This window comes from Micromonospora sp. HUAS YX12 (assembly GCF_040215685.1).
GTDB lineage: Bacteria > Actinomycetota > Actinomycetes > Mycobacteriales > Micromonosporaceae > Micromonospora > Micromonospora tulbaghiae.
Genome location: NZ_CP157974.1, coordinates 3550719 through 3666061, shown reverse-complemented (window position 1 = coordinate 3666061; position 115343 = coordinate 3550719). Strand labels below are relative to the sequence as shown.

Below are 115343 nucleotides of genomic sequence, written 5' to 3'. Positions count from 1 at the left end.
GGTTGGTCTTGTCGGTGTCGTTGATCAGCACGAGCCGGATCGCGGTCTCGTCCTCGTAGATCTGGGTGACCCGGTTCATCAGCGTCACCTTCGCCGCGGTGACGTTCTCCGCGCCGAAGTAGGTGGCGTACGACGGGTCGGTCACCAGCGCCACCCGGTAGGTGCGCAGCTTCACCAGCGGCCCGGCCGGAACCTCCGCCTCGGCGATCTCCCCGGCCAGGGCGTGCGCCTCCTGCGTGACGTCCTCACGCTCGACGAACTCGCCCTCGGGGTGCTCCAGGTCGCGGGCGAAGTAGCTCGCGTACAGGCTCTGGTCGCGCTGGTAGTACGGGTCGATGTACCAGTTGCCCTCGGCCGAACGGACCGAGGCGTGGAACCCGAGCGGGGTGAGGTCCGCGCGGATGGTCGCGGTCGGGTCGTCCAGGCCCTTACCGGCGTACGTGGTGATCTCCGGGTGCCGGGCGGCCAGCCCGGCCTCCATGACCGGCGAGTCGACCAGCTCGAAACGCTGGAACGTGCCGTCCGGAGCGGGCAGCGACACCACCTGCTTCGGCACGCGGGCCGCCGCCACGCGCTGCTCGGCCGGCGCCTTGTCCAGCAGGCCCTTCATGGTGCCGCGGTCCAGCTTGTACGCGGCCAGCCGCTTGGCCTTGACGGCGGCCTCGCGGCCCGCCTTGGTGGCCGCCGGCTTGCCGTCCACCTTCTGCCACGGTCCGTGGACAGCGGGTGCGGCGGACACGGGCGCGGGCGCCGCGAGAACGGGAAGCGTCGCCGCGGCCAGCGTGGCGACGAGGAGGGCAGCGGTCCGTCCGCGCCGAGGCAGGCCGGCGGGTTGCCGGTCGCGCGGCGGACGCCCCAGGGTGATCCTCAAGTCTTCTCCCTGCGGTCGATGTGGACGGACGCACGGCCGGCGGGGATGACCGGACGTACGTGAACGGTCCACGGATTGTTCCGTGACCCTAGGACCACTCGCGGCTCCGAACATCACCCGGAAAGATGATGCGGTTCTACCTGGACGGTGATCCGGGTCGATCCGGCCCGCGAGATCAGCGCCTCTGACAGTCCTCTTCGGTCAGACGCCGAGCAGGGTCGCGACCGCGAGGGCCGCGATGATGACGCTGGACAGCAGCGCGCTGGCCCGCCGCCCACGGGGGCCGGTGAGGGCCCGGCCGATCAGCGTGCCACCGCCGGCGATCAGCAACTGCCAGCTGACCGAGGCGAGGAACACCCCGGCGGTGAAGGCGGCCGCGCCCGCCGGACCATCACCGAGCACGTCACCCCGGCCGAGGACGAGCGCCACGAAGTAGACCACTGTGGCCGGGTTGAGCAGGGTCAGCGCGAGAACCGCGGCGAAGGCCCGTACCGGCGTGTCCAGGCCGCCCCGCGCGCTCGGCTGTCGCGTCGTGGCCGGCGGGCGCAGCGCGCGCCAGGCGGTGAGGCCGGCGAGGGCCAGCAGCACCCCCGCGGCGAGCAGCCGCAGCGGACCCGCGAACGGCGTGAGCCGGCTCGCCACCGCGGCGCCGCCGAGCGCCGCCACTGCCGCGTAGAGCCCGTCGGCGGTGGCCACGCCGAGCGCCGCCGCCGATCCGACCCGGAACGAGGTGCGCGCGCTGAGCCCGAGGATGAGGATCGCGATCGCGCCGACCGGGATGGCGACGCCGTAGCCGGCGACCAGGCCGACGAGGAACGCCCCGGTCACGACGACGGGTGGTGGGGCGAGGCGGCCGGCGGCAGGGTGCGCTGTCGGCGTGCGGCCATGGCCGCACGGACAGAAACCTGCTTCGGGTACGCCTCGATCACCGCCTCATCCTGAGCCCCCCTCCCCCACCCCGCCACCCGTTTCCCCACCCACCCGCCCGCCCTCCCCTCCCTCGTCCTCGCGATCTTGCACTTGTGGCCCTGGAGACAGTCGGAATGTCCGGTCTGCCCGGGCAGGAGGCGCAAGATCGCCGGGGAGGGGTGTGCGGGTCAGGACGATGCAGCCCCGTCGGGCCCGGCTCGGCTCGTGTGGAGATCTTGGTACGGAACGGCCCTCATGGGGGCCGTTCCGTACCAAGATCTACGAGGTCTCCTAACCAGTGGACGCGGGCTCTCGCCAGCTGGGACGCGATTCCGGAGGTGGGGCGGCGGGCCTGGCTGACTGGGGCGGGGAAGCAGTGCGGGCGCGGCACCCCTTGGTAGGGATGCCGCGCCCGCAGCGGTGACCGGGGAACGGTCAGACGTTGAAGCCGAGCGAACGGAGCTGGTCGCGCCCCTCGTCGGTGATCTTGTCGGGGCCCCACGGCGGCAGCCACACCCAGTTGATCCGGATGTCGTTGACCAGACCGCCGCCGGGACCGGTGGTCAGCGCCTGCCGGGCCTGGTCCTCGATCACGTCGGTCAGCGGGCAGGCCGCCGAGGTCAGCGTCATGTCCAGGGTGGCGACGTTGTCGTCGTCGACGTGGACGCCGTACACCAGGCCCAGGTCGACCACGTTGATGCCCAGCTCGGGGTCGACGACGTCCTTCATCGCCTCCTCGATGTCACCGATCGCGGCCTTGCCGCCGGCCGGCGCCGCCGCACCCGCGGCCGCACCGTCGGCAACAGCCCCGTTGACGGCCGTGCCGTCCGTCGCCACCGCGCCGGCCTCGGGGGTCATGTTCTCGTCGCTCATGCCTTCACCTCCGGGCTCACGCCCACCCCGGCGCGTGCCGCGGCGTCCTTGAACGCCATCCACGACAACAACGCGCACTTGACCCGGGCCGGGTAGCGCGCGACACCCGCGAACGCCACGCCGTCTCCGAGCACGTCCTCGTCCGGCGTGACCTGGCCCCGCCCGGACATCAACTCCACGAACGCCTCGTGCACCACAGCGGCGTCGCTCGCGGCCTTGCCGCGCAGCAGCTCGTGCAGGATGCTCGCCGACGCCTGACTGATCGAGCAGCCCATCCCGTCGTACGAGATGTCGGTGAACACGCTGCCGTCGGTCGCCACCCGTACGGTGATCTCGTCGCCACAGGTCGGGTTGACGTGGTGCGCCTCGCCGACCCGGGCGGCCGGATCCGCCGCGTCCCGCAGGCCGCGGCCGTGCGGGTGCTTGTAGTGGTCCAGGATGATCTCCTGGTAGAGCTGGTCGAGTTGCATCACGCGAACACCTTCCGCACCTGCTCCAGCCCCGCCACCAGGGCGTCGATCTCCGCGGTGGTGGTGTAGAGGTAGAACGACGCCCGCGTCATGGCCGGCACCCCGAACCGGGTGCACACCGGCTTGGCGCAGTGGTGTCCCACCCGCACCTGCACGCCGAGCGAGTCGAGCACCTGCCCGACGTCGTGCGGGTGCACGTCACCGAGCGCGAACGAGATCGTCCCGCCCCGGCCGACCGGCACCGTCGGGCCGAAGATCCGCAGGCCGGGCACGGTGGCGAGGGCGTCCAGCGCGTACGCCGTCAGCTCCTTCTCGTGCCACTGGACGGCCGGCATGCCGATCGCGGTGAGGTAGTCCACGGCCGCGCCGAGCGCCACCGCCTCGGCGATCGGCGGGGTGCCCGCCTCGAACCGGGCCGGCGGCGCGGCGAACGTCGAGCCCGCCATCGTCACCGTCTCGATCATCGAGCCGCCACCCATCACCGGGGGCATCGCGGCGAGCAGCTCGCCCCGGCCCCAGAGCACGCCGATGCCGGTCGGGCCGCACATCTTGTGCCCGGTGAAGACGATGAAGTCGGCGTCGTAGCCGACCACGTCCATCGGCAGGTGCGGCACCGACTGCGAGCAGTCGAGCAGCAGCAGCCCGCCGACCTCGCGGACCCGCGCGGTGATCCGCGAGGTCGCGTTGACGGTGCCGAGGATGTTCGACATGTGCACCAGCGAGACGATCTTCGTCCGCTCGGTGACCAGGTCGTCCAGGCCGGACTCGTCGAGCCGGCCCTGGTCGGTGACCGGGAACCAGCGCAGCGTCGCGCCGGTGCGCTCCGCCAGCAGCTGCCACGGGACGATGTTCGAGTGGTGCTCCATCTCGGAGATCACGATCTCGTCGCCGGGGCCCAGCCGGAACCGGGGTTCGCCGTCCGCGCGCAGCGAGGCGTTGGAGAACGCGTACGCCACGAGGTTGATCGCCTCGGTGGAGTTCTTGGTGAACACCAACTCGTCCACGCTCGGCGCGTTGATGAACGCGGCGATCTTCGCCCGGGCGCCCTCGTACGCCTCGGTCGCCTCGGTGCCCAGCGTGTGCACCGAGCGCGACACGTTGGCGTTGTGCATCGCGTAGTGCTCGGCGAGCACGTCGAGCACCTGCCGCGGCTTGTGCGAGGTGTTCGCGCTGTCCAGGTAGACGAGCGGGTGACCGTTGACCTCCCGGTCGAGGATCGGGAAGTCGGCCCGCACCTTCGCCACGTCGAAGCGCGGCACGTCGTCGTACTGCGGCATGCCCGCCGGGATGGCCATCGAGGTCATGTCGAGTCTCAGGCCCGCGCCGCGCCGGCCCCGGCGACGTACCGCTCGTAGCCCTCTTCCTCGAGCTTGTCGGCCAGCTCGCGGCCGCCCTGCTCGACGATCCGGCCGGCCACGAAGACGTGCACGAAGTCGGGCTTGATGTAGCGCAGGATGCGGGTGTAGTGGGTGATCAGCAGCAGGCCGGTGTCGCCGGTGTCGCGTACCCGGTTCACACCCTCGCTGACCACGCGCAGCGCGTCCACGTCCAGGCCGGAGTCGGTCTCGTCGAGGATCGCCATCTTCGGCTTGAGCAGCTCCAGCTGCACGATCTCGTGCCGCTTCTTCTCGCCGCCGGAGAAGCCCTCGTTGACGTTGCGCTGGGCGAACGCCGGGTCCATCTGGAGCTTCTCCATGGCGCCGCGCAGCTCGCCGGCCCAGGTGCGCAGCTTCGGCGCCTCGCCGTCGATGGCGGTCTTGGCGGTACGCAGGAAGTTGGCCACGGACACGCCGGGGACCTCGACCGGGTACTGCATGGCCAGGAACAGGCCGGCGCGGGCCCGCTCGTCGACGGACATGGACAGCACGTCCTCGCCGTCGAGGGTCACCTCGCCGCCGGTGATCTCGTACTTCGGGTGACCGGCGATCGAGTACGCCAGGGTGGACTTGCCGGAGCCGTTCGGGCCCATGATGGCGTGCGTCTCGCCGGAGCGCACGGTCAGGTCGACCCCGTGCAGGATCGGCTTGAGCTCACCCTCGGGCAGCTTGACCGACACCTTCAGGTCGCGGATCTCCAGGGTGCTCATCAGCGGGTCACTCCATTGCTCGGCAGCGGACGGCCGTCGCCGTCCACGGAAAGGTAGATGTCGCCGTCGCGGACTTCGACGGAATAGACGGGTACGGGTTCGGTCGCGGGCAGCCCGGTGGGCTCACCGGTACGCAGGTCGAAACGGGATCCGTGCAGCCAGCATTCCAGCGTGCAGCCCTCGACCTCGCCCTCGGACAGCGCCACGGCGGCGTGCGAGCACTCGTCGCGCACCGCGTAGAACACGTCGTCCTCGCCGTGCACGATCGCGACCTGCACGCCGTCCACGTCGGCGCTGATCGCGGTGCCCTTCGGCACGTCCTCGGTGGAGCAGATCTTGAGCATCAGGCGCCGGCCTTCGCCAGCCGGGCCTCGATGGCGTCGCCCAGACGCTCGCGCAGGTCCTCGACCGGGATCTTGTTGATCAGCTCGGCGAAGAAGCCGCGCACCACCAGGCGCCGCGCCTCGGCCTCCGGGATGCCCCGGGCCATCAGGTAGAACAGCTGCTCGTCGTCGAACCGGCCGGTCGCGCTCGCGTGCCCGGCGCCGGCGATCTCGCCGGTCTCGATCTCCAGGTTGGGTACGGAGTCGGCCCGCGCGCCGTCGGTGAGCAGCAGGTTCCGGTTGATCTCGTACGTGTCGGTGCCCGTGGCCTCGGCCCGGATCAGCACGTCGCCGACCCAGACCGTGTGCGAGTCGTCGCCCTGCAGCGCGCCCCGGTAGCCGACGTTGCTGCGGCAGTCCGGCACGGTGTGGTCGACCAGCTGCCGGTGCTCCAGGTGCTGGCCGGAGTCGGCGAAGTAGACGCCGTACAGCTCGGCCTCGCCGCCACGCTGGGTGTACTCCACCGACGTGTACTGCCGGACCAGGTCGCCGCCGAGGCTGACCTGCACGTGCAGGATCCGGGCGTCGCGGCCCAGCCGCACCTTGAGGTGCTGCGCCTGCACCGCGTCGTCGGCCCAGTCGGCGACCGTGACCAGGGTCAGCTTCGCCCCGTCGCCCACCGACACCTCGACGTTGTCGGCCAGCGTGGCCGAGCCGACGTGCTCGATCACCACCGTGGCCTCGGCGAACCGGTCCACCTCGACGAACGTGTGCCCGAAGGCGAGCGCCTCGGCGTTCTCGCCGACCACCCGCAGGCGCACCGGCTGCTCCACCACCGCGTCGCGGTCGACCCGCACCAGCAGCGCGCCGTCGGCCCCGCCGTACGCGAGCGCGCTGACCCGGTCGAACGGGGTGAGCACGCTGCCGACCCGGGGGTCGTCCCGGCCGATCCGGTCGACGGTGACGCCCGCGGGCAGGTCACCGTACTCGTGCCGGACCGCGCCGGTCGCGCCCTGCGCCGGCGCGGTCAGGCCGCGCAGGCGCTTGAGCGGGGTGAAGCGCCACTCCTCCTCCAGGCCGGTCAGGGCCGGGAAGTCGGCGACGTCGTACGAGCGGAGCGCCTGCGACTTGGTCGTGGGCGGCGCGGAAGCCTGGGTAGTCATCTCTTCCTTGGTCTGTTCTGCGATTGATCGGAGGGTCGGTCGCGCTGGTCGCGACGCGGCGTGACGGGTCCGGGCCGCGCGGCGGTCAGCCCACAGCCCCCTCCATCTGGAGCTCGATCAGGCGGTTGAGCTCCAGCGCGTACTCCATCGGGAGCTCCTTGGCGATCGGCTCGATGAAGCCGCGCACGATCATCGCCATCGCCTCGTCCTCGCTCAGGCCCCGGCTCATCAGGTAGAAGAGCTGGTCGTCGCTGACCTTGGAGACGGTCGCCTCGTGCCCCATCGACACGTCGTCCTCGCGGATGTCGACGTACGGGTAGGTGTCGGAGCGGGAGATCGTGTCGACCAGGAGCGCGTCGCACTTGACGGTGCTCTTGCTGCTGGTCGAGCCCTCCAGCACCTGCACCAGACCGCGGTACGAGGTGCGGCCGCCGCCCCGGGCGATCGACTTCGACACGATGGTCGAGGAGGTGTGCGGCGCCGCGTGCACCATCTTGGCGCCGGCGTCCTGGTGCTGGCCCTCGCCGGCCATGGCCACCGAGAGCACCTCGCCCTTGGCGTGCTCGCCGGTCATGTAGACCGCCGGGTACTTCATGGTGACCTTGGAGCCGATGTTGCCGTCGACCCACTCCATGGTGGCGCCCTCGTGGCACACGGCGCGCTTGGTGACCAGGTTGTAGACGTTGTTCGACCAGTTCTGGATGGTCGTGTACCGGCACCGGGCGTTCTTCTTGACGATGATCTCCACGACCGCGCTGTGCAGCGAGTCGGACGAGTAGATCGGCGCGGTGCAGCCCTCGACGTAGTGCACGTACGCGCCCTCGTCGACGATGATCAGCGTCCGCTCGAACTGGCCCATGTTCTCCGTGTTGATCCGGAAGTAGGCCTGCAGCGGGATGTCCACGTGCACGCCCTTCGGCACGTAGATGAACGAGCCGCCGGACCAGACGGACGTGTTCAGCGCGGCGAACTTGTTGTCGCCGACCGGGATGACCGTGCCGAAGTACTCCTTGAACAGGTCCTCGTGCTCCTTGAGCGCGGTGTCGGTGTCGAGGAAGACGACGCCCTGCTCCTCCAGGTCCTCACGGATCTGGTGGTAGACGACCTCGGACTCGTACTGCGCCGCGACGCCGGCGACCAGGCGCTGCTTCTCCGCCTCCGGGATGCCGAGCTTGTCGTAGGTGTTCTTGATGTCCTCGGGCAGGTCCTCCCAGGAGGTGGCCTGCTTCTCGGTGGACCGGACGAAGTACTTGATGTTGTCGAAGTCGATCCCGGTGAGGTCGGCGCCCCAGTTCGGCATCGGCTTGCGGCCGAACAGGCGCAGGCCCTTGAGCCGCAGGTCGAGCATCCAGGCCGGCTCGTTCTTCTTGGCCGAGATGTCCCGCACCACCGCCTCGTTGAGACCGCGCTGCGCGGCCGCCCCGGCGACGTCGGGGTCGGCCCAGCCGTACTCGTAACGACCGAGGGCGGCGAGCTGCTCCTCCTGGGTCAGGGGCTGAACGATCTGCTCGGTCATCTATCTGTCCTCACAGTGGTGACGGTGGAACCGGACTGGGCGGGAATGTGCGTGGTGCACACGCCGTCGCCGTGCGCGATGGTGGCCAGGCGCTGTACGTGAGTGCCGACCAGACGGGAGATCACTTCGGTCTCGGCCTCGCACAGCTGAGGGAACTCGGCGGCCACGTGCGCCACCGGGCAGTGGTGCTGGCAGAGCTGGCCGCCGGAGGCGATCGTGGACGCGTTGGCAGCGTAACCCTCGGCGGTCAGCGCGCCGGCGAGCGCCTCCGCCCGCGCGAGCGGGGCGTCTCCGGCGTCCTCCATGGCCGCCCGGCAGCGGGACTCCAGCGCGGAGACCTGCTCGGCCGCGAACGCCGCGACCGCCTCGGTGCCGCCGGTGCGGGCGATCCACCGCAGCGCGGCGGTGGCCATGTTGTCGTAGTGGTGGGTGCCGCAGCGACCGCGGCCCGCCTCGGTGAGCGCGAAGACCTTCGCCGGCCGGCCGCGCCCGCGGCTGCCGCGGACGGTCTGGTCGCGGGCGACCACGTCACCGTCGGCGAGCATCGCGTCGAGGTGCCGGCGGATCGCGGCCGGGCTCAGGCCGAGCGCCGAGCCGAGCTGCGCGGCGGTGGTGGGACCACGCTCCAGCAGCAGCTGGGTGACCCGGTCGCGGGTCGACAGGTCGGCCGGTGCGGCCTCCCGCTCCCCACGCCGTACGCTGCGACGTGCGCGCGAACCACCGGCGACCGGCCCGGTCACCGGCGTTCGGGAGAGCGCCGCCACGTTTTTCACAACGGCAACGTTACGTAATTCGCCGAGGGCCCGCAAACCCGGGGTCCGGTGATTCCGACCACCGGGGTGCCGGAGTCACCCGATCGGGATCAACTACGGTGCGTAGGATTCGCTTCGTGAAGCGATCCGTCCGGTTTCCGGTCTCCGCCACGTTGCTGCGCCGCCTCGCGCTCGCCTCGATCATCGCGAACGTCGCGATCGTGGTCACCGGCGGGGCCGTCCGGCTCACCGCCTCCGGCCTCGGCTGCCCCACCTGGCCCCGGTGCACCGACGACTCCTACACCACCACCGCCGAGATGGGCGTGCACGGGGTGATCGAGTTCGGCAACCGGCTGCTCACGTTCGCGGTGGGCATCATCGCGCTCGCCGTGGTGCTGGCCGTGCTGGCCCACCGTCCCCGCCGCCGGGGTCTGCTCCCGCTGGCCGTGGGCGTGCTGTTCGGCATCCCCGCCCAGGCGGTCCTCGGCGGCATCACGGTGCTCACCGACCTCAACCCGTGGGTGGTCGGGCTGCACTTCCTCGCCTCGATGGTGGTGATCGCCGCCGCGTACGCACTCTGGCGGCGCATCAAGGAGCCGGACGGGCCGGTGACGCCGACCGTGCCGGGGCCGCTGCGTACTCTCGCCTGGATCACCACCGCGGTCAGCGCCTCGGTGCTGGTGGTCGGCACGTGGGTGACCGGCAGCGGACCGCACGCCGGCGACCACGGCGCGGCCCGCAACGGCCTGGACCCGACGCAGATCTCACAGATCCACGCCGACGGCGTCTTCCTACTGATCGGCCTGTCGGTGGCGCTGTACTTCGCGTTCCGGGCGGTCGGCGCGGTGCGGGCGGCCCGGGCCGCCGCGGTGCTCCTCGCGGTCGAGCTGGGTCAGGGCGTGATCGGCTTCGTCCAGTACTTCACCCACCTGCCCGCCGTGCTGGTCGGCGCGCACATGCTCGGCTCCTGCCTGGTGCTGCTGGCCACCCTGGGCGTGCTCTGGGCGACCCGGGAGCGGCTGCCGGCCACCCCGGCTGCGGCCGCGCCCGCCGCCGAACGGGTGGGCGCCGCCGCCTGAGCGGGGCGTTACCGCGCGGCGGGAGCGGGAAAGCGGTCCGGGCCACCGACCGTCCGCCCGAGGGAGCTCCCCGTGTCGCGCAAGAGCCTCTCCACCACCACCCCGCAACGGCTGACCCCGGTCGCCGGCGCGCCGCTGTGGTGCGACGCCCGCGAGCACGGCCTCACCGGCGACGGGGTCACCAACGACCAGCCCGCCCTGGCGGCGCTGGTGGACCGCCTCGGCGCCGGGTACGACGCCGACGGCCGGGCCCGGGTGATCTACTGCCCGCCCGGCCTCTACTCGATCCGCGACGCCGGCACCGTGTGGCGCAGCGGCGTCTCGCTGCTCGGCGCCGGACCGGCGGCGACCCGCTTCCTGCTCAGCAATGAGGGCAACCGCAGCGCACCGGTCCCGCTCGCCTTCTGGACCACCGTGCAGCACGGCGCGGACCGGGACCGGCACATCGCCGACTGCTCGTTCGCCGACTTCGAGATCGACGGCTCCGGCGTGGCGCAGACCGCCTACGACTACCTGGCCAAGGGGCTGGGCCTGCAGTACGTGGTGCGCGGCGTGTTCCGCAACCTCTACATCCACCACACCGGGGCGACCGGCCTGGGCTGTGACTTCCTCCAGGACAGCCTGATCGACGGCGTGGTCGTGGTGGGATGCGGCCGGCTGGACAACGGCGACCAGATGGGCGGCGCGGGCATCGGCGTCGGCATCGGCGGCTGGGGCGACGTGGAGCGCCTCACCATCGCCAACTGCACCACCATCGGCAACGGCACCAACGGCATCTTCCTGGAGTTGCAGAAGGACTACTGGACCCCGCCGCGCGGTTTCCGGATCATCGGCTGCCACAGCCAGGCCAACCGGTTCGGCATCTCCGACTGGGGCGCGGACGGGCTGATCGTCTCCGGCTGCACCATGACCAACAACCTGGAGGCCGGCTTCGACGTGTCCGGCAACGGCACCGCCGGGGTGGCCGGGCGCGGCGGCCTGGTCACCGGCTGCGTGATCGACGCCAACGTCGGCGACGGGATCAGCATGGGCAACACCCCCGGCCCGTACACGGTGCAGGGCAACCGGATCAGCCGCAACGGCGGCTTCGGCTACCACGAGCACGACCTGGGCCACGGCTACCGGGGCGCGGCGGCCGACGTGGTGATCCAGGACAACGACATCCGGGAGAACGCGCTGGACGGCATCCGGATCGACCGGCCGATGCTCGACACGTCGATCGTCGGGAACCGGATCCGGGACAACGGCCGCCGTTCCGCACCGGCCTGCTCCGGCTCCGGCGAGGCGGTGCGCTACGGCCCGCGCGAGATCACCGACGGCAACGCGGACTGGCCGGCCGGCGGGCACCGGGGCAAGGTGGTGCGGGTCGGCTCCCGGGACGCGGTGGTGTCCGACAACAGCGCCGACCGGCTCTCCCTGGCCGAGGTACGCCCGGACGGCTCCACCGGGTGGAACGCGGCCACGCCGGGGCCCGGCACGGCGTACGAGCTGCCCGACTCACCGTCTGCGTGCGGCGGCATCACGATCGCCGCGCCGTTCGACTCGGCCACCGTGCGCGGCAACCGGATCTGGCACCGGGACGCCGACACCCAGGCGTACGGCATCTGGGTCACCGAGGCGGGCAGCTGCGTGTCCTGCGCGTTCGAGGACAACGACCTGGCCGGCACCGAGGCCGCGCTGCGGCTGGACACCCCGCCGATCGGTGGTCGCTGGGCACGTAACCACAGCGACCGCGACTGAGCGGGCTGTCGCCGCCTCCGGGCGGTCAGGCGGACGCCTCGGCGGCGAACGCCAGCGCGACGAGCGTTCCGTTGCTGACGGCATGGGCGAGGATCGGCACCCAGAGGTTGCGGTGGCGGTGCAGCAGCCAGGCGAACAGCAGCCCGGCGAAGAGCGCGCTGACGGTGTTGAAGACCCGGGGCAGGTGTACGACGGCGAAGAAGGCCGCCGACAGCACCACGGCGGCCACGGCGGGCAGCCGCGCGGCCAGCCCCTGGTAGAAGACACCCCGGTAGAGGATCTCCTCGTAGAGCGGGGAGACGACGGCGCCGAAGGCGAACGCGAAGGCGAACTGCGCGAGCAGGCTTCCGGCGGGGTAGCCGCCCTCACCACCGCCGCCCTCGACGAGCGCCGCGGGCAGCGCCACCACGAGCACGAGGGTGAGCGCGGCCTTGGCCAGGCCCCAGCCCACCGCGGCGCCCACCTGGCGGCCCGCCGGGCGGACGAGCCGCAGCGGCCGGGCGATCTCGCCGAAGCGGTGGCGCACCACCGCGAGGCCGACAGCGAGCTGGGTGCCGTTGATCAGGGCCCAGGCGATGGTGGACGCCGCCGTCTCCGGCATGCCCAGCCGCGCCGGTCCCCGGGCCAGCAGGTCCGCGACCGCCGAGTTGGCCAGGCCGACGCCGACGGCGAGCACGAGCGCCATGTCGAGGTAGCTGAACCGGCGGGTGTCGCGTGCGGTGTCGGTGAGGGGTGCGGTCATGCCGGGCAATGTTAGGCGGCCGACCTATATCGGTCAAATGACCGACCATCTATGATCACCTCGTGCCCAAGGTTGTGGACCACGAGGAGCGGCGGCGTCATCTCGGCGCGGCGGCCTGCGTCGTACTGGCGCGGGCGGGGTCGGCCGGGATGACGGTGCGGGCCGTCGCCGCCGAGGCCGGCATGCCGCTGGCGACCGCGCAGCACTACCTGCCGGCTCGGGAACTGATGGTCCGGGCGGCAATGGACCACCTGGCCGGACGCGTGGTGGCGCGGGCCCGGACGATCCCCGCCGACCCGGTCACGCCGGAGGTGATCCGGCAGGCGGTGCGCCAACTCGTCCCGCTGGACGCCGAACGCGCCTTCGAGGCCCGCGTCTGGCTGGTCCTCACCGCCGAGGCGCTCGTCGACGAGCAGGTCGCGGCGATCCTGGCGGAGAGCGAGGCGCAGATGCGGGCCAACGTCGAGCGGCTGCTCACGCTCGGCCGGGCCGCGGGTGGCATCGCCGGGCACGTGGACGCGCGGGCCGAGGCCGCCGCGCTGGCGACGCTGCTGGACGGCGTCACGGTACGGATCCTGACCACCGGCCTGGATCCCGCGGACGCACGCGCGGAGATCGACGCCCACCTGGCCCGGCTCACGACGGCCGTCGCCTGAACCGGCCGGCATCCGCGACCCGGCTCGACCGGGCCCCGGGGTCAGCGGCGGCGGGCCAGGTGGGTGAGCACCGCGTCGGCGAGCCGGTCCGGGGCGCCGTCGGCGTACCCGACGAACAGGCTCGGCTCGGTCAGCTCCAACTCGACCAGCACGGGCTCGCCGTCCGGGCCGGGGATCAGGTCGACGCGGGCGTAGAGCAGGCGGTCCGGGCCGCCGGGCACCACCGCGAGCACCATGTCGGCCACCGCGCGCTGCTCCGCCGTGGCGACGCGGGCGTCGATCCGCTCCTCCTTGTAGAGCGCGGCCTCGCCCAGGTCCGGCCCGGTCAGCATCGGACCCTTGCGGATCGCGTGACTGAACGCCAGGCCGCCGGGCCCGGCCAGGAACAGCAGCGCGGTCTCCCCGGCGATGTCCACCGCGTCGAGGTACGGCTGGACCATGGTGACCCGCCCGGCGTCGGAGAGCCGCCGGACGTGGGCCGGCGCCAGCTCGCGGTGCTCCGGGTCGGTCAGGTCGTAGCGGCCGGTGTCCTGGCTGCCGGCGCTGACGGCCGGCTTGATCACGTACTCGCCCCCGGACGGCGGCGTCCACGCCTGCCCGGGCTCGACCCACTCGGTCGGCACGGTGGGCACCCCGGCGGCGGACAGCTCGGACAGGTAGCGCTTGTCGGTGTTCCAGGCGACCACGTCGGCCGGGTTGACCAGGGCCGGCACGGTACGCGCCCAGGCCACGAACTCGTCCCGCCGCAGGGCGTAGTCCCACGGGGAGCGGAGCACGACCAGGTCGTACCCGGACCAGTCGACTGCCGGGTCGTCCCAGACCGCGATCTCGGCGGTGACGCCGCGGGCGGCGAGCGGGCCGAGCGCGAGCCGGTCGTCCGGGTCGAGGTCGGGCAGTTCGGCGCAGGTGACGAAAGCGACCCGGGGTCTCCCCCGGGTCGACTGGTGGTGGTCGGTCATTCGGTTATGTCAACGGGCCATCGTGCGCCGGGCCATCGACCGCCACAGGTCGTTGCTCGGACGCATCTGGTCCATCAGTTCACGCTCCCAGGCGTTCTCGACGTCGACCCCGGCCTTGGCACAGGCCTGCCGCGCGACGTCCGTGCCGTCGGCGAACTGGTCCGCCCATGCCCCGTCGGAACCCACGAGGACGATCCGTGCGCCGCGCTTGCCGACGTACTCGATGACCGCCTTCGCGCCGCCGTGTCCGGCGGCGAACGACTTGATGCCCGCGACCAGGCCGTTGGGGGCCTGCTCGGCGGTCTTGTCAGCCGTCAGCGTCGTATCGGAACCATCTGCCATGACGCGAAGCCTAAGCAGAGTTCCACCCGGATGTGCGAGAACCATGAACTGAATGTGATGCCAATTACCCATCGGTTTAAGACGAACCACAGGTAATTTGCCCGCACATGTCGCTTATATCTGGGCGAAGCGGACAGGAGGGATCGTCACAGTCTGTCCGGGTTGGACCACGCCGGGAAAGCCCGAAAAAAATTTCTGATGAACCGCCGGACGGCGGGTCAGATGAGCGCGTCGAGCGCGACGGCAGCGAAGAGGATCGTGAGATACGTGGTGGACCAGTGGAACAGCCGCATCGGCTTGACCGCCTCGCCACGCGTGGCGCGTCGGCACAGCTTGTGCGCCTCGACGAGGAAGATCCCGCCGACCACGAGCGCGGTCACGCCGTAGATCGGGCTCATCCCGAGCGGCCAGACCGCCAGCGAGGAGACCACGGTGAGCCAGGAGAAGCCGATGATCTCGGCGTTGACCCGCCGGACCGACGCCACCACCGGCAGCATCGGCACACCGGCGCGGGCGTAGTCGGCCTTGTACTTGATGGCCAGCGCGTAGAAGTGCGGCATCTGCCAGAAGAAGACCACAGCGAACAGGCCCCACGCGGCCGGCGCCAGCGAACCGGTCACCGCGGCCCAGCCGATCAGCACCGGCGCGGCCCCGCAGATGCCGCCCCAGAACGTGTTGGCGGCCGTGGTCCGCTTCAGCCACAGCGTGTAGACCAGGTCGTAGTAGGCGATCGCGGCCAGCGTCAGCACTGCCGCAAGCCAGTTGGTCGCCGCCGCCATCAGCGCCACCGAGACGGCCGCCAGCACCAGGCCGAAGACCAGCGCGCTGCGCGGCGACACGGTGTGCGCGGGCAGCGGGCGGCGCTTGGTGCGCCGCATGAGCTGGTCGATGTCGCGGTCGATGTAGCAGTTGAGGACGCTCGCCGCGCCGGCCGCGAGCGACCCGCCGACCAGCACCACGGCGACCAGCCACAGCGACGGCATCCCGCCGTGGGCGAGCATCATCGCCGGGACGGTGGTGACCAGCAGCAGCTCGACGATCCGCGGCTTGGTCAGCGCCACGTACGCCGCCACCACGGCGCGTACGTCCCGCCGGCCGCTCGCCGGCGCCTCCGCCACCGCGCCCACCGGCGACTGCCCGGCGGGGTTGCTGACGGGGCGCTCGGTGATCATGCTCACGGATTGCCACCTTCCGGCATCGGCGGGGGGAGGTCGTTCGGCCCGGACCCCTGGGGTCCACACACCGCACCACACACTACGCGGCGTCGTTTTCGCTGCCCCGCGGACCCGGCATCGGTGCGAGCCGTCACACCTCGGGTTGAACGACCGAACGTCCCGGAACCGTACAGAACAGCATGCTGAGATCCCCGGGCGGACGTTTAGCACCGCTCGATAGGGTCATCAGTGAGGGTTCCGCCCATCTGCCGAGGAGCACAACCATCGTGGCTGCCAACCGACCCGAGCTTCCCGCTCTCAACTGGTCCGACCTCGACCGCAGGGCCGTAGACACGGTCCGCGTGCTGGCCATGGACGCCGTGGAGAAATCCGGCAACGGCCACCCGGGGACGGCGATGAGCCTCGCCCCGCTGGCGTACCTGCTCTTCAACCGGGTCATGCGGCACAACCCCGCCGACCCGAACTGGGCCGGGCGTGACCGGTTCGTGCTCTCCGCCGGCCACTCCAGCCTGACGCTCTACATCCAGCTCTTCCTCTCCGGCTACCCGCTGGCGCTGGACGACCTCAAGGCGCTGCGCCAGTGGGGCTCGCTCACCCCGGGCCACCCGGAGCACGGCCACACCCCGGGCGTCGAGACCACCACCGGTCCGCTCGGCCAGGGCCTCGGCAACGCGGTCGGCATGGCCATGGCCGCCCGCCGCGAGCGCGGCCTGTTCGACCCCGAGCCGGACCGCGCCGACTCCCCGTTCCGGCACGACATCTGGTGCATCGCCTCCGACGGTGACATCGAGGAGGGCATCACCCACGAGGCCAGCGCGCTCGCCGGTCACCAGCAGCTCGGCAACCTCTGCGTGATCTACGACGACAACGAGATCTCGATCGAGGACGACACCCGCATCGCCAAGAGCGAGGACGTCGCGGCCCGCTACGAGGCGTACGGCTGGCACGTGCAGACCGTCGACTGGCGCCGCGGCGACGCCGACCAGGGCGACTACCACGAGGACGTGGAGGCGCTGCACGAGGCGCTGCTGGCCGCCAAGGCGGAGACCGGCCGGCCGTCGTTCATCGCGCTGCGCACGATCATCGGCTGGCCCGCGCCGAACAAGAAGAACACCGGCAAGATCCACGGTTCGGCGCTCGGCGCCGACGAGGTCAAGGCCACCAAGGAGATCCTCGGCTTCGACCCGCAGCGCACCTTCCAGGTCGACGAGGAGGTGCTCAAGCACGCCCGCCAGGTGCTGGAGCGCGGCGCGCGGGAGCAGGCCGAGTGGACCACCCGGTTCGACGCGTGGGCGCAGGCCAACCCGGAGCGCAAGGCGCTGTGGGACCGGATGTCCACCCGTACCCTGCCGACCGGCTGGACCGACGCGCTGCCGACCTTCCCGGCGGACGCCAAGGGCGTCGCCACCCGGGCCGCCTCCGGCAAGATCCTGGAGGCCCTGGCGCCGGTCCTGCCCGAGCTGTGGGGCGGCTCGGCCGACCTGGCGGAGAGCAACAACACCACCATGAAGGGCGAGCCGTCGTTCGTCCCGGCCGCGCACGCCACCAAGGACTTCCCTGGTGACGAGTACGGCCGCACGCTGCACTTCGGCATCCGCGAGCACGCCATGGGCTCGATCCTCAACGGCATCGCGCTGCACGGCGGCACCCGCCCGTACGGCGGCACGTTCCTGGTGTTCAGCGACTACATGCGCCCGGCGGTGCGGCTGGCCGCGCTGATGAAGCTGCCGGTGACGTACGTCTGGACGCACGACTCGATCGGCCTCGGCGAGGACGGCCCGACGCACCAGCCGATCGAGCACCTGACCGCGCTGCGGGCCATCCCGGGCCTGGACGTGGTCCGCCCGGCCGACGCCAACGAGACGGTCTGGGCGTGGCGGCAGGCGCTGGAGCACACCGACCGGCCGACCGCGCTGGCGCTCAGCCGCCAGGCGCTGCCAACGTTCGACCGCACCGACCTGGGCGGCGCCGAGGGCGTCGCCAAGGGCGGGTACGTGCTGGCCGAGGCGTCGACCGGCAAGCCGCAGGTGATCCTGGTCGGCACCGGCTCCGAGGTGCAGCTCTGCCTCACCGCGCGGGAGCGGCTGGAGGCCGGCGGCACGCCCACCCGGGTCGTCTCCATGCCCTGCCAGGAGTGGTTCTTCGCCCAGGACGAGGCGTACCGGGAGTCGGTGCTGCCTCGCGGGGTAAAGGCAAGGGTGAGCGTGGAGGCGGGCATCGCGATGTCCTGGCGCGCGATCGTCGGCGACAGCGGCGAGTGCGTGAGCATCGAGCACTACGGCGCCAGCGCGCCGCACACCGTGCTCTTCGAGCAGTTCGGGTTCACCCCCGACCGGATCGTGGCCGCCGCGCACGCGGCGCTGACCCGGGTGGGCGACATCACCGGTTTCACGACCGGCAACTGAGGGGAGCGTGCACGGCATGACGGACAGGCTGAGTGAGCTCCAGGGCGCCGGTGTGGCGATCTGGCTGGACGATCTCTCCCGGGTACGGCTGAGCTCCGGCGGGCTGGACAAGCTGCGCCGGGAGTGCCACGTCGCCGGGGTGACCACCAACCCGACGATCTTCGCGAAGGCGCTGAGCGACGCCGACGAGTACGACTGGCAGCTTCGTGACCTCGCCGTACGCGGCGTGGACGTCGAGGAGGCGGTCCGCATGCTCACCACGTACGACGTGCGGTGGGCATGCGACGTGATGCGCCCGTCGTACGACGCCAGCGACGGCGTGGACGGCCGGGTGTCGATCGAGGTGGACCCGCGCTCGGCGCACGACGCGGCGAAGACCGTCGCCGAGGCCAAGGCGCTGTGGTGGCTGGTCGACCGGCCGAACCTGTTCATCAAGATCCCGGCCACCGAGGAGGGCCTGCCCGCGATCACCGCGACCCTCGCCGAGGGGATCAGCGTCAACGTCACGCTGATCTTCGGCCTGGACCGGTACTCGCAGGTGATGGACGCCTTCCTGGCCGGCCTGGAGCAGGCCCAGGCGAACGGGCACGACCTGTCGAAGATCGGCTCGGTCGCCTCGTTCTTCGTCTCCCGGGTCGACAGCGAGGTGGACAAGCGGCTGGAGAAGATCGGCTCGGACCAGGCCAAGGCGCTGCGCGGCAAGGCCGCGGTCGCCAACGCCCGGCTGGCGTACGAGCGCTACAGCGAGGTCTTCTCCTCGGCACGCTGGCAGAAGCTGGCCGACGCGGGCGCCCACCCGCAGCGTCCGCTGTGGGCCTCCACGTCGACGAAGAACCCGGACTACCGGGACGTCATCTACGTCGAGGAGCTGATCGCGCCCGGCACCGTCAACACCATGCCGGAACCGGTCATCCACGCCTACGCCGAGCACGGCGAGACGAAGCCGGACACCATCACCGTCGCGTACGACGACGCCCGCAAGGTCTTCGCCGACCTCCAGTCGGTGGGCGTGGACATGGCCGACGTGATCGCCACGCTGGAGCGCGAGGGCGTGGAGAAGTTCGAGGCGAGCTGGGTGGAGCTGCTGGAGGGGGTCAAGAAGTCCCTCGCCGAGGCGGCCAAGGGCTCGGGCAGCCCGCACCGGGCCGCCGGGAAGAACGCGCAGGCGGCGCAGCAGGCCGGCGGCAACGCGTGACCGACGGCCTCCGACGCGTCCCGGGGCCGGGCCCCGGGACGCGTCGCGCCGTACCGTGGAAGCGGTGAGGGGGCGCTGTGTGGAAGCCGAGGCGGCACCGTGAGTGACCTGCTGGCCGGGCGGGCGGACATGGCCGCCGGCCTGGCCGTGCGCGGCGCGGACGCGGTCGGCGGGTCCGTGCGCGCCACGCTCGTCTCCCACGACGTCCCGGCCCGGCTCGCCGCCGCGGACCCGGCCCTGTGGGGGCCCGGCGCCGAGGCGACAGCCCTCGCCCGGCTGGGCTGGCTGCACGCCCACCGGCACGGCCGGGATCTGCTTCCCCAGCTCGCCGAACTGGCCGCCGAGCTGGACGACCTGGACCACGTGGTGCTGGCCGGCGCCGGCGGCGACACGCTCGCCGCCGAGGTGCTGGCCGAGTGCCTGGGCCGGCCGCTCACAGTGCTCGACACCGCCGATCCGGGGCCGGTGCGGGCCGCGCTCGCCGACCGCCCGGCGCGTACCCTCCTGGTGCTCGCCGCCCGGCACGGCCTCGACCGGACCACCGACGCCCACCTGCGGGCCTACCGGCAGGCGTGGGCGGACGAAGGCCCGGACGCCGCCCGGCACGTCGTGGTGGTCACCGAGCCCGGCTCGGAACTCGCGGCGCGCGCCGACGAGCTGGGCGCGGTGGTGATCCCGGCCGAGCCGGGCGTGGCCGGGCCGTGGGCCGCGCTCACCGCGTTCGGACTGGTCCCGGCCGCGCTGGCCGGCGCACCGGTGGCCGAGGTGCTGGACGAGGCCGAGGCGCTCACCGGAGCGCTCGACCGGGACCGGGACAACCCGGCCCTGGCGCTCGGCGCGGCCCTGGGCGCGGCGCCCGGCGCCGGCCGGGACACCGTCGCGCTGGTCCCCGACGGCACCGGCCTCGACGGCCTGGGCCGCTGGGCCGGCGCGCTGCTCGCCGACGCCACCGGCGGGCGGCTGCTGCCGGTGGTGGCGGAGTCCCCCGACTCCCCCGGCGCCACCGGTCCGGGCGTGCTGACGGTCGGTCTCGGCGGCGCCCTCGGCGCCGGTGTCGGGCCGGGCGTGGCCGCCGACGTCGCGGTCAACGGTCCGCTCGGCGCGCACCTGCTCGCCTGGGCCTACGCCGCCGCGACCGCCGCGGTGACGCTGCGGACCGACCCGTTCGCGGCGCCCGCCGCCGTGCCGGCCGACGACGAGCCGGAGAGCGGGCCGCCGTCGTCGGTCGAGGGCGCGATCGAGGTGTACGCCCCGGGCGGCGCCCCGGCCGACCTGACCGGCGCGCTGCGCTGGCTGCTCGACGGGCTGGGCGAACGGGAGCACCTCGTGGTGACCGCGTACCTCGACCGGCACGCCGACGCGGCGGTCGCCGGGCTGCGCCCGTTGCTGGCGCGGGCCGCCGGACGCCCGGTCACCTTCGGCTGGGGACCGCGCAGGCCGGAACACACCGACCCGCACGGCCGGCATCTCCAGATCACCGGTGCGGTCACCGATGATCTGGAGGTGCCCGGCCGTCCGTACACCTTCGCGCAGCTCCAGGCGGCCCAGGCCGCCGGCGACCGGCGGGCCCTGGCCGGCCGGGAGCGACCGGTGCTGCGACTGCACCTGACCGAGCGGGCGGCGGGTGTCGCCCAGCTCCTGGAAACGGCCGGACGGACACGCACGTGACGATCAATGACCTGGAATCAGCGGACCGAGACGCAGGAGGAGGTGGCCCGGTGAACCCGCTGCGCGATCCGCAGGACCGGCGGCTGCCCCGGATCCCCGAGCCGTGTGCCCTGGTGATCTTCGGGGTGACGGGCGACCTGGCCCGCAAGAAGCTGCTGCCGGCGGTCTACGACCTGGCCAACCGGGGGCTCCTGCCGCCCGGCTTCGTGGTGCTGGGCTTCGCCCGCCGGGACTGGGGCGACGGCGACTTCGAGTCGGTGGCGCACGACGCGGCCAAGAAGCACGCCCGTACCCCGTGGCGGGAGGAGGTGTGGGCCCGGCTCGCCGGCAACATCAAGTTCGTCGGCGGCTCGTTCGACGACGACGCGGCGTTCGACCAGCTCGCCGCCACGCTCGACGAGCTGCGCGACTCGCACGGCATCCCCGGCAACGCCGCCTTCTACTTCTCCATCCCCCCGGCGGCCTTCCCGGTGGTGCTCAAGCAGCTCGCCCGCACCGGCATGGCGGACAACGCCAAGTCCGGCGGCTGGCGGCGGGTGGTGGTGGAGAAGCCGTTCGGCAACGACCTGCCCTCGGCCAAGGCGCTCAACGACCTGGTCGACGACGTCTTCACCAGCCAGGACGTGTTCCGGATCGACCACTACCTGGGCAAGGAGACGGTCCAGAACATCCTGGCGCTGCGCTTCGCGAACAACCTGTTCGAGCCGCTGTGGAACTCCAAGTACGTCGACTCGGTGCAGATCACCATGGCCGAGGACGTCGGCATCGGCACCCGGGCCGCGTTCTACGACTCCGTCGGCACCGCCCGCGACGTGCTCCAGAACCACCTGCTCCAGCTGCTCGCGCTGGTCGCGATGGAGGAGCCGACGAGCTTCGACGCCGACGAGATCCGGGCCGAGAAGCTCAAGGTGCTCAAGGCCATCACCATCCCCCGGGACGTCTCCCGGGACACCGTGCGCGGCCAGTACCTGCCCGGCTGGGTGGGCGGCGAGCGCGCCAAGGGCTACCTGGAGGAGGAGGGCGTCCCGGAGGATTCCACCACCGAGACGTACGTGGCGGTGAAGCTGGGCATCCAGAACCGCCGCTGGGCCGGGGTGCCGTTCTACATCCGGGCCGGCAAGCGGCTGCCCCGGCGGGTCACCGAGGTGGCCATCATGTTCAAGAAGGCGCCGCACCTGCCGTTCAACGCCGCCGACATGGAGTCCCTCGGCCCCAACCAGCTCGTCATCCGGGTGCAGCCGGACGAGGGCGTGGTGCTGAAGTTCGGCTCCAAGGTGCCGGGCACCACGATGGAGGTCCGCGACATCGCGATGGACTTCCAGTACGGCGAGGCGTTCACCGAATCCAGCCCCGAGGCGTACGAGCGGCTGGTGCTGGACGTGCTGATCGGCGACCGGACGCTGTTCCCGGACGCCGCCGAGGTCGAGCAGAGCTGGCAGGTGGTCGACCCGCTGGAGCACGCCTGGGCGGGCACGAGGCCGGAGCCGTACCGGGCCGGTGAATGGGGGCCCCGGGCCGCCGACGAGATGCTGGCCCGCGAGGGCCGGGCTTGGAGAAGAGCATGATCGGGCTGTGGGACACCACCGGCAACGAGGTGGTCAAGGCGCTGGCCGCGGAACGGCGCAGCGCGGGCGGGGTGGCCAGTGGCATGGCGCTCACGCTGATCGTGGTGGTGGACGAGAAGCGGGTACGCGAGGCGGAGGCGGCGGCCACCATCGCCGCGGCGGCGCATCCGTGCCGGCTGCTCGTGGTGGTCCGCTCCGACGTGGAACGCGACCGCAACCGGCTGGACGCGGAGATCGTCGTGGGTGGCCGGCTCGGGCCGTGCGAGGCGGTGGTGACCCGGATGTACGGGCGGCTCGCGCTGCACGCCGAGTCGGTGGTGATGCCGCTGCTGGTGCCGGACGTGCCGGTGGTGACGTGGTGGCACGGCGAGCCGCCGGAGGAGATCTCCACCGACTTCCTCGGCGTGGTCGCGGACCGGCGGATCACCGACTCGGCGCAGGCCGCCGACCCGATCGCCGCGCTGCGGCAGCGGGCCCACGACTACGCACCGGGCGACACCGACCTGGCGTGGACCCGGATCACCCCGTGGCGCACGCTCGTGGCGGGCGCGTTCGACACCACCCAGGCCCGGGTCACCGAGGCCAGCGTGGTGGCTCCCCCGTCGGACCCGACGGCGGCGCTGATGCGCGGCTGGCTGAGGGCCCGGCTCGGCATCGACCCGGTCCTGACCGCCACCGACGAGTTCCCGCGGATGCGCCAGGTGCAGTTGCGCTGCGCCAACGGCGACGAGCTGACGCTCACCCGGGACGACAGCATCGCGGTGTTCCGGCGTACCGGGCAGGAGGACCGCACGCTGCCGCTGGTGCGCCGGCCGCTCGGTGACGAGCTGGCCGAGGAGCTGCGCCGCCTGGATGCCGACCAGGTGTACGCGGAGGCGCTCGGCGCTGCGGCCGGGATCACCGGGCTCGACCAGCGTCCCGCCCAGCGGGTGCACGTGTGGAAGGATCCGGCGACCGCCCGGCGGGCCGAGGCCGGCGTGACCGCGCACGCGGGCGCGACCGCGAACGAGTGACCGCCCGGACCGGGCGGTCGGAGGCACAGGTGACCGCCGGTGGGCGGTCGGAACACGAGGGCACGACGGATGACTGAGGCGAGTGTCGCCGTACACGCCGACCCCGACCTGCTGGCGCAGGCGGTGGCGGCCCGGTTGGTGGTGAAGCTGCTCGACGCGCAGGCCGAGCGCGGCCAGGCGTCGGTGGTGCTGACCGGCGGGCGGATCGCCGCGGCGGTGTACCGGGCGGTCGGGCAGCTGCCCGCCCGGGACGCGGTCGACTGGTCCCGGGTCGACGTGTGGTGGGGCGACGAGCGGTTCCTGCCCGCCGGCGACCCGGAGCGCAACGAGACGCAGGCGCGGGCGGCGCTGCTGGACACGGTGCCGCTCGACCCGGCCCGGGTGCATCCGATGCCGGCGTCGGACGGCCCCGCGGGGGACGATCCGGAGGCGGCCGCCGCCGGGTACGCGCGGGAGCTGGCCGCCGCGGCCCGGCCCGGGAACGCGGTGGTGCCGCACTTCGACGTGCTGATGCTCGGCGTCGGCGAGGACGGGCACGTGGCGTCGGTGTTCCCGGAGCACCCGGTGCACCACGACAACCGGCCGGTCAGCGCGGTGCGGGGCAGCCCGAAGCCGCCGCCGGTGCGGACCACGCTGACCCTGCCGACGATCAACACGGCCGAGGAGGTCTGGCTGATCGCCGCCGGGGCGGACAAGGCCCGGGCGGTGGGCATGGCGCTGGCCGGGGCCGGGCCGGTGCAGCTGCCGGCCGCCGGGGTGCGGGGGGTCTCCCGTACCCTCTGGCTCCTCGACCGGGCCGCGGCGTCGAACGTGCCGCCGCGCCTGCGCAGCCTCCGCTGAGCGTGTAAGGAAGGGCCCCTTCTTAACGTCTCCGGTAGAGAAGGGGCCCCTTCTTAACACCTCGGGTCAGGCGCGGCCGCGACGTCGGCGCAGCGCGTCGAGGGCCTCGGCGAGCAGCGCCTCACCCTCCTCCGGCGTACGCCGCTCCTGCACGTACGCCAGGTGGGTCTTGTACGGCTCGGCGCGCTGGCGGCCCGGCGGGTCGCCCGGGTCGGGGCCGGCCGGCTCGCCGCAGCGGGGGCACTCCCAGGCGGCGGGCGTCTCCGCCTCGGCGGCGATCAGGAACTCGACCCGGTGCCCGTGGCGGCACCAGTAGACGACCGGCCGGCGCGGCGCGGGCTCGACCCGCTGGTCGAACCGCTCGGGGGCGGACCCGATCCGGGTGCCGCGGATGACGTTGTTGCTGGGCACGGTTGCTCGCTCCCTGTCGTCGGAGGGGACCGCCGCCGGAGGGGGTGGGCGACGGGCGACGTGCGGAGAAACAAAACTGCGCGCGGTCCGTGACGGACCGCGCGCAGATTGTACGCTTCTCAGCGCCGACTCAGGTGCCGCTGGCCATCTGCAGCCGCAGCCAGAGCCCGAGCCCGACGATGCACGCGAACCAGACGATTCCCACCAGAACGGTGTAGCGGTCGAGGTTCTTCTCGGCCACCGACGAACCGGCCAGGCTGGAGCTGACGCCGCCGCCGAACATGCTCGACAACCCGCCGCCCTTGCCGCGGTGCAGGAGGATCAGCAGGGTGAGCAGGACGCTCGTGATGACCAGCAACACGATCATCGTGTAGGCGAACCAGATCGGCATGGCGGGGGTCAGTCCTCTCGTTGCGATCACTGCCCGGACCTGTCGGGCACGGCGGCACCGACCGGTGGACGGGCAGCGTCAAGGATAGCGAGCGATCAGCGGGCGATGTGCTCCGGGAACCGGCAGATCTGCGCGAACTCCTCCGCGTCCAGGCTGGCGCCCCCGACCAGGGCCCCGTCCACGTCCGGCTGCGCCATGATCGCGGCGACGTTCGACGCCTTGACCGACCCGCCGTAGAGGATCCGGACCTGCTGTGCGGTGCCCTCGTCGAAGGTCTGCCCCAGGCGCTTGCGCACCTCGCCGCAGACCTCCTGGGCGTCCTCCGGGGTCGCCGTCTTGCCGGTGCCGATCGCCCAGACCGGCTCGTACGCGACGACGACCTTGGTGACCTGCTCGGGGGTCAGCCCCTTCAGCCCGGCGTCGAGCTGGTCGCAGCAGTGCGGCACGTGCCGGAGCTGCTCCCGGATCTCCAGGCCCTCGCCGATGCAGAGGATCGGGGTGAGCCCGTTGGCCAGCGCCGCCACCACCTTCGCGTTGACCAGCGCGTCGTCCTCGTAGTGGTGGGCCCGCCGCTCGGAGTGCCCGACCACCACGTACGTGCAGCCCAGCTTCGCCAGCATCGGCCCGGAGACGTCCCCGGTGTACGCCCCCGACTGGAACGGCGACAGGTCCTGCCCGCCGTAGCCGATCAGCAGCTTGTCGCCGTCCACGGCGGTCTGGACGGTACGCAGGTCGGTGAAGGGTGGCAGCACCACGCACTCGACCTCGGTGAGCTGCTTCTCGGTCAGGCTCGCGGCCAGCTTCTGCACCAGCAGGTTGGCCTCGAGGTGGTTCAGGTTCATCTTCCAGTTGCCGGCCATCAGCGGCCGGCGGGTCGTGCTCGCCATTCAGTTCTCCAGGGCCGCGATGCCGGGGAGGGTCTTGCCCTCCAGGTATTCCAGGGAGGCGCCACCACCGGTGGAGATGTGCCCGAACGCCTTCTCGTCGAGGCCGAGGATGCGGATCGCGGCCGCCGAGTCACCGCCGCCGACCACGCTGAACGCGTCGGAGCCGGCGATCGCCTCGGCGACGCCCCGGGTGCCCGCGGCGAAGGGCGGCATCTCGAACACGCCCATCGGGCCGTTCCAGAAGATCGTCTGCGCGTTCGCCGGATCTCCACATGCGGATCTCTTGAGGGCGGCGGCGAAGCCGGCGACCGTCTTCGGGCCGATGTCCAGCCCGACCCGGTGGCTCGGGATGGCGTCGGCACGGAAGACGTCGTGCTCGGCGTCGGGGGAGAAAGCGATCGCGGCCACCACGTCGACCGGCAGCATGATCTTGCCTTCGGACCGCTCCAGGAGGTTGCGGCAGGTTTCCACCATCTCCTCCTCCAGCAGCGAGGTGCCCACCTCGTGGCCCTGGGCCTTGAGGAAGGTGAAGCACATCCCGCCGCCGATGAGCAGCCGGTCGACGGTCGGCAGCAGCGCCTCGATCACGGCCAGCTTGTCGGAGACCTTCGAGCCGCCCAGCACCACCACGTACGGCCGCTCCGGCTCGCTGGTCAGGCGGCTGAGCACCTCCACCTCGCGCAGCACCAGCCGGCCCGCGAAGTGCGGCAGCCGGGCCGGTACGTCGTACACGCTGGCGTGCTTGCGGTGCACAGCGCCGAACGCGTCGTCGACGTAGGCGTCGCCGAGCGCCGCGAGCTGGTCGGCGAACGCGCCCCGCTCCGCGTCGTCCTTGCTGGTCTCGCCGGAGTTGAAGCGCAGGTTCTCCAGCAACGCGACCTGGCCGTCGGCCAGAGCGGCCACGGTGGACTGCGCCGAGTCGCCGACGGTGTCCTCGGCGAAGTGCACCGGGACGCCGAGCAGCTCGCCGAGCCGCCCGGCGACCGGGCGGAGGCTGAACTGCGGGTCGGGCGCGCCCTTCGGGCGGCCCAGGTGCGAGCAGACGACCACCTTCGCGCCGGCCTGCACCAGCGCGCTCAGCGTCGGCAGGACGGCCCGGATCCGGCCGTCGTCCGTGATCTCCCCGGTCTGCTTGTCGAGCGGGACGTTCAGGTCGGCGCGCACCAGCACGCGCCGACCCGACACCCCCTCGGCGAGCAGGTCGTCGAGGTTACGGATGCTCACAGCGAGCTACCCACCAGCTTGACCAGGTCCACCAGGCGGTTCGAGTAGCCCCACTCGTTGTCGTACCAGCCGACGACCTTGACCTGGTTGCCGATCACCTTGGTCAGCGGCGCGTCGAAGATGCACGACGCCGGGTCGGTCACGATGTCGGCGGAGACGATCGGGTCCTCGTTGTAGGTGAGGATGCCCCGCAGCGGGCCCTCGGCGGCGGCCTTGAGCGCGGCGTTGACCTCGTCCACAGTGGTCTCCCGGCCGACCTCCACGGTCAGGTCGGTGGCCGAGCCGGTCGGGATCGGCACGCGCAGCGCGTAGCCGTCCAGCTTGCCCTTGAGCTCCGGCAGGACCAGGCCGATGGCCTTCGCGGCGCCGGTCGAGGTCGGCACGATGTTGAGCGCGGCGGCCCGGGCCCGGCGCATGTCCTTGTGCGGCGCGTCCTGCAGGTTCTGGTCCTGCGTGTACGCGTGGATGGTGGTCATCAGACCCTTGGTGATGCCGAACGTGTCCTGCAGGACCTTCGCCATCGGCGCGAGGCAGTTGGTGGTGCAGGAGGCGTTCGAGATGATGTTGTGCTTGGCCGGGTCGTACTGGTCCTGGTTGACGCCCATGACCACGGTGACGTCCTCGTTCTTCGCCGGAGCGGAGATGATGACCTTCTTGGCCCCGCCGTCGAGGTGCGCCTTCGCCTTGGTGGCGTCGGTGAAGAAGCCGGTGGACTCGATGACCACGTCGACGCCGAGGTCGCCCCACGGCAGCTTGCCGGGGTCCTTCTCCTCGAACACCTTGATGGCCTTGCCGCCCACGGTGATCTCGTCGGCGCTGGCCTTCACCTCGTGCGGGAGGCGGCCCAGGATGCTGTCGTACTTGACAAGGTGGGCGAGCGTCGCGTTGTCGGTCAGGTCGTTGACCGCCACGACCTCGACGTCAGCGCCGGACGCCAGCACTGCCCGGAAGAAGTTGCGGCCGATCCGGCCGAAGCCGTTGATGCCAACCCGGATGGTCACAGGTCCCATCTCCTCGCGTTCTGGTCCGCCGGCGTCAGACCGCGGCCGGCGGAGGTGTGTGCGCCGACCGTTGGAGCCGGCCGTCGACATGTCATCTCGGCCACCCCGCCGCGGTCACGGAGACCTGACCGCCCGAGGCGGTGAGCACGGCGAGGAGCGCCTGTTCCGGCCCCCTTGCCGTACGCAGCGACCATATCCGAGCGCGCGGCGTCGCGCTGCGGCGGGTGGTGATCCCGCTCGCGGTGCGATGCCGCCCGAGTCCTATCAGACCACGAGCATGTCCGGCGTGACTGCCGCTTCCGTATCCGGGATGCCCAGGTCACGGGCACGCTTGTCGGCCAGCGCGAGCAGCCGGCGGATCCGGCCGGCGATGGCGTCCTTGGTCAGCGGCGGCTCGGCGAGCGCACCCAGCTCCTCCAGCGAGGCCTGACGGTGCTCCAGGCGCAGCCGCCCGGCCGAGGTCAGGTGGTTCGGGGCGTCGTCGGCGAGGATCTCCAGCGCGCGGGTCACCCGGGCCGCGGCGGCGACCGCGGCGCGGGCGGAGCGGCGCAGGTTGGCGTCGTCGAAGTTCGCCAGCCGGTTCGCGGTCGCGCGCACCTCCCGGCGTACCCGGCGCTCCTCCCAGGCCAGCACGCTGGAGTGCGCGCCGATGCGGGTGAGCAGCGCGGCGATGGCGTCACCGTCCTTGACCACCACCCGGTCCACACCGCGCACCTCGCGGTTCTTCGCGGTGATGCCGATGCGCCGGGCGGCGCCGACGAGCGCCAGCGCCGACTCCGGGCCGGGGCAGGTGATCTCCAGCGCGCTGGAGCGGCCCGGCTCGGTGAGCGAGCCGTGCGCCATGAACGCGCCCCGCCAGGCCGACACGGCACAGCAGACGTTCGCGGCCACCACGTGCGGCGGCAGGCCGCGCACCGGCCGGCCCCGCACGTCGAGCAGGCCGGTCTGCCGGGCGAGCGCCTCGCCGTCCTTGACCACCCGCACGATGAAGTGGCTGCCCTTGCGCAGCCCGCCGGAGGCGAGCACGTGGATCTCGCTCGGGTAGCCGTACACCTCGGCGATCTCCCGCCGCAGCCGGCGGGCCACCGCGCCGGTGTCCAGCTCCGCCTCGACCACGACGCGACCCGACACGATGTGCAGGCCGCCGGCGAAACGCAGCAGGGCGGCCATCTCCGCCCGGCGACAGCAGGGCTTGGGCACGTCGACCCGACTCAGCTCGTCCTTGACCGCAGCCGTCATCGCCATAGTGCGCCCCCTCACGGACCGGTTCCGGCGTGTCGCCGGTGATTACGTACGTGTCTAACGATCGGCGCGCAGGACAGGCACCAGCGCGGCACCCAGGGCGGCTGGATCATGACGGGGCGTGCCGTCGATGACGGCGACGGGAGCGAGGACCAGCCGGGCACCCAGCGATTCTGCCGCACGTTCGACCGCCGCGGGATCACCCACCGCCGTGGAGTCGGCGAGCACCCGGTCCACCTTCAGCTCGGGCAGATAGCGCCGCAGTGTGTCCAGATGGTCGGGCAGGGAGAGCCCCGAGGTCTCCTTCTCGGCCACCAGGTTGAGCGTCACCAGCCGCCGCGCCGGGCTGGACACGATCGCGTCGGCCAGGCCCGGCACCAGCAGGTGCGGCAGCACGCTCGTGTACCAGCTGCCCGGCCCGAAGATCAGCCAGTCCGCGGCGCGTACCGCGGTCACCGCCTCGGCGCACGCGGCCGGCGCGGACGGGTTGAGCCGCAGCGACTCGACGGTGCCCGGGGTGACCGCGACCTGGTGCTGGCCGCGCACCGTGGACACCTCGTCCGGGTGCCCCGGGTCGGCGCCGCGGACCCGGGCCTCGATGCCCACCGGCTGGCGGGACATCGGCAGCACCCGCCCCACCGCGCCGAGCATCGCCCCGGCGTGGTCGAGCGCGGCCACCGGGTCGCCGAGCAGCTCGGTGAGCCCGTGCAGCAGCAGGTTGCCGACCGCGTGGCCGGCGAGCGAGTCGCCGACCGCGACCGGGACCGGCGCGGCGAGCGTCGGCGCCGGCGGCACGGCGGCGGCGAAGCGGTGCTGGAACAACGCCGCGCTGCGCCGGGTGGCCGGATGGTCGCCGGCCAGCGCGACGAGCGCCTGCCGCAGGTCGCCCGGCGGCAGGCCGCCGCGCTCGGCGCGCAACCGGCCGCTGGAACCACCGTCGTCACCGACGGTGACCACCGCGGTGATGTCCAGGTCCAGTTCGGGTACGCAGTGACGCAGCGCCCGCAGCGACGCCGAGAGCCCGTGCCCGCCGCCGAAGGCGACCACCCTGGTCGGGGTCACTCCCGCCCCAGGTCCCGGTGCTGGGCGTTGGCGGCGATGCCGGAGTGGCGCAGCCGGGACGCCAGCTCCTCGGCGATGGCCACGCTGCGGTGCTTGCCGCCGGTGCAGCCGACCGCCACCGTCAGGTAGCGCTTGCCCTCCCGCTCGAACCCGGCGGTGGTGGCGTTGACCAGGTCGGCGTAGCCGGCCACGAACGCGTCGGCGCCCTCCTGGCCCAGCACGTACGCGCTCACCGCCTCCTCGCGGCCGCTGTGCTCGCGCAGCTCCGGCACCCAGTACGGGTTCGGCAGGAAGCGGGCGTCCATCACGAAGTCGGCGTCCGGCGGCAGGCCGTACTTGAAGCCGAACGAGATCACGGTGATCCGCAGCCGGCGGGCGTCCTCGCCGCCGAACAGCTCCTCGACCCGGCGCCGGAGCTGGTTGACGTTCAGGTGACTGGTGTCGATGATCACGTCGGCCTGCTCGCGGGCCTCCTCCAGCAGCGCCCGCTCGACCGCGATGCCGTCGGCCAGCCGCCCGTCGCCCTGCAACGGGTGCGAGCGGCGCACGCTCTCGAACCGCCGGATCAGCACCTCGTCGTCGGCGTCGACGAAGACCACCCGGGGCTGGAAGCCGCGCTCACGCAGCTCCCGGATCGCCCCGGCCAGGTCGGTGGAGAACGCGCGCGAGCGCACGTCCAGCACCATCGCCGTACGCCGGGCCGCGCCGCCGGCCTTGAACGCCAGCTCGGCCATGTCCAGCAGCAGCGCCTGCGGCAGGTTGTCGACCACGTAGTAGCCGACGTTCTCCAGCGCCCGCGCCACGGTGCTGCGCCCACCGCCGGACAGGCCGGTCACCACCACCAGGGAGGTGTCCGACTCGGCCGGCGCCGGTCGCACCGGCGCCGTCTCCGCCTCGGTCGGCCCCAGGTCACCTGCTGTACGCGCCTCGCTCACCCGCTACCCCCAGCCGTGGCGCCGCGGCCGGTCGGCCGCGCATGGTCAATCGCCGACTCTAACGGCTGCGACCCCGCCCGGGATTCCACGGGGTGACGACCGGAACATCTCGCCGCGCTCGTGACGGCTCGCCGGGGCGGGCGGTGTCGGGGGACGCTCGTAGACTGCGCGGATGGTCTCCCCCACCGACGAGCGGACCAACACCCCACCGACCAGCGACGCGCTTGAGGTGCTGCGCCGGGTCTTCGGGTACGACGCCTTCCGCGGCTGCCAGCAGGAGGTCGTCGAGCACGTGGTGGCCGGCGGCGACGCGCTGGTGCTCATGCCCACCGGTGGCGGCAAGTCGCTGTGCTACCAGATCCCCGCGCTGGTCCGCGACGGTGTGGCGGTGGTGGTCTCGCCGCTGATCGCGCTCATGCAGGACCAGGTCGACGCGCTCACCGCGGTCGGCGTCCGGGCCGGGTTCCTCAACTCGACCCAGGATCCCGCGCAGCGGCGCCGGGTCGAGGCGGCCTACCTCGCCGGCGAGCTGGACCTGCTCTACCTCGCCCCGGAGGGGCTGGCCGTGCGCTCCACCCTGGGCCTGCTGGAACGCGGCCGGATCGCGCTGTTCGCGATCGACGAGGCGCACTGCGTGTCGCAGTGGGGGCACGACTTCCGCCCCGACTACCTCAACCTGTCGATGCTGCACGAGCGCTGGCCGGACGTGCCGCGGATCGCGTTGACCGCCACCGCGACGCAGGCGACGCGCACCGAGATCGCCACCCGGCTGCGGCTCACCGAGGCCCGGCACTTCGTGGCCAGCTTCGACCGGCCCAACATCCAGTACCGCATCGTGCCCAAGCGGGAGCCGCGCCGCCAGTTGCTGACCCTGCTGCGCGACGAGCACCCGGGCGACGCCGGCATCGTCTACTGCCTGTCCCGGGCCTCGGTGGAGAAGACCGCCGAGTTCCTGGTCGCCAACGGCATCCCCGCGCTGCCGTACCACGCCGGGCTGGACGCCGCGACCCGCGCCGCCAACCAGCAGCGGTTCCTGCGCGAGGACGGGCTGGTCATGGTCGCCACCATCGCGTTCGGCATGGGCATCGACAAGCCCGACGTACGCTTCGTCGCCCACCTGGACCTGCCGAAGTCGGTGGAGGGCTACTACCAGGAGACCGGCCGCGCCGGGCGGGACGGGCTGCCGTCCACGGCCTGGCTGGCGTACGGGCTCCAGGACGTGGTGCAGCAGCGCAAGATGATCGAGACGTCCGAGGGCGACCTGGCCCACCGGCGCAACCTCGCCGCCCACCTGGACGCGATGCTGGCGCTCTGCGAGACGGTCCGCTGCCGCCGCGCCCAGTTGCTCGAATACTTCGGCGAGACCGGGCTGGCCGACTGCGGCAACTGCGACACCTGCCTCGAACCGCCGGAGTCCTGGGACGGCACGGTCGCCGCGCAGAAGCTGCTGTCCACCGTCTACCGGCTCGACCGCGAGCGCAACCAGCGCTTCGGCGCCGGGCACAGCATCGACATCCTGCTCGGCAAGCACACCGACAAGATCGACCAGCACGGCCACGACGCGCTGAGCACCTTCGGCATCGGCACCGAGCTGCGCGAGGCCGAGTGGCGTGGCGTGGTGCGGCAACTGCTGGCCGAGGGCCTGCTCGCCGTCGAGGGCGACTACGGCACGCTGGCGCTGACCGAGGCCAGCGCGGACGTGCTCGGCCGCCGCCGTACGGTCACCCTGCGCAAGGAGCCGGAGCGTCCGGCCGGCCGGTCCGCCAAGCCCCGGGGCGCGGCCACGGTGGTCGCCGACCTCTCCCCCGCCGCCGCGCCCGTCTTCGAGCGGCTCCGCGCGTGGCGCGCGGCCACCGCCAAGGAACAGGGCGTCCCCGCGTACGTCATCTTCCACGACGCGACCCTGCGGCAGATCGCCGCCGAGCCGCCCGCCTCGCTGGCCGAGCTGTCCCGGGTCAACGGGGTCGGCGAGAACAAGCTCGCCAAGTACGGCGAGGCGATCCTGGCCGCCCTCGCCGAGTCCTGACACGCACGACAAGGGCCCGACCCCTGTGGTGGGGTCGGGCCCTTGGTCTTGCTGTGCGGTCTTGCTGTGGGGCGGGTGTTCTCAGCTGGTGCTGTAGCCGCGGGTGGCGATCCAGTCGGCGAGGTTGTCGATGCTCATCCGGTAGGTGGCGGTGTCGGGGTCGGCGCTGTCGGCGATGGTGACGGTGTGGCCGTTGTCGCGGTAGCCGATGACGCTGATGTAGTGGCCGCCTTCGAAGGAGTGGGTGTTGCCGTCGGTGTCGGTGGCGGTGCCGGCGATGTTGGCGACGACGGCCCGGCCGGCGTCGACGGTCTTGACGACGTCGGTGCGCAGGGTGTCGGTCTGCTTGTCGTCGGCCTTGGGGGTGCTGATCTCGACCGACTTGTAGGCGTCCTTGGCGCCGGTCTCCTTGTTCAGCACGGGGGTGATGTCGTTGATGCTGTCGGTGCCGGCCTCGGTGGTGCCCATCTCGCGGGCCATGGCGTGGACGTCGATGTTCTTGCCCTGTACGGACAGGGCGTTGCGGGCGGCGGCGGGGCCGCAGAAGTAGAAGTTGGGCTGGGCCTCGTAGCGCACGTCGAGTTCACGCTCACCGTGGCCCTTGCGGTCGGCCACGACGGCGGCCTTCTCGGCGGGGGCGGCGTGCGCGGCGATCGCGGGGCCGGCGATGCCACCGGCGGTGGCGGCGATACCGGCAGCGGTCAGCACGGTCTTACGCAGCAGAGTGGTAGCCATGATGGTTGCCTCCCTGGTCGGGGGAAAAAGCGCGGCGGGGGTGCCGCGCGAGGGGAAAGAGTCTTGGGGGGGTGCCCGTCGAAGGGCTGGCACACGGGCGGCCCGGGGGGCCTGCTCCGCGGCTCGGGGATGTAACGACGGCCGGTGGCCGGGCATTCCGACCGGGGCTGCCTGCGGCGGGGCCGGGCTCCACGCGGTCTGCCAGGTATAACGCCCGCACCCCACCGCCGATTCCGCCGGGGCGGTGACGCCGACCACGCCCGGCCCAGCGAACCGGACAATCCGCCCACACCCCCACCAGGCAACCGGACAATCCGCCCATCGCACGCAGATGCGGACAGGCTCTCCGACCGCCTCTGCGCCCCTCGCTTGATCGACTCCAGCTGGTGAGCACGTCCTACCCTTTCCGGCATGAGCGTGGACGCAGACGTGGTGATCGCCGGATGCGGACCGGTCGGAGCGGTGCTCGCCGCGCTTCTCGGCGACCGTGGCGTCCGCGTCGACGTGGTGGACCCGGCCCCCGACGCCCGCTCGGGGTCGCACCCCCATCCCCGGGCGGCGGTCCTCGACTGGCACGCGCAGCGGATCCTCCGCCGCATCGAGGATCTGGACGGCTGGGACGAATGGGCGACACCGTTGCGCCGTTCCCAGCTACTCGGACCCGATCGCCGGCCGCGGGTGACACTTCGCCTCCCGGCCGGCGTCCCGGCCGGCGTCATGCTCGATCAACCCCGCCTGGAACGGGCACTACGCGAGCGGCTGGCGCGGATGCCCACCGTGCGCCTGCACGCCAGCCGATCGGTGACGGCGCTCGACCAGTCCGGCGACCTGGTCACCGTCACGCTCGACGACGGTTCGGCGCTGACCGCCTCCTGGCTCGTCGGCTGCGACGGCGCGTCGAGCACCGTGCGGGGCCTGATCGGGGCTTCGTACGACGGCGTCAGCTATCCGGAGCCGTGGCTGGTCGTCGACGCCCGCACCGACGAGCCCGGCGACGACGAGGCGACATTCTCCTACGTGCTCGACGCGACCCGGCCGATGGTGACGTTCGCGCGACCCGGCGTTCGCCGGTGGGAGTGGATGCTGCTGCCCGGTGAGGATCCGGCCGGCCTGGTGACGCGCGTCGACGAACTGGTCACACCGTGGGTGGATCCGGCGACGTTACGCGTCGAGCGGGCCACGGTGTTCACGTTCCACGCCCGCTCCGCCTCGGCGTGGCGCCGGGGCCGGGTGCTGCTCGCCGGCGACGCCGCGCACTCGATGCCGCCGTTCACCGCCCAGGGTCTCGCCTCGGGGCTGCGCGACGTCGCGACGCTGTCCTGGCTCCTGGTCGACACGCCCGGCGACGTGGACCGCTACGAACGCGAGCGACGGCCGGCCGTGGCGGCCGCGACCCGCACCGCGCTACGCGCGGGCCGGGTCATGCTCGGCCGCAACCGCCTCGCGGCAGCCGCGGTGCGCGGGTTCGCGCGGACCGCGAGGTTGCTCCCCGGGCTCGACGCACGCGCCGCCAGGGCAGCCGCCGCCCCGGAACGTCTCCCCGACGGCACCCGGCAGCTCCCCGATGCCCCGCTCGTCGTCGACGGCCGGCGCACCACCCTGGACGCGCTGCTCGGTAACCGGTGGGGCGTCCTTCGCGGCGGGACCGACACACTCGATCCCGCCGCCCGGGCATGGCTCACCGCGCGCGGCGCTGTCTTCGCCGAGGTGGACGGCTGGCCAGGGGGGCACACCACGATCGTGCGCCCCGACCGCTTCGTCGCCGCCGCCGTCCCGCTCCCCTGAAGGACGGGCCGATCAGAGGGCCGGGGCGGGGTCGGTGCCGTCGAGCGCGGCGAGGATCGCCTCGGCCGTACGCCGGCCCACCCCGGGCACCTCGGTGATCTCCTCCACGGTGGCGGACGACAGCCGCTTCAGCGAGCCGAAGTGCCGCAGGAGCGCCTTTCGGCGTACCTCGCCGAGGCCGGGGACGTTGTCCAGCGCGGATTCGGTCATCCGCTTCGAGCGCCGCTGGCGGTGGAACGTGATCGCGAAGCGGTGGGCCTCGTCGCGTACCCGTTGCAGCAGGTAGAGCGCCTCGGAGGTGCGCGGCAGGATCACCGGGAACTCGTCGTCGGGCAGCCAGACCTCCTCCAGCCGCTTGGCCAGCCCGCACAGCGCCACGTCGTCGATGCCCAGCTCGGCGAGCGCCTTCGCCGCGGCGGCGACCTGGGGCGGGCCGCCGTCGACCACGACGAGCTGCGGCGGGTACGCGAACTTGCGCGGCCGCCCGGTGGTCGGGTCGATGCCGGGCCGGTCGGGGTCGGAGGCGGTCTCCTCGCCCAGCTCACCGGTTTCGGCGCGGGCGTCGAGGTAGCGGGCGAAGCGCCGCCGCAGTACCTCGGACATGGCCGACAGGTCGTCGGTGGCGCCGCGCACGATGAACCGGCGGTACTCGCTCTTGCGCGGCAGCCCGTCCTCGAACACGACCATGCTGGCGACCACGTCGGTGCCCTGGATCTGGGACACGTCGAAGCACTCGATCCGCAGCGGCGACGTGTTCATGCCGAGCGCGTCGGCGATCTCGTCGAGCGCCTGGCTGCGGGTGGTCAGGTCACCGGCCCGCTTGAGCTTGTGCCGGGCCAGCGCGTCCTTGGCGTTGCGTTCGACGGTCTCCAGCAGGGACCGCTTGTCGCCGCGCTGCGGCACCCGCAGCGACACCCGGCTGCCCCGGCGGGCGGTGAGCCACTCGGCGAGCGCGTCGGCGTCGCCTGGTAGCTCGGGCACGAGCAGCTCGCGGGGCACGTCGGCCTCGCCCTGCTCACCGCCGTACACCTGGGTGCAGAAGTGGTGCACGAGGTCGCCGGTGGTCAGCTCCTCGGTCTTCTCCACCACCCAGCCGCGCTGGCCGCGCACCCGGCCGCCGCGGACGTGGAAGACCTGCACGGCGGCTTCGAGCGGGTCGTCGGCGAAGGCGACCACGTCGGCGTCGGTGCCGTCGCCGAGCACCACCGTCTGCTTCTCCATCGCCCGGCGCAGCGCGGCGACGTCGTCACGCAGCCGGGCGGCCCGCTCGAACTCCAACTGCTCGCTGGCGTCGAGCATCTCCCTCTCCAGCCGCCGGACCATGGTGTCGGTGCGGCCGGCCATGAAGTCGCAGAAGCCGTCGACGATCTCCCGGTGCCGTTCCGCGGTGACGCTGCCGACGCACGGCGCGGAGCACTTGCCGATGTAGCCGAGCAGGCAGGGCCGGCCGACCTGCCCGGCCCGCTTGAACACCCCGGACGAGCAGGTCCTTGCCGGGAAGACCCGCAGCAGCAGGTCGAGCGTCTCGCGGATCGCCCAGGCGTGGGAGTACGGCCCGAAGTAACGCACGCCCTTGCGCTTCACCCCGCGCATCACCTGCAACCGGGGGTATTCCTCGTCGAGCGTGACCGCGAGATAGGGATACGACTTGTCGTCGCGGTAGCGGACGTTGAACCGGGGGTCGTACTGCTTGATCCAGGTGTATTCCTGCTGGAGCGCCTCGACCTCGGTGGCGACGGTGATCCAGTCGACCGACTCGGCGGTGAACACCATCTGCCGGGTGCGCTGGTGCAGGCCGACCGGGTCGGCGAAGTAGGAGTTGAGCCGGCTGCGCAGGTTGCGCGCCTTGCCGACGTAGATCACCCGGCCGGTGCCGTCGCGGAAGCGGTAGACCCCTGGCGACTCCGGGATGGTGCCGGGCGCGGGACGGTAGGTCGAGGGGTCAGCCACGGTGTCAAGCCTAGTCCGCACCCCTGACACCCGACCGTAGCCGCGCCCCCCGCCGACCACCGGCCGACGGGGACGCGGAACAGTCAGGCCAGCTTGATCTGGTCGCCGTCGACCTTGATCTCCTTCGCCGCGAGCGGCTTGGTGGCCGGGCCGCCCTTCACGGAGCCGTCGACGATCGAGAACCGGCTGTTGTGACAGGTGCAGTTGATCGTGCCGCCGTCGACGTTCGACACCGGGCAGCGCTGGTGCGTGCAGATCGGGTCGAACGCCTTGAACTGGCCGGCCTCGGGCTGGGTGATCACCACGCCCTGGCTGGCGAAGACGGCACCGCCGCCGACCGGGATGTCCGAGGTGCGCGCCAGCGCGCTGCCGCCGTCCCGGTCGCCGCCGCCGGCGTCGCCGGTCGCGGTGGCGCCGGGCGGGCCGCCGCTGGTCGGGGCGAGCCCGGGGGACGCGTCGTCGTCGCTGCCGCAGCCCGCGAGCACCACGGCCGCGCCGATCGCTCCGGCTCCGGTGAGCAGGGTACGGCGGCTCTGGGTGACCGGTCGGGTCAGCGCCTGGTCATCACTCATGTCCGGCCTTTCTCTCGGCTTACTGCGGAAACACGCACCAGCGTGGGGCACGGTTCATACTGGCGCGTCACAGGCCGGGCATTCGCTGCCCGGCCTGCGAAAACGCGTACCGGATGGCTCAGCGCGCCCCGGCGGGGACCTTGCGGGAGCGCGACTTGGCGCTGCCGTTGGCCTTGGCCGCCCGGGTGGTGGCCGCCTTGGCGCCCTTGGCCTCGCCGTCGAGCTTGAGGATCGGCCGCAGGAACTGCCCGGTGTGGCTCTCCGGCACCTCGGCGACCTCCTCCGGCGTGCCGGTGGCGATGACGGTGCCGCCCCGGTGACCGCCCTCGGGGCCCATGTCGATGAGCCAGTCGGCCGTCTTGATCACGTCGAGGTTGTGCTCGATGGTGATGACCGTGTTGCCCTTGTCGACCAGGCCCTCCAGCACCATCAGCAGCTTGCGGATGTCCTCGAAGTGCAGGCCGGTGGTGGGCTCGTCGAGCACGTAGACGGTGCGGCCGGTGGAGCGCTTCTGGAGTTCGGAGGCGAGCTTGACGCGCTGCGCCTCACCGCCGGACAGCGTCGGCGCGGGCTGGCCGAGCCGGACGTAGCCGAGGCCGACGTCGACGAGCGTCCGGAGGTGCCGGTGGATGGCCGGGATGGCGGAGAAGAACTCGGCCGCCTCCTCGATCGGCATGTCCAGCACCTCGGCGACCGTCTTGCCCTTGTAGTGCACCTCCAGCGTCTCGCGGTTGTAGCGCGCGCCCTTGCACACCTCACAGGGGACGTAGACGTCCGGCAGGAAGTTCATCTCGATCTTGATGGTGCCGTCGCCGGAGCACGCCTCGCAGCGCCCGCCCTTGACGTTGAACGAGAACCGGCCCGGGCCGTACCCGCGGACCTTGGCCTCGGTGGTCTCGGCGAAGAGCTTGCGGATGTGGTCCCAGACGCCGGTGTAGGTGGCGGGGTTGGAGCGCGGCGTCCGCCCGATCGGCGACTGGTCCACGCCGACGACCTTGTCCACGTGCTCCAGGCCGGTGATCCGGGTGTGCCGGCCGGGCACCAGCCGGGCGCCGTTGATCTGGTTGGCCAGCACGGTGTAGAGGATGTCGTTCACCAGCGTCGACTTGCCCGAGCCGCTGACGCCGGTGACGGCGATGAGCTGGCCGAGCGGGAAGCTCACGGTGAGGTTGCGCAGGTTGTGCTCGCGCGCGCCGTGCACCACCAGCTCGCGGCCCGGGGTCTGCGGCCGGCGGGTGGCCGGGGTCGGGATGGACCTGCGCCCGGACAGGTACGCCCCGGTGACCGACTCGGTGTTGTCGAGCAGCGCCGGCACCGACCCGCTGTGCACGATCTTGCCGCCGTGCTCGCCCGCGCCCGGGCCGATGTCGACGATCCAGTCCGCCACCCGGATGGTGTCCTCGTCGTGCTCGACCACGATCAGCGTGTTGCCCAGGCCGCGCAGCCGCAGCAGCGTCTCGATGAGCCGGTGGTTGTCGCGCTGGTGCAGGCCGATCGACGGCTCGTCGAGCACGTAGAGCACGCCGACCAGGCCGGAGCCGATCTGGGTGGCCAGCCGGATGCGCTGGGCCTCGCCGCCGGAGAGCGTGCCGGCCGGGCGGTCCAGCGAGAGGTAGTCGAGGCCGACGTCGAGCAGGAACTTCAGCCGGGCGTTGATCTCCTTGAGCACCCGCTCGGCGATCATCTTCTGCCGGTCGGTCAGCTCGATGCCGGCGAGCAGGTCGGCGGCCTCGCCGACGGAGAGGTTGCAGACCTCGGCGATGCTCTTGCCGGCCAGCGTGACCGCGAGCACCTCCGGCTTGAGCCGGGTGCCGCCGCAGGCCGCGCAGGGGACGTCCCGCATGTAGCCCTCGTACTTGTCCCGGGACCACTCCGACTCGGTGTCGGTGTGCCGGCGCTCGATCCACTGCACCACGCCCTCGAAGCCGGTGTAGTAGGAGCGCTCGCGGCCGTACTTGTTGCGGTAGCGCACGTGCACCTGGTCGTCGGAGCCGTGCAGGATCGTCTTCTGCGCCCGCGACGGCAGCGCCCGCCACGGCGTGTCGATGTCGAAGTGCTCGGCCTCGCCGAGCGCCTCCAGCAGCCGCAGGAAGTATTCGAGGTTGTGGCCGGTGGCCCAGGGCTGGATCGCGCCCTCCCGCAGCGTGCGCTCCGGGTCGGGGATGACCAGTTCCGGGTCCACCTCCTTCTTGGTGCCCAGACCGGTGCACTCCGGGCAGGCGCCGTAGGGGGCGTTGAAGGAGAAGACCCGGGGTTCCAGGTCCTCGATGGCGAGCGGGTGGTCGTTCGGGCAGGCCAGGTGCTCGGAGTAGCGGCGCTCCCGGGCCGGGTCGTCCTCCGGCAGGTCGACGAAGTCGAGCAGCACCAGGCCGCCGGAGAGGCCGAGCGCGGCCTCGACCGAGTCGGTCAGCCGCTGCTTGGCGCTCGGCTTGACGCTGAGCCGGTCGATCACCACCTCGATGGTGTGCTTCTCCTGCTTCTTGAGCTTCGGCGGCTCGGTCAGCGGGTGCACCACGCCGTCGACCCGGGCGCGGGCGTAGCCCTTGGCCTGGAGTTCGGCGAACAGGTCGACGTACTCGCCCTTGCGGCCGCGCACCACCGGCGCGAGCACCATGAACCGGGTGCCCTCGGCCATGGCCAGGACCCGGTCGACGATCTGCTGCGGGCTCTGCTTGGAGATCCGCTCGCCGCAGATCGGGCAGTGCGGCTCGCCGATGCGGGCGAACAGCAGGCGGAGGTAGTCGTAGACCTCGGTGATGGTGCCGACGGTGGAGCGCGGGTTGCGCGAGGTCGACTTCTGGTCGATGGAGACGGCGGGACTGAGGCCCTCGATGAAGTCGACGTCGGGCTTGTCCATCTGGCCGAGGAACTGCCGGGCGTACGACGACAGCGACTCGACGTAGCGGCGCTGCCCCTCGGCGAAGATGGTGTCGAACGCCAGGCTCGACTTGCCCGAACCGGAGAGCCCGGTGAAGACGATCAGGGCGTCCCGGGGCAGGTCGAGACTGACGTCACGCAGGTTGTGCTCGCGCGCGCCACGGATGATCAGTCGGTCGGCCACGGTGCGTGTGCTCCCGGAAGAAGAATATGAGGCGGATCTGTGCACCAGACGCCGGGTCTGGGTGCTTTTCACAGCTTGTCGGGGCGCAGAAAAGACGCCTCGGCAACTCTAGCCCCGAGGTATGACAACTTCCGTCGCGCGAACATTCCCCCAGCTCAGGCCGGTCGGGCGCGAACCACGCACGTCCACCCGACCGGCCCGGTCCGGCTCAGAACGCACCGGGAGCGGGCGGGGTCGCCGGACGTCCGGTACGGCGCCGCCCGCCCCGCCGGCCGCCCCGCCGTTCGGCCGCCAGCCGGGCCGCGCGACGGCCGCTCTCGTGCTCGATCTCCCGCTGCAGCCGGCGCCAGCTCTCCCAGCGGCGCACCGGCAGCGCGCCGTCGTCCAGCGCGGCCCGCACCGCGCAGCCCGGCTCGGCGTCGTGGGCGCAGTCGCCGTACCGGCAGCCGGCGGCCAGCTCGGTGATGTCGGCGAACGCCCGGTCCAGGCCGGACGCGCCGTCGAGCAGGCCGACCGCCCGTACGCCGGGGGTGTCCAGCACCGCTCCCCCACCCGCCAGCGGCACCAGCGACCGCCAGGTGGTGGTGTGCCGGCCCTTGCCGTCGACGCGGCGGATCGCCTGGGTGCGCATCACGTCCGCTCCGGCCAGCGCGTTGACCAGGCTCGACTTGCCGGCGCCGGAGGGGCCGAGCAGGCCGAGCGTGCGTCCCGGGGCGACGTGCCGGCGCAGCGGCGCCAGGCCGGTCCCCCGCTCGGCGCTGACCGGGAGCACCGGCACCCCGGGAGCGAGGTCGGCCAGCTGCCGGGCCACCGCCGCCGGGTCGGCGGCCAGGTCGGCCTTGGTGAGCACGACGAGCGGCTCCGCCCCGGATTCGTGCACCAGGGAGAGCAGCCGTTCGATCCGCGCGGCGTCCGGTTCCGGGTGCACCGGCTCGACCACCGCGGCGGCGTCCAGGTTGGCGGCCAGCACCTGACCGCTGGCGTCCTTGCCCGCGGTACGCCGCACCAGCGCGGTACGCCGCGGCAGCACCGCCTCCACCGTGACCGGGCCGTCCGGCCAGGTGCACAGCAGTACCCAGTCACCCGCGCAGGGCAGCGCGGTCAGGTCGCGGGCGGCGGCGGACAGCACGCCGCCGCCGAGGCTGGCCCGCACCGGCCCCTGCGGGCACAGCACGGTGCAGACGCCCCGGTCCACCCGGGCGACCCGCCCGTGACGGTGGCCGGCGCGCCGGTCGAGATGGGCCGCCCAGCCGGCGTCCCAGCCGAGGGCGGTCAGATCGAGAGTCATGGTGTCCTCATCGGTGTCGAGGGGAGGTACGGCGGAACACACGCGCTGCGACCGGCATGCGCACCACCTCCCCTCCGACTCCCGGTGCCGCGTTCGCGACGACGTGGACCCCGGCGTCCGGCGCCGGCGGCGATGTCGTCGGCCCCGACGGTAGGTGGCACGCCGACGCGCCGAAAGCGATTTCCCCCCGGGCACGGCCCGGTCCGGGCCGCTAGGGTCGGACGCGTGAGAACGAGATGACGAGCGACCCACTGCTGCTGACCGGCGCGCTGGCCGAGGCGAACGACCGGCTGCTGCGTACCGTGTCCGGCCTGACCGCCGCGGACGTCGCGGCACCCTCGCTGCTGCCGGGCTGGACCCGCGCGCACGTGCTCACCCACCTGGCCCGCAACGCCGACGGGTTCGTCAACCTGCTCACCTCGGCGCGCACCGGCGAGGAGATCCCGATGTACGCCTCGGCGCAGGCCCGCGCCGACGACATCGACGCCGGCGCCGGCCGCGGCCCGGCCGACCTGCTGGACGACGTACGCCGCAGCGGCCAGCGCTTCGACGCGGCGGTCGCGGCGATGCCCGTGGACGCCTGGGGCGCCACCGTGCAGACCCGGCGCGGCCCGTGGCCGGCGGCGATGCTGGTCTGGGGGCGGCTGCGCGAGGTCGAGGTGCACCACGTCGACCTGGCGGCCGGTTACCGGCCGGCGGACTGGCCGGAGGCGTTCGCCCAGCGGCTGCTGCACGAGGTGGTGACCGGGCTGGCCGGCAACCCGGCCGCGCCCGCCATGGTGCTGCGTTTCGACGGCGCGGCGTCCGAACTCGTCGTGGGTGACCCCGAGGGGGCGCCCACGGTCACCGGCCCCGCGCCGGAACTCGCCGCCTGGCTGACCGGCCGGGGCGCGGGCGAGCTGCTCACCGTCGAACCCGACGGCCCCCTGCCGAACCCACCGGAATGGATCTGAACATCGTCATGACCTACACCGGAGACGTCACGCCCGGCGGTCCGCCGGCCGTGCGCGAGCTCGACCGGCTCACCGTCACCAAGCTGTCGGTGGGCCCGATGGACAACAACGCCTATCTGCTGCGCTGCAACGCCACCGGCGAGCAGGTGCTGATCGACGCCGCGAACGAGGCGCCGCGCCTGCTGGAGCTGGTCGGCGACGGCGGCCTGGCCGCTGTGGTGACCACGCACCAGCACATGGACCACTGGGTCGCGCTGGAGGAGGTGGTGGCCAAGACCGGGGCGCGCGCGCTGGTGCACGCCGACGACGCCGAAGGTCTGCCCATCTCCGCCGAGCGGCTGGGCGACGGCGACACGGTGCCGGTCGGTGACTGCGCGCTGGAGGTCATCCACCTGCGCGGGCACACGCCGGGCTCGATCGCGCTGCTCTACCGCGACCCGGCCGGCACCCCGCACCTGTTCACCGGCGACTCGCTCTTCCCCGGTGGCGTGGGCAACACCGACCAGGACCCGGAGCGCTTCGGCCGGCTCATCGACGACGTCGAGGCCAAGCTCTTCGACCAGTTGCCGGACGACACCTGGTTCTACCCGGGCCACGGCAAGGACAGCACCATCGGCGCCGAGCGGCCCGCGGTGCCGCAGTGGCGCGCCCGCGGCTGGTGAGCTCGCCCGGCCCGGCCTCCCCCGTGACGGCCGGGCCGGGCGCGGTCAGCCGGTGACCGCCCGCAGCCGGCGCCGGGTGGCGAGCAGCACCGGGCCGGCCAGCAGCAGCCCGACCGCCATGGTCAGCACCGTGGGGTTGAGCGCGCCGGGCAGCAGACCGGTCAGCGTCCGCGCGGCGAGCCCCAGCGCCACGTAGAGCCCGGCCCACGCGGTGGCCCCCGCCGCCGCGCAGGCCAGGAACCGCCGGTACGACATCCGCAGCCCGCCGGCGGCCAGCGGCAGCAACGCGTTGAACACCGGCAGGAACGGCGCCACCAGCACGATCCGTCCGCCGCCGCGGTGCAGCAGCGTCTCGGCGGCGGCCCAGCGGGACTCGCCGATCCAGCCGCCCACCCGGCTGTCCCGCAGCCGCTCGCCCCAGCGCCGGCCCGCGAAGAAGCTCAGCGACCAGCCGGCCAGGCATCCGGCCACCACCGCCGCGACGGTGAGCGCCCCACCGGCCGGACGACCCGCGCCGACCGCGGCCAGGACCGCGGCGTCGCCGGGCACCAGCACCCCGATCAGGGGTACGGCGTCGGCGAGCATGACCACGCCGAGCAGCCCCATCAGCAGGGTGGTGGGCAGCTCACCGGCGGCGGCCACGAGTTCGTTCATGAGCTGCACGCTATGCCCCGCCGGCACCCCGGCACATCGGGCATGATCCCCCAGTGGTCCCCGACACCCGGCCGGGGAGACCCCTAGGGTCGGCCGGGTCAGCGGGGGCGGAGCACCTGCACCCGGCGTACCGGGGAGTCGACCGAGGGTTCGGTGGTCGGCACCGGATAGCTGGCCACCAGTTCCAGCCCGTCCGGTGGCAGGTGGCCCCGGTCCGGGTCGCCGACCAGCACCTGCACGCCGTGTGCGGCGCACCGCCGCAGGTAGGGCAGGACCCGGGCGGCCAGGCCCGCGTCGTAGAGCGCGTCCCCGGCCACCAGCAGGTCGGCGCCCGCCACCCCGTCGAGCAGGTCGGCGCCGTCGGCGGTCACCCGGACCCGGTTGGCCCGGGCGTTGACGGTGATCGCCGCCACCGCGTACGGGTCGATGTCGTTGGCGATCACCTGGTCGGCCCCGGCGAGCGCGGCGGCGATGGCGACCAGCCCCGATCCGGCGCCCAGGTCGAGAACCCGCCGCCCGGCGGCCAGCTCGGGGTGGTCCAGCAGGTGGCGGGCGAGCGCCTGGCCGCCGGCCCAGACCGACGCCCAGTACGGCGGCGGCAGCGACCGCCCGGCGGCGGCCTCCATCCGGGCCCACCACAGGATGGCGTCCTCGGCCAGGTGCAGGCGCACCTCCGGAACGAACGGCGTACCGACCAGGCGCAGGCGGTCCGGGCCCGCGCCGGGCGCCGCGATCTCCTGCTCCAGGTCGGCCAGAGCCGTCTGCCTGCTCATCGGGGCAAGCATGCCGTGCCCGGCCCGGCGGCGGGGTCTTTTTCCGGTCGCGCACGTATTCATGGGCGCGCCGCGCGCTTCCGGCAGCGGATTCCGGTCCGGACGGTTACTGTCGGGGTGGTACAGGGCGATCACCGGCCGCGGAGCCGGTGCTCGCTCGCATTGAACAGGGAGAGACGCATGGCAACCGGCACGGTCAAGTGGTTCAACTCGGAAAAGGGCTTCGGCTTCATCGAGCAGGACGGCGGAGGCCCGGACGTGTTCGTCCACTACTCGGCCATCCAGAGCAGTGGCTACCGCGAGCTGAACGAGGGCCAGAAGGTCGAGTTCGAGGTGACCCAGGGGCAGAAGGGCCCGCAGGCGGACAACGTTCGTCCGATGTAACGCGTGCCGGTGGCGGCGGTCGGGCTCCGACCGCCGCCGCAGTGCATCATCAGGACGGCGCGGTCGGCAGGTCGCGCCGTCTCCGTAGTGGCCCGGCCAGCAGGATCAGCGGCGTCAGCGCCAGCCAGGCGGTCATCGCCCGGATCGCGCCGCCCGGCCCCCAGGCCGCGCCCAGCGCCCCGGCGAGCAGGGCGGCCAGCGGAATCGTCCCGTAGTTGAGCAGCTGCATGCTCACCGTGACGCGGCCGAGCAGCCGGTGCGGCGTGTACGTCTGCCGGAAGCTGCCCTTGACCACGTTGCCGATGGCGACGCCGAGGCTCACCAGCACCCCGCCGAGCACCAGCCAGCCGGTGCGCGCGCCGGGGCCGGCGAGCGGGATCAGCAGCGCGGGCGGGCCGGTCAGGGCGCCGGCGACCAGCAGCGTACGGGCGCTGCCGAGCCGGCGGGACAGGCGCGCGGCCAGTGCGGCGCCGATCACGCCACCGAGACTGGCGAGTCCGATCAGGAGGCCGACCAGCCCGGCGGGCAGCTCGGCCGAGCGGACCAGGAACACCACGAGCACCGCCTGGTAGCCGGTGAGCCCGATGTTGCTCGCCGCCCCGAAGACCGTCAGCACCCGCAGGTACGGGTCGCGGACGACGAACCGCAGCCCGGCGGCGACGTCCCGGCGCAGCGACGTCGTCCCGGCGGGACGGTGCGGCCGGGGCTCGGCCGCGCGGATGCGGCGCAGGCACAGCGCGGAGAGCAGGAAGCTCAGCGCGTCCAGCGCCACTGCGGCCACCGCGCCGACGACCTGGGCGACCAGACCGGCCAGACCGGGCCCGACGAGGTAGCTCGCGGTCTGGGTGGCGTGCAGCCGGGCGTTGGCCTCGGGCACCTGCTCGGGACACAGCAGCGTGGGCAGGTAGACCTGGTCGGCGGTCTCGAAGAACACCCGGGCGAGTCCGGCGCCGAGCGCCACGGCCAGCAGGTGGCCGACGGTGAGCAGTCCGAGCAGTGCGGCTACCGGCACGCTCGCGAACAGCGCGGCGGCGACCAGGTCGGCGGCGATCATCACGGGCCGGCGGCGGACGCGGTCGACCCACGCCCCGACCGGCAGGCCGGCGAGCAGCCAGGGCAGCCACGCCGCCGCGGTCAGCACCGCCACCTGGAACGTGGTCGCGTCGAGCACCGCGACCGCGACCAGCGGCAGCGCCACGACGGTCATGTTGCTGCCCACGGCGCTGACCGTGTGGGCGGTCCAGAGCAGCCGGAAGTCGCGGTGCCGGAACAGCCCGCCGGGCGGCGCTTCGACCGGCCCGGGCGTACGCGCGGGGGCGGTCACAACGGGCGCCCCGGTAAGGCGTTCGCGGCCGGCGCCGGAACGCCGTGGGCGGTCACGGCCGGCCCGGGACGCCGTGGGCGAACACGAAGACCGGCTCGCGCCGCTGCCCGTCGTCGGGGACGGGCCGGTCCGACCAGCGGGTGAGCAGGGCGATCACCTCACGGCCGAGCGCGTCCAGCTCGTCCGGGGTCAGGTGCAGCCAGTGGTCGGTGCTGAACGGTGCGTCGATCCAGGCTGCGTGCGTCTCGTCCGACGCCGTGTGCCAGGCCCGCACCAGCTCGGTGTGCCGCTCCAGGTTGAGCGACCCTGCGGCCTCGACGACCACTCGGGTGGACGGGTCGTCGCCGAAGTCGGACTCGGACCAGCGCACGCCCCGGTTGCGGGGCTTCCACCAGCGTTCCCGGCGGTCGCGGGCCAGTTCGGGCGCCTCGACCAGCAGGTCGGCTGCGGCGAGCACCTTGAGGTGGTGGCTCACGTTCGCCGGCGCCTGGCCGGTGTGCTCGGCGAGCATGCCGACGGTGCACGGGCCGTAGACCTTGAGCACGTCCATGAGCCGGCGGCGTAGTGGGTGGGCGAGTGCGGCGAGCACCCGCGAGTCGGTGACCTGCCGGACGCTGGGCTGTTCCATACGGCGAGTCTTGCATTCGCAAGAGCCGTTGCGCAACAACTCTTGCGAAACGGACCGGACCACGGCGCCGCGACGCGAGGTCGCGGCGCCGGACGGTCAGGCGGTCAGCCGGCGGGACAGTTCGTCGGCCACGTCCCGGGCGATCTGCGGCGGGATGGCCTCGGCGATCTTCTCCGGCGGCAGCCCGGCCAGCACCCCGGAGACGATCTGCTCCTCGTCGGTGAAGTCCTTGCCGGACAGCTCGTTCACCTGCGCCACCAGGGCCGGCCAGGCGCGCAGCATCGCCAGCATCTGCTGCAACGGCGAGTTCGGCATGGGCGGATTGACCAGCCCGGGGGTGTTGACCGGCGAGATGAGCCAGTTGCGCAGGTTCTGCAGGTCGGCCAGGACGTCTCCGACGGTACGGTTCTTCGAGCCGGTGTCCCGGATGAGCTTGTCGGTCTGTTCCATGTCGTCCTCCGGTTTGGCGACGGCGATCATTCCGATCGCGGTGAGGTAGCGGCGGAACAGCGGGGTCTGGTCCCGCCCCGCCTTTGTGGAGTCGCGGAAGAAGCTGAAGTGGGTGTGGAACAGGTGGCTGCTGTCCCCGCTGGTCCGCCGTCCCAGCCGGTCCCAGCGGCGCACCGTCCGCCCGTCCGGGGAGTAGATGATCTCCCGGATGTCCCGGGTGTCGGCCGCGTTCGCCGCGCACTGCGCCACCATCCAGGTGGAGAAGGTCCGCAGGTTGTGCGTGCCGCCGCCGGAGCGGACGGAGAACGTGCCGACGTCCAGCGCCGACGCGTACAGCGTGAGCCCGGACCGGTCCCGGCTGGACTCCACCACCGAGTAGTCGTTCGTGACGACCCGGTCGGAGCCGCAGTGGTAGCCGCCGCGGTGGTTGACGTCGCCGACGATGCCGACCTCCGCCGGCTCCAGGTCGTCGGCGCGTACGGCCTTCTTGTCGACGTTGAGGTAGGTGAGTAACAGGTTCCGGACGGCCAGCAGGTTCGCCGGGGCCGACGTCATGGCAGCTCCCCTTCCGATCGATGACCGGCGAGGGCACAGCAATCACACCGCGTGATGACATGCGATCCGCGGACGCGCCCCGCCGGATAACTGCACGGCACCGGGCACTTGCTCCGAGCTTAACCACGGTTAGGCGAAAGTGCCCAGCTCAGAGGCGGTTTTTTGAACTATCAGCCCGCTGTGGACGGTGCCGGCACGAGCGGCAGCACCAACGCCGAGGGATGCTCACGATCGTGGAGGATTTCCCGCCACCCAGCACGAAGAGTCACAGCGGTGCCGAGCGGTTCGCCGGTGCCGGGGTTGCGCGCGTAGCGGGGGTGGGCACCACCGGAGACCTGCACCCGCAGCCGGTGCCCCGGCGCGAAGCGGTACGCCGTCGGCCAGAGCGCCACCGGCACGGTGACCAATCCGGACGGATCGCGCGGGAACCGCCCGGGCTCGACGCGGACCAGGCCGTCGCAGACGTTCCAGGAGCGCCCGCGCCGGTCCACGTCGCACAGACGCACGAACACGTCCAGGTACGACAGTTCGCTGCGCAGGTGGATCTCGGCGCGTACCGGCCCGGCCACCTCGGCCGGGTCGCGCAACGGCTCGCTGGTGTAGGTCAGCACGTCGGGGCGGGCCTCGACCGGCCGGTTGTCCACCGCGCCGGCCCGCTGGGCCACCAGCAGCGGGCCACCGAGCGACGGGGTGGGGTCGGCCGGGTCGTACCAGATCCGGTCCGGTGCGCCGTGCTCCTGCGGTTGGGGGGCCAGCTCGCCGGCGGATCGCAGGTGCCACCGGGCGGGCGTGGCCGGTGGCGGCCAGTCCGGCAGGTCACGCCAGCCGCCGCCGTCGCCGCCGACGTGCACCCGGACCGGCGCGGGTTCCGGCCCGGGCCGGCCGGCCAGGTGGGTGTCGAGCCAGTCCAGGCCCTCCCGCAGCGAGGCCAGGAGCAGCCCCGGGCTGCCGTGCGTCCACGGCCCGACGACCAGGCGGGTACGCGCCCCGGCGGCCCGCAGGCGGGCGTAGTCGTCGAGCTGGGCCGGCAGGAAGATGTCCTGCCAGCCGCTGACCATGGCGACCGGCGCGCGGACCTCGGTGATCCGGTCGCCGAAGACCCGGGTACGCCAGTAGCCGGCGTCAGGGGTGTGGTGGCGCAGCCACTCCTGGAAGAACGGCACCGTCACGCCGGTGGCGACCCGGTCGGCCTCGGCCAGCGGCAGGTGCGCCAGGGCGCGGGCGAGCCGGGGCTGGCCGCGTTTGAGTTCCCACTGCCGGGCCAGCCAGGGCACCGTCTGCGCCTGGAGCAGCTCGGCCCAGGTGAGCACCGTGTCGAGCGCGAACGACTCCCCCGCGTACGTGGAGTCGCGGGTGGCCGACGCGGTCACCACGGCGACCATCGCGCGCAGCTCGTCGCCCGCGTCGGCGGCGAGCGCCCACTGCACGAAGCCCTGGTAGCTGGCACCGAACATGCCGAACGCGCCGGTCCACCACCGCTGGCGGCGCAGCCAGTCCAGCGTGTCCAGGCCGTCGTCGCGCTCGTGCACGAGCGGGGCGAACTCGCCGTCGGAGCCGAACGTGCCGCGGCACGACTGGATCACCACGTGAAAGCCCCGCTCGGCGATCAGACGGCCCAGCAGCCGGATCGGCCCGCCCCGCCCGTACGGGGTGCGGATCAGCACGCACGGCGCGGCGGGCAGGCCGGGCGCGTAGTGGTCGGTGCGCAAGGTCACTCCGTCGCGTACCCGGACCGGGATGTCCCGGGTGACGGTGACCCGCCCGGTGCGGGCGGCGGGCAGTCGCAGCGCCGCGGCGGCGGCCCGGGTGACCAGCCGCATGGTCAGTCGGCCGGGCCGGAGGTGGCGCCGCGACGGGGGGCGGCGCGCATCTCGTCCCGGTGGGCCCGCATCGAGTGCACCATCTCGGCCATGAACCGGTGCACCACGGCGAGCTCGTCGTCGCTGAAGCGGTCCATCACCTCGTCGGTACGGCGGCCCAGCGGCCCGAAGAAGCTCTGCGCCAGCATGGCGCCGCGGTCGGCGTAGTGCAGGAGGATCTTGCGGCGGTCGGTGGTGTCCCGGTCGCGGCGGATGTGGCCGCCCCGCTCCAGCCGGTCGACCAGCGCGGTCACCGAGCCGGAGGAGAGGTTGAGCGCCTCGCCGAGCCGGCCGGGGGTGATCGGGTCGCCCACCAGCTCGGCCTCCATGACCGCGATCAGGGCGTGCAGGTCGGTGGCGTTCAGGCCGTGCAGCCCGGCGAACGCGTGCCCGATGTGCTGCGCGTCGACCGAGTAACGACGCAGGTCGTTGGTGATGTCGGCGACCATGCGAGCGCGCGGGTCGTCACGTCGCCGGTACATCCTGTGCGCCGCCACCGCTTGCCGCCACCCCCCTGTCGAACAGTTCCGGTTGCAGCATAGAACCACCCCGGATAATCTCGCTCATCAAGATACTCGTTAAGAGAGAATCCCCCGCGACCAATATGTGAGGGCATCAGAATGTCTCTGTTCACCCGCGTCGTCCGGGGCCGGCTGGCCGCCTGGCTCACGCTGGCCGCCGCGCTCGTCGTCGGCGTGGTCGCCTTCGGGCTACCGAAACCGGACAATCCGGAGCCTGTCTCCGACACCGGCCTGTCGGTGGAATGGCAGTCGACGCAGGTCGAGCGGCTTCAGGAGCAGTTGCCCTCCAAGGACGCCCAGACCGCCCTGGTGGTGGTCAGCCGCGCCGACCAGGCCCCGCTCAGCGGCGCGGACCGCAGCACGCTCGACGGCGTCTCCGGCGAACTCGGCTCGCACGCCGCGGGTGGGCGGGTCTCCCCCGCCCAGGTCTCCCCGGACGGCACCGTGGCGCTGGTCGCGGTGCCGCTGTCCACCGAGGGCGGGCCGTCGGCGGTGGTCGACGAGGTGGAGAAGCTCCGCGAGGCGGTCGGTGACCTGCCGGGCGAGCTGACCGTCGAGGTCACCGGCGGGCCCGCGTTCACCGCCGACCTGGGGAAGGTGTTCCAGGGCGCGGACACCACGCTGCTGCTGGTCACCGCCGCCGTGGTGGCGGTGCTGCTGCTCGTCACCTACCGCAGCCCGTTCCTGTGGCTGGTGCCGCTGCTGGTGGTGGGCGCGACCGAGCAGATCACGCTGCGCGTGGTGGAGTCCCTCGTGCCGGCCTTCGGCATCTACCTGCCCAGCGGGCAGGTGACGGGCATCGCCAGCGTGCTGGTGTTCGGCGCCGCCACCAACTACGCGCTGCTGCTCATCGCCCGCTACCGCGAGGAGCTGCGCCGCGAGGAGGACCGGTTCGCCGCCATGCGGTCCGCGCTGCGCCGCACCGCCGAGCCGATCCTGGCCAGCGGCAGCACCGTCGTCCTCGGCGTGCTCACGCTGCTGCTGTCCGAGCAGGAGACCAACCGGGCGCTCGCGCTGGCCTGCGCCACCGGTGTGATCCTCGCCATGCTCTGCGCCCTGTTCGTGCTCCCCGCCGCGCTGCTGCTGTTCGGCCGGGGGCTGTTCTGGCCGTTCGTCCCCCGCGTCGGCAGCGCCGCCCGCGAGGGCCGGATCTGGGGCCGCCTCGGCGAGCTGGTGGTCCGCCGGCCGCTGCCGGTCGCCGCGCTCGCCGTCCTGCTGCTCGCCGGCCTCGCCCTCGGCGGCCTCGGCATCCGCACCGGGCTGTCCGAGACCGAGCAGTTCAGCGAGAAGCCCGAGGCGGTCGCCGGAGCGGAGACGCTCGCCCGGGCGTTCCCGGCCGGCAGCACCCAGCCGGTCGCGGTGCTCACCACCCCGCAGGCCGCCCAGGCCGTCCTCGCCGCGGCCAGCGGCGTCGACGGGGTCGCCTCGGCCCGGCCCGGCGCCGCCGGGGACCGGGTCGCCCAGATCGACGTGGTGCTCACCGCCGAACCGGGCAGCGCCGCGTCCGACCGGGCCGTGGTGGCGCTGCGCGACGCCGTGTCCGCCGTACCGGACTCGGCACCGCCCGCCGTGGAGGGCGCCGACGCCCCCGACGGCGCCCTGGTCGGTGGTCCGGTCGCCGCCACCTACGACTCCAACGTCGCCAACACCAGGGATCTCCAGCTGATCCTGCCGCTCATCCTGCTGCTGGTCGGCGCGGTCCTGGTGCTGCTGCTGCGTGGGCTCCTGGCGCCGCTGCTGCTGGTGCTGACCGTCATCGGCTCGTTCTTCGCCAGCCTCGGCGCGGCCTGGTTGCTCTTCGACCACGTGCTGGACTTCCCGGCGCTGGACAGCGGGGTGCTGCTGCTCGCGTTCGTGTTCCTGGTCGCGCTCGGCGTCGACTACAACATCTTCCTGGTCACCCGGGCCCGGGAGGACGCCCGGCGCACCGGCACCCGCGACGGCATGCTGTCGGCGCTGCGGGTCACCGGCGGTGTGATCACCAGCGCCGGCGTGCTGCTGGCGGCGGTGTTCGCGGTCCTCGGCGTGCTGCCGCTGATCACGCTCACCCAGATCGGCATCATCGTCTGCCTCGGCGTGCTGCTGGACACGCTGCTGGTCCGTACCGTCCTGGTGCCGGCGCTGGCGTTCCTGCTCGGCGACCGGTTCTGGTGGCCCGGACGGATCACCCGGGACGTCGGCGCGCCTGCCGCGGCGCCGGCCGAGCCGGTTCCCGCACGGGACTGAACCGGCGGGCGGGGGCCGGCGTACGCGCCGGCCCCCGCCCGATCGGCCGGTCGCTCAGAAGCTCAGGCACTCGCACTCGGTCATCAGCGCCCGCACGTTGCGCACGTACTGCGGGTTGGGGATGGTCAGCGGCTGATCCTCCCGCGCCACCGCGCCGTGCCCGTAGTTGTAGGCCGCGATCACGGCGTTGAGCAGGCACGAGTTCAGCTCGCTGGTGCACAGTGAGGCGTCGAGCCGGTAGTCGGACTCGAAGTACATGTCGCCGATGTACTTGGTCAGCCAGGCCAGGTAGGTGCCGCCCAGGTAGGCGTTGTCGCGGTAGGCGTCGATGTCGTACGACTGGCCGAACCGCTGGTTCATCCACTCCGCCGTGGCCGGCATGACCTGCATCAGCCCGACCCCGCCGTCACAGGCGATGATGTTGGACTGCCACCCGCTCTCCTGCCAGGCGGTGGCCTTCAGCAGCGCCGACGGGATGCGGATGTCCGGCGCCGAGGTCGGCCAGTAGGTGCGCGCCGCGGCGTCGGCGAGTGCCGCCTTGACCTGGCTCTGGCCGGCCTTGGTGCCCCGGTAGCTCGGCTTGCAGCCGTCGTCCACCGGCTTCGGCGGCGCCGGTGGCACCTGGGTCTCGGTCGGCGGCTTCGGCCGGGCCAGCGGCGCCGTGGTCGTGCGGGTCGGCTTCGCCCTCGGCTTCGGTTTCGCCGACGCGCTCGGGCTGGGCCGCCCGCCCATCGCCGCGACCGCCGGTGGCTCCACGCTCGGCGCGTCGGCCGGCGCCTCCTGCGGTTGCTCCGCCGGCGCCGCCGTGGGCAGTTCCACGGCGACCTCCCGGACCGGCTGTTCCTGCTCGCCGCACGCCGTCAGCGTGGCCGCCGCGAGCAGCGCCACCACTGTCACGGCCCACCGGCCGGCTCCTCGCCGCATCGGACCTCCCCGTAAGCCCTCGTCGGCGCACCCTAGCAAGGATCGACGGGTCCGGGGGGTACCCGCGACGCGGACCGGCGCCGCCGGGGCCGGGGCGGCGACTCCGCGCGGTCCGCGCCGGCCGGCCGCTCGTCCGGGTCCGCCAGCCGGTCCCGGGTCGCCCAAGCCACCACGAACACGGTCGTCCAGGCGAGGCCCAGCAGGACCGCCGTGACGGTGCCGCTCGCGGTACTGAAGCCCAGGTAGAGCCGCGCGCCGGTGACCGTGACCACCCCCGCCGACGCGGCCGTCCACACCGCCGCGCCCACCGGCCAGCGGGCACCCCGCGACAGCAGCCAGGCGAGCGTGCCGAAGCTCGCGGTCACCACCGCGTTCTGAGTCGGGAACAGGTCACCGGGCCGGTCCGGGCCACCCGGACCGGTCAGGTCCGCGACGACGACGAGCAACACGAGCGGTACGGCGGCGCCGACCGTGCCCAGCACCCCGAGCGGGTCGGCCCGCCACGCCCGGCCCCGCCGCGCCACCACCGCGGCCACCACCGCCACCGCGGCGATCAGCACCCAGCCGCGCAGCACCGAGACCGCGAGCAGCGCCGTGTCGACCACCCCTGGGGTACGCCGGGCGGCGAACCAGTCGGCGGCCAGCCCGTCGAGGACACCCAGCCCGCTGTGCGCGACGACCGCCTCCAGCAGGACCGCCACGGCCAGCCCGGCGACGAACAGCAGCGCCAGTCCCAGCGCCAGGTTGATCAGCAGGGTCCAGGCCGGGCCGAGCCGCATGGCGGCCAGGAAGAACAGCACCCCGTACCGGGCCCGTAGCCAGCGCAGCGGCGGCAACGCGGCGGCCCGCGCCGCCAGCGCGCGTACCGGGTCCGGGTTACGCCCCAGCCAGCGGCCGGCGAGCACCACGGCGAGCAGGCACAGCAGCAGGGCCAGCACCGCTCCGGTGGCCCGGCCGAGCAGCTTCGACACCCGCTCGTACGACTCACCGGCCAGGTAGCCGGCCAGCACCGAGGCGCCGACCCAGCTCGCCACCCCGGCCAGGTTCCACGGCGCGAACCGCCGGTACGGCATCCCCGCCGACCCGGCCAGCCGGGGCGCCAGCGTGCGGGCGAACGCGATCCAGCGGGCGGCGAGCACGCCCCGGCCGCCGAGGCGCTCCAGCAGCGAGTCGGCCCGCCGCCACCGGTGCGCGCCGATCCGGGCACCGACGCCCGAGGCGCGCAGACGGGGCCCGTACCGGCGGCCCGCCCGCCACGCGAGTGTGTCTCCGATCACGGCGGCGGCGGTCATCGCCACCAGCACGGGCGCGAGGCGCAGCGTCCCCGCGTACGCTAGGAAGCCGACCAGAAGCAGGGTCGCCTCGCCGGGCATCAGCAGCCCGACGATCACCGCGGTCTCCGCCGCGACGATCGCCGCGGCGGCCAGGTAGATCAGCAGGGGCGGCAGCTCCTGCAGCCAGCTCAGCAGGTCAGGCATCGGACACCCCGCACGGGTGTCAGCATGCCAGTCGCTGGAACGGTCGGCACAGCACTTTCGACGCAGATCCGGGCGATCTCGGGGTGACCCCGAGGCGTGCCCGGGCAACCGCAGACAGGAGTATGGAGGGTATGCAGCTACGCACCGACCTCCGCAACGTCGCCATCATCGCCCACGTCGACCACGGCAAGACGACCCTGGTCGACGCCATGTTGCGGCAGGCCGGCGCCTACGGCGCCCGTGGTGAGACCACCGAGCGGGTCATGGACTCGATGGACCTCGAGCGCGAGAAGGGCATCACCATCCTCGCCAAGAACACCGGCGTGCGGTACATGCCGGCGGACGGCTCGGAACCGGTCACCATCAACATCATCGACACCCCCGGTCACGCCGACTTCGGCGGCGAGGTCGAGCGCGGCCTGACCATGGTCGACGGTGTGGTGCTGCTGGTCGACGCCAGCGAGGGCCCCCTGCCGCAGACCCGGTTCGTGCTCCGCAAGGCGCTGCGCGCCCGGCTGCCGATCATCCTGGTGATCAACAAGGTGGACCGTCCGGACGCCCGGATCAAGGAGGTCGTGGACGACACGTACGAGCTGTTCCTCGACCTGGACGCCGACGAGGAGCAGATCGACTTCCCGATCGTCTACGCCTGCGCCCGCGACGGCATCGCCTCGCTGACCCAGCCCGCCGACGGCGCGGTCCCGGACGACAGCAGCAACCTGGAGCCGCTGTTCCGCACGCTGCTGGACACCATCCCCGCGCCTGCGTACGACGAGGGCGCGCCGCTCCAGGCGCACGTCACCAACCTCGACGCCTCGCCGTTCCTGGGCCGGCTCGCGCTGTGCCGGGTCCGACAGGGCACCATCAGCAAGGGCCAGTCCGTGGCCTGGTGCCGCACCGACGGCAGCACCCAGCGGGTACGCATCTCCGAGCTGCTGATGACCGAGGGCCTGGAGCGCAAGCCGGCCGAGTCCGCCGGGCCGGGCGACATCATCGCCGTCGCCGGCATCCCGGAGATCATGATCGGTGAGACGCTGGCCGACGCCGAGAACCCGGTGCCGCTGCCGCTGATCACCGTGGACGAGCCGGCCATCTCGATGACCATCGGCACCAACACCTCGCCGCTGGTCGGCCGGGTCAAGGGCGCCAAGGTCACCGCCCGGATGGTCAAGGACCGGCTCGACAAGGAGCTGATCGGCAACGTCTCGCTGCGGGTGCTGCCCACCGAGCGGCCGGACGCCTGGGAGGTGCAGGGCCGTGGTGAGCTGGCCCTGGCGATCCTGGTCGAGCAGATGCGCCGCGAGTCCTTCGAGCTGACCGTCGGCAAGCCGCAGGTCGTCACCAAGGAGATCGACGGCAAGACCTGCGAGCCGGTCGAGCGGCTGACCATCGACTCCCCGGAGGAGTACCTGGGCGCCATCACCCAGCTCCTGGCCACCCGCAAGGGCCGGATGGAGCAGCTGGTCAACCACGGCACCGGCTGGATCCGGATGGAGTGGCTGGTCCCGGCGCGCGGCCTGATCGGCTTCCGGACCGAGTTCCTCACCGAGACCCGCGGCACCGGCATCCTGCACCACGTCTTCGAGTCGTACGAGCCGTGGTTCGGCGAGCTGCGCACCCGCAACAACGGGTCGCTGGTCGCCGACCGGTCCGGTGCGGTCACCGCGTTCGCGATGACCAACCTCCAGGAGCGCGGCCAGCTCTTCGTCGAGCCGGGCACCGAGGTGTACGAGGGCATGATCGTCGGCGAGAACTCCCGCTCCGACGACATGGACGTCAACATCACCAAGGAGAAGAAGCTCACCAACATGCGCTCGTCGACCGCCGACGAGACCGAGAAGCTGATCCCGCCGCGCAAGCTGTCCCTGGAGCAGGCGCTGGAGTTCTGCCGCGAGGACGAGTGCGTCGAGGTCACCCCGGCCGCGGTGCGCATCCGCAAGGTGGTGCTGGACCAGACCCAGCGCGGCCGGATGGCCGCCCGCCGCAAGCACGCCGGCTGACCCACCCGCTCACCAGCCCCACCCGGAGCCCGGCCCGCCCCCAGGCGGACCGGGCTCCCCCCTCCCCCCTTCCCCCTCCCCCCTTCCCCACCCGTCTCCGCCCGCCCGCCGCTGCCCGCCCGCCGCCGCCCGCCGCTGGACGATCATGAGGTTGGCGGCAGTCCTGGAGATCAAATCCGCCGCCAACTTCATGATCGACGGATCGGGTGCGAGATCTTGGTACGAAATGGCCCCTATGGGGGCGCTTTGCTTCCAAGATCTCCTGGGTCTCGTGGTGCGGACGCGGGATCCCGGCAGTCGGGAACGGCCGGCCACGTGCGCGAGACGGCACGACGGGCGGCCACGGGTGCGGGCGGCGGGCGGGGTCGGCAGGGTGGGGTCAGGTGGGCTTGGTGGCCTCCAGGGCCAGGACGTCGGGGACGGGGCCGGAACCGGACTCGACCACCCGGGTCAGCCGCAGTCCGGCGGCCGCCACGGCGTCCAGCAGTCCGGCCAGGGGCAGGTGCCACGCGCCCACCCGCGCCCGCACCCCGGTGGCGTTCCACGACCGGACCGTGCGTTCCCGCGAGGCGTACCCGCCGTCGATCACGATCCGCTCCGGCTCGGACCGGTCGGCGAACGCGCCCACGAAGCACGGGTGCACGCCGACGTGCACCAGCCGGCCGCCGGGCGCCAGCACCCGCGCCGCCTCGGCGACCGCCGCCGGATAGTCCGGCATGTCGGTGTGCGCGAGCACGCAGACCACCGCCGGTACGGCTCCGGTGGCCAGCGGCAACGCGGTCGCGTCGGCCCGGGCCACCGGCAGCCGGGCGCGGGCGTGACGTAGCTGCCCGCCGGACAGGTCCACCCCCACCGGTGTCCACCCGAGACGCTTCAGCTCGGCTGCGTGCGCCCCGGTGCCGCAGCACAGGTCCACGCACCGGCCCGGGCCGGCACCCAGCAAATCGGCCAGCACCGACCGGACCCGGTCCATGTAGACCGACGTGGTCTCGCCGGCGTACTCCTCGTACCAGTCGGCGATGTCGTCGTACAACGGGGTCGTCATCTCCGCACGCTAGCCCCGCACCCGAGGCCGCCGCTGCCCCGCGTACGCCGCGACGATCGGCTACGGTGCGCACATGATCTGGGAGGAGCTCGACGCGCATCTGGACAAGGTGCCCGGCACCGTCTCCGCGTACGTGGGCCGCCCCGGCGCGCGGCCCACGTGGACGCGGCGGGCCGACGCCACCCACTACGCGGCGAGCACCATGAAGCTGGCCGTGCTGGTGGCGCTGTTCCGTGCCGCCGAGGCCGGCCGGCTCGACCTGGACGCGCCGGTGCCGGTGCGCAACTCGTTCGACTCCGCGCTGTCCGGCGCGCCCCGGTTCACCAACGACCGCGACTACGACAACGACGAGGCGGTCTGGGACCGCGTCGGCGGCGAGGCGCCGCTGCGCTGGCTCGCCGAACGCATGATCATCCGGTCCAGCAACCTCGCCACGAACATCTGCATCGGCCAGGTGGGGCTGCCCGCCCTCGCGCAGGCGTGGGCGCTCGCCGGGGCGCGGCACAGCGTCACCGGCCGCGGCATCGAAGACTTCGCCGCCCGCGACTCCGGCATCGACAACCTGGTCACCGCCGCCGACCTGGCCGCCCTGCTCGGTGAGCTGGCGCTCGGCGCGATCCGGCCCGGCCCGCTCGCCTCGCCGGCCGGCTGCGCCGCCATGCTTGACGTGCTCGTCGCGCAGGAACACCGCGAGGATCTGGCCGACGGGCTGCCCGGCGGCTCCCGGATCGCGCACAAGAACGGCTGGGTACGCGGTGTGCGCCACGGCGCGGGCGTGGTGTTCCCGGACGACGCGCCGCCGTACACGATCGTCGTCTGCACCACCACCGACCTGGCCGACGGCGGCGCGGACGGCGACGAGGTCTCCGACGACGCCTGCCGGCTGATCGCGCACGTCTCCGCGCGGGTCTGGGCCGCGCGCCACGACCTGGCCGGCTGACCCGGCTACTCCAGCAGCCGCTCGCGCAACGCGGCACGGTCGGCGTCGGTCACCCCCAGACCGTCCCGCAGGTACGCCTCGAACGAGCCGTGCGCGCGGCGTACCTCGTCGTAGGCGGCGTCCAGGTATTCCGGTCGCACCTCCAGCAGCGGCCGGGCCACCGCCGGGTCCAGGTCCGGCCGGCGCTGGATCATCGCCGACAGCAGCACCTCGCGCAGGCTCTCGGTCAGCTCGTTGTGCACCAGGTAGTCGGCGCGGATCGCCTCCTCCTCCACCCCCAGCGCGGTCAGCAGCACCACCGACAGCCAGCCGGTGCGGTCCTTACCGGCCGAGCAGTGGAACAGCAGCGGCAGGTTCGCGCCGTCGGCGGCCAGCCGCACCGCGGCGCCGAACCCGGCCCGCGCCGACTCACCGGTGACGAACCAGCGGTAGATCGCCGTCATCGCCCCCGGCATGCCCTCGCGGGCCAGCGCCGCGTACGCGTCCAGGTCGTGGCCCTGCAACACCGCCGAGACGTACGTGAACACCGGGTGCGCCGCGTCGTAGACCGGCAGGTGCACCATGCGGGGCTCCCCGACCAGCCGGTCCGGCGGGGCCACCGCCTGCTCGTGGACGTCGCGCAGGTCCACCACGCACGCCGGGCCGAGCTTGCCCAGCACCGGCAGGTCCTCGTCGGTCAGCCGGCCCAGCGCGGGCGTGCGGATCAGCCGTCCCGCCCGTACCCGCCGCCCGTCGGTCGTCGGCAGTCCACCCAGGTCACGCGCGTTCGGCGCGCCCACCAGCTCCCATTCCCGCCCGGCCATCGGCCCTCCCCTGCTCGGTGCCAGTTGGCTATAGGGTGCCCCACATGACGATCGCCGCGGTACGCACCCACCGGCTCTCGGCCCCCTTACACACCCCGTTCGTCACCGCGCTGCGCCGCACCACCACCGTGGACACGCTGGTCGTGGAGGTGATCGACGGCGACGGGCGCCCGGGTTTCGGGGAGGCGCCGCAGGTCTGGCAGGTCACCGGCGCGTCGGTGGCGGGCGCCGAGGCGTGCGTACGCGAACTGCTCGCGCCGCTGCTGATCGGCCGCGACGCCGACGACCTCCAGGCGGCCTGCGCCCTGGTGCGCCGCGCCGTGGTGGGCAACGAGTCGGCCAAGGCGGCGGTCGACGTGGCGCTGCACGACCTGGCCGCGCGGCGGCTCGGCGTACCCCTGGTGCGTCTGCTCGGCGGCACGGCGCTGCGCGTGCCGACCGACGTCACGCTGGCCGCCGGTGACGCGGTGGACCTGGCCGCGACGGCGGCGCGACGCGGCGCCGAAGGGTTCACCGTGCTCAAGCTCAAGGTCGGCACGGACGCCCGCGGCGACCTGGAGCGGGTCCGCGCGGTGCGCGCCGCAGTCGGCCCGGACGTGCGGATCCGGCTGGACGCCAACCAGGGCTGGACGCCCCGGGAGGCGGTCCGGGTGATCCGGGCGATCGAGGACGCGGGGCTCGACGTGGAGCTGGTCGAGCAGCCGGTGCACCGCCGCGACCTGGACGGGCTGGCCTGGGTCAGCGACCGGGTGGACCTGCCGATCCTGGCCGACGAGTCCGTCTTCGACGTGCGCGACCTGGTCGAGGTGATCCGGCGGCGGGCCGCCGACATGGTCAACGTGAAGCTGGCCAAGTGCGGCGGCCTGCAACCGGCCCGCACATTGCTCGACCTGGCCGCCGCGCACGGCATGGGCACCATCGTCGGCTCGATGATGGAGGGCCCGGTCGGGGTGGGCGCCGCGGCCAGCCTGGTCGCCGCCTACGGCACCACGGCCGTGTCGGACCTCGACGCCGCCTGGTGGCTGGCCTGGTCGCCGGTCGCCGGCGGCATCCGGTACGAGGGCGCGAACGTGCTGCTGCCGGACGCGCCGGGACTGGGCGTGACCGGACTGCGTGAAGCTAAAATTCAGACACATGCTTGAGCATCGTCAGAATTTTTCATATGGTCGCCCCGACGACCACCGCAGAGAGGGGTACGCGTGGCGCCTCAGCCCGGCCACCGGGCCGTCGTACGGGTACCGGTGGCGACCCTCTGGACCGCGCCCGAGGCGGTACGCCCGATCGACTGCCCCGCCCTCGCCGGCTCCCCCGACGTCGCCGCCTGGATCGCCGGCATGGACCGCGACCAGCTCGTCGGTGACTGCGTCCTGACCCAGCTGCTGCTCGGCGAGCCGGTGCGCGTCACCGAGACCCGGCCGGACGGCTGGGTACGGGTGGTGGCGCTGGGCCAGCCCGCGGCGAAGCTCGGCGCCGACGGCTACCCGGGCTGGCTGCGGGCCGCCCACCTGGCCGATCCCGCCGACGCCGACCCGCCCTCCACTCATCCGGCCGACGCAGGCCCCGCCGACCCCGCTCTGTCCGGCACCGCTCCGGCCGGGCCGGTCGGTACCGGCTCATCCGGTCCTGGTCCGTCCGGTTCCGGTCCGGCCGGTCCTGTTCCAGCCGGTTCCGGTTCGGCCAGCTCGGGTTCCGGTCCGGCCGGCTCCGGTCCGGCCGCCGACAGGCCGCTGACCGTCGACGTCGCCCACACCGCGTTGCGCGCCGAGCCGGACGGCGACGCGGCGCTCACCGGCGTGGTCCTCGGCACCCGGCTCACCCCGGCCGGGCCGCCGGTGGACGGCAGGCGACCGGTCCGCGTACCCGGGCGGGCCGACCCGCTCTGGGCCACGGAGGACGACCTGGTGCCGCTGCCCGCCGAGCGTCCCGAGGCCGAGAAGGTGCTCGCGGTCGCCGAGCGGCTGCGCGACCTGGTCTACGTCTGGGGCGGGATGTCCACCGACGGCATCGACTGTTCCGGGCTGGTGCACCTGGCCTGGCGGCGGTACGGGATCACGCTCCCCCGCGACGCCGACGACCAGGCGGCGGCGACCTCGCGGGTGCCGCTGGACGCCGAACGCCCCGGCGACCTCTACTTCTTCGCCCGGCCCGGCCGGCGCATCCATCACGTGGGGATCGTGTCGGCCGAGCCGCGCGGCGGCCGGCGCCGGATGCTGCACGCCTGCTACCTGACCCGCCGGGTGGTCGAGGAGGAGCTGCCCGCCGACCGGATCGCCACCCTCGTCGGCGCCCACCGCGTCTGACCCCCGGCACACCGCGGGGCGCCCCCCGGAGGGAGGCGCCCCGACGGTACGGGTGGGTCAGCGGCGGGCCTGGGCCAGTTCCCGGCGCCGGTCCCGCGACGACTTCGCCAGGCTGGCAGCCGTGGCCCCGGCCAGGGTGCCGAGGATGACTGTGAGCGAGAGCCAGATCGGGATGTGCGGGGCCCACGCCACGTGCACGCCGCCGTTGATGAACGGCAGGTTGTTCTCGGCCAGTGCCTCCAGCACCAGCTTCACGCCGATGAAGCCGAGCACCACGGCCAGGCCGTAGCTGAGGTAGATGAGCCGGTCCAGCAGGCCGCCGAGCAGGAAGTAGAGCTGCCGCAGCCCCATCAGCGCGAACACGTTGGCGGTGAAGACCAGGTACGGCTCCTGGGTGATGCCGAAGATCGCCGGGATCGAGTCCAGCGCGAAGATCAGGTCGGTGGTGCCGATCGCGATCATCACGATCAACATCGGGGTGAACAGGCGCCGCCCGTGCTCCCGCGTGGTCAGCCGCGCCCCGTCGTAGTCGCGGGACAGCGGCAGCGCCTTGCGGCTCCACCGGATCAGAAGGTTCTCGCTGAACTCGTCCTCGTCCGGCTCGCCCTGCCGGGCCAGGTTCACCGCGGTGTAGATGAGGAACGCGCCGAAGATGTAGAACACCCAGGAGAACTGGGAGATCAGCGCCGCGCCGGCCGCGATGAAGCCGCCCCGCATGATCAGCGCCAGGATGATGCCGACGAGCAGCACCTTCTGCTGGTACTGCCGGGGCACCCCGAACCGGGCCATGATGATCACGAAGACGAAGAGGTTGTCCACCGAGAGGCTGTACTCGGTGAGCCAGCCGGTGTAGAACTCGCCTGCCACGCGGCCACCCGCGGTCAGCCAGAGCACCACGCCGAAGAGCAGCGCCAGGCCGACGTAGAAGCCCACCCACAGGCTGGACTCGCGGACGCTCGGCTCGTGCGGCCGCCGGCCGATGATGAACAGGTCGGCGAGCAGGACCGCGACCATCGCGATCAGCGTTACCGCCCACACCAATGCGGACACGTTCAAATCCATCCTCCGGCAGACACGCTGCGTCGGGCACACCGTACCGCCGGGGTGCGTCGACGCTGACAGGGGTGACTGTCGGAGGTCTCTTCCGCCGGAGCCCGGGTGCCGGGTTCCGACCGGCGGAGCCGGGTCGGGCCACCGGGGGTGCCGGGGCTCTTCCGTGCTGACGACTCCGTCGCGGGGGAATACTCCCCTCCTCGGCCGCCATTGTTCACCATCGCACCAAGGTGGCGCATCTCCGGGCCACCCGTCGATCTCTCGACGTGCTGCGGCTCACGTCGCGCAGTGCGTCCTAGGAGGCTAGCCATCTGCCTGCGCGGGGTGCCGGGATGTCACCCGGGACGTACCGGCGGCGGGCCGGCATGGCAGGCTGCCAGCATGGTTCTTGAGGTCGCGCTGATCGATGTCACCCCCGGACACGAGGACGAGTTCGCCGCCGCCTACGCGCAGGCGCGGCCGATCCTCGCCGGCGCCGAAGGCTGCCGCTCGGTGCGGATGACCCGGGGCGTGGAGTCACCCACCCGGTTCGTGCTGCTCGTCGAGTGGGACTCGGTCGAGGCGCACGACGTGAACTTCCGCCAGACCGAGCGGTTCGCGCAGTGGCGCGGCCTGATCGGCCCGCACTTCGCCGGCCCGCCGCTGGTCGAGCACTTCATCGACGTTCCGGCCTGAACTGTCGTACCCCTGCCGTAGCCTGCGCGCTGCGCGGCCACCGGTCCCGACGGGCATCGGGGGCGCCGGGCCCGGTGGTCGCGCCTCACCGACGGGCCGTGCGGCTCACTCCAGCTCGTGGGGGTCACTCCAGCTCGTGCGGATCGCGCGGCCGGGGCACCGGCGCCGCGCCGAGCCGCCGGGCCACCAGCTCGGCGGAGGCGTCCGCCGGCAGCGCCGCCGCCAGCAGCCGCTCGATGACCCGCTCGTAGTGGGTCACGTCCGCCTCGGCGACCAGCCGCAGGTCGGTGGTGAGCGTCTCCACCAGCACGGTGCGCGGATCCTCCGGGTCGGGGTAGGAGTAGTAGGAGAACGGCGCCAGCGGGTGCGGCCCGTCGCCGCTCGACGCCGCGGACCGCAGCACCCGGACGGTGACGCGGGGCCGTTCGGCGAGCGCGAGCAGATGCCGCATCTGGTCGCGCCACACGTCGGCGGGCAGGCCGTCCGGGTCGCAGACGCGCTCGTCCAACAGTGCGGTGTAGTGCGGCGGGTCCGGCCGGATCAGCAGCTCCTGGCGTGCCACCCGGGCGCGCACGTCGGCGTCCACGTCCACCTCCCCGGCCAGCGCCGCGCCGGCCGACACGCGCAGCCGGGCGTACGCCGGGGTCTGGAGCAGGCCGGGCACGAGCACGCACTGGTACTCCACGATGCGCTCCGCGCCCGCCTCCAGCTCGGCGTACGCCCGCTGGCGCTCCCCCATCTCGCCGAGCGCCTTCGACCAGCCCCGGCCGGTGGCGGCGTCGCGGGCGATGACGATCAGCTCGTCGCGCTGCGGCGGCGGCACCTCGTAGACGTCGAGCAGGTCGAGCACGTCGGCCAGGTCGGGCCGGCTCTGCCCCAGCTCGATGCGGGACAACTTCGAGGTGGACGCCCAGCCCAGCCGGGCGCACACCTGCTCCAACGTGAGCGACTCGCGACGACGCAGCCGGCGCAGCTCCACGCCGAGCCTCGCCCTCCGGACCACAGGACTTGCTGACAACGGCATGCACGCCTCCCGGGAGGGAGCGTACGCATCACCGTCACGCTCGGCAATACCTCGCCCACACAGCGCAACCGTGCGGGCGGCGCGCTCAGGGGCGGTAGGTACCGAACGACCAGACCAGCCCCGCCAGGTCTCGGGCGGCGTAGTCGCGGGAGCCGTAGTCGGTGTCGAACGGCGCCCGGACGATCTCCGCGCCGGCCGCCCGTGCGCGCTCGTGGTGCGCGTCGACGTCGTCGAGCGCCACGTAGACGCGGTAGTCGTCGTCGGCGGGCCGGAACCGCGGCGCCGGCCCCGGGCCGAGCATCACCAGGTCGTCGCCGTACGCCAGCTCGGCGTGGCCGATCGTGCCGTCGGGCAGCTCGTGGGCCTCGCGCACGGAGAAGCCGAACGCGGAACAGAGGAAGTCGACGGCGGCTCGCACGTCGGGATACCGCAGGACCGGATAGACGCTTCGCATGGCGGTCAGTCTGCCGCCGGGGCGGTCGGGCCGGATTGGACGAATGCGATCAGGGCGCGGTCAGCGCGGCCGGGGTGGCGCCGGCGAACTCGCGGAACTCCCGGATCAGGTGCGACTGGTCGTAGTAGCCCCACCGGGCGGCCCGCTCCGCCCATCCGGCGTCGTCCGGCACTGCGGCGTCCGCGGTGAGCAGCGTCCGGCCCAGGCTCGCGTACGCCCGCTCGAAGCGCAGCAGGCGGCCGACAGTCTTCGGCGGCAGGCCGAACTCCCGCCGGAACCGGACCGACAGGTGGCGGCGGGACCAGCCCAGCTCCCCGGCGAGCGTGGCAACGCCGACCGCTCCCCCGCTGCCGTCCAGGCGCCGCCAGGCCGCCAGCAGGTGCGGGTCCAGCGGCGCGGTCGCCGCCAGCCGTGCGGCCAGGGCGGCGTCGAGCCGGGCGAAGCGCTCCGGCCAGCCCGGATCGCCGGCCAGCTCGTCGCGCAGCCGGGCCAGCCAGCCCGCCACCGCGTCGACAGGCACCGCCCGGTTGGCCAGCTCGGCCAGCGGCAGCCCGAGCAGGCGGCGGGCCGCCGGGGCGGTCAGCAGTATCTGCAGCCCGGTGCCGGTCCCGGCAATCCGGGTGGCGCACCAGCCGTCGTACGGGCCGGCCAGGAAGGCGTTGGCGGCGTACGCGCCCCGGCCGGGAGCACGCGGGTCGGTCACGTCGAGCGGGTCGCCCCAGCCGAGGATCAGCACGACGAACGCGCCCGCCACCTCCCGGCGCACGAGCGGGACGGGCGCGTCCTCCCGGTAGCCGAGGTAGCGGTCCACCCACTGGCGCAGCCGCGGGTCGGGGCGCGCGACGACGGCCTCGGTCAGCATCGCGCCGCACCGGCCGTCGCGCCGGTCACCGGACCCCTGCGGCGTCCATCCCGCGCAGCTCCTTCTTGAGGTCGGCTACCTCGTCGCGGATCCGCGCGGCCAGCTCGAACTGCAACTCCCGCGCGGCGGCGAGCATCTGGTCGTTGAGCTCCTGGATGAGGTTGGCCAGGTCGGCCCGGGCCATCCCCTCGCGCGACGGGGTCGCGGCGGCGCCCCGGCGGCTGCGCGTCTCCTTGACCGGCGCCTTGCCGCGGGACAACTGCCGCGCGGCCCCGCCGACGTTGCTGTTCTCGGTGTCCTCCGCCTCGCGGTAGATGTCGTCGAGGATGTCGTGGATCTTCTTGCGCAGCGGCTCCGGCTTGATGCCGTTGGCCTCGTTGTGCGCGATCTGCTTGGCCCGGCGCCGGTTGGTCTCGTCGATCGCGTCCGCCATCGACGGCGTGATCTTGTCGGCGTACATGTGGACCTGACCGGAGACGTTACGGGCCGCGCGGCCGATGGTCTGGATCAGCGACCGGCCGCTGCGCAGGAAGCCCTCCTTGTCGGCGTCCAGGATCGCCACCAGCGAGACCTCGGGCAGGTCGAGACCCTCCCGGAGCAGGTTGATGCCGACCAGCACGTCGTAGTCGCCCTTGCGCAGCTCGCGCAGCAGCTCGACACGGCGCAGCGTGTCGACCTCGGAGTGCAGGTAGCGCACCCGGATGCCGTTCTCCAGCAGGTAGTCGGAGAGGTCCTCGGCCATCTTCTTGGTGAGCGTGGTGACGAGCACCCGCTCGTCCCGCTCGGTACGCAGCTTGATCTCGTGCATGAGGTCGTCGATCTGCCCCTTGGTCGGCTTGACCACCACCTCGGGGTCGATCAGGCCGGTGGGCCGGATCACCTGCTCGACGAACTCGCCCTGCGCCTGCTCCAGCTCCCACGGGCCGGGGGTGGCGGAGAGGAAGACCATCTGGCCCACCCGCTCCAGGAACTCGTCGAAGCGCAGCGGCCGGTTGTCCGCCGCGCTGGGGAGCCGGAAGCCGTGGTCGATCAGCATCCGCTTACGGGAGGCGTCGCCCTCGTACATGCCGCCGATCTGCGGGATGGTCACGTGCGACTCGTCGACCACAGTCAGGAAGTCGTCGGGGAAGTAGTCGAGCAGGCAGTGCGGCGGGCTGCCCGGCAGCCGGCCGTCGATGTGCATGGAGTAGTTCTCGATGCCGGAGCAGAAGCCCACCTGACGCATCATCTCGATGTCGTAGGTGGTGCGCATGCGCAGCCGCTGGGCCTCCAGCAGCTTGCCCTGCCGTTCCAGCTCGGCCAGCCGCTCACCCAGCTCGGCCTCGATGTCGCGGATCGCCCGCTCCATCCGCTCGGGACCGGCGGCGTAGTGCGTGGCCGGGAAGATCATCAGGCTGTCGACCTCGCGGACCACGTCACCGGTCAGCGGGTTGAGGTAGTAGAGCTTCTCGATCTCGTCGCCGAACAGCTCGATCCGGACCGCCAGCTCCTCGTACGCCGGGATGATCTCCAGCGTGTCGCCGCGGACCCGGAACGTGCCGCGCTGGAAGGCCATGTCGTTGCGCGTGTACTGGATGTCGACCAGCCGGCGCAGCAGCTGGTCGCGGTCCAGCTCCTGCCCGACCTTGACCCGCACGGCCCGGTCGAGGTATTCCTCCGGCGTGCCCAGGCCGTAGATCGCCGACACGGTGGCGACCACGATGACGTCCCGCCGGGTGAGCAGCGACATCGTGGCCGAGTGCCGCAGCCGCTCGACCTCCTCGTTGATCGAGGAGTCCTTCTCGATGTAGGTGTCGGTCTGCGGGATGTAGGCCTCGGGCTGGTAGTAGTCGTAGTAGGAGACGAAGTATTCGACCGCGTTGCGCGGCAGCAGCTCGCCGAACTCCTTCGCGAGCTGGGCGGCGAGGGTCTTGTTGGGGGCGAGCACCAGGGTCGGCCGCTGGAGCCGCTCGACCAGCCACGCCGTGGTGGCGCTCTTGCCCGTGCCGGTCGCGCCGAGCAGCACCGTGTTGCGGTCGCCGCGCCGCACGCGACGCTCAAGCTCGTCGATGGCAGCCGGCTGGTCACCGGCCGGCTGGAACTCACTGACGACCTGGAAGCGGCCGTCGAGCCGGGGAATGTCGAGCGCCATGACACCAACGGTACGCCCGAGGTCCGACACTTCCGGCCACGACCACCGACCGTCCCTGATCGGCTTCGATATTCCCATTGTGTGGCTCATCTCACCGGTCTACCCTCAATACCGTAGGCCGCTCGCGGCGGCCGACCGGGCCGGTGATCGCCCCTCGCGGGGCCGGATCGCCCCCGGCGCCAGGGCCGCAGCACCCGGGACGACCGGCGTGCGCGCCGACGGTGGTCGCGCGCAGCGCTGACCGGCCGCCGCGAGCGCCCCTGCTCGTCACCGAAACCCCGCTCTCGCGTTCTCCACTCGTGGGGATCTCTCCCGATCGCCGGCCGCGACGCGAGCCCGACACCGGCGCGCCCCCGCCCGACACCGGCGCGCCCCCGCCCGTCGACGAGCCGGGCCGCCGGCGCGGCGCGAGCCGCCCCCACCCGCTCTCCGCGCGTGGCGACGGCGACCAGGCCGTACCCCGGGAACCGGGCCGCGGCCACCGTCGCGGCCGCACCAGCACACCGACCCGGCCCGCCACCGTGGCCGGCCGGCGGCGCCGCGCCGACCCGCTCGCCGGCCACCGTCCCACGCTCACCACCCGGCCGGCCGGCGACCCGGAGCTGGACGGCGCCGACGACCCGCCGGACGGGCCGGACCGGCGCCGGATCGCGCTCGCCGCGCTCGTGGCAACCGCCGCGATCTCCGCCGCGACGCTCGTCGCCGGCCTGCTGACCTGGGTACCCGACCGCGCCGACGAGACCGGGACGGCACGTCCGCTCACCGCCGCCGAGGCCGACCGGGTGGCCGCGCTGCGGGTCACCAACCTGCGCGACGTACGCGCCGGCGTCCGGGTCACCGTCGGGGCCGACGCCGCCCGCACCGAACTGGTCGGCTGGGTCGACTGGGCGCGCCCCCTGGTCTACCTGGACTCCGGCGGCCCGGGCGCGGGCGCCGACCGGGGCCTGGTCCAGGCCACCGCGTCCGCGCTGCTGGTACGGCCCGACCCCGGCGCGCTCCCCACTCCGGCCCGGCCCCCGCTGGTGCCCCCGCCGGACCGGTGGCGGATGCGGGAGGCAGCCGGCGGGCACGGTCTGGGCGCGGTACGCGACCTGCTGATCGGGCTCGGCGCCGACCGGGTCGACAGGCCCGCCACCGACGGCCGGTGGCTGCGCCACGACCGGGTCGGCGGCATCCCGGTGGACGTGCTCCAGGCGCCCCTCGCACCGCCTGGCGACCCGCGGCCGACGCTGTGGGTGGACGCGGACGCCCGGTTGCACCGGCTCACCGGCCGGCTGGCCGACGGCACACCCGTCACCGTCGACCTGACCCGCGCCGACCGGCCCACCCTGCATGCGGTGGACGCCCTCGGCGGCCGGCCCGGGCAGCCCCGGGCGCTCACCGACGACGAGGCCGCCCGGCTGGCCGCGCTGCCCGCCCGGCTACGGGCGCTGGGCGGCTCGGCGGTGACCGTGGCCGCTCCGCTCACCCCGTCGGCCGACCTGCGGGCCACCGGCACGGTGGACTGGACGAGCCCGTCGGCGTACCTCGCGGTGATCGATGAGGGCAACGGCCGGCGTACCCTCCGCTGGGCCCGGCCGGGACGGGTGGCGCAGGTGCCGCGGTCCCCCGGCGGACCCGCCACGCCTCCGGCCCCGATGCCGGCCGCGCTGCTCGCGGCCCCCGCGCGCCCGCCCGGCGACGATCTCGACCGGCTGCTCGACGCGGCACTGCGGGCGGCCCGGCGCCCGCCGGCCGGTGACACCGTCCGGGTCCGGGAGGACCGCCTGGGCGACCGGACGGTCGACGTGTTCGAGCTGCCGGGCGGCCGCCGTCTGTGGCTGGACCGCGGTGGTCTGCCGCGCCGGATGGAACTTCGGACCGGTTCGGGCGTGTGGATCCGGCTCGACCTCGCGCCGGGGCGGGCGGCGGGCAGCGGCGGATCGTCGGCCTGGACGTCGCGCTGAACCGGCGCGGCCTCCGCGGCCCGCCGGCGCTCCCGGGACGGCCCGGTCAGGGCCGCCAGCCGGTCTGCGCGGCCCACTCCTCGGCGCGCAGGTGCTCCTCGTCGAACCAGGGATCGGTCACCGTGCCCCAGGTGGCGTGCTCCGGCGCGGCCGCCGCGAGATCCCGCTTCACCTGGAGGTAGTCGGCCCGCCGCGCCGGGTCGGCGCGCAGGTGGTCGCGCATCAGCAGCGCGTACCGCCAGCCGGGCGAACCGGCCTCCCGCAGGTGCAGGCGCACCGGACGCCCCGGGTCCGCGCCGCCGTGCAGCCGCTTGGCCCAGCGCACCGGCTCCGGCTGCCGCGGAGCGTCCCACCACTCGCCCGGCAGCCGCGGGAAACCCGCCTCGGCCAGCCGCTGCGCGAGCGGCCCGTCCGCCTCGTCGAGCGAGGACACCGTCACCTGGATGTCGATCACGTCCGGGGCGGCGAGCCCCGGCACGGCGGTGGAGCCGACGTGGTCGACCCGGATGTCACCGCCTGCGGCGTGGCGGATCCGGGCGGCCAGCCGGGCGTACTGCTCGGGCCAGGTCGGATCCGGCCCGGCCAGCGCCGCCGGGTCGGGCGGGACGGCGCGGCGCTCGCGGACGTTGCGCTCGTAGGGCAGCAGGCGGTCCCGCCAGAGGGCGTCCACGGCGGCGTGCAGCTCGGTGAGCGTGCCGTCGTTGGTGAGCACCACGTCGGCGACCGCGCTGCGGGTGGCGTCGTCGGCCTGCGCGGCGATGCGCCGCTGCGCCTCCGCCGCGGACATGCCCCGGTCGCGGCTCAGCCGGGCCATCCGGGCCGGCACGGCCGTCTGCACCACGACCACCAGGTGGTACGTCGGCGCCAGCCCCACCTCGGTCAGCAGCGGTACGTCGTTCACGACGATCGCGTCGGCCGGTGCGGCGGCGACCAGTTCGGCGCTGCGCGCGCGTACGCGGGGGTGGGTGATTCCTTCGAGCGTGCGGCGGGCGGCCTCGTCGCCGAAGACCAGCGCGCCGAGGGCGGCCCGGTCCAGCGCCCCGTCGGCGTCCAGGATCTTCTCGGAGAAGGCGGCGACCACCTCGGCCAGCCCGTCGGTGCCGGGCGCGACGATCTCGCGGGCGATGCGGTCCGAGTCGACGATCACCGCGCCCAGCGCGGCGAGGCGGCTCGCCACCGCGCTCTTGCCCGATCCGATTCCGCCGGTCAGCCCCACCTTCAGCACCCGGACAGTCAACCGGATCCGGCGTCGGCATGCCAAACCCGCCCGGCGTACGACGCGGGCCCCGCCCCCGGCGCTCCGCTGGTGCGGAACGCGGGGACGGGGCCCGTCGTCAGAGGCAGTCGCCGGTTCGTCCGGTGGGACGAACCCGCGTCAGCGTCCGGTCACTTGCCGCCGGCGAGCTTCTCCCGCAGCGCGGCGAGCGCCTCGTCGGTGGCAAGCGTGCCGGCCGGCTCCTCGGCCTGACGGCTCGGGGCCGAGGTCGAGGTCGAGGTGGTGCCGGTGGTGGCCGGAGCCGGGTTGGCAGCGGCCTCGGCGTCGGCGGCGCGGGAGGTCTGCACCTGCTTGGTGTGGGCCTCCCAGCGCTGACGCGCCTCGGCGTACTGCTGCTCCCAGGTCTCGCGCTGCTTGTCGTAGCCCTCGAGCCACTCGCCCGTCTCCGGGTCGAAGCCCTCCGGGTAGATGTAGTTGCCCTGCTCGTCGTACGTCGCGGCCATGCCGTAGAGGGTCGGGTCGAAGTGCTCCTCGCCCTCGACGAAGCCCTCGTTGGCCTGCTTGAGCGACAGCGAGATCCGGCGGCGCTCCAGGTCGATGTCGATGACCTTGACCATGACCTCGGAGCCGACCTGCACGACCTGCTCCGGGATCTCCACGTGGCGCTCGGCCAGCTCGGAGATGTGGACCAGGCCCTCGATGCCGTCGTCCACCCGGACGAACGCGCCGAACGGCACCAGCTTGGTGACCTTACCCGGCACGATCTGCTGGATCGCGTGGGTGCGGGCGAACTGACGCCACGGGTCCTCCTGCGTCGCCTTCAGCGACAGCGAGACCCGCTCGCGGTCCAGGTCGACGTCCAGGACCTCGACCTCGACCTCCTGGCCCACCTCGACGACCTCGGACGGGTGGTCGATGTGCTTCCAGGACAGCTCGGAGACGTGCACCAGGCCGTCCACGCCACCCAGGTCGACGAACGCGCCGAAGTTGACGATCGAGGAGACGACGCCCTTGCGGACCTGCCCCTTCTGCAGCTTGTTGAGGAACTCGGTGCGCACCTCGGACTGCGTCTGCTCCAGCCAGGCCCGGCGGGACAGCACCACGTTGTTGCGGTTCTTGTCCAGCTCGATGATCTTGGCTTCGAGCTCGCGGCCGACGTACGGCTGCAGGTCACGCACACGCCGCATCTCGACGAGCGACGCGGGCAGGAAGCCACGCAGGCCGATGTCGAGGATGAGACCACCCTTGACGACCTCGATGACCGAGCCGCGGACGACGCCGTCCTCGTCCTTGATCTTCTCGATCGTGCCCCAGGCCCGCTCGTACTGCGCCCGCTTCTTGGAGAGGATCAGCCGACCCTCCTTGTCCTCCTTCTGGAGGACGAGGGCCTCGATGTGGTCGCCGACCGAAACGACCTCGGCCGGGTCCACGTCGTGCTTGATCGACAGCTCCCGAGAGGGGATGACGCCCTCGGTCTTGTAGCCGATGTCGAGCAGGACCTCGTCCCGATCGACCTTGACGACGGTGCCTTCGACAATGTCGCCGTCGTTGAAGTACTTGATGGTCTCGTCGATCGCGGCGAGGAAAGCTTCCTCAGAGCCGAGGTCGTCGTGGGTGACCTTGTTGGCGCTCGAGGTGGCCTCGATGCTGCTCGTCATGTGGGCGGTTGCTCCGGTCGGATGGGTGTCACAGCGGGCATGGGTGTCGCGGTGACTCTTCCGCGCCAGCGGATCCGTCGCCGGGCACACCGAACGATCGACGCGAGAAGATCATTAGTGGCTCCGGTGACCGCGCACCTGCTCCCTGCCGAGGCACACGATCCGCGAGCGCATCGTCTAGCCTACCCGCTGCATTACCACAGCGTGCAAGCCCTCCCGGGTCCGCGCGAACTCATCCGCTGCGAAAGCGGAGATTTTGCTCGGTAAGGTGCCACAGCTGTCTCGTCCGTCACATCCGCCCCAGCCGCCACCCCCACCGCACCGTGGCCGCGCCGCCGGACCTAGCGTGAACCCGTGGACGACGACAGGGTGACCCGCCGACGGGTCGACGCCGGGGAGATCCGCCGCGCCAACCGCGGCTGGTGGGACACCGACGCCGACGCGTACCAGGCCGAGCACGGCGCGTTCCTCGGCGACACCGACTTCGTCTGGTGCCCGGAGGGGCTGCGCGAGGCCGACGCCCGGCTGCTCGGCGACGTGGCCGGCCGGCGGATCCTCGAACTCGGCGCCGGGGCGGCCGCCGCCGCCCGCTGGCTCGCCGCCCAGGGCGCCCGGCCGGTCGCGCTGGACCTGTCCGCAGGCATGTTGCGGCACGCCGCCGAGGCCGCCGGACGCACCGGGGTACGCGTGCCGCTGGTGCAGGCCGACGCGCTCGCGCTGCCGTTCGCCGACGCCGCGTTCGACACGGTCTGCACCGCGTTCGGCGCGATCCCGTTCGTGGACGACTCGGCGGCGGCGATGCGCGAGGTGGCACGGGTGCTGCGCCCCGGCGGCCGGTGGGTCTTCTCGGTCACCCACCCGATGCGCTGGATCTTCCTGGACGACCCGGGCGAGGGCGGGCTGACCGCCGTGCACTCGTACTTCGACCGCTCCCCCTACGTCGAGCAGGACGAGCACGGCGTGGCCACGTACGTCGAGCAGCACCGCACCCTGGGCGACCGGATCCGGGAGCTGGTCGGCGCCGGTTTCCGCCTGCTGGACCTGGTGGAGCCGGAGTGGCCGGCCGGACACGAGGGGATCTGGGGCCAGTGGAGCCCACTGCGCGGCCGGCTGTTCCCCGGCACCGCGATCTTCGTCGCGGAGAAGCCGACAGACTGAGCGCGTCGGACGTCCGGTGCGACACGGGCTCCGGCACCCGGCGTACGCTCGCCGTATGAGCGCCGAGCCCATCCCGACATCACCTGGCCCCTGGTGTCCGGACCCGATGAGGCAGCAGCGTGCGGACTACACGCTGGAGGATCTGCTCACCCTGCCGGACGACGCCCCCCGCGTCGAACTCGTCGACGGAGTAATCCAGGTGACACCCTCCCCCACCCTGGGCCACCAGACCATCTCCAGCTTGCTGTGGCTATGGCTTCGATCGCACGTACCGGCTCACCTGCGGGCATCCCAAGCCGTCGGAGTCGGGCTCAGCCCGAACACCAGTCGGCAACCGGACGTGCTGCTCCACCACGCCGGGCTGCCGAGCGACCGGCCCCTCCTGCGACCGGCGGACGTCGTCCTGGCCGTCGAGATCGTCTCCCCCGGCACCCGGCGGGTCGACCGGTTCGCCAAGCCGGGCGAGTACGCCGCCGCCGGGATTCCCTTCTACTGGCGGATCGAGCAGGATCCGGTGCACCTCTACGCGTACCGCCTCGGTGACCGGATCGGCCCGGGCGGCGAGCGGCAGTACGAACTGGTGGACGACGGCAGCGAGGTGATCGAGCTGCCCGAGCCGTTTGCGATCAAGCTGCCGATGGCAGAGATCCGGCCCTGACGACGCCGTTACTCGGCATCCACTCCGGGTAACCGGGCGGCATGGCCGAGAAGGAGTTCCACGCCGGGGACCACGTCTCCTGGGCCAGCCACAGCGGCCGGGCGTACGGCGTCGTCAAGGAGAAGCTGACCGAGCGCACCCACGTACGCGGGCACCCCGTGAACGCCTCGCCGGAGCAGCCGCAGTACCGGATCACCAACGACGACTCGGGCCGCGACGTCGCCCACCGCCCGGAGGTGCTTCGCCATGAGTCGCGCTGAGGATCCGCAGCAGACGTACCGGGAGTTCACCGACGCGGTGAACATGAAACCGGGCGAGCTGTCCCGCTGGCTGGAGAGCGAGGAGTCCAAGCACGTCGGCTGGCACAAGAAGGGCACCCAGGGCGGCGAGTCGGTCGGCCACGACTCCGGCCGGCGCATCGTCGACCTGCTGCGACGCAAGCGCGCCGACCTCACCGCCGCCGACTACAAGCACATGCGCAAGGTCATCGGGTACGTGCACCGCCACCTGGCGCAACGTCCCGCGGGCGACGTGCGGGACACCAGGTGGCGCTGGTCGCTGATGAACTGGGGTCACGACCCGCTCAAGGGCTGAGCCGGCCGGTCCGTTCGCCGCGCGTTGGTACCGTGCCGGCGATGACGACAGACACGCCGGTTGCCGGCCGTCATCCCCGCGCCGGACGGGTGGTCCTCCTGGCGGGCCTCGGGCTCGTCGTCGTCTCGGCGGTCCTCCTGGTGGCGACCGGCAACCTCGGCATCAGGTACAGCGCCGACCACGACGGCACCGTGCCGATGTGGAGCCGGTGGATCCCGGCCCTGGCCGGCATCGCGCTGATCCGGCTGATTCCACCCGCGGCCGATCCGAGGTGGCCGGACCCCGTCGCGCCGTACCGCGAGGCGGTGCCGCTGCTGCTGGCCGGGATCGCGTTCGCCGCCGTCATGCCGCTGCTGGGCGGCGAACCGGCGTACACCGTGTTGAAGCTGGCGCTGCTGCTCGGCGTACCGGCGGGGGTGTTCCTGGCCGCGCGCCGCCGGCCGCCGCGGTGGCGGCCGGGGCCGGCCCCGGCGGACGCCGCCCACCGGTGGGGTCCGGCGCTGCCGGTCGCGGTGTGGCTGGTGCTCAGCTACGCGACGCCGCTGGCCGTGCCTGCCGGCGACTGGGGGCGGACGTTCAGACCGGTGACGCTCGTCGTCATCCTGCTGGCCGGCTTCGCGGTGAACGCGCTGCTGGAGGAGGTCTTCTACCGGCGGTGGCTGCAGACCCGGTGGGAGTCGCTGCTGGGCCGCTGGCCGGCGATCGTGCTCGCGTCGCTGGTGTGGGCGGCCTGGCACGTGGCCATCCAGGGCACCGGACGGCCCGGAGTCGACCTGGCCACTGTGGTCGTCAACCACGGCGTGCTCGGGTTGTTCCTCGGCTACCTGTGGTCCCGGTACCGCCGGATGTGGCCGCTGCTCGTGGTGCACGGAGCGCTCAACGCGATGCCCGCCCTGCTCGGTCTCTGACCGGCCCGTCCGACCCTGCCGCACTCACCCGTCCCACTGCGGTGATCAAGGAGTTCGTGTCCTGGTTCGGGCCCCGGGGGGACGCAAACTCCTTGATCACCGCGGGCGGGCGGGCCGGCCGAGGTGGATGCCCAGAGGGCTGGGAGGGTCAGTGGTCGGCGCTGTTCCAGTCGCGGCCCTCGCCGACTGAGACCTCCAGCGGCACCGACAGCGGGTACGCCTCGCCCATCTCCTTGCGCACCAGCGCCTCCAGCGCCTCCCGCTCGCCCGGCGCGACCTCGAAGACCAGCTCGTCGTGCACCTGCAACAGCATCCGGGACCGCAGCCCGGCGTCGCGCAGCGCGCTGTCGACGTGCAGCATGGCGACCTTGATGATGTCGGCCGCCGAACCCTGGATCGGGGCGTTGAGCGCCATCCGCTCGGCCATCTCGCGGCGCTGCCGGTTGTCGCTGACCAGGTCCGGCAGGTAGCGGCGGCGACCCAGGATGGTGGAGGTGTAGCCGTCCTGGCGGGCGCGGGCCACCACCTCCTGGAGGTAGTCGCGGACCCCGCCGAACCCGGCGAAGTAGTTCTCCATCAGCCCGCGCGCCTCCTCGGCGCTGATGCCGAGCTGCTGGGACAGGCCGAACGCGCTGAGCCCGTACGCCAGGCCGTAGTTCATCGCCTTGATCTTGCGACGCTGGTCGGCGGTCACGTCACCGACCTCGACGTTGAAGACCGAGGACGCGGTGGCGGCGTGGAAGTCGTGCCCGGAGTTGAACGCCTCGATCAGCGCGTCGTCCGAGGACAGGTGCGCCATGATCCGCATCTCGATCTGGCTGTAGTCGGCGGTCAGCAGGCATTCGTAGCCCTCACCGACCACGAACGCGCGCCGGATCCGCCGCCCCTCCTCGGTGCGGATCGGGATGTTCTGCAGGTTCGGCTCGGTGGAGGACAGCCGCCCGGTCGCCGCCACGGTCTGGTTGAACGTGGTGTGGATCCGGCCGTCGTCGGAGACGGACTTGAGCAGGCCGTCGACAGTCGACTTGAGCTTCGCCACGTCGCGGTGGCGCAGCAGATGGTGCAGCAGCGGGTGCTCGGTCTGGGCGTAGAGCCACTGGAGCGCGTCGGCGTCGGTGGTGTAGCCGGTCTTGATCCGCTTGGTCTTGGGCAGGCCCAGCTCGGTGAAGAGGATCTCCTGCAACTGCTTCGGCGAACCGAGGTTGAACTCCCGGCCGACCACCTCGTACGCGCTCTGGGCGGCGGCCTTCACCTCGGCGGCGAAGTGCGCCTCCAGCTCGGAGAGGTAGTCGGTGTCGGCGGCGATGCCGGTGCGCTCCATGGTGGCGAGCACCCGCATCAGAGGCAGCTCCACACCGGCCATCAGCCGGGCCGACTGCTCGCCGTCGCGGGACAGCTCGGCGTCGATCGCGTCGGCCAGGTCGAGCGTGGCGCGGGCCTGGAGCATGAGGTTCTGCTCGGCCACACCCTCGTCGCCGAGCCCGTCGAGGGTGAGCTGACCGGTCTCCGGCGCGTCGACGCGCAGCTCCCGGTGCAGGTAACGCAGCGCCAGGTCGGTCAGGTCGTAGGAGCGCTGGTCGGGGCGGGCCAGGTAGGCGGCGATCTGGGTGTCGCGGGCGATGCCCTGCAGCTCCCAGCCGTGCGCGGCGAACGCCAGCACCGCCGGCTTGCTGTCGTGCAGCACCTTCGGGCGCTCGGCGTCGGCGAGCCACCCGGCCAGCGCGGTCTCGTCGTCGGCGCCCAGGGCGCTCGGGTCGAACCAGGCGCCCGCGCCGGCGGCGGTGGCCAGCGCCATCGCGGTCACGGTGGCGGTGTGCCGGCGGTTGGGGCCGGTGTCGAGCGTGACCGCCAGGCCCACCGGGGTGCCCGCCGGGGCGTGCGTGTCGAGCCAGCCCGCGAGCGCGCCCGGCTCGGTGAGCACCTCGCCGGCCAGGTCGAAGCCCGCCTCGGCCTCCGGCTCGACCGCTTCGAGGTATTGGTAGAGCCGGTCGCGCAGGATGCGGAACTGGAGCGTGTCGAAGACCTGGTGCACCGCTTCGCGGTCCCAGCCCTGCCAGCGGGCGTCCTCGGGGCGGACCGGCAGCTCCAGGTCGGAGACCAGGCAGTTGATCTCGTAGTTGCGGATCACGTCGGCCAGCCGCTCGCGCAGGCTGTCGCCGGCCTTGCCCTTGATCTCGTCGGCGCGGGCCACCACGCCCTCGACGCCGCCGTACAGGTTGATCCACTTGGCCGCGGTCTTCGGGCCGACGCCCGGCACGCCGGGCAGGTTGTCGCTGGTCTCGCCGACCAGCGCGGCCAGGTCGCGGTAGCGGTCCGGGGTGACGCCGTACTTCGCCTCGACCGCGGCCGGGTCCATCCGGGCCAGGTCGGAGACGCCCTTGCGCGGGTAGAGCACCGTGACCTGCTCCCCGACGAGCTGGAACGCGTCCCGGTCGCCGGTGGTGATCAGCACGTCCATGCCCTGGTCGCGGGCCTGGCAGGCGAGCGTGGCGATGACGTCGTCGGCCTCGTAGCCCTCCTTCTCGACCACCGGCACGCGCAGCGCGGCGAGGACCTCCTTGACCAGGCTGACCTGGCCCTTGAAGTCGGTGGGGGTCTCGCTGCGGCCGGCCTTGTACTCGGAGTACTTCTCGGTGCGGAAGGAGCGGCGGGAGACGTCGAACGCCACGACGATGTGCGTCGGCTGCTCGTCGCGCAGCACGTTGATCAGCATCGAGGTGAAGCCGTAGACGGCGTTGGTCGGCTGCCCCGTGGTGGTGGAGAAGTTCTCCACAGGCAGGGCGAAGAACGCCCGGTATGCCAGGGAATGTCCGTCAACGAGGAGCAGGCGCGGCGTCGTAGCTGTCACGGCTGCGACTCTAGTCCGTACGCCCGACAGAGCCGACGACAACAAGGCCCGACACGTGACACTCCGTCACCCAGCTTTCTGGGCCGCACTACCACCGGAGCTGCCCTCCACTCACGCCCACAGCAATGCGGATACCGCATCTCCGCCTCAACAGCAACCCCGCCCCAAGGTTGACTCCGGCCAATGCCTCGCCCTACCTTCATCAGCAACCACCAGGAAGTGGAGGAAACATGCGGGGAAAGTTGGCTATCGCAAGTATTGCAGGCTTACTTGCAGTGTCGCTGCAGAGCACTCCAGCAGCTGCAGCTGACCAGCAGCTTCAAGGAAGGGCAGAGATCTCGTCAGTGACGCCGACGCCGGACTCATCCGTCAGGCCGTACGGCGAATGCACCCTGATCGTCGTATGCGGGACGGTCTGGAACTTCCTTCCCAGCTACTACTCCATCAAGGTTGCGCGTTTCGGCGTCGGCACATCCAGTTGTGCCACCTGGAACGCCGGCACCCAGAAGTGCACTATCTATACGCTGCCTAGCAACAAATCAAGCAAAGATATTGGAATCGCGGACGCCGACGGCTACACAAACAGCAGCGGGTGGTACTACACGGGCGGGACAAAGCGAAGCGCCAACGTCTGGACCAAAATAACAGACGCCCAATCAGCAACTTGCGTGGAACAGCGAGTTGGGGCCGTCTGCACCATCAACTAGTCTAGTGAGCTGATCTCAGCAACGCGAATGTGTTGATTGGTGCGACACGGATGAAGGCGCTCAGACCGGACAGCGCTGGAAGTGGACGTGAGGTCCTCGGTAGGTAGTTCTCACCACAAGATCACCCACACGGTGAGGACCCCACGTGATCGCATATCGTGCCATGGTCGACGTCCCGAGGGAACTCGTGCAGTACCTCGGCCGGCTGCTCGCCGCGGAACGCCGAGCCAAGGGGACACGGCGCGGCACCCGCGCGTTGACCTGCTTCTACCAGGCACTGCTGGTGCTGGTCTGGTTCCGCAAGGCCGAGGACATCACCCTGCTCGGTGCCGGGTTCGGCATCTCCCGGGCGACCGCGTACCGCTACCGCGACGAGGGCATCGCCGTGCTCGCCGCGCAGGCGCAGGACCTGCACACCGCGCTGCGCCGAGTCGCCGACGACGGCTGGTCCCATGTGATCCTCGACGGCAAGCTGTTCGACTGCGACCGGCTCACCGAGACCACCCTGTCGGTCAAGGGCGAGACCATCGACGCCTGGTACTCCGGAAAGCACCGAGACTTCGGCGCGAACATCCAAGCGATCATCCGTCCGGACGGACTGCCGATCTGGACATCGACGGCGATGCCCGGGCACCTGCACGACACCAGCTGTGCCCGCGAACTTGGGGTGACCGCTGCGCTGAACTGGTCCGCCGCCGAACTGGACCTGCCCGCCCTGGCCGACTCCGGCTACGAAAGCGCAGGTCATGGCATCAAGACTCCGGTCAAGCAGCCTGCTGACGGCAGCCGTCTCGCACCCGACAACCGCGCCTACAACCGGCTGCTGCGCGGGCTGCGCTGGCAAGGCGAACGCGGCTTCGCCATCCTGATCGGACGCTGGAAAACGCTACGCCACACCACCGCCAGCCCACGCCGGATCGGCGACATCGTCGCAGCCGCGCTGCACCTGACTCATTTCGAATACAAATACCTACCGCAAAGTCGCTGAGATTACTTCAGTGTTCCGATAGAGTCGGCCTCAGGGCGGACTGGGAGGAATTTCCCCCAGTCCGCCCTGAAAATGATTAGAGCACCTTGGCCAGGAACGCCTTGGTCCGCTCGTGCTGGGGCGCCGAGATCACCTCGCGCGGGTCGCCCTGCTCGACCACCACGCCGCCGTCCATGAACACGAGGTGGTCGCCCACCTCGCGGGCGAAGCCGATCTCGTGGGTCACCACGATCATCGTCATGCCGTCGCGGGCCAGGTCCTTCATCGTGTCCAGCACCTCGCCCACCAGCTCCGGGTCGAGCGCGCTGGTCGGCTCGTCGAACAGCATCAGCTTCGGCCGCATGGCCAGCGCCCGGGCGATCGCCACCCGCTGCTGCTGGCCACCGGAGAGCTGACCGGGGTACGCGCCGAGCTTGTCGCCCAGCCCCACCCGGTCCAGCAGCTGCGCGGCGTGCTCCCGGGCCTGCGCCTTCTTCGCCTGGCGCAGCAGCACCGGCGCCTCCATGACGTTCTGCAGCACCGTCATGTGCGGGAACAGGTTGAACCGCTGGAACACCATGCCGATGGCACGGCGCTGCGCGGCGACCTCCTTGTCCCGCATCTCGTACAGCTTGCCGCCGCGCTCCCGGTAGCCGATCAGGTCGCCGTCCACCCAGATCCGGCCGGCGTCGATCTTCTCCAGATGGTTGATGCAGCGCAGGAACGTCGACTTGCCGGAGCCGGAGGGCCCGAGCAGGCAGCACACCTCGCCGGAGCGGACCTCCAGGTCGATGCCCTTGAGCACCTCCAGCGGCCCGAACGACTTGTGCACCTGCTCGGCCCGCACCATCAGCCCGGACTCGGCGGCCGGCGCGGTGGCCTGCGCGGGGACGATCAGCTCGGTCACTTCACCACCCCCGCGCCGCCGCCGGCCTCGGCCGTCATCCCTCGCAGCTTCAGCCGGGCCCGTCCGGTCACGCCGTAGCCCTTGCCGAAGTGGCGTTCCAGGTAGTACTGGCCGACCAGCAGGATGCTGGTCAGGAACAGGTACCACAGGCAGGCCGCGACGTACATCGGGAAGATCTGGAACGTCCGTTTGCCGACCGCGTCGAGCTGAAAGAACAGCTCCACGCTCACCGGCACGTAGAGCAACAGGGACGTGTCCTTGAGCATGGCGATGGTCTCGTTGCCGGTCGGCGGGATGATCACCCGCATCGCTTGCGGCAGCACCACCCGGCGCAGCAACTGGGCACGGCTCAGGCCGAGTGCCTGAGCGGCCTCGGTCTGGCCGGGATCGACCGACTGGATGCCGGCCCGGACGATCTCCGCCATGTACGCGGCCTCGGAGAGCGCGAGGCCGAGCAGACCGGCCATGAACCCGGTCAGGATGTCACGGGAGGAGAAACCGAACAGCCGCAGTTGCAGGTTGTCGATGCCGAACAGCTGGCCGATCTGGGTGTCGAACGGCACCCCGAACTCGACCCGGCTCCACAGAATGCCGATGTTGCCGAAGACGGCCAGCAGCACCAGCCGGGGCACGGCCCGGAAGAACCAGGTGTAGAGCCAGGCCACGCCGCGCAGGATCGGATTGTCCGACAGCCGCATCACGGCGATCACCACGCCGAGCGTGACGCCGATGAGCATCGCGCTGACGGTCATCAGCACGGTGCCGCGCAGCAGGCCCTCGATGATCGGCGGCCGGAACATTCTGCCGACCATGAAGGACCAGTTGAAGGCCTCGTTGGTCACCAGCAGGTGGACGAACATCGCGGCCAGGACGGAGAGTACCGCCACCGCGACCCATCGTCCGGGGTGCCGCACGGGCACGGCCTTGATCGGTTCCGGCCGTGCCCGTGCGGTTGTCGCTTCCTCGGTGGTCATGTCGTCACGGGTTGATCGCGGGGTCCGTGATCGCGCCGTCTCCCACCTTCCACTTGTCCAGTACCTGCTTGTACGAGCCGTCGGCGATCACGGCCTTGGTGGCGTCCCGCACCGCCTCCGCGAGCTGCGTCTGCTCCTTGGCCAGCACGTAGCCGTACGGCGCCGCCTCGTACTGCTTGTCCAGCAGCTCCAGGGCGTCGTTGGACTTCGTCACCGCGTACACGCCGACCGGGTAGTCGGCGAGCATGGCGTCGTCCTTGCCGGACACGACGGCGGCGGTGGCGGCGTCCTGACCCGGGAACTGGTCGACGGTGATCGCCGGCTTGCCGGCGTCGGTGCACGCCTTGGACCGCTTCTGGATGTCCTCGACCTGGACCGTGTCCTTCTGCACCGCGATGTTCTTGCCGCAGGCGTTGTCCAGCGCGACCCCGGCCGGGTTGCCCTTCTTGGTCACCCACTGGGTGCCGACCTGGAAGTAGCTGACCATGTTCGACTGGGCCTTGCGGTCGTCGTTGATGGTGAACGACGAGACGCCCGCCTCGTACTTGCCCGAGTTGACGCCGTTGATGATGTCGCCGAACGGCGCCGAGACGAACTCCGCCTTGAGGCCCAGCTTGGCCGCCACCGCAGTGAACAGCTCGACGTCAAAGCCGATCACGGTCTTACCGTCGGTGTCCAGGAACTCCGCCGGGGCGTAGGTGGAGTCGGTGCCCACCACGATCTTGCCGTCCGACTTGATCGCGTCCGGAACCTTCGCGGCCAGCGCGGCGTCGACCGACGACGAGACGCTGGGGCCGCCACCGGGCTGGTCGGTGCTTTCCTCCTCGCCGCACGCGGCGAGGGAGAGCAGCAGGACGGCCGCACCGGCGACGCCGAGCGCCGCCCGCCGTCCGGGGTTGGGGTGGAACATGGCTGTACTCCTTATTGCGAGGGGTCGGCCGGTCAGGCCACGCCGAGGTAGGCCTCTTTGACCGAGGGGTCGTGCAGCAGGTCCGTGCCGGAACCGCTCTTGACGATCCGGCCGGTCTCCAGCACGTACGCCCGGTGGGCGCGCGCCAGCGCCTGCTGGGCGTTCTGCTCCACCAGCAGGATGGTGGTGCCCTGCTGGTTGATCTCCGTGATGATCGTGAAGATCTGCTGGATCAGCATCGGCGCGAGACCCATCGACGGCTCGTCGAGCAGCAGCAGCTTCGGCCGGCTCATCAGCGCCCGGCCGACAGCGAGCATCTGCTGCTCGCCGCCGGAGAGCGTGCCGCCGGCCTGCTTGCGCCGCTCGGCCAGCCGCGGGAACAGGTCCAGCACCCGGGCGAGATCCTGCGCGATGCCGGCCTTGTCCCGCCGGGTGTACGCGCCCATGTCCAGGTTCTCCAGCACCGACATGCCGGGGAAGATGCCCCGGCCCTCGGGCGCCTGGCACAGCCCGCGCCGGACCCGCAGGTCGGCCCGGAGCTTGGTGATGTCCTCACCGGCGAACTTGATCTTGCCGGAGGCGACCGGCCGGATGCCGGAGATCGCCCGCATGGTGGTGGACTTGCCGGCGCCGTTCGCGCCGATCAGCGCGACGATCTCCCCCTCGTCCACGGTCAGGCTGATGCCGTGCAGCGCCTGGATCCGCCCGTAGAGCAGGCTCACGTCCTCGATCTCAAGCAGCATCGTCCGGCACCCCCAGGTACGCCGCGACCACCTTCGGGTTGTCCCGCACCTCGGCGGGCAGCCCTTCGGCGATCTTCTTTCCGAACTCCAGGACCACGATCCGGTCGGTCACGCCCATCACCAGGCGCATGTCGTGCTCGATCAGCAGCACCGTCACGCCCTGGTCCCGGATCTGCCGGATGAGCTGGAGCAGCTCCTCCTTCTCCGCCGGGTTGAAGCCGGCGGCCGGCTCGTCCAGGCAGAGCAGCTTCGGGTCGGTGGCCAGCGCGCGGGCGATCTCCAACCGCCGCTGCTCGCCGTAGGACAGGTTGCGGGCGAACTCGTGCATCCGGTTGCGGATGCCGACGAACTCCAGCAGGCGCTCGGCCTTCTCCCGGCCCTCGCGCTCCTCCTTCCAGTGCCGCGGCAGGCGCAGCAGGGCGGAGATCACGCTGGTCTTGTGGTGCGCGTCCGCGCCGACCTGGACGTTCTCCAGCGCGGTCATCTCCGGGAAGAGACGGATGTTCTGGAACGTACGGGCCATGCCCATCCGGGTGATCTGGTGGCGCTTCTTGCCACTGATCTTCTGGCCCAGGAACCGGATCTGCCCCTCGGTGGGCTGGTAGATGCCGGTCATCGCGTTGAAGCAGGTGGTCTTGCCGGCGCCGTTCGGGCCGATCAGACCGAGGATCTCACCCTTGTAGAGGGTGAAATCCACGTCGTTGAGGGCCACCACGCCGCCGAAGCGCAGCGTGACGTGGTCGACCTCCAGCAACGGCTCCCGCTCGTTCACCGTCTCGACGGCGGGGGCCGCCGCCTGGGCCGGAACGGCCGGGGTCTGCTCGGTGTCACTCACCGACGATCACCTCCTTGCGGCGGTCCTTGAACTCCGCCGCTCGTCGCCGGTTCGGGATCAGGCCCTGCGGCCGGAAGATCATCATCACCACGAGCACCAGGCCGAAGAAGAGGAACCGGTACTCGTACAGCTCCACGCCGAACAGCTCGATGCCGCGGAACCGCTCGATCATGTACGCCACCAGGCCGCCGCCGACGATCGCGCCGACGATGTTGCCCGAGCCGCCGAAGATGACAGCGGCCAGGATGATGATCGAGTTGAGCAGCTCGAAGTTCTGCGAGTTGACGAAGTTCTGCTTACCCGCGAACAACGCACCTGCCAGGCCGGCGATGGCCGCGCCGGAGGCGAACGCCCACAGCTTGAACTTGAACGTCGGCACGCCCATCAGCTGGGCCGCGTCCTCGTCCTCGCGGATCGAGATCCAGGCCCGGCCGACCCGGCTGTGGGTCAGGTTCCGCACCCCGATCACCACCAGGATGATCAGCGTGAGCACCAGCCAGTAGTACGGGCGGGCGTCGAGCACGCCGAACCACGGCCGGCCGTCGGCGTACTGGCCGGGCGGGTGCGGGATCTGGTTGAAGCCGCGCTGTCCCTTGAGGAACTCGGAGCTGACCGCCGCGATCCGGATCATCTCGGCGAAGCCGAGCGTCACCAGCGCCAGGTAGTCACCGCGCAGACGCAGCGTCGGCGTACCGAGCATGACGCCGGAGACCATGGTCAGGGCGATCGCGATCGGCACCACCAGCAGCCACGGCCACAGGGTCTTGATGTCGCTGCTCGGCGAGGTCAGCACCGCGACCGTGTACGCGCCGACGGCGAAGAAACCGAAGTAGCCGAGGTCGAGCAGACCGGCGAAGCCGACCACGATGTTGAGCCCGACCGCCAGCAGCACGTAGATCGAGACCGTGAACATCACCTGGGTGAAGTTCGCGCCGGGCGTCGGGATCGGCCCGAGGTACTGGTAGAACTCCTTGTTCGGCAGCGCGTAGAAGAACGCGATGACCGCGACCAGCAGCACCCAGCGCACCCAGCGCGGCGCGTGGTGCCAGCGCTCCGAGATCGCGTGCCGGCCCTGCCGCAGCTTGTCCGCCGCCGTCTCCCGCCGCTCCGGCGGGTCGATGGTGGTCGTCATGCGCGTGCCCTCCCCAGTGATTCGCCGAGCAGACCGGTCGGCCGGAACATCAGCAGCACGACCAGCACCGCGAACGCGGCGAAGTCCTTCCACTGACTGCCGAACAGGCCCGCGGCGTAGTTCTCCACGACGCCGAGCAGCAACCCGCCGACGAGCGCGCCGCGCAGGTTGCCGATACCGCCGAGCACCGCCGCGGTGAACGCCTTGAGGCCCAGCAGGAAGCCGACGCTGTAGGTGAGCGTCTGGATCCGCACGTCGTAGAGCAGGCCCGCGACGCCGGCCATGGTGCCACCGGCGATGAAGACCATCAGGATGATGCGGTCCTTGTTGACGCCCATCAGGGCCGCCGTGTTGGCGTCCTGGGCCACCGCCCGGATGCCGCGGCCGGTACGGCTGCGGTTGATGAACTGGTCCAGCGCGAACATCATCACCAGCGCGGAGCCGATCGTGAGCAGCTGCACCGCGTCGATCGGCACCCCGGCGATGTGGAACAGCGGCTCGGAGCTGACCAGGATGGGCGCGCCCTCCGGCCGGCGCCGGGTGTAGACGCCGAACGCCTCGGAGATGGCGATCGAGGCGCCGATGGCGGTGATGAGGAACGCCAGCGGCGGCGCGTTGCGCTTGCGCAGAGGGCGGTATGCCACCCGTTCGATCACGGTGGCGGTGCCCGCCGAGGCGATGGCCGCCACGATCATCGCCACCAGCAGGTAGAACAGGATCGAGCCGAGGCCGCTGACCTGCGAGTTCTGGTCGAGCCCGAAGCCGTTCCAGGTCCAGATCGCGGCGAACGCGCCGGCGATGAAGACCTCGGAGTGGGCGAAGTTGATGAGTCTGAGCACGCCGTACACGAGCGTGTAGCCGAGCGCGACCAGGGCGTAGATGGCGCCCTGCGTCAAGCCGGTCGTGGTGAGTTCCCCGAAGTTGGAGAACAATCCGTCGAAGTCCAAGGGAGGGACGCTCCGTCGCTCAAGAGAAAAAGAGGGTGCGGCCGGGAGCCAGCTCCCGGCCGCACCCGCGATCACTACTCAATCGCCAGCCCAGCGATCGACCGATCAGGACTTGGGGATCTCCTGGTCCGGGACGACCTTGCCGCCCTGCACCTTGAACGCCCAGACCTTGACCTGCGCCGGGTCCAGCTCGCCACCCTCGACGAACTTGTAGCTGGCCGCCACGCCCTCGCCGCTGTAGCCCTTCACGAACTCCAGCAGGTCGGCACGGGTGCTCTTGCCGGCCTTGATGCCCGCCAGCAGGATGTTCGCCGCGTCGAAGGCGGTGTCGCTGTAGGTGCCCGGGTCGGTGCCGTTGAGCGCCTTGAAGTCGGCGGCGAAGGTGCCGCGGGCCTCGGTGGACGGCTGGCACGGGCAGGTGAGGATGGTGCCCTCGGCGGCGGCCGCACCGGCGGAGGTGATGTACGCACCGTCGTTCACGCCGTCACCGGCGACCAGCGGGGCGGTGACGCCGGCAGCGGTGAGCTGCTTACGGATCAGGCCGGCCTCCTGGTAGTAGCCGCCGTAGAAGACCGCCTTGACGTTGGCGGCCTTGACCTTGGTGACCACACCGGAGAACTCGACCTGCTTGCCCTCGCCCTGGACCTTGTCGCTGCCCACGACCGAGGCGCCGAGGACCTTCTTGACCTCGTCGGCCAGGCCGGCGCCGTACGCGGACTGGTCGTCGATGACGTAGACCCGGTCGGCCTTCATCACGTTCTTGATGTAGGTACCGGCGGCGGGGCCCTGGCTCAGGTCGTTGCCGACCGCGCGGAAGAAGGTCTTCCAGCCCTGCTCGGCGAGGCTGGGACGGGTCGCGGAGGGGGTGATGGTGACCAGACCGGCCTCGTTGAACAGCGGGCCGGCGGCCTCGGACTCGCCCGAGTAGGCCGGACCCACGACACCCAGGATCTTGGTGTCGTCGATCGCCTTCTGGGCCAGCTGCGGCGCCTGGTCCGGGCTGCCCTGCGAGTCGAGCTCGGCGAGCTCGACCTTGCAGTCCGGGTTCTCCTTGTTGTACTTGTCGACGGCCAGCTTGACGCCGTTCTTCTCGTTGATGCCCAGCGCGGCCGAGCTACCGGTCAGCGCGCCGAAGAAAGCGATCTTGCTCCCGCAGGCGCTGCCCCCGGAACCCTCATCGTCGCTGCCGCTGGAACAAGCGGTGCCACCGGCGACGAGCGCCAGCATGGCGACCCCGCCGATCACGCGTGCGAGCTTCTGCCTCAAGGCCCGAACCCTCCTCCGTCCATGATCCGAACCACCCGCCGCTGATTGGCCCTTGCGGGGTGGACGAACCAAGACCGTCGTCGCCGGTCTGGGGCGGGACGTTATCCCACCGCGAGCGGTGGCGTAAGACCTGGAAAGCTTGGTTGACCGAACCGTTACACGCCGTGGCGGATTCAAGCCGATCGCCGTAAGAACCGTAGGCACGGCAAGGCTTTCACCGACTATTCCTCGGTAACGGGCCAGGCCCGCCTCACCCGCTACCGATCGACGACTGGCAACGCCCCCCACCAGGCACGCGACGTTCTCCCGTCATCGGCGACCACGAGCAGCCCGTCGTCGCGGACGGCCACCGCCAGCGCGGCGTCACCCCCGTCCGGCACCGGCACCGGCGTGATCACCGGAAGCCACGACGCGCCGCCGTCACCCGACATCCAGAGTCGTCGCTGAGCGCCGTCGCCGGTCACCGCGACGAGCCGCCCACCCGATGCCGCGAGCGCGTCCACCGACGACACCCCGGGACCCGCCGAGCCGAACCCGCCGACCCGCCGCCACCCCTGCGCCGCACCCGCCGGACCGGCGGACGGCGAGCCGCACCCGTCGCACCCGCGCCACACCCCGAAGCGGTCACCCACCGGCCCGACCGCCACCGGGCCCCCGTCGGGCGACACCACCCGCTCGGCCGCCCCGGCGGCACCCGCCGGCACCGGCAGGACCACCCGCCGCCACACCCGGCCGTCGGCCGAGAACCACGCGAGCGGCGTCCGGGCCGTCCCGCCGGGCGGCAGCAACGACCCCACCACCAGCCAGCCCGGCCCCGCCGCCGTCACGTCGTACGCCGCCGTCCGGCCCCGGCCGTCACCGGCCAGCTCCGCGACCCCCTCGCGCAGGACGAACCCCTCGGCGTCCGGCGACGACCACACCGCCGCACCGTCCGCGCGCGCCCCGGCGATCAGCCAGCCGCCCGGACCCGCCGCCAGCCGCGACGCGCTGACCGCGCGCGGGCCGCCGAACAACTCGAACGCCGCCGGCACCTCCCGCAACGGCCCGCCAGGACGCCACACCCACGTTCCGGTACGCGGATTGCCGTGCACGCCACCGGTCTTCGCGCCCAGCGCGGCCATCCCGTCGTCGCGGCAGGCCACCGCGTAGAGCACGTGCCGGCGGCCGTAGAACGTCTGCCCGCGTACCGGAATCGGCGCCCAGGTCACGCCGTCCGGTGAGGACCACGCCGCCGGACGGGTCTCCCCCGCCGGGTCGACGAGCCCGCCCACCACGAACCACCGGCCGCCGCACCGCGCCGCGTCGCGCGGCACCGGCCGTCCGGTGGCGCCGACGGGCAGGACCAGCTCGACCGGCTGCCACTGCGGGCGTACCGGCGCGGGCTGCGGCAGCGGTCGCGGGGTGGCGTGGCACGCCGCCAGCAGCAGCGCGGCGGCAGCGGCGACGAGGACCGGCCGGACGCGCGCGGGAGACATGCATCCGATCCTATCGATCGGACGCCTCCCGGGCAGGTCAGGACGCGGGCTGCTCCACCTCGCCGCCGGCGGTCTCGGCGAGGATCCGCTCGGCGACCTCCTTCATGGTCATCCGGTGGTCCATCGCGGTGCGCTGGATCCACTTGAACGCCTGCGGCTCGGTCATGCCGTACGTGGTCATCAGCGCGCCCTTGGCACGCTCGACGGTCTTGCGGATCTCCAGCCGGTCGGTGAGGCCGGCCACCTCCGACTCCAGCGCGGCGATCTCGGAGTAACGGGACAGCGCGATCTCCACCGCCGGCACCAGGTCGCTCTTCTGGAACGGCTTGACCAGGTACGCCATCGCGCCCGCCGCCCGCGCCCGCTCCACCAGGTCACGCTGGCTGAACGCGGTCAGGATGATCACCGGGGCGATGCGCGCGCTGGCGATCCGCTCGGCGGCGGCCAGCCCGTCCATGATCGGCATCTTGATGTCGAGGATGACCAGATCCGGCTTGAGCTCCTCGGCGAGCTTGACGGCGGTCTCGCCGTCGCCGGCCTCGCCGACCACCTCGTAGCCCTCTTCGACGAGCATCTCGGCCAGGTCCAGCCGGATGAGCGCCTCGTCCTCGGCGATCAGAACGCGCTTACGCTCGGCGTCCGCCTGCATCTCGCCCACGAGCCACTCCCACCATCGATCCCGGCACGGTCACCACACATGCTCCCGCATGAGCCTAGTCGGGTACAGTTACCGCACCCCGCCGGGATGGTGGAACGGCATACACGGAAGTCTCAAACACTTCTGCCCGAAAGGGCTTGCGGGTTCGAATCCCGCTCCCGGCACTCTTGTCATACATGTGTTCGAGGATGTTGCTGTGCATCCTCCCGAAATGCGGGCACGAGCCCGCGCCCTTCGCGCCCAGGGTCACAACATCCGTTCGGTGGCCCGCAGCCTCTCCCTGCCCTACACCACGGTCTGGCACTGGTGCGTCGACCGACCAGAGCCAGCGATCTTCGGAAGCGCCGTCCGCTGCTTCCGGTGCCGCCCCAATCCGGACGCTCCACCCGACCAGACCTCCTACGCCTACCTGCTCGGGCTCTATCTCGGTGACGGACACCTGGTCACCACGGACCGGACGCCGGTGCTCCGCATCTACTGTGCCGACGCCTGGCCGAGCCTGATCGAGAAGTGCGACGCAGCGATGCGGGCGGTGTTGGCCAACAAGGTGCAGCGCATCCAGAAGCGCGGCTGTGTCGCCATACAGAGCACAGCACTCCACTGGCCGTGCCTGTTCCCCCAGCACGGACCGGGCAAGAAACACGAGCGCCCGATCGTCCTGGCCGCCTGGCAGCGGAGCATCGTCGAGGCCCACCCGGGCGACTTCCTGCGGGGCCTCTTCCACTCCGACGGCTGCCGCTTCACCAACCGGGTCGTCGTTCGCGGGAAGGAATACGTCTATCCCCGCTACATGTTCTCCAACCGCTCCACCGACATCATGGCGCTGTGCCAGTGGTCCCTCGACCTGCTCGGCATCGCGTGGCGGATGAATCTGCCGTGGTCCCTGTCAGTCGCCCGCCGGGAGGCGGTCGCCGCCCTCGACCGGCACGTGGGCCCGAAGTCGTGACCGGACGACAGCGCGGCGCGCCCTGCCGGGCGACGTCAGATCCGCGACAGCGCCCGCGCGAGATCCGCCCGCAGGTCCTCCGGGTCCTCCAGGCCGACCGAGACGCGCAGCAGCCCGCCGGACGGCTTGGCGTCACCCTCGACCGGCCGGTGGGTGAGCGAGGCCGGGTGCTGGATCAGCGTGTCGACGCCGCCGAGCGACACGGCGTGCGTGATCAGCTCGCAGCCGCCGGCGACCTCGGCCGCGGCGGGCGCGCCGCCGCGTACCTCGAAGGCGAGCAGGCTGCCGGTGCCGGACATCTGGCGGCCGACCAGCCCGGCCGGGTCGTGCAGCGACGGGTGGTGGACGCGCTCGACGGCGGGGTGCCCGGCGAGCCAGGCGGCGAGCTTCTCCGCGCCGGCCTGCTGGGCGCGGACGCGCAGCGGAAGGGTCTGGATGCCGCGGTGCAGCAGGTACGCGCCGAGGGGGTGCAGGACGGCGCCGGTGACGGCGCGGACCTGGCGCAGCCGGGCGGCCCACTCGGGTCCGCAGGCGACGACGCCGGCGAGGACGTCGCCGTGGCCGCCGATGCTCTTGGTGGCGCTGTGCAGCACGAGCGCGGCGCCGTGGCGGCCGGGCTGCTGGAGCACCGGGGTGGCGACGGTGTTGTCGACGAGCAGCGGGACGTCACCGGCGGCGTGGGCGAGCGCGGCGATGTCGACCAGGTCGAGGCTGGGGTTGGCGGGCGTCTCGACCACGACCAGGGCGGTGTCGGGGCGGATCGCGGCGGCCACGCCGGCGGGTGTGGCCCAGGTGACCTCGGTGCCGAGCAGGCCGGTGGCGAGGACGTGGTCGGTGCCGCCGTAGAGGGGGCGGACGGCGACGACGTGACGCTTGCCGTCGCGGGTGGCGGCGAGCAGGGTGGCGGTGAGCGCGGCCATGCCGCTGGCGAACGCGACGGCCTCGGCGGTGCCTTCGAGCTGGGCGAGCGCGGTCTCGAACCGGGCCACCGTGGGGTTCCAGAGGCGCTGGTAGACGGCGCTGCCGCCGACCGGGAGGGTGCCGCCGGTGGCGAGCGTCTCGTAGTCGTCACCGCCGCCGGCGACCGAGGGCAGCGGGTTGGTGGTGGACAGGTCGATGGGCGGGACGTGGACGCCGAGCCCGGCGAGGTCGGCGCGCCCGGCGTGTACGGCTGCGGTGTCCACGGAAGTCATGCGGGAAGCGTCGAACATGACGACGGCGGGAGGCAATAGCGGCGAACAAGATTCTGAGTATCATGCTTTCGCCCGGCGGTGATTCGGTGAAGGATGGTCACATGCCTGCCGCACCGAATGATGTACGGCCGTTCGCCGGCCTGGACGACACCGACCGCGCGATCCTCACCGAGCTGGCGGCCGACGGCCGGCTGCCGAACAACGCGCTGGCCGAGCGCGTCGGGGTGGCGCCGTCTACGTGCCTGACGCGTACGCGGGCGCTGCGCGAGTGCGGGGCGATCCGCGGGTTCCACGCCGAGGTGGACCCGGCGGCGGTGGGTCTGCCGTTGCAGGCGCTGGTCTCGGTGCGGTTGACCGCGCACGAGCGGGCCGCGGTGGACGCGTTCCGCGCCCGGTCGGTACGGCTGCCCGGGGTGGTGTCGGTGTTCCACGTGGCGGGCGCGGAGGACTACGTGCTGCACGTGCGGGCCGCTTCCGGCGACGCGCTGCGGGACTTCGTGCTGGACCATCTGGCTGTCGATCCGGCGGTGCAGCACACGCAGACCAGCCTGATCTTCGAGCAGGCCCGGGGTATGGGGTAGCGCACCGGCGGAACAATTCCGGCACGTGGCGGGTTGCAACACGCTGTGATCGACGTACCCATGTCTGTTCTTGACCTTGCCCCGGTGGCGGCGACCGGCAGTGCCGGTGAGGCGCTGCGATACACCACGGAGCTGGCCCGCCGCACCGAGGAGCTGGGCTACCGCCGGTTCTGGGTGGCCGAGCACCACAACATGCCCGCCATCGCGAGTTCCGCGCCGGCGGTGCTGCTCGCGCACCTGGCGGCGAACACCAGCACGATCCGGCTCGGCTCGGGCGGCGTGATGCTGCCCAACCACGCGCCGCTGGTGGTGGCCGAGCAGTTCGGCACGCTGGAGGCGCTGCACCCGGGCCGGATCGACCTCGGCATCGGCCGGGCGCCGGGCACCGACCAGGTGACCGCGCTGGCGCTGCGCCGCACCATGGAGGGCCTGTCCGCCGAGCACTTCCCGCGTGAGCTGGCCGACCTGATGAACTACTTCTCCGGCGCCGAGCCGGGCGCGATCACCGCGACGCCGGGCCGGGGGCAGTCGCCGCAGGTGTGGCTGCTCGGGTCCAGCGGGTTCAGCGCGCAGCTGGCCGGTCTGCTCGGGCTGCCGTTCTCGTTCGCGCACCACTTCAGCTCGCAGAACACGATCCCGGCGTTGCAGCTCTACCGGCAGAACTTCCGGCCGTCGCAGTGGCTGGACCGGCCGTACGCGATGGTGGCGGTCAACGCGGTCTGCGCGGAGACCGACGAGCGGGCCGAGTGGCTGGCCGGGCCGTCCGGGCTGTCGTTCCTGAAGCTGCGGTCGGGGCGGCCGGAGCCGCTCGTCACGCCCGAGGAGGCGGCGGCGTACCCGTACTCGGAGTTCGAGCGGGAGTTCGTCGCCCAGCGCCGCGACGGCCAGGCGACCGGCTCGCCGGAGACGGTGGCCCGGCAGCTCGGGGAGCTGCTGGAGCGCACCGGCGCGGACGAGCTGATGCTCACCACGATGGTGTACGACGTGGCCGACCGGGTCCGCTCGTTCGAGCTGATCGCCGAGAAGGTGGCGGGCGGGCTGCGCCAGGAGGGCTGAAACACGCTCTTCATAGCCACGTCACCGCACCGTCGCGCGGGACGCATAACTTTGTCCCCGGTGGTGGTACGGCATTCCCGGTCGGGACGGGTCGGGAATGCTGCGGTGTGGTGCACCGGGTCGCCGGCGGAGCGGATTCCGCGGCCGGCGACCCGGTGCCTGCCGTTTCAGCGCAGGTAGATGTTCGGCGCGGGCGGGGTGCTCATGCCGTCGCCCACGTAGAAGCCCGGGTGCGGCGGCTGGTTGTAGGCGGTGTTCTGCCAGGCCACCGCCACCCGGTACTGCGGGTCGTGCATCAGCGTCGGCAGGCGCAGGCCGGTGGTGACCGGCGTGCTGTAGATCCGTAGCGCGGTGCTGTCGGAGGTGCGCCACACCACCTCCTCGCGCCAGTCACCGAGCAGGTCGGCCGAGAGCGCCGGGGTGGACTTGGTGCCGTTGTTCGAGGCGACGCCGCTGCCGGTGAGCAGCCGGGTCTCGCCGCCGGTGCCGTACTTGTCGATCTTCGTGGCGTCGAGCAGTTCCCGGACCGGGTCGCCGTCCCACCAGATCAGGAAGTTCGCCGACGACGGTTTGCGCCCGACGTTCTGGCCCCGGGTGTTGAGCAGCCCGTCGACCGCGGACGACCAGGACTCCGCACCCGGGCTGCCCGCCCAGACGTCGGCGGAGACGCCGCGGCCGTTGTCGCCGCTGGGCGCGGTCTGCCAGATGATCTGCCCGGTACGCGCGTCGGCCATCCAGGAGCTGGGCTTGCTGCCGTCCTCGTCGACCTTGAACACCTCCAGGCCCGAGCGGGAGGGGTCGAGGTCGCCGACGTGCAGGGCGTCGCCGTGGCCGTTGCCGGTGGAGTACAGCAGCCGGCCGTTGTCGTCGATGGTGGCGGCGCCGTACACGATCTCCTGGCGGCCGTCGTCGTCCACGTCGGCCACGGAGAGCTGGTGGTTGCCCTGGCCGGCGGCGGCGCCGTTGCCGGAGGCGTTCGAGTCGAACGTCCAGCGCTTGCGCAGCGTGCCGTCGCGGAAGTCCCAGGCCGCGACGACGGCCCGGGTGTAGTAGCCGCGCGCCATGATCAGCGACGGGCGCTGCCCGTCCAGGTACGCGGTGCCGGCGAGGAACCGGTCGACCCGGTTGCCGTACGAGTCGCCCCAGGACGAGACGGTGCCGCGCGGCGGGTCGTAGTCGACTGTGGACAGGGCCGCGCCGGTGCGGCCGTCGAACATGGTCAGGTACTCCGGGCCGGCGAGCACGTAGCCGCTGGAGTTGCGGTGGTCGGCCGATCCGTTCCCGATCACCTGGCCGGTGCCGGAGCGGGTGCCGTCGGCGGTCTTCATGGCCACCTCGGCGTCGCCGTCGCCGTCGTAGTCGTACACCTGGAACTGGGTGTAGTGGGCGCCGGCGCGGATGTTGCGGCCGAGGTCGAGGCGCCACAGCCGGGTGCCGGTGAGCGTGTACGCGTCGACGTAGACGTTGCCGGTGTAGCCGGACTGGGAGTTGTCCTTGGCGTTCGACGGATCCCACTTGAGCACGAACTCGTAGCGGCCGTCGCCGTCGAGGTCACCCACGCTCGCATCGTTCGCCGAGTAGCTGTACCCCTCGCCGGCGGGGGTGGTGCCACCGGGCGGCGGCTGGATCGGCACGTCCAGCCAGCCGTTGGCGAACTGGAGCGCCGGGGCGGACGCCGCCTGCTCGGCGCCGTTCACCACGGCCCGCACGGTGTACGCCGATCCGGCCGCCGCGCCGCTGTCCAGGTATGTGGTGGCGCCGGTGACGGGGCTGCCGTTGACCTTGGTGCCGCCCCGGTAGAGGTTGAAGGCCACGCCCGAGGTCTCGGTGCCGAGCAGCCGCCAGGAGACCAGGTTCCCGCTGCCGGAGCGGACGCTGACCAGGCCCCGGTCGAGGTTCTCCATCTGCTTCGCGCCGGCCGGCGGGGTGGTCGGTGGGGGCGTGCTCGGTGGCGGCGTGCTGGGCGGGGGCGTGCTCGGTGGGGGCGTCGACGGCGGCGGGGTGGTGGACGGCGCGCCGGTGCAGGCGGTGCCGTTGAGCGTGAACGCGGCCGGGGCCGGGTTCGACGCGTTGTTCCACGAGCCGTTGAAGCCGAAGTTCGCCGTGCCGCCGGTGCCGATGGCCGCGTTGTAACCGGCGTCGCGGGCGCTGACCTGGGCGCCGGACTGGCTGACCGTCGCGTTCCACGCCTGGACGACCTGCTGGCCGGCGGCGAAGCTCCAGCCGAGGGTCCAGCCGTCGACCGGGTCGCCGAGGTTGGTCACTGTCACGTCGGCGCCGAAGCCGCCGCTCCACTGGTTGGTGATCCGGTAGTCGACCCGGCACGCGACGGCCGCCGCGGCGGCCGCCATCGTGGTGAGCGCGCCGGCCGACAGGGTGACCGCCGAGGCCGCGGCGAGCAGCGCGATCCGGCGGCGTGGGGTGGTGGGGTGCACGGGGAATGCCTTTCGCGGAGGTCAGGCACGTGACGAGGCCGGTCTGCCCGGACCGGCGGATACGTGCCCTGACGCGACGGGCGACGTCAACATATCGACGTCGGTGATTAGGCTCCGCGCTCCGTCAGCCTAGGTCACCGCCGGACGCCCCCACAAGCGCCGACGCTCGCCAGGCCCACCGAGGACGGGCGACACGGCGAGGCACGCCCGCTCCCGGGCCGAAGGCGCGGCCGGGAACCGCAGGCTCAGCCTTCGACGGCGGCGGCGAGCTTCCGCGACTCCGCAGCCTCGGCGGCGGCCCCCGACTCCGGGCCCTGCCCCGGCCTCGCGGCCTCCACCGGCTCGGCGGACTCCCCCGGCGCCGCAAGCTCGGCGGGGGCCCCCGGCCCGGCCGGCTCGGCGGGCGGAACCGTCTCGGCGGGGGAAGCGGAGGCGAGGGCCGCGTCGACGGTGGCGCGGGCCCGGCGGGTACGGCGCAGCGCGCGCACCGCCAGCCCGACGGCGACCAGCCAGGCGGCGCCGAGCAGCGCGTACACCACGACCGGCACCGAGCCGCCCACGCCGCCGGCGCTCAGCAGCGTGCGGGCGTTGGTCAGCACGATCACGCCGCCGATCACGGCGCCGAGCAGCTGGGCGGGGACGATGCGGACCAGCCACGCCGCGATCGGCGCGGCGATCAGGCCGCCGACCAGGAGCGCGGCCACTGTGGGCAGCAGGAAGCCCTCGGAGCCCAGGCCGATGAGGAAGCCGATGCTGGCCGCGCCGGCTACCACGAACTCGGAGGTGTCCACCGAGCCGATGACCTTGCGGGGTTCCATCCGGCCGGAGACCAGCAGGGCCGGGGTGGCGACCGGGCCCCAGCCACCACCGCCGGTGGCGTCGACGAATCCGGCGGCCAGGCCGAGCGGGGCGAGGAAGCGGCTGCGCAGCCGGCCGGCGGCGCGGTTGGCGCGCAGCGGCCGGGAGAACCGGACCAGCAGGTACGCGCCGAGCGTGAACAGGATGGCGGCCATCCACGGCGCCGCCGCCTCGGTGGAGATGGAGCTGAGGAACGTCGCCCCGGCGAACGCGCCGATCGCGCCGGGCAGCGCGATCCGGCCGACCACCTTCCAGTCGACGTTGCCGAAGCGCCAGTGCGAGACGCCTGCGGCGAGCGTGGTGCCGATCTCGGCCAGGTGCACCGAGGCGGACGCGGCGGCCGGCGCGACACCGGCGAACAGGAGAAGCGTCGAGGAGGTCAGCCCGTACGCCATGCCGAGCGCGCCGTCGACGAGTTGCGCGGCGAGCCCGACGAGGGCGAGGACCAGCAGCTTGCGCACGAGCGCCCCCTGACTTTTCGGTATCTCCTATCAACTTGGTCGACAATGCGGCACGGAGGCACCCTAGGTCAAGTCCCCCGTCCGGTTGGTAGGAGACGCCGGACGGTGTGGTCAGCTCCAGGCGCGCGGGTCGGCGGCCAGCTCGTTGACCCGCCCGGGCAGCGCGCCGGCGGCCACGTCGGCGATGGTGACCAGCTCGAGGATCTCCCGCTCGCTGGCCCGCAGCGCGATCCAGACGTCCTGCAACGCGCGGGCCGCACCCTGGTAGCCGAGCTGTTCCGGGCGCTGCCCGCGCACGTGCGCGAGTGGACCGTCGATGACGCGGATCACCTCGGCCAGGGAGATCTCCCCGGCGGGCCGGGCCAGCCAGTAGCCGCCCTCGGGGCCACGCTGGGCGTGCACGATGCCGCCCCGGCGCAGTTGCAGCAGGATGCTCTCCAGGAACTTCGGCGGGATGTCCTGCGCGCGGGCGATCTGCTCGGCGGTCACCGGACGGCTCCGCCCGGTGGTCCCCCCGTCCGCGACCGAGGCCAGCTCAGCGGCCGCGCGGAGGGCATAGTCGACCCGGGCGGAGAGACGCATACGGCCAGGTTAGTCCGCTGCGGTGGAGACCGGCCGCCCGACCCGCGCCCGGACGATCACCGATCGGGCGGTCAGTCGCCGACGCGCCGCAGCAGCCCTTCCTGTACGGCGCTGGCGATGTGCCGCCCGTCCGTGGTGAACATCCGGCCCGTGGCCAGGCCGCGGGCGCCGGACGCGGACGGGCTCCAGCAGTCGTACAGGAACCACTCGTCGGCGCGGAACGACCTGTGGAACCACAGCGCGTGGTCGAGGCTCGCGCCGACCACGCCGCCCGGCCCCCACACCTCGCCGTGCACCGACAGCACCGAGTCCAGCAGCGTCAGGTCGGAGGCGTACGTGAGGGCGCAGGCATGCAGCAGCGGATCGTCCGGCAGCTTGCCGTCCAGGCGCATCCACACCCGCTGGTGCGGTTCGGCCGGGCGGTCGCCGGGGCGGACCCAGCCGGGCTCGCCGACGTAACGCACGTCGATCGGGCGCGGGATCATCCCCCAGATGCCCAGGCGCTCCGGGTAGCGGGAGAGCCGGTCGGTCATGGTCGGCACGTCGTCCGGGCCGGGTACGTCCGGCGGGAGCGGGGCGTGGTGGTCCAGCCCCTCCTCCTGACGCTGGAACGACGCCGACATGAAGAAGATCGGCTTGTCGTGCTGCAACGCCACCGATCGGCGCACCGAGAAGGAGCGGCCGTCGCGGATGTTCTCCACCTGGTACTCGATCGGCTCGGCCGGGTCGCCGGGGCGCACGAAGTAGCCGTGCAGGGAGTGCACGGCCCGCTCCGCGTCGACGGTGCGGCCGGCCGCGACCAGGGCCTGGCCGGCGACCTGGCCGCCGTAGACCCGCTGCGGGCCCACCGGCGGGCTCATCCCCCGGAAGGTCATCTCCCCGGTACGGGCGAGGTCGAGCACCTCCAGCAGCTGGTCGACCGCCTCCTGCCCGGTCGCCCCCGCGCCACTGCTCACTGGAGCGCCCGCGCCGAGGCGGCGTCGACCAGCGAACCGAGCTGGTGCACGCGCAGCGTGTTGGTGGAGCCGGGGGTGCCGGGCGGGCTGCCCGCCACGATCACCACGTAGTCGCCCGGGTTGGCCCGGTTGAGGCCGAGCAGCGCCTGGTCGACCTGGCGGAACATGTCGTCGGTGTGCTGGACGAACGGCATCAGGAACGTCTCCACGCCCCAGGACAGCGCGAGCTGGTTGCGCACCTCCGGCACCGGCGTGAACGCGAGCAGCGGCAGGTCGCAGTGCAGCCGGGCCAGGCGCTTGACGGTGTCACCGGTCTGCGAGAACGCGACCATGGCCTTGGCGCCGATGGCCCGGGCGATCGAGGAGGCGGCGACGGTGAGCGCTCCGCCGTGCGTACGCGGGTCGTGCTGCAACCGGGGGACGGCGATCGAGCCGGCCTCCGTGGTGGTGATGATCTTCGCCATGGTGCTGACGGTGAGCACCGGGTACTTGCCGACGCTGGTCTCGCCGGAGAGCATCACCGCGTCCGCGCCGTCGAGCACCGCGTTCGCCACGTCGGAGGCCTCGGCGCGGGTCGGGCGGGAGTTCTCGATCATCGAGTCGAGCATCTGGGTGGCCACGATGACCGGCTTGGCGTTCTCCCGGCACAGCTGCACGGCGCGCTTCTGCACCAGCGGCACCTGGTCCAGCGGCAGTTCGACGCCGAGGTCACCGCGGGCGACCATGACCCCGTCGAAGGAGAGCACGATCGCCTCCAGGTGGTCGACCGCCTCCGGCTTCTCGACCTTGGCCAGGACCGGGCGGCGCACGCCCTCCTCGTCCATGATCGAGTGGACGAGCTTGATGTCCTCCGGCGACCGGACGAACGACAGCGCGACCAGGTCGACGCCGAGGCCGAGGGCGAAGCGCAGGTCCGCGGCGTCCTTGTCGGACAGGGCCGGGACGCTGACCGCGACGTTCGGCAGCGAGACGCCCTTGTTGTTGGAGACCGGGCCGCCTTCGGTGACCAGGCACCGGATGTCGTTGCCGGTGACGTCGCTGACCTCGACCGCGACCCGGCCGTCGTCGATCAACAGCCGGTCGCCCGGCTTCACCTCCTGCGGCAGCTTGCGGTAGGTGCAGGAGACGCGCTCCTTGGTGCCCACCACCTCGTCGCCGGTGATCACGACCGAGTCGCCGGTACGCCACTCGTGCGGGCCGTCGGCGAACCGGCCGAGACGGATCTTGGGGCCCTGGAGGTCGGCGAGCACGGCGACCGGCCGGCCGGCCGCCTCGGCCGCCTCGCGGACCAGCCGGTAGACCGATTCGTGGTCGGCGTGACTGCCGTGGCTGAAGTTGAGCCTCGCCACGTTCATGCCGGCTTCTACGAGCCCGCGGATACGCTCCGGGGAGGCGGTTGCGGGGCCGAGAGTGCAGACGATCTTCGCGCGGCGTGTCACGCCCATCAGGCTAGTCTCTCCTCCGGACCGGCCTTCCGGCCGACCCCTTGCGGACTGCGGAACATTTGTCCAACGACGCGCGTCAACCGCGTGGGCGGGCGGTAGGCGTACCGCACCGGAACGTCGTGTGGCGGGCATCGGCGACCGCGCGGTGAGAAATCGTACCGCTCCCCGTCACGGGCCGGCCGGGGGCAGGGTGGGCCGCCGCGCCGGGCCGGCCCTCCGTGGGCGGGCACTGGGTACGCGGCAGCGGGCGGTGCCGTCGCAGGGGCGCGCGAGGAGCCTCAGCTCTCCGTCTTGACCAGCGGGAACTCCAGCGAACCGGCCGGGCAGAGGAAGGTGAGCACCTCGACCCGGTAGAGCCCGGCCTGCACCGCCGGGTCGGCCTCCATGACGCTGCGGACGTCGTCCACCGAGCCGGTCCGGGCCAGGCCGAATCCGATCGGCGGGTCGGGTTCCCGGGCCGGGCCGTCGACGGACCCGTCCACGAGCACGATGCCGCGCCGTTGCAGCGCCCGCATGTGCTGAAGGTGCTCGGCCTGCAGCCGCTGCACGGTCTCGTCCGGCAGGGCCCGTCCCGAGGGCCCCGGGTAGAGCACGATGCACTCGTACGTGTCCAGCGCGAAGTCGAGCCGTGGCGTCGCGGCCATGCGCACCTCCTGACCACCGTCCCGCCCAGCCTCCCACGGCGGCCCGGTGCGCCGGGGCCGCTCGCCGCAACTACCAGTGCTTCGCCGCCACGATTCGGGGAATGTCCAGGGGCCGGGCGCAGCACCGCCCCGCGAGGCACGTACGAGCCCAGGAGGACCGCGATGGCGACCAGCACCCAGCCCGCCAAGGCGTCGGGCAGCTACCGGATCGGTGGTGACCTGCCGGTCGACCGCCTCGGCTACGGGGCGATGCAGCTCACCGGCCCCGGCGTGTGGGGCGCCCCGAAGGATCCGGCCGGGGCGGTACGGGTGCTGCGCCGCGCGTACGAGCTGGGCGTCACGTTCATCGACACCGCCGACTCGTACGGGCCGTTCGTCAGCGAGGTGCTGATCCGTGAGGCGCTGCACCCGTACGCCGACGACCTGGTCATCGCGACGAAGGCCGGGCTGACCCGCTCCGGCCCGGGTGACTGGCCGCCGGTGGGGCGCCCGGAGTACCTGCGCCAGCAGTGCGAGCTGAGCCTGCGCCACCTGGGCCTGGACTGCATCCCGCTCTACCAGCTGCACCGCATCGACGCGAAGGTGCCGCTGACCGACCAGCTCGGCGAGCTGGCGCTGCTGCGGCAGGAGGGCAAGATCCGGCACATCGGGCTGTCCCAGGTCAGCGTCGAGCAGCTCGAGGCGGCAAGGGCGATCGCGCCGATCGTGTCCGTGCAGAACCTCTACAACCTGGCCGACCGCAGCGCGGAGGACGTGCTGGAGCACTGCGAGCGCCACGATCTGGCGTTCATCCCGTGGTTCCCGATCGCCACCGGCGACCTGGCCCGGCCCGGCGGCCCGCTCGACGCGATCTCGACCGCGCACGGCGCCACCCCGGCGCAGCTCGCGCTGGCCTGGCTGCTGCGCCGGCCGCCGGTGATGCTGCCGATCCCCGGTACGTCGTCGGTGGCGCACCTGGAGGAGAACGTGGCGGCGGCCGGGGTGGAGCTGACCGACGACGAGTTCGAGGTGCTGGCGAGGACCGCCTGAGCCTGCCGCCGCCCGGCCCTTTCGCGGAATGTGATCGAGCAACTACTGTCAGAGGGATTCTCGCGAGTGGGGGTCCGCTGTGGAGGAGTTCGACTACGTCATCGTGGGGGCCGGCGCGGCGGGGTGCGTGCTGGCGAACCGCCTCACCGAGGATCCGGGGACACGGGTGCTGCTGCTGGAGGCGGGCGGCTGGGACCGCAGCCCGTACGTGCGGGTGCCGAAGGCGTTCTCCCGGCTGATGGACGACCGGCGCACCGCCTGGCACTACCCGGCCACCACCGGGCCGGGCCGCCAGGAAATCTGGCAGCGCGGACGGATGATCGGCGGCTCGACGTCGGTCAACGGCATGATCTGGAGCCGCGGCGCGGCCCGGGACTGGGACGCCCTCGCACCGCTGGGCTGGGGCTGGTCCACCATGTCGCAGGTGTTCCCGCGGCTGGAGGACCACCCGCTCGGGCCCGCCCCGCACCGGGGCACGGGCGGCCCGGTGCGGCTGTCCATCGCCACCGGCACCGACCCGCTCGCCGAGGAGATGGTGGCCACCGGCGCCGAGCTGGGCTGGCGCCGCGCCGACGACCTGGACGCCCACGACGACGAACGGATCGGCTACCCAACCGCCACCATCCACGCCGGACGCCGGGTCAGCGCCGCCGACGCCTTCCTGCACCCGGTGCGACGCCGGCCCAACCTGACCGTCGAGGTCGGCGCCGTCGTCCTGCGGGTGCTCGTCGAGGGCGACCGGGCGACCGGCGTACGGGTGGCGCACGGCGGCCGGGAGACCGAGTACCGGGCGGCCGGTGAGGTCGTCCTCGCCGCGGGCGCCCTCGCGACCCCGCACCTGTTGCAGGTCTCCGGCATCGGGCCCGCGGACACGCTGCGCGCCGCCGGGGTGCCGGTGCTGCTCGACCGGCCCCGGGTCGGCGCGGGGCTGCGCGAGCACCGGTCGATCGTGCTCCAGTACCGCCTCGCCGAACCCGGCGGCCACAACATGACCATCGGCAGCCCGCTCGGGCAGGCCCGGGCCACGCTGCGCTGGCTGCTCACCGGGGGCGGCCCGCTCGCCCTGCCGGTGCTGGACGTGGCGGCCCACCTCAAGTCCCGCCCGGAGCTGGAACGCCCGGACGCGCACCTGCTGATGGCGCCGTTCTCGGCCGCCCCGCCGCGCCCGGGCAGGGCGCTGGAACTGGAACGGGAGCCGGGCGTGATGTGCCTGGGCACCGTCACCCGGCCGGACAGCGAGGGCAGCCTGACGATCACCGAAGCGGACCCGCGTACGCCGCCGGCCGTCGTGGCGAACTACCTCACCACCGAGCACGACCGGCGGGTGGCGGTGGATCTGTTCCGCCGGATGCGGGAGTTCTTCGGCACCGGTCCGATCGCGAAGCGGATCCAGGCCGAGACGGTGCCCGGGACGGCGACCACGACCGACGCGGAGATCGTCGAGGCGGCTGTGGCGCGCGGCTACTGCGGCTACCACGCGATCGGCACCTGCGCGATGGGCGCCGGCGACGAGCACGTGGTCGACCCGCGGTTGCGGGTACGCGGCGTGGACGGGCTGCGGGTGGTCGACGCGTCGGTGCTGCCGGTGATGGTGGCCGGCTGGACCAGCGCACCGGTGACCGCGCTGGCCTGGCGGGCCGCCGACGTGATCACGGGACGGGACGCGGGCTGAGCGACGGCCCGCCGGCCTCGGACCGCGGGCGGCCCGGCCGGACGTGCCCGGGTCCGCGCGGCGGCGGGCCCGGGCACGTGTGTCAGAGCGCGAAGCAGTTCGGCTGGACCGGGGCGCCGGCGAGCACCTGGCGCACCGCTGTGTACGTGGTGCCGTCCAGCACCAGCCCGAGGTGGCCGACGACCCGAAGCGGGCACCACGCCTGCACCAGGATGTTCGTCGCGCCGTCGGCGAGCAGGGCGTTGTCGACCGGCCGGACCAGTTCGTCCTGCCAGGTGCGCACAGTGGCCCAGCGCACCGGGCCGGGGGTGTCGTCCCCGGCGTTGAGGTCGGCCAGGAAGCTCGACCCGATGCTCATCTGCTGGCAGGCGATCACCCCCGCACAGCTGCCCAGCCCGAGGAAGGCGACCAGATTGGCGACGTACGTGCCGTACTGCGGGCTGCCCAGGCTGACGTACTGGTCGACTGTGGCCGTGCCGCCGAGGTACTTGACGTACCAGCGGCTGACCAGGCCACCCTCGGAGTGGCCGACCAGGTCGACGCGGGCCGCACCGGTGGCGGTGCGCACCCGGTCCACGTAGGACGACAATGCCCGGGCGGACTCGCGGATGTCACCGAGGCCGAGGTTCGGCAACTGGAAGATCGAGACCCGGTAGCCGTCGGCGCGCAGCCGGGCGGCGATCGGCTCGTACGCGATGGAGATTCCACTCAGGCCACCGACCACGATCACCGGGTCGGCGGCCGCGGCGGCGGCCCGTTGCGCGGCGGTGGCGACGGTGGCCGTGTTCGACGGGGCGGGGGGTTCCGCGGCGGCGGCCTGGGCGGCGGCCGGGACGAGCAGGACGGTTGCGGCGGTGGTGGCGGCCAGGATCGTTCGGAGCAGCATGGGCTGCACCTCCGGGGGGAGGTACCCGGGCGGACCCGGGGGGACGGGTGGGATCCGATCGATCGTGGACACGATGATGCGTGTCCGATTTCACACACGTCAATGAAAAGTTACGCGGCGGTAACCCTTGTCGCGCCCTGCGCGCAAACCGGCATGCCGGACCGGGCTCAGTTGCCCAGCGCCTGGACCTTCGCGATGGTCTCCTGCACGTGCTGCCGGGCCGGCTCCCCGCCCTGCGCGGCCTGCGCCAGCGCCTGCCGGTACGAGTCGATGACCCCGATCAGCGGGCCCGCAGTGGCCCCCTCCAGCGCGCCCGCCACGAGCGCCCGCGCCTCGGCCGCGTCCTGCGCGGCAGCGGCGGTGCGTGCCTTGGCCTCGTCCAGCTTCTGTGCCGCCGCCGCCAGCCTGGCAATGATCTCCGCCGCGCTCACACGCCCTCCCCAGCTCACCCGCCCCGCGCGCAGCCTACCTCCCCGTCCGGCCCCATCGCCTTCGCGATCTTGCACTTTCCGCCCGTCCGAAAGCCACAAATGCCGCGCGCCAGGGGCCGCAACTCCATGACCGACGGAGGGAAGGGGGCAGCGTCAGCGGAGCAGGCGGAACAGGAGGAGGTAGAGGCAGAAGAAGGACGGGGAGACCAGGGCGCAGATCACGAAGCCGAGCGGCACATACCGTCCGGCCGGCGGCGCGTCGCCCTCCACCACCGGGCGGCCCCACCGGGCGAGCACGACCTGACCGGCCCCGAAGGACAGCAGTGGCACGCCGGCGCAGGACATCGCCGCCACCAGGTCCAGCCCGGCCACCGGCAGCGACGAACCCACGATCGCGATCAGCATCAGCAGCGAACCGGCGAGCGCGCAGCCCGCGTACACCACCACCGCCCGCGCCGGCGCGGACCAGGTGGGCAGCAACACCGGCGTGCGGGCCAGCGCGTCGGCCCGCTGCCCGTACCCATCGGCCTCCTCGGCGAGCCGGCCCGCCGCCGCCAGCTCCGCCGCCGGGTCGCCGGCCCGCGGCGCCGGAACAACCCCCGAGGGGTACGCCCCGACATCCGGCCGCCCCGGCGCGCCGGCTGCGCCGCCGGACACCCCGTCCCCCGGTCCGGGCGCGGGACCGGGCGCTCCCCCACCGGCCACCATCGCCGGTGCCGGCGCCTCCGCCGGGACCGACGTCATCGGCACGCCGATCGCCTGCCCCAGCCGGTCGAGGTGCTGCCCCTGGGCGGCGAGCCGCTGCCCGAGCGTGTCGACGGCGCTCTGGAGGCCACGGCGGCGCTCCGCCTCGGCGGCGATCTCCCGCTCCCCGCCCCGCTGCCGGGTGGACAGCTCCCGCAGCAGCGCCGCGTACTCGTCGAACCCACTCACGTCAGCTCACTCCCGGCGGCGAACGGCACGATCAGCGCGGTGCGGTGCTCGTGCCGGTCGACGAGCAGGGCACGGCCCTCGCGCGGGACGTACGCGAGGTCGTGCACGCCGAGGTGCAGGCCCAGGTCGGCGGCGGGCACGTTGAGCGCGACCAGGCCGGTCACGTCGTCGCGGTGCCCGCTGCCGCCGAGGTCGTCGGCGAGCCGGCGCAGCCCGCGCCACCAGCCGAGCACGTGCACACCGCGCGCGGGGCCCTGGCGCAGCGCGGCGCGCAGGTCGTCGTACCCGGAGCGGAACGTCGCCGGATCGGAGGCGGCGAGCGTCGTGGCGGCGGCGTCCATCCCGAACACCACCAGGTAGGTGCGCCCGGAGGCCGGGGCGTCGCCGGTTGCGGCCTCGGCGAGTTCGGCGCGCAGCGCGCCGGCGTCGAGGCGCCGGACCGGGTGCCCGGCGGCGGCGAGCGTCATGGCCAGGTCGTCGGCGGCGTCAGTGGTGCCCGGCGCCAGCGGCGCGAACAGGAACCGGGCGGTGCCGGGTGCGTGCTGGCGGGCCAGGGACAGGGTGGCCGACCGGAGCACGTCGGCACCGGCCGCAGCGGTGCCGACCACTGCCAGATGCCGGCCGGGGCTGGCGTCGAGCGCGAACCCGGCCGGGCTGCCGGGGACGTCGACCACGCGGCCGACGAGCGCGTACGGCGGGTCGGCGCCCGGTGCCAGCGCCGTCCAGGCGGGGTCGTCGGTGAGCCGGGGCGTCTCGTGTCCCCGGAAGACGGCCGGCGGGCGCGCCCCGGCCGGTCGGGCCGCGTGCAGCTCGTGGCGCAGGGCGGCGAGGTCGGCCGACGCGGCGTGCGCGTCCGGGAACCGCACCTCCACGTCCACGCCCGGCGCGCCCGCGCCGGTGTTCACCACGGCGGCGCCGACTGTGAGCCCGCGTGCGGCGTCGTTGCGCGGGTCCAGCACGGCGTCACCGCCGGGCAGCGCGATCCGCAGCGGGAACTGCCCGAAGATGGCCTCGGCCCGGCCGTAGAGCGCCTCGATCCCGGTGGTGCTCTGGCTCGCCAGCACCAGGTGCAGGCCGTACGAGCGGCCCTTGCGGGCCAGCTCCTCGATCAGGTCGACCGCCTGGCGGGCCAGCGCGTCGTTGCCGGCGAACAGCACGTGGAACTCGTCGACCACTGTGACGATCCGGGGCGGCCGGGCGTTCGGCGGCAGGTCCGCCAGCCGGCTGACGCCGTGCCGTTTGAGCAGGTCGGCGCGGCGGCCCAGTTCGGCGCGCAGCTCGCGCAGGACCGCCACGCCGTACTCGCGGTCGGACTCGATGCCCACCGCGTCGGCGTGCGGCAGCCAGGACGGGTCACGGCCGGTGGGCACGAACTCGGTGAAGCTGACGCCCTCCTTGAAGTCGAGCAGCATCAGCCGCAGCTCGGCCGGGGAGTAGCGGGCCGCCAGCCCGTAGAGCACGTCGAGCAGCAGGACCGTCTTGCCGGCGCCGGTACGCCCGCCGATCAGCCAGTGCGGGGTGGCGTCGTCGAACGCCACGCTCAGCGGCCCGCGGCCGGCCCGGCCGAGCACGGTACGCAGCCCGGAGGCGGCGGACCCGGCCCAGCGCTGCGCCGGGAGCAGGTCGGCGAACGTGACGCCGTCCTGGCCGGCGGCCTCGGCGTACCGGCGGGCCAGCGCGGTCACGGTGGCGTGCGACGGGTCGCCGTCGAGCACCACAGGCGCGGCCAGCCCGCTGCCGTCGGTGCTGAACGGGCGTCCGGGCGGGTCGCCGACGAGCGTGTACCGCTCGGTGACGCGCAGCTGGGTGGTGGCGCCCAGCGGTGGCGCGGCGGTCGGCCCGGCCGGTGGATGACCGGCCAGCAGCACGCAGACCGCAGCGGCCGGGCCGGCGTGGGTGAGCGCGGCCAGGCGGGCCAGTTCCCGGGGCGGCGGCGCGGACGCGGCGACCACCACCAGCAGCTCGCGGTCCTCCGGCGCGGATCGCTGGGCGGTACGCGCGTGCCGCTCGGCCGCGTCGAGCAGGGCCGTCGTCTCCGCCTCGGTGGTCGCCGCCGGGGCGAGCACCCCGGCGTCGTGCAGCGGGCGCAGCGGCAGGAACGCCGCGCCGAAGGCGGCCTGGTCGATGCCGGCCACCCGGATCGCGCCGGCCGGGGCGGCGGTCAGCAGCCGTACCACCACCGCCCGCAGCAGCTCGCCGACGCGCGGGTCACGGGCGTCCGCGTCGACCGCCAGGTGCGCGCCCGCCCCCACCGGCACGAGCACCGGGAACGCGCCGTCGACAGTGGTCGCCGCGCCGAGGCGTACCGGAACGGGGTGGGTCGCGACGCGGGCCGTGCCGGGCACCGCGGCGGCCAGCTCACCGCCGAGGCGGGCCAGCCGCGCGACCAGCTCGGGGCTGCCCACGGGTGCCGGGCCGGCGGCGCCCAGCAGCCGCCGGGCCGCCTCCCAGTGCCGCACCGCCCGCCGATGCCGATCGACCGCCTGCCGGTACGCCGCCGCGAGTCTGCCCACCGTCCGCCCTCCGACGTTTGCGATCGAGGGGAACCCTAACGGACGCGCGCCGCACCGGCACGGTGCGCTCCGCACCGGGGATTCGTCCACTGTTCACCCGGCGTCGGGCGGGCGCGCCGCCCGCCGTTCCCCAGGCCCGGTTTGCCTTCCCTCAGCGAACCGTGCAAAGGAAGGCGACGACGTGACCACCTCACCTCTTTCCCGGCGGTCCCTGCTGCGCGGCGGCGCGGCCGGCGGACTCGGCATCGTGGTGGCCGGCAGCCTGGAGGCCATCGCCGGACCGGTCGCGGCCCGGCCCGCGTGCCGCCCCGCCGCCGGCTACGGCGACCTGGTGCCGGACCCGGCCGGCCTGCTGGCGCTGCCGCCCGGCTTCTCGTACACCGTCGTCGCGCAGGCGGGCGCGACGCTGCTGGAGTCCGGGCAGCCCACCCCGAGCGACGCGGACGGCACCGGCTGCTTCCGCGGCCCGCACGGCTCGGTGCTGGTGAACAACCACGAGATCGGCGGCGACGAGCCGTACCCGGTGCCGGCGCTGCCCGGCCTCACCTACGACCCGGGCGCCCGCGGCGGCACCACCACCATCGAGGTGGACCGGCACGGGCGGCGGCTGCGCGAGTACGTCAGCGTGGCCGGCACGCACAACAACTGCGCCGGCGGCATCACCCCGTGGGGCACGTGGCTGACCTGCGAGGAGACCGAGCAGCGGGCCGGTGGGCGGTACCTGAAGGACCACGGGTACGTCTTCGAGGTCGACCCGCACGACCGGTCCGCCAACACCGGCCCGCTGCCGCTGACGTTCCTCGGGCGGTACTCCCACGAGGCGGTGGCGGTCGACCCGTACACCCACTCGATCTACCTGACCGAGGACGCGAGCGGGCCCAACGGCCTGTACTTCCGGTGGACGCCGCCGCCCGGCTTCCGGGCCGGCAAGGGCGCGCTGCGGGCGCTGGCCCAGCGGCCGGACGGGGGGAGCCTCGCCGCGATGCGCTGCCTGCGCGGCGACGCGCACGTGGCCGACCTGTCCGAGGCCACCACGCCCGGCACCCGGTACCGGGTGGAGTGGGTCGAGGTGCCGGACCGCGACGCGCGGACCGTGTCGGTACGCAAGCAGTTCACCGACGCGGAGGTGACCCGCAGCCGCAAGCTGGAGGGCGCCTGGTGGGGCGACGGGGGCGCGTACTTCGTGGCCAGCTACGCCCGCCACGACGACGGCAGCGCGAACGAGCACGACGGCCAGGTGTGGTTCTACGACCCGCGCCGGCAGACCGTGACGCTGAAGACCGTCTTCGGGGTGAACACCGACCCGGAGGCCGACACCGGCAACTACGACGGGCCGGACAACATCACCGTCTCGCCGTACGGCGGGGTGATCCTGGCCGAGGACGGCGAGGGGGTGTCGCACCTGGTCGGCGTCACCGAGCAGGGCAAGGCGTACCCGCTGGCCCGCAACGAGCTCAACGACAGCGAGTTCACCGGACCGACGTTCAGCGCGGACGGGCGGACGCTGTTCGCCAACATCCAGTCACCGGGGTACGTGTTCGCGATCACCGGCCCGTGGGGGCGGCCGAGTAACGCGCATCGTTGAGACGGCGGCGGCCGGCGGTTCCCAGGCGGGAATCGCCGGCCGAGCAGTGCCGGTATGCGACGGACGTCCCATTCGATACAGCTGCGCGGGTCGCCTGGCCAGGCGGATCATCGGTACGCTCTGAGCAGGGCCGATGAAGGAGGTGTCCCCCGATGGCCAACGCACACGATGTCGCTGCAGCAGTGCTCGCCGAGGTTGGTCGGGTCACGGCCATGAAGCTGGAGAAGCTCGTCTACTACTGCCAGGGGTGGCACCTGGCCCGTACCGGAGCACCGCTGTTCGCCGAGCCGATCGAGGCCTGGCGGGAAGGCCCTGTCGTCCCCCTGCTCTACCGGCAGCACCGCCAGCAGCTCTACGTGTCGGACTGGCCGCTCGGGAACGCCTCCCGGCTCACCGACGCCCAGCTCGACTGCGTCCGCTGGGTCACCCGCGAGTACGGAAAATTCTCGGCGGCTGAGTTGTCGACCATGACGCACAACGAGTTGCCGTGGCGAGCCGCTCGGGGGGCGCTGCCCGAGTCCGCCAGTTCCTCCGAACATCTCGACATCGACCTGATGCGGACCTACTACGCGAGGCAGATGGCGAGCACGGAGACAGCTGTCGCTCTGGCCACCGCGAACGCCGCGATCGAGGGCGAGGAGTTCGACGAGGACTGGCAGGAGCGCCTTCGCGATGTGGCCTCGGGTCTGGTCAGCGCCGAGGATCTGATCGCCGAAGAGATCGCCCGCCTTCGCAAATGATCGATCCGTACTGCTGGCCGGGTACGGATTGCCTGGTCAACAAGTTGGGCCTGAGGGATGCCGCCGCCTGCGCGCCTTCCTGCGCCAGCTCGGCGCCGCGGCCGGCTACCTGCTCGACTGGTCGGAACTCGACGCGGCGGACAACATCGCGGCCTGCGTCCAGCACCTGAACACCGGCGAGACGGACCTCCTGAGGGCAGCGCTCGATCCGGTCGTCCGACGGATCAGCTGAGCCACGTCCCTCAGTCGTAGATCATGGAGGGATATGGCCCCTGGAAGGGCCCTCCGCTTCCAAGATCTGGCAGCCCTCAGGTACCCGACGACCGGGAGACCACCGCTGCTCCACCTGGGCTGGTTGCCTCCCCGCGCGAGCGCAGCCCTCGGCGGAGACGGCCATCCCCCCGCCGGGCCAGTTCGGCATCGAGATCCTCAGCGAGCGTCGGTGCTGGTTCCTCGCCGCTCACTGACGCCGATCTCCTTGGCCAGGCCGACGAACCCCTGCCAGGCAGCCGGCTCGAAGGCCAGTATCCCGCCGGCCCGGTCCTTGGTGTCCCGGACCAGCACGACGCCCGTGAGGTTGTCGGCAACCTCCACACAAGAGCCGCCGTTGTTGCCGCTCTTCGTGCTCTTGCGCCATCGCGCACCGGTCATGTCCATGATCCTGCCGCTTCCCTGATCAGGTCTAGTGACTGGGTTCGGGAGAGTGCCTCGCCCCTGATGCGCTCCCACCTACGGCTGAGCGTAGCAACGGCCGCAGCCTCATTAAGGAGCTGCGCGGACGCCTGGCTGTCGACGTGCGCGACATGTTCACCGGTGGGCAGTTCGGCGAGGATGAAGCCACCACCGAGCCCCGGATACATGCCGACGCCCCTCGGCACGACGTGTATCTGCACACCGGGCAGGGTTGCGTAGCGGACCAGGTGCTCAAGCTGCTCCCGCATCAGCTCACGGTCACCGTAGGCCGACTGATGCAGCACACCCTCGAAGATGACCGCGACGACCAGGGGCGGCCGGTCCCGACGGAGGATCGCCTGTCGTTCGATCCGCGAGGCAACCAGTTCGTCGGCCTCCGCCGAGGTCAGCGCCTCGCCCGTGAGTGTGGCCCGCGCGTACGCCTCCGTCTGCAACAGGCCGGGGACCCACGTGTGCTCGAACCAGCGGATCGCCACGGCATCCCGTTCCCAGTCTACCCATTCACGCAGCCACGGCGGCTCGCGGCGCTTGAGGACATCGGGCCAAAGGTCCCCGACGTCCCGCCCGAGGAGCGCGGCCACCTGCGCACGTCGGCGAGGTTGCGGGACACGTCCCGGGGAGATCCAACGGGCCGCTGTCTTCGGATCCACGCCGGTCTGAGCTGCGAGGCTCTCCGCCGTTTCGCCAGCTTCGGCCATCGCCACCTGGAGCGCGTGATTCATCCTTCCTCCCCTATGGACGTCCAGGACACCCCGACACCATACGACAACGCTGTGTATTGGTCCCGTAGCCGTCGGCAAGGTGGCGTACAGGTGATCCAGCCAACGTCCCAAGGGGGAGTCCGTGCCCGACGACAAGCTGAAGGCGAGGCGTGCCAGCGCACCGCCGACCACGCCGACGGATGCTCGCCCGATCAAGGCGGGGGATCTCCTACGCCTCGACCGCACGGCGAGCGTGCAGTTCTGTCGCCCGATCACCGTTCGGGTGATCCGGGAGATCGCGGATCGCCACACGTACGACGGCTGGACGTGGATCGAGGCGTACGAGCTGAACGCCAAGGGCGACGCGGTCGCCAAGCGGGAGCTGTTCGTCCAGCCGGCCGGGCTGCACTGGCTGGACGGCCGGGCGGGTGAAGGCGCGGTCGTCGGCCGCCGTGTTCGGACGGCCACGCGGAAACGGGTGCCGGCGTGAGCACCGGCGCCCGTCCGCACCTGCCGGTGCGCCCGCTCTGGATCTGCAAGCGCTGCGCTCACCCGTGGCCGTGCGCGGAGGCTCGGCTGGCGCTGCTCGCCGAGTACGCGGCTGATCGCCTCGCCCTGTCGGTCTATCTGTGCGGGCAGCTCTACGACGCAGCTCAGGAGCTGCATCGCCTCAACCCGCACGAGTCACCGAGCCCGCAGGCGCTGTTCGCCCGCTTCGTCGGCTGGGCTCCGTTGCGCTCGCCGCCGCTTGCATGAGGTCAGGCGCTCGTGCCCATGAATCTTGGTACGCGGGCGCCCCTCGCGGGGCGCGCGCGTACCAAGATCTCGCCTAGCGTGGGGCGACGCGGCAGCCGGGGTCGGGGCCGGCGTCGGCGACGCCGCAGTGGAACACCTCGACCGGGGCGG

Annotated in this window: 107 protein-coding genes and 1 tRNA gene (2 of these 108 cut by a window edge); 38 read left to right on the top strand and 70 right to left on the bottom strand. The window is 72.6% G+C overall.

Translation table 11 applies throughout. From position 1 onward, the window contains the following. The 10 genes from ABIH81_RS17800 to ABIH81_RS17755 form a co-directional block, all read right to left on the bottom strand. On the bottom strand, positions 1-871 hold the start of the coding sequence (locus ABIH81_RS17800) for a M12 family metallo-peptidase (protein ID WP_349876029.1). It extends 2834 nt beyond the left edge of the window; 871 of the gene's 3705 nt are visible here — the first part of the coding sequence; the start codon lies at positions 869-871; its stop codon lies off the left edge, out of view. A 201-nt stretch (positions 872-1072) separates the two neighbouring features. Further along, positions 1073-1699, bottom strand: coding sequence for a LysE family transporter (locus ABIH81_RS17795; protein ID WP_349876028.1), 627 nt, complete (start codon positions 1697-1699; stop codon positions 1073-1075). 516 nt (positions 1700-2215) lie between these two features. Further along, positions 2216-2653, bottom strand: coding sequence for a metal-sulfur cluster assembly factor (locus ABIH81_RS17790; RefSeq protein ID WP_349876027.1), 438 nt, complete (start codon positions 2651-2653; stop codon positions 2216-2218). Then, positions 2650-3123 carry a Fe-S cluster assembly sulfur transfer protein SufU gene (gene sufU, locus ABIH81_RS17785; protein ID WP_349881140.1) on the bottom strand — a complete coding sequence of 158 codons (474 nt, stop codon included), beginning with the start codon at positions 3121-3123 and terminating at the stop codon, positions 2650-2652. Before sufU ends, ABIH81_RS17790 begins: the two co-directional genes overlap by 4 nt. Next, positions 3123-4427 carry a cysteine desulfurase gene (locus ABIH81_RS17780; protein ID WP_349876026.1) on the bottom strand — a complete coding sequence of 435 codons (1305 nt, stop codon included), beginning with the start codon at positions 4425-4427 and terminating at the stop codon, positions 3123-3125. Before ABIH81_RS17780 ends, sufU begins: the two co-directional genes overlap by 1 nt. Positions 4428-4435: 8 nt before the next feature. Next, entirely contained in the window at positions 4436-5209 is a 774-nt protein-coding gene (gene sufC, locus ABIH81_RS17775) for a Fe-S cluster assembly ATPase SufC (protein ID WP_013287444.1), read from the bottom strand. Further along, on the bottom strand, positions 5209-5553 hold the full coding sequence (locus ABIH81_RS17770; protein ID WP_091420398.1) for a non-heme iron oxygenase ferredoxin subunit: 345 nt from the start codon (positions 5551-5553) through the stop codon (positions 5209-5211). The genes sufC and ABIH81_RS17770 overlap by 1 nt, the downstream gene beginning before the upstream one ends. Further along, on the bottom strand, positions 5553-6695 hold the full coding sequence (sufD, locus tag ABIH81_RS17765; protein ID WP_349876025.1) for a Fe-S cluster assembly protein SufD: 1143 nt from the start codon (positions 6693-6695) through the stop codon (positions 5553-5555). The genes ABIH81_RS17770 and sufD overlap by 1 nt, the downstream gene beginning before the upstream one ends. Before the next feature lie 85 nt (positions 6696-6780). Further along, a complete protein-coding gene (gene sufB, locus ABIH81_RS17760; RefSeq protein ID WP_349876024.1) occupies positions 6781-8211 on the bottom strand; it encodes a Fe-S cluster assembly protein SufB in 1431 nt (476 codons plus the stop codon). Further along, a complete protein-coding gene (locus ABIH81_RS17755; protein WP_349881139.1) occupies positions 8208-8873 on the bottom strand; it encodes a metalloregulator ArsR/SmtB family transcription factor in 666 nt (221 codons plus the stop codon). Before ABIH81_RS17755 ends, sufB begins: the two co-directional genes overlap by 4 nt. Before the next feature lie 209 nt (positions 8874-9082). Here ABIH81_RS17755 and ABIH81_RS17750 point away from each other — a divergent pair, with 209 nt between their 5' ends. Further along, positions 9083-10042 carry a COX15/CtaA family protein gene (locus ABIH81_RS17750; RefSeq protein ID WP_349876023.1) on the top strand — a complete coding sequence of 320 codons (960 nt, stop codon included), beginning with the start codon at positions 9083-9085 and terminating at the stop codon, positions 10040-10042. A gap of 72 nt (positions 10043-10114) precedes the next feature. After that, positions 10115-11782, top strand: a complete 1668-nt coding sequence (locus ABIH81_RS17745; RefSeq protein ID WP_349876022.1) for a right-handed parallel beta-helix repeat-containing protein — start codon at positions 10115-10117, stop codon at positions 11780-11782. A gap of 25 nt (positions 11783-11807) precedes the next feature. Here ABIH81_RS17745 and ABIH81_RS17740 read toward each other — a convergent pair whose 3' ends face one another. Next, on the bottom strand, positions 11808-12524 hold the full coding sequence (locus ABIH81_RS17740; protein WP_013287451.1) for a CPBP family intramembrane glutamic endopeptidase: 717 nt from the start codon (positions 12522-12524) through the stop codon (positions 11808-11810). A 62-nt stretch (positions 12525-12586) separates the two neighbouring features. Between ABIH81_RS17740 and ABIH81_RS17735 the strand changes: the two genes are divergently transcribed. Beyond that, a complete protein-coding gene (locus tag ABIH81_RS17735; RefSeq protein ID WP_123111156.1) occupies positions 12587-13180 on the top strand; it encodes a TetR/AcrR family transcriptional regulator in 594 nt (197 codons plus the stop codon). Between the two features lie 41 nt (positions 13181-13221). On the opposite strand, the gene ABIH81_RS17730 is transcribed toward ABIH81_RS17735, so the two are convergent. From ABIH81_RS17730 to ABIH81_RS17720, 3 genes are all read right to left on the bottom strand, one after another. After that, on the bottom strand, positions 13222-14139 hold the full coding sequence (locus ABIH81_RS17730; protein ID WP_123111157.1) for a hypothetical protein: 918 nt from the start codon (positions 14137-14139) through the stop codon (positions 13222-13224). Between the two features lie 9 nt (positions 14140-14148). Further along, positions 14149-14481 (bottom strand): hypothetical protein, encoded by a 333-nt coding sequence (locus tag ABIH81_RS17725; protein ID WP_349876021.1) that lies wholly within the window; start codon positions 14479-14481, stop codon positions 14149-14151. Between the two features lie 218 nt (positions 14482-14699). Next, complete coding sequence (locus tag ABIH81_RS17720; RefSeq protein WP_349876020.1) at positions 14700-15659, bottom strand: heme o synthase; 960 nt, start codon at positions 15657-15659, stop codon at positions 14700-14702. A gap of 263 nt (positions 15660-15922) precedes the next feature. On the opposite strand from ABIH81_RS17720, the gene tkt reads away from it, so the two are divergent. The 6 genes from tkt to pgl all read left to right on the top strand — a co-directional run bounded on the left by tkt (position 15923) and on the right by pgl (position 24342). Then, positions 15923-18061, top strand: a complete 2139-nt coding sequence (gene tkt, locus ABIH81_RS17715; RefSeq protein ID WP_349876019.1) for a transketolase — start codon at positions 15923-15925, stop codon at positions 18059-18061. 16 nt (positions 18062-18077) lie between these two features. Next, on the top strand, positions 18078-19256 hold the full coding sequence (tal, locus tag ABIH81_RS17710; protein WP_349876018.1) for a transaldolase: 1179 nt from the start codon (positions 18078-18080) through the stop codon (positions 19254-19256). A 99-nt stretch (positions 19257-19355) separates the two neighbouring features. Further along, the gene (locus ABIH81_RS17705) at positions 19356-20924 is read left to right on the top strand and encodes a glucose-6-phosphate isomerase (protein ID WP_349876017.1); all 1569 of its coding nucleotides are present in this window, start codon (positions 19356-19358) and stop codon (positions 20922-20924) included. Positions 20925-20974: 50 nt separating this feature from the next. Further along, the gene (gene zwf / locus ABIH81_RS17700) at positions 20975-22489 is read left to right on the top strand and encodes a glucose-6-phosphate dehydrogenase (protein ID WP_349876016.1); all 1515 of its coding nucleotides are present in this window, start codon (positions 20975-20977) and stop codon (positions 22487-22489) included. After that, entirely contained in the window at positions 22486-23502 is a 1017-nt protein-coding gene (locus ABIH81_RS17695; RefSeq protein WP_349876015.1) for a glucose-6-phosphate dehydrogenase assembly protein OpcA, read from the top strand. The genes zwf and ABIH81_RS17695 overlap by 4 nt, the downstream gene beginning before the upstream one ends. A 69-nt stretch (positions 23503-23571) precedes the next feature. After that, entirely contained in the window at positions 23572-24342 is a 771-nt protein-coding gene (pgl, locus tag ABIH81_RS17690; protein WP_349876014.1) for a 6-phosphogluconolactonase, read from the top strand. A 66-nt stretch (positions 24343-24408) separates the two neighbouring features. Here the strand turns inward: pgl and ABIH81_RS17685 are convergent, their stop codons facing one another. The 8 genes from ABIH81_RS17685 to rapZ all read right to left on the bottom strand — a co-directional run bounded on the left by ABIH81_RS17685 (position 24409) and on the right by rapZ (position 31438). Continuing rightward, positions 24409-24753, bottom strand: a complete 345-nt coding sequence (locus ABIH81_RS17685) for an RNA polymerase-binding protein RbpA (protein ID WP_013287462.1) — start codon at positions 24751-24753, stop codon at positions 24409-24411. A 130-nt stretch (positions 24754-24883) separates the two neighbouring features. Further along, entirely contained in the window at positions 24884-25144 is a 261-nt protein-coding gene (gene secG / locus ABIH81_RS17680; RefSeq protein WP_013287463.1) for a preprotein translocase subunit SecG, read from the bottom strand. A gap of 95 nt (positions 25145-25239) precedes the next feature. Further along, on the bottom strand, positions 25240-26031 hold the full coding sequence (gene tpiA, locus ABIH81_RS17675; RefSeq protein ID WP_349876013.1) for a triose-phosphate isomerase: 792 nt from the start codon (positions 26029-26031) through the stop codon (positions 25240-25242). Then, the gene (locus ABIH81_RS17670; RefSeq protein ID WP_349876012.1) at positions 26032-27255 is read right to left on the bottom strand and encodes a phosphoglycerate kinase; all 1224 of its coding nucleotides are present in this window, start codon (positions 27253-27255) and stop codon (positions 26032-26034) included. Further along, complete coding sequence (gene gap / locus ABIH81_RS17665) at positions 27252-28256, bottom strand: type I glyceraldehyde-3-phosphate dehydrogenase (RefSeq protein ID WP_349876011.1); 1005 nt, start codon at positions 28254-28256, stop codon at positions 27252-27254. Before gap ends, ABIH81_RS17670 begins: the two co-directional genes overlap by 4 nt. A 264-nt stretch (positions 28257-28520) precedes the next feature. Then, entirely contained in the window at positions 28521-29501 is a 981-nt protein-coding gene (gene whiA / locus ABIH81_RS17660; protein WP_018788213.1) for a DNA-binding protein WhiA, read from the bottom strand. 54 nt (positions 29502-29555) lie between these two features. Next, positions 29556-30560, bottom strand: coding sequence for a uridine diphosphate-N-acetylglucosamine-binding protein YvcK (gene yvcK, locus ABIH81_RS17655; protein WP_349876010.1), 1005 nt, complete (start codon positions 30558-30560; stop codon positions 29556-29558). Then, positions 30557-31438, bottom strand: coding sequence for an RNase adapter RapZ (gene rapZ, locus ABIH81_RS17650; RefSeq protein WP_349881138.1), 882 nt, complete (start codon positions 31436-31438; stop codon positions 30557-30559). Before rapZ ends, yvcK begins: the two co-directional genes overlap by 4 nt. A gap of 229 nt (positions 31439-31667) precedes the next feature. Between rapZ and recQ the strand changes: the two genes are divergently transcribed. Beyond that, a complete protein-coding gene (recQ, locus tag ABIH81_RS17645) occupies positions 31668-33521 on the top strand; it encodes a DNA helicase RecQ (RefSeq protein WP_349876009.1) in 1854 nt (617 codons plus the stop codon). 81 nt (positions 33522-33602) lie between these two features. On the opposite strand, the gene ABIH81_RS17640 is transcribed toward recQ, so the two are convergent. Next, positions 33603-34256 carry a C39 family peptidase gene (locus ABIH81_RS17640; RefSeq protein WP_349876008.1) on the bottom strand — a complete coding sequence of 218 codons (654 nt, stop codon included), beginning with the start codon at positions 34254-34256 and terminating at the stop codon, positions 33603-33605. A gap of 411 nt (positions 34257-34667) precedes the next feature. Between ABIH81_RS17640 and ABIH81_RS17635 the strand changes: the two genes are divergently transcribed. Then, positions 34668-36041: an FAD-dependent monooxygenase gene (locus tag ABIH81_RS17635; protein WP_349876007.1), complete on the top strand. Its 1374-nt coding sequence runs from the start codon at positions 34668-34670 to the stop codon at positions 36039-36041. A gap of 12 nt (positions 36042-36053) precedes the next feature. On the opposite strand, the gene uvrC is transcribed toward ABIH81_RS17635, so the two are convergent. From uvrC to rsgA, 4 genes are all read right to left on the bottom strand, one after another. After that, a complete protein-coding gene (gene uvrC / locus ABIH81_RS17630) occupies positions 36054-37991 on the bottom strand; it encodes an excinuclease ABC subunit UvrC (RefSeq protein ID WP_349876006.1) in 1938 nt (645 codons plus the stop codon). A gap of 83 nt (positions 37992-38074) precedes the next feature. Next, on the bottom strand, positions 38075-38563 hold the full coding sequence (locus tag ABIH81_RS17625; RefSeq protein WP_349876005.1) for a Rieske (2Fe-2S) protein: 489 nt from the start codon (positions 38561-38563) through the stop codon (positions 38075-38077). Between the two features lie 118 nt (positions 38564-38681). Continuing rightward, on the bottom strand, positions 38682-41624 hold the full coding sequence (gene uvrA, locus ABIH81_RS17620; protein WP_349876004.1) for an excinuclease ABC subunit UvrA: 2943 nt from the start codon (positions 41622-41624) through the stop codon (positions 38682-38684). A 208-nt stretch (positions 41625-41832) separates the two neighbouring features. Further along, complete coding sequence (gene rsgA, locus ABIH81_RS17615) at positions 41833-42912, bottom strand: ribosome small subunit-dependent GTPase A (RefSeq protein ID WP_349876003.1); 1080 nt, start codon at positions 42910-42912, stop codon at positions 41833-41835. A 236-nt stretch (positions 42913-43148) separates the two neighbouring features. Between rsgA and ABIH81_RS17610 the strand changes: the two genes are divergently transcribed. Continuing rightward, the gene (locus tag ABIH81_RS17610) at positions 43149-43865 is read left to right on the top strand and encodes a maleylpyruvate isomerase family mycothiol-dependent enzyme (protein ID WP_349876002.1); all 717 of its coding nucleotides are present in this window, start codon (positions 43149-43151) and stop codon (positions 43863-43865) included. An 8-nt stretch (positions 43866-43873) separates the two neighbouring features. After that, a complete protein-coding gene (locus ABIH81_RS17605) occupies positions 43874-44527 on the top strand; it encodes an MBL fold metallo-hydrolase (protein ID WP_349876001.1) in 654 nt (217 codons plus the stop codon). A 45-nt stretch (positions 44528-44572) separates the two neighbouring features. On the opposite strand, the gene ABIH81_RS17600 is transcribed toward ABIH81_RS17605, so the two are convergent. After that, on the bottom strand, positions 44573-45181 hold the full coding sequence (locus tag ABIH81_RS17600; protein WP_349876000.1) for a VTT domain-containing protein: 609 nt from the start codon (positions 45179-45181) through the stop codon (positions 44573-44575). 98 nt (positions 45182-45279) lie between these two features. After that, complete coding sequence (locus ABIH81_RS17595; protein WP_349875999.1) at positions 45280-45954, bottom strand: 50S ribosomal protein L11 methyltransferase; 675 nt, start codon at positions 45952-45954, stop codon at positions 45280-45282. 180 nt (positions 45955-46134) lie between these two features. Here ABIH81_RS17595 and ABIH81_RS17590 point away from each other — a divergent pair, with 180 nt between their 5' ends. Continuing rightward, positions 46135-46338: a cold-shock protein gene (locus tag ABIH81_RS17590; RefSeq protein WP_013287480.1), complete on the top strand. Its 204-nt coding sequence runs from the start codon at positions 46135-46137 to the stop codon at positions 46336-46338. Positions 46339-46387: 49 nt separating this feature from the next. On the opposite strand, the gene ABIH81_RS17585 is transcribed toward ABIH81_RS17590, so the two are convergent. From ABIH81_RS17585 to ABIH81_RS17565, 5 genes are all read right to left on the bottom strand, one after another. After that, positions 46388-47662: an MFS transporter gene (locus tag ABIH81_RS17585; protein ID WP_349875998.1), complete on the bottom strand. Its 1275-nt coding sequence runs from the start codon at positions 47660-47662 to the stop codon at positions 46388-46390. A 52-nt stretch (positions 47663-47714) separates the two neighbouring features. Then, the gene (locus ABIH81_RS17580; RefSeq protein ID WP_349875997.1) at positions 47715-48290 is read right to left on the bottom strand and encodes a metalloregulator ArsR/SmtB family transcription factor; all 576 of its coding nucleotides are present in this window, start codon (positions 48288-48290) and stop codon (positions 47715-47717) included. Positions 48291-48386: 96 nt separating this feature from the next. Further along, a complete protein-coding gene (locus ABIH81_RS17575) occupies positions 48387-49295 on the bottom strand; it encodes a hypothetical protein (protein WP_349875996.1) in 909 nt (302 codons plus the stop codon). 170 nt (positions 49296-49465) lie between these two features. Next, positions 49466-51121, bottom strand: a complete 1656-nt coding sequence (locus ABIH81_RS17570; RefSeq protein WP_349881137.1) for a CocE/NonD family hydrolase — start codon at positions 51119-51121, stop codon at positions 49466-49468. Then, on the bottom strand, positions 51118-51636 hold the full coding sequence (locus ABIH81_RS17565; RefSeq protein ID WP_349881136.1) for a MarR family transcriptional regulator: 519 nt from the start codon (positions 51634-51636) through the stop codon (positions 51118-51120). The genes ABIH81_RS17570 and ABIH81_RS17565 overlap by 4 nt, the downstream gene beginning before the upstream one ends. 138 nt (positions 51637-51774) lie before the next feature. On the opposite strand from ABIH81_RS17565, the gene ABIH81_RS17560 reads away from it, so the two are divergent. Then, a complete protein-coding gene (locus ABIH81_RS17560) occupies positions 51775-53901 on the top strand; it encodes an efflux RND transporter permease subunit (protein WP_349875995.1) in 2127 nt (708 codons plus the stop codon). A gap of 54 nt (positions 53902-53955) precedes the next feature. Here the strand turns inward: ABIH81_RS17560 and ABIH81_RS17555 are convergent, their stop codons facing one another. Continuing rightward, on the bottom strand, positions 53956-54825 hold the full coding sequence (locus ABIH81_RS17555) for a transglycosylase SLT domain-containing protein (protein WP_349875994.1): 870 nt from the start codon (positions 54823-54825) through the stop codon (positions 53956-53958). Positions 54826-54857: 32 nt separating this feature from the next. Continuing rightward, positions 54858-56303: a DedA family protein gene (locus tag ABIH81_RS17550; RefSeq protein ID WP_349875993.1), complete on the bottom strand. Its 1446-nt coding sequence runs from the start codon at positions 56301-56303 to the stop codon at positions 54858-54860. Positions 56304-56434: 131 nt separating this feature from the next. Here ABIH81_RS17550 and typA point away from each other — a divergent pair, with 131 nt between their 5' ends. Beyond that, complete coding sequence (gene typA, locus ABIH81_RS17545) at positions 56435-58303, top strand: translational GTPase TypA (RefSeq protein ID WP_349875992.1); 1869 nt, start codon at positions 56435-56437, stop codon at positions 58301-58303. A 379-nt stretch (positions 58304-58682) separates the two neighbouring features. Here typA and ABIH81_RS17540 read toward each other — a convergent pair whose 3' ends face one another. Further along, positions 58683-59348, bottom strand: a complete 666-nt coding sequence (locus ABIH81_RS17540; RefSeq protein ID WP_349875991.1) for a methyltransferase domain-containing protein — start codon at positions 59346-59348, stop codon at positions 58683-58685. Between the two features lie 73 nt (positions 59349-59421). On the opposite strand from ABIH81_RS17540, the gene ABIH81_RS17535 reads away from it, so the two are divergent. Further along, positions 59422-60288, top strand: coding sequence for a serine hydrolase (locus ABIH81_RS17535; protein ID WP_349875990.1), 867 nt, complete (start codon positions 59422-59424; stop codon positions 60286-60288). 5 nt (positions 60289-60293) lie between these two features. Here the strand turns inward: ABIH81_RS17535 and ABIH81_RS17530 are convergent, their stop codons facing one another. Then, positions 60294-61091: a tyrosine-protein phosphatase gene (locus ABIH81_RS17530; RefSeq protein ID WP_349875989.1), complete on the bottom strand. Its 798-nt coding sequence runs from the start codon at positions 61089-61091 to the stop codon at positions 60294-60296. Between the two features lie 44 nt (positions 61092-61135). Between ABIH81_RS17530 and ABIH81_RS17525 the strand changes: the two genes are divergently transcribed. Together ABIH81_RS17525 and ABIH81_RS17520 are read left to right on the top strand one after the other, a co-directional pair. Next, a complete protein-coding gene (locus ABIH81_RS17525; RefSeq protein ID WP_349875988.1) occupies positions 61136-62233 on the top strand; it encodes a dipeptide epimerase in 1098 nt (365 codons plus the stop codon). A gap of 57 nt (positions 62234-62290) precedes the next feature. Beyond that, entirely contained in the window at positions 62291-63391 is a 1101-nt protein-coding gene (locus ABIH81_RS17520; protein ID WP_349875987.1) for a C40 family peptidase, read from the top strand. A 57-nt stretch (positions 63392-63448) separates the two neighbouring features. Here ABIH81_RS17520 and ABIH81_RS17515 read toward each other — a convergent pair whose 3' ends face one another. Beyond that, complete coding sequence (locus ABIH81_RS17515; protein WP_349881135.1) at positions 63449-64447, bottom strand: TerC family protein; 999 nt, start codon at positions 64445-64447, stop codon at positions 63449-63451. A gap of 378 nt (positions 64448-64825) precedes the next feature. On the opposite strand from ABIH81_RS17515, the gene ABIH81_RS17510 reads away from it, so the two are divergent. Beyond that, entirely contained in the window at positions 64826-65119 is a 294-nt protein-coding gene (locus ABIH81_RS17510) for an antibiotic biosynthesis monooxygenase (RefSeq protein WP_013287496.1), read from the top strand. Positions 65120-65243: 124 nt separating this feature from the next. On the opposite strand, the gene ABIH81_RS17505 is transcribed toward ABIH81_RS17510, so the two are convergent. From ABIH81_RS17505 to uvrB, 4 genes are all read right to left on the bottom strand, one after another. Next, a complete protein-coding gene (locus ABIH81_RS17505; RefSeq protein ID WP_349875986.1) occupies positions 65244-66143 on the bottom strand; it encodes a DUF5753 domain-containing protein in 900 nt (299 codons plus the stop codon). Positions 66144-66228: 85 nt separating this feature from the next. Continuing rightward, complete coding sequence (locus ABIH81_RS17500) at positions 66229-66597, bottom strand: VOC family protein (protein WP_349875985.1); 369 nt, start codon at positions 66595-66597, stop codon at positions 66229-66231. 49 nt (positions 66598-66646) lie between these two features. Then, positions 66647-67459, bottom strand: coding sequence for a helix-turn-helix domain-containing protein (locus tag ABIH81_RS17495; RefSeq protein ID WP_349875984.1), 813 nt, complete (start codon positions 67457-67459; stop codon positions 66647-66649). Positions 67460-67484: 25 nt separating this feature from the next. Beyond that, entirely contained in the window at positions 67485-69590 is a 2106-nt protein-coding gene (uvrB, locus tag ABIH81_RS17490; protein WP_349875983.1) for an excinuclease ABC subunit UvrB, read from the bottom strand. Positions 69591-69889: 299 nt separating this feature from the next. Here uvrB and ABIH81_RS17485 point away from each other — a divergent pair, with 299 nt between their 5' ends. Beyond that, entirely contained in the window at positions 69890-71536 is a 1647-nt protein-coding gene (locus ABIH81_RS17485; protein ID WP_349875982.1) for a hypothetical protein, read from the top strand. A gap of 46 nt (positions 71537-71582) precedes the next feature. Here the strand turns inward: ABIH81_RS17485 and coaE are convergent, their stop codons facing one another. After that, entirely contained in the window at positions 71583-72761 is a 1179-nt protein-coding gene (coaE, locus tag ABIH81_RS17480) for a dephospho-CoA kinase (protein ID WP_349875981.1), read from the bottom strand. 161 nt (positions 72762-72922) lie between these two features. Next, the gene (gene rpsA / locus ABIH81_RS17475) at positions 72923-74410 is read right to left on the bottom strand and encodes a 30S ribosomal protein S1 (RefSeq protein WP_349875980.1); all 1488 of its coding nucleotides are present in this window, start codon (positions 74408-74410) and stop codon (positions 72923-72925) included. A 354-nt stretch (positions 74411-74764) separates the two neighbouring features. Here rpsA and ABIH81_RS17470 point away from each other — a divergent pair, with 354 nt between their 5' ends. The 5 genes from ABIH81_RS17470 to ABIH81_RS17450 all read left to right on the top strand — a co-directional run bounded on the left by ABIH81_RS17470 (position 74765) and on the right by ABIH81_RS17450 (position 77728). Beyond that, positions 74765-75568, top strand: coding sequence for a methyltransferase domain-containing protein (locus ABIH81_RS17470; protein WP_349875979.1), 804 nt, complete (start codon positions 74765-74767; stop codon positions 75566-75568). Between the two features lie 106 nt (positions 75569-75674). Continuing rightward, a complete protein-coding gene (locus tag ABIH81_RS17465) occupies positions 75675-76226 on the top strand; it encodes a Uma2 family endonuclease (RefSeq protein ID WP_349875978.1) in 552 nt (183 codons plus the stop codon). Positions 76227-76267: 41 nt separating this feature from the next. Then, positions 76268-76486, top strand: coding sequence for a DUF2945 domain-containing protein (locus ABIH81_RS17460; RefSeq protein WP_349875977.1), 219 nt, complete (start codon positions 76268-76270; stop codon positions 76484-76486). Then, the gene (locus tag ABIH81_RS17455; RefSeq protein WP_013287507.1) at positions 76473-76820 is read left to right on the top strand and encodes a DUF3140 domain-containing protein; all 348 of its coding nucleotides are present in this window, start codon (positions 76473-76475) and stop codon (positions 76818-76820) included. Before ABIH81_RS17460 ends, ABIH81_RS17455 begins: the two co-directional genes overlap by 14 nt. Positions 76821-76861: 41 nt before the next feature. Continuing rightward, positions 76862-77728, top strand: coding sequence for a CPBP family intramembrane glutamic endopeptidase (locus ABIH81_RS17450; protein ID WP_349875976.1), 867 nt, complete (start codon positions 76862-76864; stop codon positions 77726-77728). A 148-nt stretch (positions 77729-77876) separates the two neighbouring features. Here the strand turns inward: ABIH81_RS17450 and polA are convergent, their stop codons facing one another. After that, positions 77877-80576, bottom strand: a complete 2700-nt coding sequence (gene polA, locus ABIH81_RS17445) for a DNA polymerase I (RefSeq protein ID WP_349875975.1) — start codon at positions 80574-80576, stop codon at positions 77877-77879. A 230-nt stretch (positions 80577-80806) separates the two neighbouring features. On the opposite strand from polA, the gene ABIH81_RS17440 reads away from it, so the two are divergent. Beyond that, the gene (locus ABIH81_RS17440; RefSeq protein WP_349875974.1) at positions 80807-81283 is read left to right on the top strand and encodes a hypothetical protein; all 477 of its coding nucleotides are present in this window, start codon (positions 80807-80809) and stop codon (positions 81281-81283) included. Between the two features lie 163 nt (positions 81284-81446). After that, a complete protein-coding gene (locus ABIH81_RS17435; RefSeq protein WP_349881014.1) occupies positions 81447-82271 on the top strand; it encodes a transposase family protein in 825 nt (274 codons plus the stop codon). Between the two features lie 76 nt (positions 82272-82347). Here the strand turns inward: ABIH81_RS17435 and ABIH81_RS17430 are convergent, their stop codons facing one another. From ABIH81_RS17430 to ABIH81_RS17385, 10 genes are all read right to left on the bottom strand, one after another. Further along, the gene (locus ABIH81_RS17430; RefSeq protein ID WP_176739883.1) at positions 82348-83100 is read right to left on the bottom strand and encodes an amino acid ABC transporter ATP-binding protein; all 753 of its coding nucleotides are present in this window, start codon (positions 83098-83100) and stop codon (positions 82348-82350) included. Positions 83101-83153: 53 nt separating this feature from the next. After that, positions 83154-84131: an amino acid ABC transporter permease gene (locus ABIH81_RS17425; protein WP_091331158.1), complete on the bottom strand. Its 978-nt coding sequence runs from the start codon at positions 84129-84131 to the stop codon at positions 83154-83156. A gap of 4 nt (positions 84132-84135) precedes the next feature. Then, complete coding sequence (locus ABIH81_RS17420; protein WP_349875973.1) at positions 84136-85041, bottom strand: ABC transporter substrate-binding protein; 906 nt, start codon at positions 85039-85041, stop codon at positions 84136-84138. A gap of 32 nt (positions 85042-85073) precedes the next feature. Continuing rightward, entirely contained in the window at positions 85074-85784 is a 711-nt protein-coding gene (locus tag ABIH81_RS17415; protein ID WP_349875972.1) for an ABC transporter ATP-binding protein, read from the bottom strand. After that, the gene (locus ABIH81_RS17410; RefSeq protein WP_349881134.1) at positions 85774-86556 is read right to left on the bottom strand and encodes an ABC transporter ATP-binding protein; all 783 of its coding nucleotides are present in this window, start codon (positions 86554-86556) and stop codon (positions 85774-85776) included. The genes ABIH81_RS17415 and ABIH81_RS17410 overlap by 11 nt, the downstream gene beginning before the upstream one ends. Before the next feature lie 55 nt (positions 86557-86611). After that, a complete protein-coding gene (locus tag ABIH81_RS17405) occupies positions 86612-87751 on the bottom strand; it encodes a branched-chain amino acid ABC transporter permease (RefSeq protein WP_013475843.1) in 1140 nt (379 codons plus the stop codon). Then, positions 87748-88698 carry a branched-chain amino acid ABC transporter permease gene (locus tag ABIH81_RS17400; RefSeq protein WP_043329571.1) on the bottom strand — a complete coding sequence of 317 codons (951 nt, stop codon included), beginning with the start codon at positions 88696-88698 and terminating at the stop codon, positions 87748-87750. Before ABIH81_RS17400 ends, ABIH81_RS17405 begins: the two co-directional genes overlap by 4 nt. Before the next feature lie 105 nt (positions 88699-88803). Further along, on the bottom strand, positions 88804-89964 hold the full coding sequence (locus ABIH81_RS17395; protein ID WP_349875971.1) for a branched-chain amino acid ABC transporter substrate-binding protein: 1161 nt from the start codon (positions 89962-89964) through the stop codon (positions 88804-88806). Positions 89965-90221: 257 nt separating this feature from the next. Further along, entirely contained in the window at positions 90222-91439 is a 1218-nt protein-coding gene (locus tag ABIH81_RS17390) for a hypothetical protein (RefSeq protein WP_349875970.1), read from the bottom strand. A 37-nt stretch (positions 91440-91476) separates the two neighbouring features. Beyond that, entirely contained in the window at positions 91477-92097 is a 621-nt protein-coding gene (locus ABIH81_RS17385) for a response regulator (RefSeq protein ID WP_349875969.1), read from the bottom strand. A gap of 81 nt (positions 92098-92178) precedes the next feature. Here ABIH81_RS17385 and ABIH81_RS17380 point away from each other — a divergent pair. Next, a tRNA-Leu gene (locus ABIH81_RS17380) sits at positions 92179-92261 on the top strand. Between the two features lie 98 nt (positions 92262-92359). Next, positions 92360-93043 (top strand): transcriptional regulator, encoded by a 684-nt coding sequence (locus tag ABIH81_RS17375; RefSeq protein WP_349875968.1) that lies wholly within the window; start codon positions 92360-92362, stop codon positions 93041-93043. Positions 93044-93078: 35 nt separating this feature from the next. Here ABIH81_RS17375 and ABIH81_RS17370 read toward each other — a convergent pair whose 3' ends face one another. Beyond that, on the bottom strand, positions 93079-94254 hold the full coding sequence (locus ABIH81_RS17370; protein ID WP_349875967.1) for a PLP-dependent aspartate aminotransferase family protein: 1176 nt from the start codon (positions 94252-94254) through the stop codon (positions 93079-93081). Positions 94255-94337: 83 nt separating this feature from the next. Here ABIH81_RS17370 and ABIH81_RS17365 point away from each other — a divergent pair, with 83 nt between their 5' ends. Continuing rightward, on the top strand, positions 94338-94817 hold the full coding sequence (locus ABIH81_RS17365) for an Lrp/AsnC family transcriptional regulator (RefSeq protein ID WP_047894721.1): 480 nt from the start codon (positions 94338-94340) through the stop codon (positions 94815-94817). A 60-nt stretch (positions 94818-94877) separates the two neighbouring features. Further along, entirely contained in the window at positions 94878-95873 is a 996-nt protein-coding gene (locus ABIH81_RS17360) for an LLM class flavin-dependent oxidoreductase (RefSeq protein ID WP_349875966.1), read from the top strand. Positions 95874-96040: 167 nt separating this feature from the next. On the opposite strand, the gene ABIH81_RS17355 is transcribed toward ABIH81_RS17360, so the two are convergent. The 6 genes from ABIH81_RS17355 to ABIH81_RS17330 form a co-directional block, all read right to left on the bottom strand. Then, entirely contained in the window at positions 96041-98308 is a 2268-nt protein-coding gene (locus ABIH81_RS17355) for a cellulose binding domain-containing protein (protein ID WP_349875965.1), read from the bottom strand. 245 nt (positions 98309-98553) lie between these two features. Next, complete coding sequence (locus tag ABIH81_RS17350; protein ID WP_349875964.1) at positions 98554-99627, bottom strand: sulfite exporter TauE/SafE family protein; 1074 nt, start codon at positions 99625-99627, stop codon at positions 98554-98556. A 111-nt stretch (positions 99628-99738) separates the two neighbouring features. Then, on the bottom strand, positions 99739-100209 hold the full coding sequence (locus ABIH81_RS17345) for an Rrf2 family transcriptional regulator (RefSeq protein ID WP_128137741.1): 471 nt from the start codon (positions 100207-100209) through the stop codon (positions 99739-99741). Between the two features lie 71 nt (positions 100210-100280). After that, positions 100281-101165, bottom strand: a complete 885-nt coding sequence (locus ABIH81_RS17340) for an acyl-CoA thioesterase II (RefSeq protein ID WP_349875963.1) — start codon at positions 101163-101165, stop codon at positions 100281-100283. Next, positions 101162-102610: a pyruvate kinase gene (pyk, locus tag ABIH81_RS17335; RefSeq protein ID WP_349875962.1), complete on the bottom strand. Its 1449-nt coding sequence runs from the start codon at positions 102608-102610 to the stop codon at positions 101162-101164. Before pyk ends, ABIH81_RS17340 begins: the two co-directional genes overlap by 4 nt. A 278-nt stretch (positions 102611-102888) precedes the next feature. Further along, on the bottom strand, positions 102889-103254 hold the full coding sequence (locus tag ABIH81_RS17330; RefSeq protein WP_013287532.1) for a YciI family protein: 366 nt from the start codon (positions 103252-103254) through the stop codon (positions 102889-102891). 162 nt (positions 103255-103416) lie between these two features. Between ABIH81_RS17330 and ABIH81_RS17325 the strand changes: the two genes are divergently transcribed. Both ABIH81_RS17325 and ABIH81_RS17320 read left to right on the top strand, forming a co-directional pair. Further along, positions 103417-104283 (top strand): aldo/keto reductase, encoded by an 867-nt coding sequence (locus ABIH81_RS17325; RefSeq protein WP_349875961.1) that lies wholly within the window; start codon positions 103417-103419, stop codon positions 104281-104283. A 79-nt stretch (positions 104284-104362) separates the two neighbouring features. Further along, positions 104363-105955: a GMC family oxidoreductase N-terminal domain-containing protein gene (locus ABIH81_RS17320; RefSeq protein ID WP_349875960.1), complete on the top strand. Its 1593-nt coding sequence runs from the start codon at positions 104363-104365 to the stop codon at positions 105953-105955. 82 nt (positions 105956-106037) lie between these two features. Here ABIH81_RS17320 and ABIH81_RS17315 read toward each other — a convergent pair whose 3' ends face one another. The 4 genes from ABIH81_RS17315 to ABIH81_RS17300 form a co-directional block, all read right to left on the bottom strand. Beyond that, entirely contained in the window at positions 106038-106841 is an 804-nt protein-coding gene (locus ABIH81_RS17315) for an alpha/beta fold hydrolase (RefSeq protein WP_349875959.1), read from the bottom strand. Positions 106842-107008: 167 nt separating this feature from the next. Next, the gene (locus ABIH81_RS17310; protein WP_013287536.1) at positions 107009-107272 is read right to left on the bottom strand and encodes a DUF6244 family protein; all 264 of its coding nucleotides are present in this window, start codon (positions 107270-107272) and stop codon (positions 107009-107011) included. 153 nt (positions 107273-107425) lie between these two features. After that, positions 107426-108205 carry a hypothetical protein gene (locus ABIH81_RS17305; protein WP_349875958.1) on the bottom strand — a complete coding sequence of 260 codons (780 nt, stop codon included), beginning with the start codon at positions 108203-108205 and terminating at the stop codon, positions 107426-107428. After that, a complete protein-coding gene (locus tag ABIH81_RS17300; protein WP_349875957.1) occupies positions 108202-110718 on the bottom strand; it encodes an FtsK/SpoIIIE domain-containing protein in 2517 nt (838 codons plus the stop codon). Before ABIH81_RS17300 ends, ABIH81_RS17305 begins: the two co-directional genes overlap by 4 nt. 181 nt (positions 110719-110899) lie before the next feature. Here ABIH81_RS17300 and ABIH81_RS17295 point away from each other — a divergent pair, with 181 nt between their 5' ends. Continuing rightward, a complete protein-coding gene (locus ABIH81_RS17295) occupies positions 110900-112303 on the top strand; it encodes an alkaline phosphatase PhoX (protein WP_349875956.1) in 1404 nt (467 codons plus the stop codon). A 152-nt stretch (positions 112304-112455) separates the two neighbouring features. Then, complete coding sequence (locus tag ABIH81_RS17290) at positions 112456-113043, top strand: type II toxin-antitoxin system antitoxin SocA domain-containing protein (RefSeq protein WP_349875955.1); 588 nt, start codon at positions 112456-112458, stop codon at positions 113041-113043. Between the two features lie 429 nt (positions 113044-113472). Here the strand turns inward: ABIH81_RS17290 and ABIH81_RS17285 are convergent, their stop codons facing one another. Then, entirely contained in the window at positions 113473-113700 is a 228-nt protein-coding gene (locus ABIH81_RS17285; protein ID WP_349875954.1) for a DUF397 domain-containing protein, read from the bottom strand. Continuing rightward, a complete protein-coding gene (locus ABIH81_RS17280; protein ID WP_349875953.1) occupies positions 113691-114458 on the bottom strand; it encodes a DUF5753 domain-containing protein in 768 nt (255 codons plus the stop codon). Before ABIH81_RS17280 ends, ABIH81_RS17285 begins: the two co-directional genes overlap by 10 nt. A gap of 190 nt (positions 114459-114648) precedes the next feature. Between ABIH81_RS17280 and ABIH81_RS17275 the strand changes: the two genes are divergently transcribed. Then, positions 114649-114927, top strand: a complete 279-nt coding sequence (locus tag ABIH81_RS17275; RefSeq protein ID WP_349881133.1) for a hypothetical protein — start codon at positions 114649-114651, stop codon at positions 114925-114927. Further along, the gene (locus tag ABIH81_RS17270) at positions 114924-115193 is read left to right on the top strand and encodes a hypothetical protein (protein ID WP_349875952.1); all 270 of its coding nucleotides are present in this window, start codon (positions 114924-114926) and stop codon (positions 115191-115193) included. The genes ABIH81_RS17275 and ABIH81_RS17270 overlap by 4 nt, the downstream gene beginning before the upstream one ends. A gap of 73 nt (positions 115194-115266) precedes the next feature. Here ABIH81_RS17270 and ABIH81_RS17265 read toward each other — a convergent pair whose 3' ends face one another. Continuing rightward, positions 115267-115343: the 3' end of a hypothetical protein gene (locus ABIH81_RS17265; RefSeq protein WP_349875951.1), read on the bottom strand. 2602 nt of this gene lie beyond the right edge of the window; only the last 77 of its 2679 coding nucleotides appear in the window; the start codon falls outside the window, past its right edge; its stop codon occupies positions 115267-115269.

Bases quoted from the DNA above. Each gene is read 5' to 3' on its own strand.
- ABIH81_RS17790 (WP_349876027.1), bottom strand. From the start codon at position 2,653: ATGAGCGACGAGAACATGACCCCCGAGGCCGGCGCGGTGGCGACGGAC.
- sufU (WP_349881140.1), bottom strand. From the start codon at position 3,123: ATGCAACTCGACCAGCTCTACCAGGAGATCATCCTGGACCACTACAAG.
- ABIH81_RS17780 (WP_349876026.1), bottom strand. From the start codon at position 4,427: ATGACCTCGATGGCCATCCCGGCGGGCATGCCGCAGTACGACGACGTG.
- sufC (WP_013287444.1), bottom strand. From the start codon at position 5,209: ATGAGCACCCTGGAGATCCGCGACCTGAAGGTGTCGGTCAAGCTGCCC.
- ABIH81_RS17770 (WP_091420398.1), bottom strand. From the start codon at position 5,553: ATGCTCAAGATCTGCTCCACCGAGGACGTGCCGAAGGGCACCGCGATC.
- sufD (WP_349876025.1), bottom strand. From the start codon at position 6,695: ATGACTACCCAGGCTTCCGCGCCGCCCACGACCAAGTCGCAGGCGCTC.
- sufB (WP_349876024.1), bottom strand. From the start codon at position 8,211: ATGACCGAGCAGATCGTTCAGCCCCTGACCCAGGAGGAGCAGCTCGCC.
- ABIH81_RS17740 (WP_013287451.1), bottom strand. From the start codon at position 12,524: ATGACCGCACCCCTCACCGACACCGCACGCGACACCCGCCGGTTCAGC.
- ABIH81_RS17730 (WP_123111157.1), bottom strand. From the start codon at position 14,139: ATGACCGACCACCACCAGTCGACCCGGGGGAGACCCCGGGTCGCTTTC.
- ABIH81_RS17725 (WP_349876021.1), bottom strand. From the start codon at position 14,481: ATGGCAGATGGTTCCGATACGACGCTGACGGCTGACAAGACCGCCGAG.
- tal (WP_349876018.1), top strand. From the start codon at position 18,078: ATGACGGACAGGCTGAGTGAGCTCCAGGGCGCCGGTGTGGCGATCTGG.
- ABIH81_RS17695 (WP_349876015.1), top strand. From the start codon at position 22,486: ATGATCGGGCTGTGGGACACCACCGGCAACGAGGTGGTCAAGGCGCTG.
- pgl (WP_349876014.1), top strand. From the start codon at position 23,572: ATGACTGAGGCGAGTGTCGCCGTACACGCCGACCCCGACCTGCTGGCG.
- secG (WP_013287463.1), bottom strand. From the start codon at position 25,144: ATGCCGATCTGGTTCGCCTACACGATGATCGTGTTGCTGGTCATCACG.
- tpiA (WP_349876013.1), bottom strand. From the start codon at position 26,031: ATGGCGAGCACGACCCGCCGGCCGCTGATGGCCGGCAACTGGAAGATG.
- whiA (WP_018788213.1), bottom strand. From the start codon at position 29,501: ATGGCGATGACGGCTGCGGTCAAGGACGAGCTGAGTCGGGTCGACGTG.
- recQ (WP_349876009.1), top strand. From the start codon at position 31,668: ATGGTCTCCCCCACCGACGAGCGGACCAACACCCCACCGACCAGCGAC.
- ABIH81_RS17640 (WP_349876008.1), bottom strand. From the start codon at position 34,256: ATGGCTACCACTCTGCTGCGTAAGACCGTGCTGACCGCTGCCGGTATC.
- ABIH81_RS17635 (WP_349876007.1), top strand. From the start codon at position 34,668: ATGAGCGTGGACGCAGACGTGGTGATCGCCGGATGCGGACCGGTCGGA.
- ABIH81_RS17625 (WP_349876005.1), bottom strand. From the start codon at position 38,563: ATGAGTGATGACCAGGCGCTGACCCGACCGGTCACCCAGAGCCGCCGT.
- rsgA (WP_349876003.1), bottom strand. From the start codon at position 42,912: ATGACTCTCGATCTGACCGCCCTCGGCTGGGACGCCGGCTGGGCGGCC.
- ABIH81_RS17610 (WP_349876002.1), top strand. From the start codon at position 43,149: ATGACGAGCGACCCACTGCTGCTGACCGGCGCGCTGGCCGAGGCGAAC.
- ABIH81_RS17605 (WP_349876001.1), top strand. From the start codon at position 43,874: ATGACCTACACCGGAGACGTCACGCCCGGCGGTCCGCCGGCCGTGCGC.
- ABIH81_RS17600 (WP_349876000.1), bottom strand. From the start codon at position 45,181: ATGAACGAACTCGTGGCCGCCGCCGGTGAGCTGCCCACCACCCTGCTG.
- ABIH81_RS17595 (WP_349875999.1), bottom strand. From the start codon at position 45,954: ATGAGCAGGCAGACGGCTCTGGCCGACCTGGAGCAGGAGATCGCGGCG.
- ABIH81_RS17590 (WP_013287480.1), top strand. From the start codon at position 46,135: ATGGCAACCGGCACGGTCAAGTGGTTCAACTCGGAAAAGGGCTTCGGC.
- ABIH81_RS17580 (WP_349875997.1), bottom strand. From the start codon at position 48,290: ATGGAACAGCCCAGCGTCCGGCAGGTCACCGACTCGCGGGTGCTCGCC.
- ABIH81_RS17575 (WP_349875996.1), bottom strand. From the start codon at position 49,295: ATGACGTCGGCCCCGGCGAACCTGCTGGCCGTCCGGAACCTGTTACTC.
- ABIH81_RS17565 (WP_349881136.1), bottom strand. From the start codon at position 51,636: ATGTACCGGCGACGTGACGACCCGCGCGCTCGCATGGTCGCCGACATC.
- ABIH81_RS17560 (WP_349875995.1), top strand. From the start codon at position 51,775: ATGTCTCTGTTCACCCGCGTCGTCCGGGGCCGGCTGGCCGCCTGGCTC.
- ABIH81_RS17555 (WP_349875994.1), bottom strand. From the start codon at position 54,825: ATGCGGCGAGGAGCCGGCCGGTGGGCCGTGACAGTGGTGGCGCTGCTC.
- ABIH81_RS17550 (WP_349875993.1), bottom strand. From the start codon at position 56,303: ATGCCTGACCTGCTGAGCTGGCTGCAGGAGCTGCCGCCCCTGCTGATC.
- typA (WP_349875992.1), top strand. From the start codon at position 56,435: ATGCAGCTACGCACCGACCTCCGCAACGTCGCCATCATCGCCCACGTC.
- ABIH81_RS17540 (WP_349875991.1), bottom strand. From the start codon at position 59,348: ATGACGACCCCGTTGTACGACGACATCGCCGACTGGTACGAGGAGTAC.
- ABIH81_RS17535 (WP_349875990.1), top strand. From the start codon at position 59,422: ATGATCTGGGAGGAGCTCGACGCGCATCTGGACAAGGTGCCCGGCACC.
- ABIH81_RS17530 (WP_349875989.1), bottom strand. From the start codon at position 61,091: ATGGCCGGGCGGGAATGGGAGCTGGTGGGCGCGCCGAACGCGCGTGAC.
- ABIH81_RS17525 (WP_349875988.1), top strand. From the start codon at position 61,136: ATGACGATCGCCGCGGTACGCACCCACCGGCTCTCGGCCCCCTTACAC.
- ABIH81_RS17510 (WP_013287496.1), top strand. From the start codon at position 64,826: ATGGTTCTTGAGGTCGCGCTGATCGATGTCACCCCCGGACACGAGGAC.
- ABIH81_RS17505 (WP_349875986.1), bottom strand. From the start codon at position 66,143: ATGCCGTTGTCAGCAAGTCCTGTGGTCCGGAGGGCGAGGCTCGGCGTG.
- ABIH81_RS17500 (WP_349875985.1), bottom strand. From the start codon at position 66,597: ATGCGAAGCGTCTATCCGGTCCTGCGGTATCCCGACGTGCGAGCCGCC.
- ABIH81_RS17495 (WP_349875984.1), bottom strand. From the start codon at position 67,459: ATGCTGACCGAGGCCGTCGTCGCGCGCCCCGACCCGCGGCTGCGCCAG.
- uvrB (WP_349875983.1), bottom strand. From the start codon at position 69,590: ATGGCGCTCGACATTCCCCGGCTCGACGGCCGCTTCCAGGTCGTCAGT.
- rpsA (WP_349875980.1), bottom strand. From the start codon at position 74,410: ATGACGAGCAGCATCGAGGCCACCTCGAGCGCCAACAAGGTCACCCAC.
- ABIH81_RS17465 (WP_349875978.1), top strand. From the start codon at position 75,675: ATGAGGCAGCAGCGTGCGGACTACACGCTGGAGGATCTGCTCACCCTG.
- ABIH81_RS17460 (WP_349875977.1), top strand. From the start codon at position 76,268: ATGGCCGAGAAGGAGTTCCACGCCGGGGACCACGTCTCCTGGGCCAGC.
- ABIH81_RS17455 (WP_013287507.1), top strand. From the start codon at position 76,473: ATGAGTCGCGCTGAGGATCCGCAGCAGACGTACCGGGAGTTCACCGAC.
- ABIH81_RS17450 (WP_349875976.1), top strand. From the start codon at position 76,862: ATGACGACAGACACGCCGGTTGCCGGCCGTCATCCCCGCGCCGGACGG.
- ABIH81_RS17440 (WP_349875974.1), top strand. From the start codon at position 80,807: ATGCGGGGAAAGTTGGCTATCGCAAGTATTGCAGGCTTACTTGCAGTG.
- ABIH81_RS17435 (WP_349881014.1), top strand. From the start codon at position 81,447: ATGGTCGACGTCCCGAGGGAACTCGTGCAGTACCTCGGCCGGCTGCTC.
- ABIH81_RS17430 (WP_176739883.1), bottom strand. From the start codon at position 83,100: ATGGTGCGGGCCGAGCAGGTGCACAAGTCGTTCGGGCCGCTGGAGGTG.
- ABIH81_RS17425 (WP_091331158.1), bottom strand. From the start codon at position 84,131: ATGACCACCGAGGAAGCGACAACCGCACGGGCACGGCCGGAACCGATC.
- ABIH81_RS17420 (WP_349875973.1), bottom strand. From the start codon at position 85,041: ATGTTCCACCCCAACCCCGGACGGCGGGCGGCGCTCGGCGTCGCCGGT.
- ABIH81_RS17415 (WP_349875972.1), bottom strand. From the start codon at position 85,784: ATGCTGCTTGAGATCGAGGACGTGAGCCTGCTCTACGGGCGGATCCAG.
- ABIH81_RS17405 (WP_013475843.1), bottom strand. From the start codon at position 87,751: ATGACGACCACCATCGACCCGCCGGAGCGGCGGGAGACGGCGGCGGAC.
- ABIH81_RS17390 (WP_349875970.1), bottom strand. From the start codon at position 91,439: ATGTCTCCCGCGCGCGTCCGGCCGGTCCTCGTCGCCGCTGCCGCCGCG.
- ABIH81_RS17370 (WP_349875967.1), bottom strand. From the start codon at position 94,254: ATGTTCGACGCTTCCCGCATGACTTCCGTGGACACCGCAGCCGTACAC.
- ABIH81_RS17365 (WP_047894721.1), top strand. From the start codon at position 94,338: ATGCCTGCCGCACCGAATGATGTACGGCCGTTCGCCGGCCTGGACGAC.
- ABIH81_RS17360 (WP_349875966.1), top strand. From the start codon at position 94,878: ATGTCTGTTCTTGACCTTGCCCCGGTGGCGGCGACCGGCAGTGCCGGT.
- ABIH81_RS17345 (WP_128137741.1), bottom strand. From the start codon at position 100,209: ATGCGTCTCTCCGCCCGGGTCGACTATGCCCTCCGCGCGGCCGCTGAG.
- pyk (WP_349875962.1), bottom strand. From the start codon at position 102,610: ATGGGCGTGACACGCCGCGCGAAGATCGTCTGCACTCTCGGCCCCGCA.
- ABIH81_RS17330 (WP_013287532.1), bottom strand. From the start codon at position 103,254: ATGGCCGCGACGCCACGGCTCGACTTCGCGCTGGACACGTACGAGTGC.
- ABIH81_RS17325 (WP_349875961.1), top strand. From the start codon at position 103,417: ATGGCGACCAGCACCCAGCCCGCCAAGGCGTCGGGCAGCTACCGGATC.
- ABIH81_RS17315 (WP_349875959.1), bottom strand. From the start codon at position 106,841: ATGCTGCTCCGAACGATCCTGGCCGCCACCACCGCCGCAACCGTCCTG.
- ABIH81_RS17290 (WP_349875955.1), top strand. From the start codon at position 112,456: ATGGCCAACGCACACGATGTCGCTGCAGCAGTGCTCGCCGAGGTTGGT.
- ABIH81_RS17285 (WP_349875954.1), bottom strand. From the start codon at position 113,700: ATGGACATGACCGGTGCGCGATGGCGCAAGAGCACGAAGAGCGGCAAC.
- ABIH81_RS17280 (WP_349875953.1), bottom strand. From the start codon at position 114,458: ATGAATCACGCGCTCCAGGTGGCGATGGCCGAAGCTGGCGAAACGGCG.